Raw genomic sequence first — 115,343 nt, 5'->3', positions numbered from 1 at the left:
GAGCGATTACATGACCGCCCGTGCTAACCCCAATGACGCCACTGTCTAAATGAAATTCTGATACAGAAGAAAATGAACTGCTAATCGTATATGCACCTTGCATACGTTGAGAATCTTGATACATATCTGCAGCTGTATTATAAAAAGTGATCCGATTCCTCGTTAAACGAGCAGCCCATCTTTGTAAATGAGGCATCAATTCTCCTCTAGTAAAATCACGCTCATTCACACCATTATAAGAAGCTCCAGGATCATTGACTCCATGTCCCATCACAAATAGATGATTAATAGATGTCTGATAAGGATTCGTCGTTGGTCCAGGGGCTGCTGCACCTTTTTTGACAATTACGACTTGTATTGCTTCCATTGGCAAATTCAATCTAGATGTTCCAGCATATTGATCATTTTTTGCCCAATCTAACCAGCCAAGACGTGCTGAATGGACTCGGTAATAAATGTCATAGAAACGATTTAATTGTCCAGTCAAACGTATCCGAACTGCCTCTGTATGAAGAGCTCTTCCAGTTGTTCCCGAAATCTCGTTATTTCTACTATAATTTTGCCAACCTATATTTTGTACATGACTTGTATACTCCACTGCACCAGGAAGTGGCGTGTTTGCTATATTGATTCTTAAAGCTTCTATCCTAGCGCTTTGCCCTGTCAGCCCCGCATTGTTTCCATTACTTTGAACAGATTGCCAGCCAATATTTCGTAAATGTGCTTGGTAGTTTATGGTTGGATTTTGTAAAGTATTTTTATCGTAAAAAGCCGTTCCTGTACCCGGAGCTGCTTGTCCTTTTGGTACTAATTGGACTTCAACAGCTTCAACTTGATAAACAAATCCCGCAGTTCCTGCATTCTCCCCATTTCTTGCCCATCCTAACCAGCCAAAATTCGCCGAGTGGACACGATAATAGACATTATAATATTGACTCAGCTGACCTGTTAATCTTACTCTCATCGCTTCAATTTGAGCATATCGATCCGTGGTCCCTGCAATCTCATTATTTTTGACATAATTTTGCCAGCCAATATTTTTAACATGCGCACTGTATTCAATATCCCCAGTTAGTGTTGTATCTGAAATTTGCATTCTCATTGCTTCGATCCATAAATTCTGTCCAGTCGTTCCAGATGTTGCTCCATTTGTTTGATTTTCCTGCCAGCCTTGATCTTTAACAAAAGACTGGTAGGAAATCACTGGGTTATTTTTCCCTTTTTCAATAAAAGCATTGCCTGTAACTGGTCCAGTAGCCTCTTTTCTGACAAGTTGCACTTGGATTGCTTCCATTTGATATACATATCCTGCTGTACCAGCATTTTCACCATTTTTTGCCCATCCTAACCAACCAAAATTTGCTGAATGAACACGGTAATAAACATCATATGTCTGAGCTAGCTGTCCAGTTAACCGAATTTTTATTGCTTCCATTTGCAAGACTCTTCCAGTTGTTCCCGAAGTTTCTCCGTTCTTCACATAGTCTTGCCAACCTATATTTTTAATGTGACTACTATACTCGATATCTCCAGTAACACCTGTACCAGAAGTAGATAGTTTAATCGCTTCAATCCATAAATTTCTTCCCGTGGTTCCAGCAGTCGCTCCATTCGTTTGATTTTCCTGCCAGCCAATATTTTTGACATGTGTTTGATAGGTGATCGTAGGAGTCGCAGCTAACGCACTTCGTCTATAAATTGGTGAACGATCTGTGGTTTCGTCAGAAGTTTGTGCTGTTTCTTTTGTCTGAGATTCATTTTTTTCAGCTTCTACAATGACCGTGAATTCACCGAGGACTTTTTCAGCGTTCTTCAACTCTACCTTAGCTTCCCCAGCTTCTTTTGCTGTTACTTTACCGTTCTCATCTACTTCTATTACTGATGGGTCAGAAGATTCCCATAACGGATCCGATATGATACTTCCATCGGGGACACTCGTGTACGCAAGTTGTTTTGTTTCTCCTTTCTTCAATACTATAGATGATGAATCAGGTACGATAGAATCAGCCTCTTTTTGTTCTGGTTCCATATATTCGACCGTCACTTTTACTGTCAATGTTTTTTCTGCTGCTTCTTCTAATACTGCGTCGTCTGAAAAATCTACTTCATAAATATAGCTTAATGGAGTCTGTTCGCTTGAATAAAAGTGACTCCCATCATACTGCCATTTCTCTGTTTCTAAAGTCGTTTGTTCTTTCTCTGGTTTCAGCGTGTCATCATTTATTTCCCATTTATTATCCATTTTGTTTGCAATACTTGTAACCGTTTGATTTTCTCCCTTAAAATACGTTAATTCGCTATTTTGGGAAAGATCAATTTTTGAAAGTTGGTTAGATGAAACATCTAAATACGCTAATTTCTTTAATTCGTGTACATCTAATTCTTTCAGCTCATTGTTTTGTACTTCGATCTTCGTTAAATTTTTAAAGAAATTGACTCCCTCTAGTGTCTGTATCTGTAACCCTTCCAAGTTTAACTGTGTTACTTCCAATAATTCATTTGATAAGTAACCATCTTTATCTGTATCAATCATTTCCAACAACCAATTTCGAAAATGATCATCAGGAAAATTACTTTTATTGATTTCTATTTTTTCTGTTATTTCATTATTTTCTGAATATTCTCCTGAATCTTCTTCCTTAGCTGAGTCCTGTGGCAAGGAGTCGTCTGTACTTTCATGGGTCGTCGACTCACTCATTGGTTGTGTGGAAGTCTCTGTTGTATGTTCCGTTTTTAGCTCATCAGAAGTGCTGCTTTGAGTAACAGCATAAGCATTTGGCGCAATTGATCCTGTCAATAACAACAGGCTTAAGAATAGTCCTATCCACTTTTTCTTCATAATTTCCTCCCATGTTCTTTCGCTTTTCGGATAAAAATTTCTCCTATTACTATTAAACTATAAAAAAAGAAAAATGAACAGTTGGTGAACAGAAAAAGAGATTAAAAACAGGATGAATCCTTTATTTTATGTAAAAAAAGAGGGTAGATTAGCTAAATCTTTCCCTCAAAAAATCATTATTTCACCAAACCATGTTTGAATGCATAGATAGCGGCTTGTGTACGGTCTTCCACTTCTAGCTTAGCCAATATATTGGAAACATGTGTTTTTACTGTTTTCAGTGTAATGAACAATTCGTCCGCTATTTCCTGATTACTTTTCCCTTCAGAAATCAGCATTAAAATTTCATTTTCCCGATTCGTTAGTTCTTCATGTAATACAGGCTCATTTCGTCGACTCATTTTTTCCATCATTTTTGTTGTCACTTCTGGTTCTAATACTCGCTCGCCGCGTTGCGTTGCCCTTATAGCATCAGCAATTTCATGTGCGGTAGAAGTCTTCAACAAATACCCTGCTGCACCTGCTTCAATGGCAGGATAAACTTTTTCGTCATCAATAAAACTGGTTACGATAATGATTTTAGCTTCTGGCCAATCTTTTAAGATTGCTTTTGTTGATTCGATACCATCCATTTCTTCCATGACTAAGTCCATTAAAATGACGTCCGGTCGAAGTGTCATCGCCTTCTCATAGCCTTGTCGTCCATTTTCAGCTTCTCCAATTACTTCAATGTCTTCTTGAATAGATAAATAAGAAGAGACGCCTAAGCGCACCATTTCATGGTCATCTACTAATAAAACTTTTATCATCCTTATCTATGCCTCCTTCATCAAAGGGACCTTGATTTCTACACTTGTACCTTGCCCTTTAAAACTAATGATTTTTACTGTTCCACCAATACCAGCTACTCGTTCTTTGATATTGTTCAATCCATAACTTCCCGTTTTCGTTTCATTCATATTAAACCCTGTTCCGTCGTCAATAATACGCAATAAAAGATTATTGTCTATTTTATGCAAATATACCTCTAATTCATTGGCTTTGGCATGTCTTAATGTATTTGATAACAATTCTTGAACGATTCGGAACAAGTGATCCTCAATGGAACTAGATAGTTTTACATCTTCTACATCCCATTTCAGCGAAATCTGGATTTTATTTTGCAATTCCTTCAATAACTGCTCGATACCTTGCTTTAAACTTTTCTCTTCTAAATTGACTGGACGCAGATGAAGAAGCAGTGCACGCATCTCAGACTGGGAAGCGTTGATGATCTCTGCTACCATTTTCAACTGCTTGCGGAACATTTCTGGTGTCTCGCTTTTTTCTGCTTGCTCCGTCAATGCCGACATCATCATCATTGCTGCAAACAATTGTTGCGAAACTGAATCATGCAGCTCACGGGCTAATCGATGTCTTTCTAATTCTAAAATTTCTTCTTTGGTTTGTCCATCTACATATTGGGGACGGCTCGTTACAATTTGTAATTCACTAGATACTTCAATCATTTTTTCTTTTATTTTAGTGATTTCCTTATCAATATCTTTGATGTATAAATCGTCCGATGCACTTGGGATCGGAAGAAGCAACAATTTGGATTCATAATTGCCAGAAGAGAGTGCACGCAGCTTTTCTTCGATTTTCCCGTATTTTGTCTTTTGAATAAGTGATAATAATAGAAAGACGATTAATCCTACACCTAAGGAAATGGCTAACAAATGGAAGATAAGCGGAACATATAATAAACGTGCACGCAGTAATTCTCCCCACCAATGACTTTGATTACTGGCATAAAAATAAGTGAAAAGTGAAAATAGAATAATAAGGAAAGCCGCAATCCCCGAATAAACAGCTAGCATCGCTCTGGATATTTTTCCCATCATATTCGTATCACCTCGACATCTCCAATCAAGGTATTAGTAATAATCTTCAGTCTACGAGGGTTTTCATCATAATCACTGCTGTAGATTTTGATTTGTTCATTTTTCAAAGAAAATTGCTCTTCTTCAAACAAGACATTTCCTACTAATGTCGCATGCTCTAATCGGATGGCTACGCCCAAAGGTACTAAGATCCGTGTTCTGCCTATCCCTTTTCTTACAATCACAATATTATCATCTTTTGGCAAAAGCGTATTGCCCAAATCTATGATAGTATCACCAGAAATGACGGCGATGTTGATATCGTCCCATTCATAGACGTCGTTTCCAATACGTTGGTTACCGAATAATTGCTGTCTTTTCCGCTCATTATTATGTGTTTTTAATTGCTCTGTTTGGATCATCATGATCTGTTTCTTTCGCCAAAAAGCATTTTTAGTTAAATCTATCCCTGAAATCTCTACACCTTTTAGTCCAATAAATAAAACGGCAAATACAGCCATCATCCATAAAGCAGGACTGTTGACTAAGCTAAAAAAAATGACCAAACTTCCTAATATCAATTGAAAATTTTGAAATTTAGTACGAGGATGTTTGCGCATAGCTAGATATATATTAAAAATACCGAATATCACTAAAAGCAAAAGTCCAGTATTGTTTACAATTTGCCAAACAGCAAATAACAGCAGTAGTGCTTCAACTACCACAAAAAAACGCCAAGAACTATTCATCGCTCTTTCTCCCTCCTGACACATTCTCATTTCATCATACCTATTTTTTTAACTGTTGGCTATAGGACTTTAGATGTAAGATCGTTTGTTGAAATCTGAAATACACAAAGAGAAAAAGATCTAGAGTGTATCATCAGTAAGATGAACTCTCTAGATCTTTCAGTCAGACTACGCTTGTTCTACTTTGACGATTTTAACTAACATATCGCCACCTGGAGTAGCAATAGTTACTTCATCATTTTTACGTTTGCCAATCAATGCTTGCGCAATAGGAGAATCATTGGAAATTTTGCCAGAAAACGGATCTGCTTCAGCACTTCCGACAATCGTGTACTCTTCTTCTTCTCCATCTGGTAGTTCGATGAATGTAACTGTTTTACCAATTGATACCTCATCTGCATCTACACCGTCGTTATCGATGATTTGAGCAAAACGAATCATATTTTCAATTGTTGTGATTCTTCCTTCAACAAATGCTTGTTCATCTTTCGCTGATTCATATTCAGAGTTTTCGGAAAGATCTCCGAAACCGCGGGCAATTTTGATTCGTTCAATGATTTCTCCGCGTTTGACTGTTTTTAGTTCTTCTAATTCTTTTTCTAATTTTTCTTTACCTTCTAGAGTCATTGGATAAACTTTCTCTACCATGTGTAACGTCTCCTTTTTTCGATAAAATACCGCAAAAGGTAATCTTTTGAGGAATATAGTCCAAAAAAGATTACCACGCTTTTCTTCAAATGTAAATGTTTTTCTAAAAATGATCAATGTCTAGAGCCTGTTTTTCTAAGAATTATTTACATATTTTTCCACTAATTCCATATGTTCTTCATATGTTTTAGCGAAATAAACATTTCCAGTGCTCGTATCTGCTACGAAATAATAATAGTCATTTTCTGCTGGTTCTAATACTGCCTTGATTGCCTCTTCGCTTGGATTGTCAAAAGGTCCAGGCCCATAGCCGGTATTGGTATACAAATTATATGGTGAATCTACAGCTGTATCTTCATACGTCACTATTTCTTTGTGTTCACCTAATGCGTATAAAACAGAGATATCTGACTGAAGTGGCATATTTGCCTTGATTCGGTTAAAGAAGACTTGTGCAATGTTTTTACGATCGTTTTCTTTTACGCCTTCTTTTTCAACTAGAGAAGCTAGAGTTAAAACTTCTTGTACAGTCAAATTTTTCTGCTTGATAGCTGAATAATAGTTTTGCATGACCGTATTCGTCTTGTTCACCATTTCAATCACTAGATCCTTAAGCGAAGTACTCGTGTAATAATCATATGTGGCTGGGAATAAGTAACCTTCCAAACGGTATTTTGTGTTCTCAGCTTTAGATGCACTTTCCAACAGTTCTGGGAATTTTTGGTGCAACTCGTTAAAGAAAGTCTCATCATTCACTAAATCTAAAAATTCTTTCTTGTCTTTACCAGTTACCTTCGCTACCCGTTCAGCAATCTGATCGATATCGTACCCTTCTGGAATGGCAATTTTCCCATCTGCAACTTTTGTTGGCTCAGAAGTGCCGCCTTCTTGCAGCTGTTTGCCAATCTCGTCAAGAGTCATATTAGGCGCTAACTGATAATAGCCAGCTTGAAAGCCAGTTAAATTTTTAAATTTTGTATAATAATTGAAAACAATCCCGCTTTTAATAATATTGTCCTTCTCCAAAATCTCACCAATCTGCTTGTTAGAAGAGCCACTCGGGATCTCCACTTGGACTAATTGGTCATCTGATTTATCTAAAGGCTTCAACCCGCTATCTACATAACGATACACGGTAAATCCAAGAAATCCGCCAATAATTAATAATGTAAGAGCAATCACTAAAATGATCTTCCTCACAATCTTATCTTCTTTTTTACGCAGATTTCTCCGCTTGTCGATTATATCTGCTGTAGCTGCCTTACTGGCTTCTTTTTTATCTTTACTTGGGTGTTGTTTGTTTCCTGACAAAACAACTCCTCCTTACTATCATCTTCGTAACTCTGTTTATTATACATGAAATTTCTACTGCCGTGAATTATTTTACCAAATATTATGTCAAAATTGTAAGTGGCAAATACTCTTTTTGAGGATTACAATGAAAAATAGTTAAAAATGGATAGAAAGGAATTAACATGTCAAAAGGAAAACATCGAAAAAAACAAAAAATTTCTATTTCTTTTCTTGTAATTTTATTATTGTCTGTCTGCTTCTTTTCAACAGGTATCATTATAGGAGGTCAATTAACAAAAATACCTCAGTCCCAAACTTATAAAGCGGAGCCAACACAACTTACTTCCAATTTAACGCCCGATGAGCAGAGGCTTGCTAGCAAAATTGATCAATTACTACAAAAATCAGATTATATCGGTTCGATTTATGTACGCAAAAATAATCGCGTACTATTAGAAAAAGGATATGGATATGCAAATCTGCGCGTAAAAGAATCGAATTCACCTTCTATTTACTATCAAATCGGTTCGATTCAAAAAGCAATGACTGCTTTACTGATACTAAAACAAATCCAAGCTGGTAAGTTAACTTTTGACACAAAGTTAGCAGAATTTTATCCTCAGATTCCTGGAAGTCAGCAAATCACAATCAAAAATATGCTTTATATGCGCTCTGGTCTTCATCGAACTGCTTCTCCAGACAAACCTATGTCGGATAGTGAAATCATTCAGTTCGCCCTTCATCATTTGAAACTTACTGATTATGATACGTATCATTATGAACCATTGAATTATACATTGCTTACAGGGATATTGATCAAACTAACGAATCAGCCTTATGAAACTCTTCTAAAAAAAGAAATCATTCGTCCTCTCCATCTAGAACATACAGATTTTTATGACAATGTAAAAAATTCGCCTCAACATGCTGTATCTTACCAGATGTCTGCAACTGACGATTATTCAAAAGCATTGATCGAGCCTGAAACCGACATCCGAAATGAATTAGGTACAGGAAACATAAGTATGTCTGTTTATGACTTGAACAAATTCTTTACCAGTGTTCTTTCTGGCGGTATCATACCAAAAGAACTACTTTTCTCATTGTGGCAAAATAATGGTGATAAACATCCTTACAGCGGCGGTGTTTACAGTGGAAACGATTATATCCTTGCTCAGGGGAATATCAATCGATTCCATGCAGTAGTGGCGATGAAAAAAGACACTAAAGATGCCATCGTTATGGAAAGTAATATCCAATCAGATAAAAACATCAAATTGCCGGCCACTGATTTAAGAAATCAGATTTATGAACTGATGGAAGGTGTTAATTTAAAAAGCTAAGTCGAAACAAAAAAACCAGCATCTTGCTGGTTTTTGTTTTAGTTGATTTCTGACTTTAAATACCGTTCCATTCCGCTCAATATATCAAATTTAGGCTGATAGCCTAAAGAACGAATTTTTGAAATATCCGCTAAGGAATCACGAATATCCCCTGAACGCTCCGCTTCATATTTAAGCGCTAGCTCTGTTCCTAAGATTTGATCAATTGAATGGATCAATTCAAGTAGCGTAGTGCTTTTTCCTGTACCGACATTGAATTGCTGTCCTAAAGCTTTTTCTTCCTTGGCAACAAGTAAAAGTGCTTGTATAACATCTTCTATATAAACAAAGTCTCTAGACTGACTCCCATCGCCAAATAAAGTAAATTCCGCTTTTTCTCCTGCCAATTGTTTTTTGTAACGATCCACTAGAATCGAAATGACTCCGCTATATGGAGAGCTCGGATTTTGATTTGGGCCATAAACGTTAAAAAATCGGACAGCACTTGTTGGAACATCATATAAATGACAGTAATCCAAAACATATTGTTCTGCTGCAAATTTATCGATAGCATATGGTGTTAATGGACGGATGACTGATTCTTCTTTTTTTGGCAGTGTTGGTTCATCACCATAAACTGCAGCTGATGAACTAAATACTAATCGTTTTAAATTAGATTGATATTTCCGTGCTAACTCAAGCAATAAAAGCGCACTGTCAAAATTTACACGATGTGTTTCTACAGGCCGTTCTACAGAATCTGCCACACTAGCTACAGCAGCTAGATGAAAAATATAGGCAAACTGATATTCTTTCATGATTCTTTCCATCAATTGAGAATCTGATACATCCCCCTCAATGAAAGTCACTTGTTTCTCCATATCCAAGTTTTCTTTTTTTCCCATTGATAAATCGTCGACTACTACGATTTTGTTTTCTTTTCCCAAATAATTTGCTAGCGTTGAACCGATAAAACCAGCTCCGCCAGTAATCAATATAGTATCCACAAGTTTCACTCCAATTATGCATTCTCATACTTAATACAGTTAGTTTACCATTTTTAGCCAGGAAAAACTATATAAAGAATACACAGTCTAAATGGACTGATAGCCGAATTCTACAAATTAATCGCTTCAAAAATATAAAAACAGCAGAGTAAATTCTAGCCGAACCTACTCTGCATTATTTTATATTTCAATATAGCTTAACGTTCTTTTAATAACAAGCGAAATTCGCCAAAGCTCGCAAGGAAGCTGCGATGTACATATAGCAAATAAATCACATAAATCAAGCTATAGATACCTAGACTAATAAAGTCACCGCCAAACCAGATGTTACTAAAAATAAAAGCAATCGTTAGAATCGTTTCTACCAACTGTCTGTATCCAACAGGTAATTTCATTCCACGACAAAGAAAATATTCTGCTAAATTACAGCGAAACGCTAAACTCAACAATATCAAGCCTACTGCCAAATTCAAGTTACCTATCACAAATATAATGACTAATGAAGCCACTAACGAAAAGGATAGCGTCATCACGTTGACCATTAATATCGTTTTTTCTTTACGCAAAGTCTTTAAATACGTATTAATAAGTAAAGACATTCTTCCTTCATAAATAACGATCGGAAACAAGATTCCCATAAAATTCAGACTTTCCGTATATTCGGGTAGCCACATGGTCAAAACGATTTTTGCTGGAACGTAAAATAACAGCAAACCGTATGTTAATGGAACAAATAGATCACGTAAAACACGGAATAATTCAGGTAGCCTTTGCTGATTTGTCCTTCTTAGTAATGGAAACATAACAATTCCTACTGCATTAACAAATGTTAGGAACATATTTGAAATACTCAGCGTAAAGGACAGTTTACCGAAAGTTTCGATTGACCATCGTTGTTGAACAAAGAACCGAATAGTTCCAATAATGAGCATGCTAGCAATACTACTCAACATTAACTTACTACCGATGTTGATATTATCAAAAATTTCAGGGACAAGTTCTTTTAGACCCATCATATTGATTTGCAACATATCTTTGACTCGAGTCATTCCCCAAAGCGTCACAATCAATTTAGAAGCAATATCCATAATAATCAGCCAATAAAAATCTCTACCGCCTAAAGCAAAGTAAATAGCAATAAATAAGACATAAAGATATCGATCATTCCGAGAAAGCTGCGCATATTCTTTTATTCGATTCGTCGATTGGAAAATATACAGAATAAAAGTTTTGACAATCGTAATCACTGAAACGACAGCTGTCAATATTAAAATGAGTGATTGGGAACTGTTTGGCATAAAGAAATAAGCCCAAATAACTATAGCTATTGAAACAAAGAACTCAAAAATCGTTAGATACCAAAATTGCGAACCTAATGAACGTTTATCGATATCTTTATACTCTTCCCCGCCTATTTTTAAGTAAATACCGTCAATCCATCCAAAATGCAAAAAGCCTACGTACGAAGAATAAAATACATATAGTTGCCAATAACTATACTCAGTTACTCCTAATAATTTTGGCACGAATAAATTTAGTAGGATTGAGATACCTAATGTAGCAAAATTTGCGGCTACTGTATAATATAAATTTTTTACTACTGATTTTGCTTTTTCATTCATACTCATGACCTCTTACTTTTATTCAATTTTAAGACGTGGTATAAATCAGCAGCATAATTAAATTTATTTTTATAGCGAAATGCATTTGCGAAAACAGAACTCAATTTTTTCTTTGTTAAAATATTGATTCGCATTAGATTTTCTTTTTTCATCTTATCTATAATCATTTCTTTTTGTTCTATATTTTCAATAGATTCCTGCTTCTTCATAAACATTTTTGCTGAATCTAGACGAACATTGAATCTTTTTAATGTATTAATCCTACCATCATAGATTCCATTTTGTTTTCTTGCAGTAGATACTTCTTTTTGAAATGAACTATCCCCATGTCTTCTAAATTTAATTGTAGGTATGGGCAAATAGTATAATTGATCAAAAATCAAAGCTGCACCCCACATTGCTAAATCATGAGCTGATTTTTCGGCTATGGTATAGTATTCTTGTACTTTTGGAACAAATTCTTTTTTTACGGCAAATACACACCCTGGTCTTTTCAATAAAATATTTTCTGAGCGAAAGACTACTTTTGATGCACCATCTTCGTCGATAGTCTTAAGTTTTCTTAATTTAGCAGAACTACCTGTCTCTTCAATTATTTCAGTATAATCAGAAACCAAAACTGAGATATTTTTATTTTTCTCAAATGGTGCGCACATTTTTTCGATTTTATCGGGTAACCATATATCATCTTGATCACAAGTAAATATAATTTCCTTGGTAGCTGCAGAAAGAAGTTCCATGAAGTTATCTCGCCATCCGCGATTTTTCTCATTTACTTTGAATATCCAGTTGTCCAGCTTATTTTTTTCAATAAACTTCCGGATTAAATCTGCTGTTTTGTCTTGAGAGCCATCATCATAAATCAAAACTTCATCAATTAATTTCGTCTGGTCACGAAGTGATTTTAATTGCTCTATGATGTACTTTTCACCATTATAAGTAGCCATTACCACAGAAGTTGTTAATTTTTCATTCATTATATAAACCTCGTATTCATCTTCTTAATCCTTAAAATAAAAATCGTATGGATGATGTGTGACTCTTTCTTCTTCAGGCGGTAATTCCATATAGTTATCATATCTAAGAGTTAAGAATTTATCTCTTTCTTTAATAGCCATAAAAGTATGTCCTTCAAATTCTACATCTTCATATTCTTTGAACCAGTCAGTTGGAAAAACACCCCAATAGATGTTGATGAATTCCATATATCCACAGAATTCTGCTTCTTCAAACGGATATTTTGTTACTAGAGATTCATATTTATTTTTCCAGTAGTTATAATCCCCTTGGCGAAGTAATTTACGATATTTTGGATAGTATAAAATTCTTTTAGCTTTAGCTTTCAGCCAAGAACGTGAAATAGCATAAGAGTGATTCAAAGAAAAAACCATATTCGCTCGATATAATTCGCAAAGTTCACCAAATTTTTTACGTTCATTCAAATCTGTTGGGAACCCATCAATAGGGAAAATATCGACATAAACGCCAAGATTTTCATCCTCACTATTATAATATTGCTTGCTTACCGCTTTTGTATGCTTATCAACTAATTTGGCAAACGCATAACGATAATTCTCAGTATTTTCCGGACTTAAAAGAAGATAGTCTTCTTGTTTTTTGAGCAACTCAAGTAGTCGTTCATAGTTGGGCCTTGTTAAGACGATGTCTAAATCATCATCCCACGGAATATACCCCTTATGTCGTTCAACACCAATCAGACTCCCGTAAAAGATAGAATAATCAATATTGTGTTCTCTACATAATTTGTCAATATATACTAAGATATCTACGCTTATACGCTGGATATCTTCATTCGTTAGTTTTTTCATTTCATTATTCACTCACCTTTTACTTTAGTGTATTCAAATGCAGAAATTCCGCCTAAATACAACCAGAAAATAAAACTTCCTATTTTATTTACTAAAACGAGTTCTGTTAAAAACATAGCAGAAATCAAAATTGCAAGTACTGCCATGGTATTTAACACATACGAATCGTAGTCTTTTATAGTACGCATAAATAGTTGTCGCAATGTATTCCAAATCTTAATTCCAAGAAATACAAGTAGCGGTATAGTCCCTAACAGACCTGTTGTTGCTAATAAATAGAAGATAAAATTATGGGAAGTTTGTTTTTTTGTTGCAATGAACGTATTCGGTAATTCTTTTTGAGCATAATTAACCAAATTACGAGGTGAACTCCCGACAAGCGGACTACTTTGAAAAATCTCAAACGAACTTTTCCATAAAGCAAAACGATTATTAGACACATCGTCCTTATTTACAACATCATCCCGTTTTAAACTGATAGAATTCTGATCTTTATCTGGATTTTCAGACTTTCTAGGAACATATCTTGCTGTTATATTGATCAATTTAGGGGCAGCATATTTCCCTGCTTCAGCAATTCCTAAAACAGCTCCAGTTCCAATAACCCCACAGATTACTGCCAATAACAATTTAGAAGCAATCGTCTTCCCAAATCGGTTATAGACAATAAAGAAGATAGCAAAATAAGCACACAATACCAAAGCAATCTCTGCTGTTCTTGATCCAGATAAAATGATGTAAGCAAATTGAAGAAGGATCGTAACTATGCTATAAATTTTTGCCATTTTGTTTTTATTCGTCATTAATAGCTTTACAGCAAGAAAAACAACTGCTACAGAAGTTGCACCGGCAAAATTAGGGTCAGAAAAAACACCATACAAACGGTTCTCGACAAATCCTGCTCTAAACCCATTATAGAATTTATCTAACTCCTGTACGTAGGAATAATTTAATGCAAACATTCCTAAAGAGATAAGAGCTAAGAGATTCCAACAAGCAAGCAATATTTTTTCAAACATAGGAATGATTTGTTTGAAATGGTCCTCCCTACCTATACGAAAAACGACAAAGAGATAAATAAATTGCCAAATTACTAACTTGATATTATCGACGATTCCGGCAGGACCGTTTAAAAATGTGGATAATAGTATGGCTAGTATGAAAGCTAGAAGCAGGTAATCTGCTTTTTTCAAGCTGAAATTCTTAGTAAATATATCTACTGCAGTGATTAATGCTGCCCATACCGTAATCAGTGTAAACAGCAAGGTATCATATTTTGAGGGAATCAGACTGTAGTAATTGATGATACGAATAATCAGTGCTATCCCAAATATTAAAATAAACCCTTTTTTACTATATTCTGAGTATTTATGAAACTTAACAGAATCCATTTTTTACACACTCACCTAACTATTTTTACTTTTGTATTTCTCATCTTCCAAAATTGCAAGTTTCTTATACAATCTCACATTCAACTGCAATACAGTTGCAGCTATTTTTCTGTTTCTAGTGAAATATGGACTACGTAGTATAAAAGTATAGTTTTTCCTTAAAAAATCAACAATTTGTTTCGTAACAGTACTTTTTTTCTCAGCATGACTAATCATTATTTTATCTAAGACAATGAAATATGCCCAACAAACTCTAGTATGTGCAATATCTGAATATTCAGGATAATTCGTTGCAATATACTTCTCATTCATTTCCCAAGCTTCTATTGTACTCAGATCTTTTTCGGAATAAGGAGAAGTCGTAATACTATTCGTTCTATGGTAATAATAGTATTTAGGTGTCATATCTACGACAACTTTTTCTACATTTTCTAACAAATGGAACATTACTGCCCCATCTTCCGTAATTTTTCCAATTGGATATCTTATATGATTAAATAATTCTTTTTTATATAATTTATTTACCGGATGGACAGATATCACTTTTGCTTCCAATATCATTTTAACAGTTTCGTTTTTTGTTAATACGTAATGACCAGGTGTCTTTGCCTGAGGTTCTTTACCTTCATAAACATCGTAGATTCCGCAGATAGATAAATCCGCTTTTTCTTCAATCAAGTTATTATATAGAAATTCATACATATCAGATTCAATATAATCATCACTATCAACAAAACCGATAAATTTTCCTTGTGCATTTTCTAAACCTGTATTTCTGGCTGAGCTGACACCACTATTAGGTTGATGTATTACTTTTATGCGCTTGTCTCTTTGTTGATATTCATCGCATATTTCCCCCGAACGGTCAGAGGATCCGTCATCTACAAGAATTAACTCAAAGTCAGCAAATGTTTGTAACAAAACAGAATCAATTGCTTTAGCTAAATACTTTTCTACATTAAAAACCGTCATGATAATACTAATCTCACACATTTTGCTTCTCACCTTTAACTAATTCTACTGTGTGTATCAATGATTCTTTCAATTCAAATATTGGATACCAACCATTTTCTTTGATTTTCTTGTTATCAAGTATCGCTGTACTAGCTTTTGAAAAACCTTTTTGTTCAATCTCATCCGGCAATTCAAAAATTACTTGTTTGCCGCTGATATCAGCTAGCTGTTGTGCTAATTCTTTTAGTCGTAAATCAAAGTTTTCTGAAGAAACATTGTACGCCTCTCCTTTTTCTCCTTCAAGCAGTAAATGAAGAATAGCAGAAACAGCATCTCCAACATAAACATACGAAAAATATTGATTTCCTTCACTTTTTAAAACAATATCCTTTTGTTCGACTGCATTTAAAATAAATTGTGAGGATGCTTTCGTATCAGATAAAAGCATTGTCGGACCAAACGTACGGCAGAGCCTTGGAATCACGATGTCGAGGTCGTGTTTTGCGATGTAGGCTTGGCATAATGATTCACTGACTCTTTTTCCTTCAGGGTAGCCTGCTCTCAGTGTATTACAATCGATATACCCGCAGTAATCTTCTGTGAATTTTTCTATATCGCCTCGATTTTCGCCATAGATTTCTACTGTTGATAAAAATAATACTCTCTCAGGCTGGGTTGCTACTGCATGTTTCAATACTTGCTCTGTACCTGCAAGATTAGTCATGATCGTACCGATTGGATCAGTTGCGTAAGCCTTAGGATGTGTGTTACTTGCACCGTGTATCAAATAGTCAGCTTGAATTTCTTTTGGTAAGGGTTCTGTGACGTCACCTTCAACAATTTCGAAAGTATCTAAGGCAAGATAACTGGCAAACCTTTTTTCAAGCTTCTGACGGTTTCTGCCCATAGCATATACTTTGATTTTGATGTCTAGTTGTTCATTAGCAGCCATCAACGTATCAATCAAAAAAGAGCCGATCATTCCCGAAGCGCCAATCATCAGAACGGATTTGCCATGTAGCTGTTTTATTTTTGGTGTATGATTGATCACTTTTGCCAAATCTTTTTGGTACATTGGTTGTTTAATCAACGTCATCATCTTTCTCCTAGTCTTTCATTTTTAAATATGCTTTGAACAATTCTAGATCATCTGTTGTTGTCAATTTGATATTTTTATCAGAACCAGCAGCAAAATATAAAGTTTCTCCTAAATCTACCATCATGGTATTTGTATAGGAAGAATCAGTCATACCGATGTCTTCTTTCACTGCTCGGTCATATGCTGCCCGTAGTTTTCCGTATTGATAAGCTTGTGGAGTTGAGACACGCCGCAATGTGTTACGATCGACATACTGTTCCGTCGTTTCTTCTGTTTTCTTGATAAAAATTTGTTCATTGTAAGGTAGAGAGGTTACGCCATTACCAAATTCTTTACATTTAACGATTACATCTGACAATACTAGTTCGTCTACTAGTGGACGGATACCATCATGGATGATGATCGTATCATCGTCTTCAGAGTAATCTTTCAAAAACTGGACACCATTATTGATCGACTCTTGTCCTTTTGATCCCCCTGTAATGACCCATTGGACTTTGCTAATGTTGAATTCTTTGATATACGCCCACATCGTTTCTTCCCAGCCAGATTTACAAACGACTAAAATCCGATCGACCTGTGGATGTTTTTGAAATGATTCTAACGTATAGATAATAATAGGTTTACCTTCAATTGTAATGAACTGTTTTGGGATATCTTGTCCCATACGTTTACCGACACCGCCGGCAATAATAATAGCTGTAATCATTTTTTTTCTGCTCCTTTAGTTAAATAATATTTTCCTTTGTACATTTTGTATGAATGTTCTGGGTCAATATAAACTGCTTCATGGTGAGAAACCTGATCTTTTTCAGGGGGAAGCTGCATATAGTCGCCAAAAACTTGACTTAAATAATGATCATAGCCAATTGGTACTGGCATCTCTGTATCTTCGAATGGTACCCACACAGCAGATTCAAAGTCTTTTGCAGGATAAACATTTCCCATATATCGTGGACCGACACAAAGTTCTGTAACGAAATTCGTCGGGTTATCATTGTATTTGGTCATCTGCTTTTCAGCATATCTCCATATTTTATACTTCGTTTTTGCGGATACGCTATTTAACAATAACTTTCCAGCTAATTCCATTGCTTTCCCATGGTTTTGCGGTACTTGCTGACTTCGATAAAGCGCATAGATCATTGCCCATATCTTTTGCTTTTTCCGTTCTGCTTGCTTTTCAGGTGCAGTATCTAACGGAAAAATATCTAATTGGATACCATGAGGGATATCTAAATCTTCCTGATACGTTTTGATAAAGGTCGTTTGGACGTTACGGATAGTTGTAAAGGAGTTCCGATCGTGATTCGTCAGAGTTGGTCTTAATAAAACAAATTTATCTTTTTGTGGGCCGGTTTCCCATAATTCAGCTAAGCGATCATAATCCCTTCTAGGCATGAAAAAATCTAAATCATCATCCCATGGGATAAAACCTTTATGTCGAATTGCTCCGATTGCGCCGCCACCACAAAAATAACACAACAAATCGTGACTTTTACAAAAATCTACAAAGTATTGTGCCATTTCGAGATTTACTTTTTGAATTTTTTTTAATTCAGGATCTGTACTGTACATTATAGTTGCCTCAACCATTCTTTTATTAATCTTCCCTATTTTCTCATAAATAGAGGCGGTTTTCAATCTTATGCAAGTGGTTCTTTCTTTACTGACTGAAAACGGATAGATAAATAGCTATTTTTTGTTTTTAAAAGGGTTGTGACAAAAGACAGTCACAACCCCTTATTCCGACTTTTTTAATAAACTCTCTTCAACAATGCCATGATGCTTGGCATTTTCACTTCCACAAAGCTGCCGGCTTTCACCGCAGATAATAATAGAGGAGCCGGCAAATTATACAGCCATTTTGTTACTTTTTTCGCGCTGGAATCAGTCAATGCAACCTTTTTAGCTTCTTGGATGGCTGGATCATTCAAGATATGCATGGCTTCTTCTCTTTTTTCTTTAGCAGTCCGCTCAGAATTCTCATAAATAGAAAAAATGACAGAGGTTGTTCCTTTTAAAAGAAGAGAAGCCATACCTGGTTTGTCTTTATCACTTGTCACGACATTTGCTAATTCATAAAATTCTTTAAAGGTTTCAAATTTATTCGGTTTATATTGGTTGGTTATCCCTTTTCCACCTTCAAAATGATAGATATACTCGATTCTTGGATTCAATATTACTTGCTGACAATGTTCATAATAGTTCAAATTGAAGATACGGTCTTCACAACTGCTGTAATTTTTGAATAGAATCTGTTTTTCCATCAAGATTTCCCTCTTGTAACATTTGTTCCAAACCACATACATCAACTGCTGATTCATCAGTTGATACATATCATCCACGAACTGTTCATGATTTGTATATTGGTATTCTGGAACAAGATAGTCCTTTTCCGAAATGATTTCTTCCCCGCTTAGCGTGCGGAATATAAAAGAACTGATAAGCAGATCTGCTTCAGGATACTGTTCAAACAACTGCTGATAATCTGCCAAAATTTCTTTGACTGGCTCATCATCTGCATCGAAAAATAATACATATTTTCCTGTAGATTGCTTGATGCCTTCATTTCGAGCAAGTCCAGGTCCTTGATTTTCGGTTGTAAAAAGTTGAAAATGACTATCTCCTTGGATAGCTGACTGAATCAGCTGCTCTGTTTTGTCAGTTGACCCATCATTGACCAAAATCACTTCATATTCTTCAAATGCCAGATTTTTTAAAACTTCTATTGTATGAACGATCGTGTCTTCGGCATTATAAACTGGAACAATTATACTAAATATCGGATGGCTCATTTCATTTCTTTCCTCCAGCTTAGCGATAAATTTTCTCTTGTGAAAAGTCGATTTCTGCTAATGAACTGATATTTTCATCTTCATCTAGTCCTTGTGAGGACATCTTATCAAATAAGATTTTGATTGTTTGAAGTAAAATCTTCAAATCTAATAGTAAGGAATACTTTTTGATATACAACAAATCAAAACGTAGTTTACTATTATAATCTGATACATATTTTCCGTATACTTGTGCATATCCGGTAATCCCTGCACGTACATTGTGTCTTAAATAATAATAAGGATTTTCTTCATTGAACTGATCAACGAAAAATGGTCTTTCTGGACGTGGTCCGACAATCGACATATCGCCTTTCAATACATTAAAGATTTGAGGTAATTCGTCAAAACGTACGGCACGGATAAATTTGCCTACTGGTGTCACACGTGCATCATTGCTCTTTGCCAAGACTGGTCCTGATTTTGCTTCAGCTGTTGCACTCATGGAACGAAATTTATAGATTGAAAATTCCTTTTGATTTTTCGTAATACGTACTTGTTTATAAATAATTGGTCCAGGTGAAGTTGTTTTTACCAAAATCGCTGTGATTAGCATAAAAGGTGAAGCGAGGATCAATAAAATAAGCGAAACGATGATATCAAAGAGACGTTTGAATAATTCATATTCCGGCTGAATTTTGAAACCGGAAGCTTCAATGATACTTTCATCTTCGAAATTCATGATGTTCGGATTGATCATCGTTAAATTTTCAAAAGTTGTATTTAAAAACAGCTTCTTCTCTTTTTTAGTCACTAATTGATAAATATTGATTTTTTCATCTTCTGGGATTTTTGAAGCCAAGTAGACAATATCGATGTCATCAATCAATTTTTTTGTGTTTTCATAATAATTGTCGATCACTACTGCTTCAACCTTATGTTTGTTGTTTTTCTTAGATTGAAAGTTTTGGATCGCTGGTGCGACATCTTTCTCCAAACCTACGATAAGTACTTTCTTATCACGACTGACTCTTAAGTATAGTTTATAAACGACTATCCGATAAACGCTAAGTAATATCGTGCCAAGTATAAACGAGAGCACGATGACGCCACGCGGAAATGCAAACCAACGTCCAGCAAAAGTAACCACCATGATCCCCAATGCTATCAGCACCTGTCCAATAACAGTAATGAAGACGATATCACTGATCATTCGGTTATAGAATACATAAGCTCCTAACAAAATATTCAACGCAATAAAGATAATGGAAATAAAAACTGCTGAATGCTGAAAGGTCTCTAAGTTTCTTGCTGGGACTTCTCCTTGGAACTTCAGCAAAAAGCTAAGATAGATCGACACATTCAATACAAGTACATCCATGATGATAATGAATATCCTGCGTGCCGCATTCCACTCCCCATTTTTATTCATATATACACTCCTAACCATAAAATAATGCCTCTATCATCTTACCATAGCAAAGTTTAAAAACCTAGTGAATAACCAAATTGTAAAAGAAATTAAAAGAAACTAGAAAAGGCAACTATTGTATGCTTGTATGTGTATTTCTGAATTAAAAGAACTGTATTTTCATCAATAAAAATGAAAATACAGTTCTTTTGATCAATCAGGTCTCAACGAAAAATCGCCGATTCCTTCTTTAGTTAGATTATCGTTATAAAATGGGTCATGAGCAATATAAGAAGGCCACTTATCTTGCATTTTTTTGATTTCCCCAGCAAAACGTCTTTGTTTTTCTGGTGTATCTTCATAACCTCTTGATTTAGATTCGAAATGGTACAATTCCGCTTGATGTGCATAGACATTGTAACGACCCAGTTCATAAACTTTCAAGCACAAGTCAACATCGTTGAATGCTACTTCTAATGTTTCATCAAACCCGTTAACAGCATTGAAGTCAGCTGCCTTGACCATCATACAAGCTGCAGTGACTGCTAAGTAATTGACGTCAATGACCAATCGGCCGAAATAACCACAATGTGTTCGATCATAGTTATTCAATGCATGCCCTGCAACACCACCGATTCCTAATAATACTCCTGCATGCTGCGTCGTATCATCTGGATAAAACAATTTTGCTCCTACACAGCCGATTCGATCAAACTGTGCATAAGAAACCATCGCCGTCATCCAATCTGGCTCAATCACTTCTGTATCGTTATTCAAGAATAAAAAGTATTTGCCATTTGCTTTTTCTGCTGCTAGATTGTTGATTCGAGAATAATTGAATGGAATGTCAATCAATTCTACGATAAAGCGGTCTTTCAGTTGATGCTTGTATTCTGCAAATAATTCTTGCATTTTGGGATCTGTACTTCCATTATCCGCAATAATGATTTCATAATTTGAATAAGACGTTTTTTCGATGATCGAATCCACACAAGTTTTTAGATCTTCATAGCCATTCTTCGTTGGAATGATCACACTGACCAAATCCTCTTGCAAGACGTCATAAGTAATCTCATAAAATCCAGAAATTCTGCCAGGACGTACGCTTCCTTTGATGTTCCTTCTAAACAGGGCATCTGTCAATGCTTTCACTCCGGAATCATAGATATAACTTTTGGCTTCACCATTACTTGCAGTTGACCCTGGGATCGTCCGCCAATGATACAAGACTCGGTCAATGTGGTAAATATGATCTGCAGGGATTTGTTCTGTCACACGAAGGACCAAATCATAATCTTGAGAACCTTCATAGCCTTTACGGAAACCGCCAAGTTCTTTAACAATGCTTGTTCGATATACGCCTAAGTGAGAGATATAATTATTTCCCATCAATGTATCAGGAGACCAGTCTGCTTTGAAGTGCGGATCAAAGCGATTGCCGTCTGCATCGATTTTATCTTCGTCACTGTAGATCAAATCCAGTTCTGGATGTACATTTAGCACTTTTGCCACTTCATATAATGCAAATGGCGGTAATTCATCATCATTATCTAAGAGTGCTATAAACTCTCCTTCTGCCATTTCCAATGCAGAATTAGTTGCCAGACTGATGTGTCCATTTTCTTGTCGGAAAACGACTTTGATTCTATCATCTTTTGCTTGATAGGATTCCAGACACTTTCGGATAGCTGGATCAGTGGAAGCATCATCACTGATACATAGTTCCCAATGAGCATACGTTTGATCCAGTACCGAATCAATGCATTTTTCGAGCCATTTGATTTCAACGTTATAGACAGGCATAAGTATGGAAATCAATGGACGGTACGCAAATCCTTGTACTTCTTTCCTTTGCTCTTTCAGATCAGGTTTCTCATGACGACTGATCCACTCTGCATAGTCGATCGATCCTGGCTTCAATTCCAATTTGACCCGACGGATCGCTTTTTTTACGCCATGAGTCCTTGCATAATTTATCCCTTTTTTCAGTAATCTTTTTTTTCTTTCCCATGAAGATTCAATGCCGTCATCATAAGGGTATTTACCGTTTAATTTCACAGCTATGCCATTTTGATGTCTCGCTGTTTGGAAGTCTAAGATTGCTTTTCCTCTCATTTTCCCTGATAAACGTACCTTAAAACCGCTTTGGGTCTTAACATCAAGATTATATAAATGATTGATATCCAATCTTACGACATGTGTCGCTTCAGCAATCACATTTTCTTTTTCTACCTTTATCGTAGGGATTTCTTTGGTCACTTCATCAATTGCCCAGCCCACAATAAGCAAATCGCCAGTGGCCCGTTCACGAGTGATTTGATCGATAAATACGGCAATTTCTTTTTTTTGCACGATTCGTTTACTCCTTATCTTTATAAGTTAATCATTATTTACATTTCAATGATCCATGATTGGCCATTTTGAGCTACTGCTTCCACTAAGAATGAACGTTCTTGCTCGCAAAGGATTCGTAATTCAAATCCCGCTTCTGTTCCTTTTGCGAGCTGTTCTGCTTGATTGACTTCTTCTCGTGAAACAGGAATTGCTTCGAAAAATGGCGATTGGTCAGCTGATAACTTATAGGACAATGGCTGGCGATCCGAATTAGCGATTCCCCATCCGATGATTTTTAATATTTTTGTTTCTGCATCCCAGATTTTCTCGTCAATACATATAGAAAGCTCTTTTTCTTGGATTTTTTTCGATGTTTCTTTCTTACGTCGTCCTAGTCTATGTTTGATTGTCCATTCATCACTTTCCAACAATGTGCAATAGCGATTTGTGGTTGTTTTTAACATATGATTTAGACTTGTATTTTCCTCAAGAAGATGATGATTTTCTCTTTCTAATTCATCATTTTTCTCAGAAAGCTGCTTTGTGACTTCAGCCATGGGACGAATCGTTTCCAACAATTCTTTCATTGTTGGTGTCAATTCCCCGATAAAGCGATAGTGACAATGGATCGTCACTTCTTTCCCAGAAATATCCGTTAGAACGAACTCTGGTAATTCTTTCCCATCAAACAAATAACAATCATTTACTGTTTTGACTACAGCATTCGAATCGATAAATGTGAGTTTTTCTCCAGCAGCTTCTGCGCTGAATTCGATAAAGCTAGGTTGCTGTGCGAAGCGAAACACCATTCTTTCTGTTGCTTCTGACACGGGGAAACTTAGTGTCTCATTTTCCCCTGTGAAATTATTGAATGGTATTTGTTGGATTGTTTCATCTTGTTTCGTTTGCTGGGTTACTTCTAACACTTTTACATAATTAGAATTTTGTGGCTGTGCAATGGAACGTTGTGCTACTGGATGTTTCATCAATGAGAAAAAGTATTGGTAGACTTCACCAAATGGTCGCATTTTGAAATCATAGCGTACAGCTTCCGGCAACTCTTCATAAGTTGATTTTAATTCTGTATCCCCTACAGCTAAGTACAAGTAATCTTCAATATTAATGAATAATCCCGCTTTTTCAAAAACTTTTTGGAAGCCATCATGAGTATAAAAAGAATTATGGGTTTCATCTAGGAGACCATAAGAAGCCCACGGCAATTGGTTATTGAACAAATCGATCATGACAGAATTATGCGCCAAGTTAGGGAATGTAATCAGGATCTCTCCTTCTTCATTCAAAAATTCTCTGACTTTCTTCAATGTTTTTCCAGGATCTACCAAATGTTCTAAAACATCCGCAAACAAGACGTAATCAAATGTCTGTCCAGCATAATAGTTTGCCCACTCAAAACTTTCAATATCACCATAAAATCCATCTTGAGCAAATTCGCTGACAAAATCGAACAATTCCTTATCTAACTCAACAATGCTCACTTCACATTGTTTTGCACCGATTAAATGTTTCGTTAATCGGCCGTTTCCGGGACCAAACTCTAAAACTTTACTTCCTGGTTTGATCTGTGCGGCAATTTTTCCCACACTGCTTTGTTCATCTAGGTCCATTTCAAAATCATATTTCATTGCTATGAGTCCCTTCTTCCCATTTATGGTCTAAGACCACGATGCCTTCTCCGATATAAGAACCGCTGACAAACAAATTCATGTACTTTGTCTTATATACCAAAGGAACCGTTGCATTTTCTTCAAAGACCGCAACGTCAAAATAATATTCACCAGCTAACAAACCTAACTTTTCATACTCCAGATAAAAGATATTCTCTCCTTTTTTCCAAGGAATCTTGATACCATCTAGTAGAGTATTGAGTCCGCACACATAAAAATTGTCGACTGTTCGTAGCGCAATTCCTAAAACCGGATTTTTGATTGTATCATCTTTTACTTCATAAGTTACTTTAACGTATAGTTTTTCTCCTTGTTCCAGCATATCCACCGGATTTTTGTCTTTATCCAACAATTCCGCTTTCGTCACGTCGACGATATCTGGAGCGGCGAACCGTTCTACTTGGTTTTTATTCCGATCCACTGTTTTAACTGATTTTTTCTTTAAAAAGTTTTCATAATTCGTCGTTACTTCCATCGTATCGCCATATTCGACGACTTCTCCGTTTTTCAACCAATAGGAACGATCACAAAAACGGCGAATCGAACTGATATCATGAGAAACGAATAAAATCGTCTTTCCCGAGTTCTTGATTTCTGTAAATTTTTCCATACATTTTAGTTGAAATTCAAGGTCTCCTACTGCCAATGCTTCATCTACAATCAAAATATCAGGATTCACATTGATTGCTACAGCAAAAGCTAGACGAACGAACATCCCACTTGAATAAGTTTTTACAGGTTGATAAATATGGTCGCCGATGTCAGCAAATTCAATGATATCATCGACCATTTCATCGACTTCTTCTCTTGAAAAGCCTAGTACCATCCCATTTAAATAGATATTTTCATAGCCAGAATACTCAGGATTGAATCCTGAACCTAGTTCTAGCAAAGCAGAGATTTTCCCTTCGATTTCCATCGTACCGGATGTTGGTGTCAGTACCCCTGTAATGATTTTCAACATCGTAGATTTTCCGGATCCGTTTTCTCCAACGAAACCGATCATCTCACCTTTTTTTATTTCTACATTCACGTTTTTCAACGCATAAAACACATCATGATAGGATTTCTTAAAAGGATTAAGAGCTTCACGAAATCGATCCGACGGTTTTGCGTACATATTATAAGATTTTGTGATATCTTTTAGTCTAATTGCATATTCTGTCATAGCTATTCTCCTTACAGCACATCTGAAAAATGTGGTTTCAATCTACGGAACACTGCAGAGCCGATTACGAACATTACTAATGTGAACACCCAGAAATACAAAGTATATGTTCCATGCTCCCAGAACCAAGCTTCACTTAAAAACGACTCACGATAGCCTTGGACAACATAGTACAGCGGATTTAATTTCAATATGCTTACAAGACCTGAGTCAAACTGGTTCGGGCTCCATAATATCGGCAACGTCCACATGATCAACTGCAAGACGATCGTAATCAATTGCATGATGTCTGGTAAAAATGGTTGGATGGATGCTGTCAGCCAAGTCAATCCTGTCAAGAAAGCACACATGCAAAATAGATAGTAAATCAGCTGTAAAGACATGGCTGAAGGATATATACCATTTATAAGCGCAACAGCTATGCCAATCAGAATGAAAAATAAATGGGTGTACAAATTGGATAGGATTTTCGTCGTGGGCAAGATACGAATATTGAATACGACTTTCTTTACTAAATAAGTATATTCCCGAAAAACAACCGTAGTTGATGCAAAGGCATCAGAGAAGAAGAACCAAGGAATCATCCCTGTAACTAAATATACGATAAATGGGTATTTTGCATCGATCATTTGTGCTTTCAATCCAACGCCAAATACCAGCCAATAAATCAATACAGTAAATAACGGATTGATAAACGCCCATAAGATCCCTAAAAACGATCCTGCATATCTTGATTTGAAGTCATTGATCGAAAACTGTAGCAGTAATTTTCTGTTCTGATAAATGTCCTTCATAAATAAATACAAATCTTTAAACATTTGTGTTCCTCCAAGCGATTTCAGTGAATTACAGTCAAGTGCCATTTTACCATATTTTTGGTACCGAGCTGCGTTCTTATTTATTTCTTAATTTTCTATGATACAAGATTTTCTCTAACGTTTCTATTTTACAGAAGATGCTAGACAATTGCAATAAACCAAAAAAGGCTGCGACGGTTGTCACAGCCTCTCTCGTATTTGGCGCCTATCAATGATAGCGTTGGATCCTGGAAGAATGAGCGCTATCTGGTTGTTCCTCATAACTTGGATCTCCAGCATTCATGTCGTCATATGGCTCTTCTATGTCATAGTATTCTTCCATAACTTTCGTTTCGTCATAGCGATGAACGGACATAGCCAACAGGATATAAATAATCGGAACCCATGGGTATGAAGTCAATGTATCTTCCATAAATGACTGCATCATCACCGCAAAAAAGGCCCAGATAAAAGTCATCTGCCCGTTGGACAAATCTGCTTTCAACGTTAAGCGACCAATAAAAAGGATAAGCAGCAAAGCAGCAATTCCAAACCCTATTAACCCATAGATATTCAAAATAGAATTATAACTATTGTGGTTTCCTAAAAATTGGTTTCCTCGTTGGAAGATGAATGTTTTCATCCCTAGTAAAACTTGCTCAGATTTTTCTCCTAGCGTCTGATAGAATTTATGCCAAATATCTTCTCGACCGGTAAACAAATTGACTTTTTCGGAAACAGCGGCTAGATAAGAAATCGGTAAAGCCAAAAGAATCGTAGCCGTATAGGCAATAAACGGCGCACGAATGACACGCATCAATGATTTAGGTAAAAGATCCAATATCGCAAAAACAATCAATGCAACTAATGCGCCTCTTGATTGACAGACCCAAATGCCTAAAAAGGCTGCAACGACTGCTATCCCACCGATGATACGAACATACCACCGTTCAAAAGAACTGGCAAATCCGCTGATCAATAAAGCAAGAGTCATCAAAGAACTTCCGATTGTATTCGTATTGATCCAAATATCAGAAAGCGAATTTCCTGGAGCCCAGATGCTTTGTCCTTCTGGTACTTGGATCTCTGTAAATACACGATATAACGTGATTCCGAGGAAGACCGTAAAGACAAGCAGATAAATCCCGCGATCCCATTTTGTCCACTCAATCCATTTAATTACTAAACAAAATAAAATAATCAAAGGAAACAGTAAATCTCCAAATAAAGACTCATTTCTTAATTCCCGAAAGTAAGAAAAGAAAATGAAAAGTGCAAGCGCAACACCTAGATAAAGAAAATCGACGCCTTTTGCTTTATAAACATTTAAAATGAGCAAAATAGCCACACTAAAAGTGATAAGTAGCGAACTGTTGTTATATATAAACAAAGTGGCTGGGAAGCTTAATCCTGCTGTCCAAACAGAAAAGACCAGCGTCAGCAGCAAAAGCAAGAAACCAGCACTCATTTTGTTGACAAATTTTTGTACGATTGCTTGAATTATCTCCACTCTCCTTTCTAATAATACTTCAGGGTTGTTCTCAGCTAGCCCATTACTGTAAGACTAGCTGATTTTCCTGAGTTTGTGTTTGTGGTACATCTGGATAATCGGGATATTCTACTTTAAAAATCATATAACCATCTTTATCCGGTCCATATAGTTGTGTGAATTGAGCTTCATATAACTGATTGTAATCAGTTAACGGTCGCTTACTGATTACATAGTTGATCCCTAACTTTTCTGCGTCTTCAAAATTCAACGTGACCGAGAACATATCTGGACGATCTAAAATGAACTTTGTATCTTCCTTAGCGATAAAAGCTCTTGTGTGAGCATACCGATTATAATACTTCTCATATTCTTCTTTTGGATCGATTTTCTTCCATGCAGCCATATCTGGATAAAAGCGGACTGTATTGAAAGATTTCACACCCAAAGTTGGGGTGAAGTTATACAGTTCATCTTCAGTCAACCAGACTTTGCCAGGGTCTTGTTGATCGATTTTTCGGATTTCTTTTGCCAGTGTTTTTTCAAAAATCGCTCCAGTACCTTCTACGACTGGATTGACAAAGAAACCAGATGCGATGATCACGGCGGCAAAAGCAAGATAAAACAAGCGTCTCCATCCAAATAATGCAAAAGCTAAAATCACTGTTCCCAACACAACGACTGCGATGGTTTCGAAATCTGAAAAATAATTATCCATCTTCGAATGAGTAATTGCATAGAAATAAGACCATGCGTTTACTGCCAGTAAAATGAATTTATACCAAATAGGAATAACATCTTCTCTCCAAATATAAGCGATGAACCAAATTGATAATAGGCAAGCCGCAAAACTAAAAGTAAGGATGGCTCTTAAAGGAGGAACATAAGACAGCAGAGTAATTTCTGCTAGCCATTTTGGCAATCCAACGGTAATCCAAAAGATAGAAAACAGACAAAAAATCATCAAAATACGTCCCAATAACTTTTGTTCACTATCTTTTTTGCCAAATAACACAAATGGACTGGCTAGGAATACAGTTGGAAAGAAGTGGTAGAACAAAGCCACTTCAGAGTTATTCGAATAGTTGATGTCTTCAAAAGGAATTTTCCAGTTTGTCAGGAAAGAAAAAAATTCGCCAATCGTCCACTTTCCACCGGTACTGACTCGTTTTCCTGGATATAAGGTATTCAAAGAAGCTAACAATGCGTCTTTTGACGTCAGCCAGAAATGAACCATGACTCCGCCAATAAATAAAACTGCCCCTCCAATCAACACTACATCCAACAGATCCCAAGAAATTTTCTTGCTGTAGTAAATAAGCAGTCCAACAAAATAAAAAATCAGCAAGTACGCCAGCATCACTTGATGGGCTGGGTAAATCACTAAAATAAACCCAATACCGAAAATAACCACCAAAAGCATCATCAACGTTCGCAGCCATTTTTTATCATGATTGTAGAAATAATGATAAAAAGCAGTCATCAATCCCAAAGTAAAGAAAATCAAATCGCCCACATGCTGCATGAACCACCACTGGACTGCGGGAGAAAATGTCAGCGCAAATGCGCCAATCAGCGATAATGCTTTTTTTCTCTTCGTTAATATCATCAGTACTTCGAATCCAAGCAAGACCATGACGACTAATTTCATCGCCCAATAAAAGGAAAGGCCTCGATCTCTTCCGAGGAAAAAGAATCCCCAGTTGAATGGTTTTCCGATAACCGTAATATCCTTTACAGGAGAATTATACGCAATGATCATGTTTTGTCCGTTCAATGAATAATCTTCGTTCACCAACGGAAAGTCCTCTTCAGCTTGTGAGAGGTAAAAAGGTGTCTGCACCAGCCATTCATCTGACCGCACTTCCCGATTCTGTCCAAAAATCACATCAGTTTTTTTCCCATCGTCTCTTTGCGACACATATTTATCCCAAACACCAAGTGAACTTCCGTTTAAATTAAAAGTAACAATGACCACGATGACTAAAACACCAATAAGGTATCGGAGTTTTAGAAACAGGTCAAGCACCAAATTCGAATCTGCCTGATTCGCTTTTGGTTTTTCTTTTCGTCGTGCACTTCTTGTTTGTTTTTCCATATCATGCTCCAAATTCTATTTGATAAAAAGGAAATTACTTATTCATTTTTTTGGCAGCTTCCAGCATTTGCGCAAGTGCTTCTTGCCAAGTTGGTATGGCAAATCCTAACGCTTCTGTCTTTTTCAGGCTCATGACTGAATACTGCGGACGCGTTGCTTTTTGTGGAAATTCTTCCGATGTAACAGGCGCTACTTCCACATCTGTATCTTTCAATATTTCTTTGGCAAATTCATACCAAGAACAGCTATTTTCGTTCGACAAATGATAAATACCGAATGGTGCTTTTTCTTCGATAACATATACCATAAATTCTGCCAAAGTACGTGTCCAAGTTGGCCGCCCGAACTGGTCATTTACTACAGTCAGTTTGTCGCGGGTTTCCGCTAGGCGTTGCATCGTGAAGACGAAATTGTGTCCATAAATCCCGAAAACCCAAGAAGTTCGTATGATATAATAGTCTTCTAAAATCTCTTCTACTGCTTTTTCACCTAATAATTTCGTACGACCATATTCATTTAGTGGATTCGTTTGGTCATCTACTTCGTACTCTACATTTTTGTTTTTTCCATCGAAGACATAGTCTGTACTGATATAGACGAATTGAGCATTCACAGCTTTTGCTGCAAGCGCTACATTTCTTGTGCCATCGACATTGATTTTCTCATCTAATTCTTTTGCTTCTTCTTCTGCTTTATCTACTGCTGTGTAAGCTGCGCAATGGAAAATAACATCCGGTTTTAATTCTGTAATATAAGCCATTGTTTTCTCAGCATCTGTGATATCCAAGTCTTTTGCATCTGTTGAAACATATGGCAGATTTTTTTCATCTAATAAATGGCGCAATTCTGTACCTAATTGTCCATTTCCTCCAGTTAATAAAAACATATGGTTATCCGCTCCTTGATTTTTATTTTAAAAAAGAGACAGGCGAGCGCCTGCCTCACATGTGTTTTTCCATTAATACAGTGAAATTTTCTCTGTATTATTGTCCATTTTTGGCATATGCTGCTTCAACGGCCTCTTTTTCTTTTTTCCACCAGTCTTCATGTTCTTCGTACCATTTGATCGTGTCAGCCAACCCATCACGGAAGTTCGTAAACTCAGGCTGCCAACCTAGCTCTTCTCGCAATTTTGTCGAATCGATTGCATAACGCAAATCGTGCCCTGCACGGTCGTTTACATGGTCGTATGCGTCTTTTGGTTGACCCATCATTTCTAAGATCAATTCCATCACAGTCTTATTATCTTCTTCGCCGTCCGCACCGATCAGATAGGTTTCGCCAATTCTGCCTTTTGTCAAAATCAACCACACTGCTGAAGAATGATCATTTGTATGGATCCAGTCACGAACATTTTTCCCTTCACCATATAATTTTGGACGAATACCGCTTAAAATGTTCGTTACTTGGCGAGGTATAAATTTTTCAATATGCTGGTAAGGACCATAGTTGTTTGAACAATTTGAAATAGTTGCACGTAAGCCAAAAGAGCGTACCCACGCTTTTACTAACAGATCTGAACCAGCTTTTGTAGAAGAATATGGGCTTGAAGGATTATATGGTGTTTCGGCAGTGAATTTTTCTCCTTCGCCTTCTCCATGTCCCGGTAGGTCTTCACGTAATGGAAGATCTCCGTAAACCTCGTCAGTAGATACGTGATGATAGCGTACATCATACTTGCGGCAAGCTTCTAAAAGTGTATACGTACCAATGATATTCGTTTGTACAAATGGGAAAGGATCTTTTAATGAATTATCGTTATGGGATTCTGCCGCGTAATGAACAACTGCGTCCGCTTCTTTTACTAGACGGTCCACTAATTCTGCATCTGCAACATCTCCTACGACCAATTCTACGCGATCGCTAGGAAGTCCAGCCAAGTTCTCTTTGTTTCCTGCATAAGTCAGTTTATCCAAAACAGTGACATGCACTTCTGGATGATTGTTTACCACGTAATGAACGAAATTAGAGCCGATGAATCCGGCACCTCCGGTAACAATGATGTTTTTCATAAGAAAATTTCTCCTTAATTCTTAGATTTCTCCGTAAACAAATGGATTTTCTGCTTCAAATTCTTTTAATGTCGGATGACGGTGATCTTTTTCCGACATAATCGCTCTTGATGGATCAATTGGCCAATCAATCGCTAAATCTGGATCATCAAATGCGATGCCTCCATCTGCTTCTGCATTATAGTAATTATCACACTTGTAAAGGAAGTTCACGTTTGGTGTTAAAGTAACGAATCCATGTGCATATCCTTTAGGTACAAGCAACTGACGATGATTATGTTCAGATAAGATAAATCCGTCCCATTGACCATAAGTCGGGCTGCCTTTGCGGATGTCCACTACTACGTCTAAAACTGCTCCAGTAACCACACGAATCAATTTTGTCTGTGCAGCTTCTCCTTTTTGGAAATGAAGCCCGCGAAGAACACCAGCTTCAGCAGATAACGAATGATTGTCTTGAACAAAGTCATAATCTAATCCATGTTCTGCAAATTTTGCTTTTGAATAGCTTTCTGTAAAAAAACCGCGATGGTCGCCAAAGACATCCATTTCCACGATTTTTACATCTGTTAATTTTGTATCTGTTACTTTCATCTGTAGGAACTCCTTATTCAGCGGCCAAATTCAATAAATATTGACCGTATTGATTTTTTTTCAAAGGCTGTGCAAGGGCTAGCAGTTGTTCTTTATCAATGTAGCCCATACGGTAAGCAATTTCTTCCAAACAAGCCACTTTTAAATTCTGACGTTTTTCAATCGTTTCGATAAAGGTAGATGCTTCAAGCAATGATTCATGTGTTCCTGTATCAAGCCAAGCAAATCCGCGTCCCATAAGTTCTACAGATAATTTTCCTTTATCCAAATATGCTTTATTGACATCTGTGATTTCTAGTTCTCCACGTTCTGACGGTTTGATTCCTTTAGCAATAGAAATCACCTCATTGTCATAAAAATAAAGGCCAGTTACTGCGTAATTTGATTTTGGCTGAGCAGGCTTTTCTTCAATCGACAAAGCTTGCATGTTCTCATCAAATTCTACTACACCAAAGCGTTCTGGATCATTGACATGATAGCCAAATACTGTCGCGCCTGTATCTTTTGAAGCTGCTCGTTGCAACATTTTAGACAGACCGCCACCATAGTAAATATTGTCTCCTAATACCAAGCAGACACTATCATCTCCAATAAATTCTTCTCCAATGATAAACGCTTGTGCCAATCCATCTGGACTTTCTTGTACTGCATATTCGATCTGCAGTCCTAAATCATTTCCGTTTCCAAATAATTCCTTGAAACGTGGTGTATCTTGTGGCGTTGAAATAATCAGAATTTCTTTGATTCCCGCCAACATCAGAGTAGATATTGGATAATAAATCATTGGTTTGTCATAAATTGGCATCAATTGTTTCGATGTTGCCTTTGTTAAAGGGTACAGACGTGTTCCGCTGCCCCCAGCAAGAATGATTCCCTTCATGGATATATGCTCTCCTTTTTGATTTCAAATTTCACTTTGCTATTATCTCATCAATCGTTATATTTGTCATGGAAATATTAAGGATTTAAACATCTTTTATCAACGTTTAAACCATTTTCGTTTGATCAACGCCGTAATCAGATGAACACGCCAGGAAATTTTTTGGCGTAATTTAGAATGCGTTTCAATCTCACTCGCATTTAAATCATGTCTTCGATACAGTGTCAAAGGTTCTCTCAGAAACCCAGTCTTCCTTCCTCCCAACAAACCGATCCACATGTCATGCATAGGCACTTCTGAGGGAATCGGCAAAATATCGGATTTCAACGAAGAGCGAAAAGCCATACCTGCACCAATATAATGACTTCGTATCACATTATTGACCCATCCTTCTTTGGAATTTCGGAATGAAAAATAGGAAGCATGGATCTCTTGCAGCTTACTGTTCACAATGATCAAATCTGAAACGACTACTAATTGATCCGGATGCTGTTCAAAATAGTCAGTGATTTTTTTCACTTTTGTCTCTAACCAAACATCATCTTGATCTGCCAAAAAGATTAGCTCTCCTTTCGTCTGCTGGATCGCATAGCCAAAATTAGCGATCAACCCTTGACGAGGTCCTGAAAAAAGCTTTATCCGTCTATCTTTTTCTGCGTATTCAGTCAATATATCCCATGTATCATCTACTGACCCATCATCTGAAATAATCACTTCATCTTCTGCTGAAAGCTGAGATAAAATACTATCCAACTGCTCTCTTAAATATCTGCCCCCATTAAAGGTAGCTATACAAACCGAACGCACGAATTCACACCTTCCAATTCTTAACATATGAGCGCAAAGTCATCCGCCAGATATGCCGGTTTTTGACGGTCAAAAACTGTTTAACTGTTCTTAACAATAATTGTTGTCGGTGACTGGATAAATGTCTTTGATCATATTCATGATAAAATCGATTTTCTGCTTGTAAAATAGAACGGTATCTATTGCTTGAAACTTTTTCATAGTCTAATACCGAAAGATCATGTTCCAGTCGTACTGGTAGTATCTCCACCGTTTTTTCCAACTGATTCACTTTCCAAAACAGCCAATGGTCCAAAAAATCTAAAGAAAAAGCAGGATTAAACCCGCCAATCTTTTTTAGAAATTTGACAGACCATGCCACACCTGAATTGATTGCCATGATTCTTTCAGCTGTCGTACCGTCTACTTCTACTGCATGTGCTATACGATTGATATAATGATTCGAATAGACGGGAGAAACTTGCCGTCCCCCAGAAAAAATCATCGGAACTGCAGCAACACATTCATCTGTAAAAGCTACTTTACGCAAGATTTCAAAATAGTCGTCGACTAGCCTCGTATCCTGATCCAATGTAACGATACAACGTGTTCTTTCATTTGCTTGAGACAACGCATAATTATAAGCCGCCGCTAATCCAGGGTTTTGCGGATCATGATAGTAAATGGTGTTTTCTTTTTCAAACAGCTCATTTTGCTGTCTTTGAGGACTATTATCGTAAATAATAAGCTGAATATGCTTTTCGCTAAGTGCTTTGCTTAATGGTCCATAAGTTGGAGATTGGCTGAATAGTTGCTGATAGAGCACGACTACTACTACTATTTCTGGTTTCATCAGAAAAAACGCCACCCCCACTTATTGAAAAATTTCATCATAGAAGTCAAAAACACACGAAAAAGTTTTGCATTTCGATGTGCACCCTTTCCATAAAAATGGACGACTGCATAAAAGGGTGTGTACAATAATTTGTAACCTGCTTTTTCAAAACTCAAACACAAGTCATTATCTTCAAAGTACATGAAGAAACGCTCATCAAATCCCCTTATCTCTTTAAATTTATCAATATCAGCTACCATAAAACTGCCCGAGATCATTCGCACATAACTATCAACATCAGTGGGCAAGCCACGGCACTCAAAGACAGCTAGCCGTTTATCAAACCTTTTTTTGACCCATTTGAAAGGTACAAAGCGCAAAACATAATCAAAAACAGCCAGCCGCTCACGGATGAGGTGCTGAGTGGTCCCATCTTCATTAAGAATCTTAGGTGCTAACATCGCGCATTCGGGATGTTCTTTCAGTAACAACACCAATGCTGTAACTGTTTCTTCATCCACTAAAATATCTGGATTACAAATAATACCATAGTGGCAATTGCTGTTCAGCAGGTTGTGATTATGTCCATAACCGAATCCGGAATTTTCATCATGAAAATAGATTTCGATATACGGATATGTCACATATTCTTTTAGTCTGCTTGTATATTCCGGAAGGGAGTTGTTGTCAAAAATCCGTATTTTTATCGCTGTTTCATCTTTTACAGTTGAAATAAAATTATCTAGTGTCCGAAAAATCTTATCACTGTTCGCCGTTACAATACTAATAAGAATTGGCTGGTTTAATTTGTTATTCATCTATATGACGGTTCCATTTCTTCAAATATTTCTGTTTTACTTGCGTACGATACTCTTTATTCCCTAAAAATCGCAATGTTTTTAAAATAAACTGATGTTTCTCGTTAATCAGACCAATCAATTCAAATAATAAAATTGCAGCAAATAGCATAGCAATAATCAATACAATCGTTCCGATTCTTCCAGTATAATTCATGACCATAGCTGTGAAAGAAAACATCAAAGCCATCGCATAAATCGTCAGGACGGCACCTTTATGAGTAAATCCTAAACTGATTAGTCGGTGATGAAGATGTTTTTTATCTGCTGTAGAAAAAGAAACACGGTTTGCTTTTCTTCTAATGATAGCAAAAAACGTATCTGTTACCGGAACGCCCATGACGATCAGTAGAGAAATTGACGAAACAAAAGTTACGTTCTTCAGCCCTTGTAGTGAAAGGACGGCCATCATGAACCCTAAGAATAACGCTCCTGTATCGCCTAAATAAATCTTTGCCGGATAAAAATTGTACGGGAAAAATCCGATAATGCTTGCTACAAGACAGAAAATAACGACCGGGATGTACACTGTGGAAGCATGAAGGAAAAAATACCCAATGATGCCTATCGTGATTAAACCAATCAATGAAATCCCTGCCGCTAGCCCATCTAAACCGTCAATCAGATTGATTGCGTTCGTGATACCGAAGATCCAAAAAATCGTTACAGGGAAACTAAGCCATCCTAATTGGATATAGCCAATAAAAGGAAGCGTAAAGGAATCAATACGTATATCTGCTACAAAATAAATAATAAGAGAGGCAAGCAAGATCCCTACACTCTTTTGTTTAGGCGTCAGCTCAAATTTGTCATCGAGTACTCCTGTAACGATGATCACCAAAGAAGCGAGCAAGATGGGCACAATATACGATTGTGGAATGATTTTACGAAATAAGAATAAAGTCGATATAACAAATGAAATAAAAATGGGCAGTCCGCCTGCGGAAGGCATTGGAACTTTGTTTATCCTTCTTTCATTTGGTTTGTCGACCATACCCGTTTGTACTGAAATGATTTTAAATACAGGTGTTAATATCAGTGATAATAAAATTGTCAGAAAAAATCTTATAACCATACTAAAAGAAACAAGCATATGGGCACCTACTTTAATTAAGAGTCACAATTATTATAAATTACTGATATAAATTTACAATAAGAACTCATGTTTCTACTTTTTTTTATGAGAAAATTTAGCTTTCAATTTATTGAACCATTTTCGGCTTGGATCTCGACGTTTTTTGATTTGATGTCCCGTCACGTATTCTTGAACAACTGCATTGATGATTCCGCCCAAAATGATGATCGTAGCAGCAAAATTAAGCCAAAGCATGAGGACAATAAAACTTCCTATGATCTGATAACCGCTGATCCTCGTTGCAAAATATCTGGCATAGATACTAAACACTTGTGATAACAGCATCCAGCCGACAGTAGCGAAGATCGTACCTGGAATAATCGTCTTCAACTTCAATTGAGCATTAGGGACAATTAAATAAATCAAGAACATGATGACAAATAAAGCCACCAATGTGATTGGCCATTTCAACGTTTGGAACTGATCAATAAAGTTTACAGGTATTTGTACAATCGGTTGAATCGCATCTAAAATCAGCTGTCCTAAACCAAGAACGATAGTTACTCCACTAATGGCAATCATGAACAAGACGATTACGATCAGCGAGAAGAAGCGAACGATCAAAAAATTTTTTCTATTTTCTACGCCATACGCTTTATTCATCGCAATTTGTAAAGCGTTGATACTTTGACTGGCAGACCACAAGGCCGCCAAAGCAGAAACGGATAACAAACCGCCTGAACTTTGTGTCAAAAGGTCCTTGATTGCAGGACCAATAAACTGATAAACAGTCTCAGGAATCACTTCTCGTAAATAGGTCAGTACAGTCTCTTGATCGATGTGGAGAAACGGCAAAATATTACCAAAAGCAATAATCAATGGAAATAAAGACAAGAGTAAATAATAAGCAACGACAACCGAGGTCGTACTCATTTCTGAATCAGTGATGCGCTTTTGAGTCGTCTCGATAAAGCGCATCAGATTTTCATTTTGTTTTATTTTGTTCCAAACTTTCATGTACCTCTCCCGTACCTATTGATTGGCTGGATCAATAGGTACCTTCTTCTCCTTGTGATGTCAAGATTCTAGGGCCATCTTTAGTAATAGCCAATGTATGTTCATATTGGCAAGATAGTCCGCCGTCTCTTGTATAAGCAGTCCAGCCATTAGGATCCATTTTCATTTTCCAAGTTCCGGTATTGACCATAGGCTCGATCGTGATGACCATACCTTCTTTTAATCGCAAACCTTTTCCAGCTTCTCCGTAATGAGGAACGGCTGGTTCTTCATGGATCGTAGGACCAACGCCATGACCAATAAAATCACGGACGATTGCTAGATTTTCACCTTCTACATACGTTTGGATCGCATGACCGATGTCGCCGATTCGATTTCCTACTTGTGCTTGCTCAATACCGATGTACAATGCTTTCTTCGTTACTTCCATCAATCGGTCGATCTCAGGTGTAGATTCTCCCACTACATAAGCCCAACAAGAATCGGAAATGCCGCCTTTCAAATCGATACACATATCGACTTTTACCAAATCGCCGCTTTTCAAAGGTTTTTTCCGAGGAAATCCATGACAAATTTCGTCATTGATACTGATACAAGTCGCATATTCATACCCTTCGAAGCCAATTTGCGCAGCGATTCCTCCATGACTCTCGATATAGTTTCTGACAAATACCTCAATATCCCAACTTGTTATGCCTGGTTTGATAAAATCACGCAGATTTTTATGTACATCTGCCAATAAAGCGCCAGATTCTGCCATCATTTCAATTTCACGTGCTGATTTTAAAGTAATCATATTTTCGTCTCCTTTTTACAAATCTCTCTTATTTTAACATAGCGGCATACATTTAGCCAAATGACATTTCCCATGTGTCTCTAGGTTTTATTTTCTTTTCAACGATGTTTTGGTATAATTCATAATTGTTAAATAATTTTAAACAAGGAGGCACATCATGGCTTTAGCAAAAATCGTATATGCTAGCATGACAGGAAATACTGAAGAAATCGCCGATATTGTTGCAGAAGCATTTGAAAATATGGATATCGAAGTCGAAATCAACGAATGTACCCAAGTAGATGCAGATGAATTCGAGGAGGCAGATATTTGCGTCGTAGCTACTTATACATACGATGATGGCGATCTTCCTGATGAGATTGTAGATTTTTATGAAGACTTGCAAGAGTTGGATCTATCAGGAAAAATCTACGGCGTCTGCGGATCTGGTGATACTTTTTACGATGAATTCTGTAAATCAGTGGATGACTTCGATGCTGCTTTTGGAAAAACAGGCGCATCAAAAGGCGCAGAAAATGTAAAAGTAGACTTAAATGCTGAGGAAGAAGATATCGAGAATCTAGAAGCTTTCGCTAAAGAATTAGTCGCAAAACTTTAATATGCTTGAGATATAAAAGAGCCGTCCAGATTGAATCAATCTAGACGGCTCTTTTATTGTATTTATGGAAGAGTTCTTCGGGAGTTAAAAATGTATACGCTGTAAGAAAAACGAAATTTTCCTTATGTTGACACATCTCTTGTTATCTACTGATTTGTGAAACTCTTGAGTATATTCAATCGATTTCGATTGGTTCTTTGAGATTCAAGATTGCATCAATGCTGTCTTGGATCATTTTTTCAATCTGCTCATCAGTTGGATGGATAATGCTTGAAGACATCAAAGCTGCAATCCCGGTAGCTATGATCCATGTACCGTTATGCAAGGATTCGATCTGCTCTTCTGAAAGATCCGCATAGGTTGGGTCCCGTTTCACTGTATTCACAAAGTAAGTATAAGAGAAATTTTGCATCTCTTTTCCTCCACCATATTCTTCTAAGTACAGTGAACGATACAACTTCTTCTCTCTTCTTGCAAAATGGATATAATTAAAAGCAAGATCGATAATCGTATTCCCTGTATGCTCAACTGGAAACACTTCGTATTGCAAATAATCATAGATTTGTTCAAAAAGTGCTTGTCTCAAATCATCCATATTTTTGAACTCAAGATAGATCGGCTGCGTGGAACAATTCATTTTGTTCGCGATGTTTCTCGCAGTAAATCGTGTAAATCCCTCGGTGGCAGCTACTTCATAAGCAGCTGCCAAAATCTGTTCTTTAGTAATCGTCTTTTTTCTTGCCATATTTTTTTAATCTCCTCAATTTTTTTATAACGCTTCCACCATTGATTAATTTTATTGTAACATGTTTTTTTTGATATGCAAAATTAGTTTTCGATTTTCTTCACAAGCTAAAATAGCAAGTCGTGTCATAGAATGTGAAACGCAACCATAAAAAAATAACCTCCTTTTTTTATTTAAAGCTACATTGTTTGAATCATGATTAAATGGTATCATGCTAATAGTTACCAGAAAAAATGGTGAGGAGGAATTTTTATTATGTTATCCGATTTTAATGAACTTCTAAAAAAATATGCACGCTTAATTGCAGAAACTGGCGTGGCCACAGAAAAAGGTCACACAGTCGTTTTACAGATCAGTGTGGACCAAGCACCCCTTGCTCGCTTGATCACACAAGAAGCTTACAAATTAGGAGCTGCTGAAGTCATCGTTCAATGGACGGATGATCAGATTCAAAGAGAATTTCTTTTACATGCAGCAACAGATCGTATTGAGAATGTACCACAATCTAAAATCGATCAAGCGGATGAATGGCTTGAAAAAGGAGCAAGCAGGATCAGTGTCGTTTCTGCCGACCCTGATGCGTTTGCCGGTGTAGACAGCCAACGAGTAGCATCTTATCAAGCAGCTGCCGGTAAAGCACTAATGAATTTGCGCAAGGCAACTCAGGCAAATAAAGTCAGTTGGACTGTTGTAGCTGCTGCTGGTAAACAATGGGCAGCAAAAGTTTTTCCAGATCTGCCAGAAGAAGAACAAGTTGATGCATTATGGGATCAAATTTTCAAAACAACTCGTGTCTACGAAGAAGACCCTGTTTTAGCATGGAAAAAACACGATGAGAAATTAGCAAAAAAAGCAGAAGAATTGAATCAAGAACAATTTTCTGCCCTGCACTACACTGCTCCTGGTACGGATATCATCATTGGATTGCCTAAAAACCATCTTTGGGAAGGTGCTGGAAGCTACAATGCTCGAGGGGAAAAATTCATGGCAAATATGCCAACAGAAGAAGTGTTCACCGCACCTGACAGTCATCGAGTAGATGGGTATATTTCAAGCACAAAACCGCTAAGTTATGCTGGTACGATCATCTCTGGTATGAAATTTACTTTCAAAGATGGAAAAGTAGTTGACTTTTCTGCCGAACAAGGCGAAGATGTCTTAGCAAAATTGCTTGATACCGATGAAGGTGCGCGTCGTCTAGGAGAAGTGGCACTTGTTCCCGACCCTTCCCCTATTTCTCAATCTGGTATCATTTTCTTCAATACATTATTTGATGAAAACGCATCGAACCATTTAGCCTTAGGGTCTGCTTATGCCTTCAGTGTGAAAGGCGGTACAGAAATGTCCGACGAGGAATTAGCAGAAGCTGGTTTGAATAGAAGTCAAACCCACGTAGATTTCATGGTAGGATCTGACAAGATGGATATCGATGGAATCCGCGAAGACGGTTCTACAGTACCGATTTTCCGTAATGGAGATTGGGCTTGAGCAAAATCTTGTTAGCACAAATAAAATAAAAAAAACATATAAAAAAGAGAGTGGGACAATAGTCAGAAAAAAATCTGATTATTGCCCCACTCTCTAGATATAAGTCAAAAAGATTGAATGTATTAGTGTACTTCCATTTTATCTTTTAAACTTCTCCTTCAACTTGCACAATGAATCTTTGCTCACGATTCCAATCAAATGCAGTAGAAAACACCCCCAGATCAGTATGACCTCCTCTGCTCCAATTCAAATAGGTCCCGCTTGACATATTTTCTATAAAAAATATATTTCCCAACGAATTCTGTCCGGCTGAATGTAACTTCCACAGAGTCCCTACATTCTCTCTGTTACTCGAGAAGTCCACAAAGCCTCCTCCCCTGCTATCCCTCCAAATATAATTCGGACTAGAATTCATACCTCCCGGAATCTGCTCCCGGATATAATAACCACCGGCATTTGCATTGTACTCCATTACCCAACGTTGGGTTGAGTCAGATTGATTATAATTTTCCATTCCAATTTCAAAATATAGAATAGGATTATAAGGTATGCGTGACACAGTAAGCGTTGTGTCACTAGCAGCTCGAAGCGAAACAACTTTATTATTATATGCACTGGCATCCACCGTCCCACTCCCTAAAAACCCACTACTTAAAGATGTCAAGACGATTGTGCTAAGTATCAATTTTGCTTTTTTCATTTTCTACTTCCTCCTTTTTTATCAAAGATTGAGAAAACCTTTGATTTCTCTTTTAAATGTTTTTTATATTTTTTATTAAGTGCTAAATAAGAAGATTCTTTATGTACTTATTCAAACTAACTAGGTATTTCAAATCGAACAAAAAACTTCTGACTTTCCAATTATTCTAGCTGTGAAGTGCTGTTTGTATCAACTATACTTAGTACTATCCCACTTTCGTGATTCTCTATCGTGATTCTCTATGTAGTGCGCCTGTACATTATGTGTCCAGATTAGCATAAGAAGTCAAACATACTTATGCCCACTAGAAAGGCTCTAGCTTCATAGCATTGGAAAAGCTACGCGCCTACCAGTAAAACCACTTTGTTCTATTACCCTTACATCTGCGAAAGCCCTAAGTAAAATAATCAATGTAGCGCTAAGAATCCATTTTTTTAATTTTTCTCCCTCTTTCATTTTTATTTTTATTTTTTACTTTCCGTTTTAATGAAAATGTTTTTTTATCACCTTCCTTCAATAAAAATTATACCCTTATATCAATAAAAAATGAAGTTTTTTTAATTATAAAATATTTAATTTTCGTTGTTTTAAAATAAAAAAACCTGTATCACAAAGGATACAGGGGTTATTTGTACGTTCCTGACTGGAATTGAACCAGCGACCTATCGCTTAGGAGGCGATTGCTCTATCCTACTGAGCTACAGGAACAATTTCAATAAATCAATTGTAGCTTGTTTGTTTTTTACTTGCAAGCTTATCTGCTAAAAAAATCAGCTTGTAAGTTAGGCAAATCGTTTCCACTAGCTCTTAACAGATGATAAACTAGGAGTAGAATGAAATAATACAGGGAGGTTCTTTCCAATGAATGATAAGCCAAAAGAAAAAGTATATGCCGAACGCTTAGATTCATCTAAAAAAAATCGGGAAAAGATTACGAAAGAAGCAATCCAAGACCACAAAAAAGAAAACCCTAAAACAAAAGAAAACAAAAAATTCAAATTTACGAAAAAAGAGGATTTACTTTAACATTTTCCTTCAAATGCCAAACGAAAAAACAAAAGGGTGGTGACAAAAATATTGTCATCACCCTTTTTTTATCAAAAATAGTCATTAAGGATTGGCTGTTGCTGTGGCAAGATCGAGCTTAACGTTTCTTCATATTCTTTTGCCACCTGTATCCTCTCTTGGAATACCAGCTCTTCAACTTTACGATATCCTAATAATAGCTGTGTGATATGTTGGATACTTCCGCGAACGATCGGTAATGCTGTTTGTTCTACTTTTGAGAGATGGTTTTTTCCATTTTTGATCGTTACTTCCACGATTCCTTCATTCCATTTTGCATACTGATCTTCTTCTATCTGAAGGGCAAAGGCAGCTTGTTTCTTTCTAAATGGATATTTTTCCAAAAACAAAGAAATATCTACGATCCTCGCCATCATATAAGGTGTGATCGTTACAGAAGCAAATGGATTTGCTAATAGATAATTTTGATCATTGCCACCGTAGCCACATGAATATTCAAATGTTTCAAAAGCACCGTTATGGGAACTTACAAAGCGGACAAGACTGCAAAAGGCATCATGATTCAAAAATCCCCATTCCACAATAATAAAGGAAGACGCTGCAAGCTGGTAAACGACATAGCCCGTTGCTTCCCCAGTCTCATCAAAATACAAAGCAAACTGGTAATTACCTTTTTGCTTGAATTTATACGTATACCACCAGTCTTCGCGCTTCAGACCAGCTCGTTGGTTTTCAGGCATCTGTTCATAAATTCGTTTGATTGCAGCTTTTGCATCTTCGAAATTCATACGCTTCATCTTGCCAGATTTTTTTTTGGTAAACGGCACGTCACGACTATTTAGTTGATACCTGATTTTATCAAACGATTGTTCATAGCCATAGCGCCGATAGAAGGGATAGGAGAATGGCGCCAGATAAGATAAGCTTACTTTACGATCACGGCAATCTTCAAGGATCTTTTCCATGATCTGATTGATTCCGCCTTGTCCCCTTGCTTCAGGATAAGAAGCAACATAGCCAATACCGGCCATTAAATACTCTTGTCCGTAAAAATTCACTGGAAAAGGAGTCGCCATGACTTGACTTGTTAGCCGATCCTCCTCATCAAAAAAACCGTAATTCCAGGAATTCTCCGCAAGTGTACGAAAACGTTCTCTCCTTTCAGGTGTATCTGCCCCATTAAATGCATATGTGGCTAAAGCAAACATTTCCTCAATCGAAGATCCCCCTAGCTCTCTTACTTGTTTTGTCATTTTGCTGCCCCTTCCTACAAAAAAGCTAGTGAGGAATCTCAGGAAAGACCTCGCTTCCTCTGAAAAATCTCTTCTAGCTTACTTCATTTTTCAATAACTAAATAGTACCATTTTTTTACTGGTTTAATACGTTGCTTCGATCATCTCTAGCATTTTTTTGAAACGTCTCCGCTTAAAGTACATCAAGATCGTTCCTAAAAGCATATCATTCAACTTTTGAAGCATGCCATAAGACTCCATTTTTTCTGTGTAATGAACCTCACAGGTCGAATCGTCTACTGGTTTGATTTGATAATGAACAACGAATTCATTCTTCGTTGTCGATGTACGAAACTTATAAGACTGGTTTTCAATGACTTCTTCGATTTTTATACGAGCCCGGTTATTTTGCGAGAATTGTTTGACGTACTCCAAATTTTTCAGCTGTTTTCTGGTCACTGATTTGCCGGTCGCTTTACGTACATCGAAAAGAACAGAATCCATAACTTTATCGTAAAAAAACGACGCTGGAATATTTAATTTTTTTGTGATTTCCATTAGTTATTTTTCTCCTTTGCTTCTTCTCTTTTTTTCCCCTTCATGAAGAAGTAGATTCCTAATCCTGTTAGGAAAATACCCGTGACCATACTATACAAATCATACCTTTGCGAATGTGGATTCAAACTATACAACACGATCAAAGAACCAATACTACATAAAAATAAACCGTTTTTTATCATATCAACCATCCTATCTTTTTGAACCATTTTCTTAAACAGCTGTTGACTGAAAATAAAGGACTGTTCCCCAAGGCTGTGCTTTGATTAGTTCCTTTGCTTTTTTAGCCGCAGCTTCCGGATCTTCTGCACTTGTTTCAAAGAACATTTTGATTCCTTGTTTTTCTTTAAACGTAAATGTCATTCCTTCTTCATTGTATCCTTCTAACAATTCTTTGATTGCATCTTGTTGCATTGCACTGGCAATTGAAATCATTTCAGTTCCTCCTCGAAAATTCATTATGAGGAACGAAACTTAAAGCGTCTCGCTCCTCAGATTCATCTTATTGTTGTTCGCCTGCGGCAGGGTCCATTTTATTTGCAGAAATGACAAACGGTGCCCAAATCAAGAAAGTCACGACCATACATACCAACGTTACGATTGGTGCTCGCCAATCCGCTCCTGTTGCTAAGAATGACAATAAGAACGGCGGTACTACCCATGTAACTTGTTGCGAAACTGGTGCTACAAGTCCAAAGTAAGTTGCTAACCAACCGATAGCTGTCGCAACTACTGGAGCAATCAAGAATGGGATGAACATGATGGCATTCAATACGATCGGCAGACCAAACATCACTGGCTCGTTGATATTGAAAATACCAGGTCCAATGGATAATTTAGCTACTGTTAAATAATCCGCTCGTTTAGAGAAAATCAAGATAGCTATCAGTAAGACGATCGTTCCACCTGATCCGCCAAACCATGCAAAAGCATCGAACGATCCACGGACCCACATATAAGCTTTTCCATCTTCGATTGCGTCTAACACGGCTGGTGTACCAGTTTTTCCGTTATAACCTTTTTGGAAAATATCAATATTGATTAGTTGTGCTTGTCCCCAGATTCCCTCTAGCACTGGTGCCAATACATTTGGTCCATGAATACCAAAGAACCAGAATACTTGAACAAACACTGTGACGATCAATACTGCTCCCAACCCTTGGGATAATCCTAGGAATGGTTCTGCAATATATTTTTGCACCAAATCGATGATTAGTTGCCCATCAGCTACACGACCTACGATATAATTGATAATAGCAATGACGTATAAAGCGATCGTCGCTGGTAAAATGGCTGCAAATGCTTTAGATACTGCTGGCGGTACTGAATCAGGCATTTTGATCGTAATGTTAGCAAGCATCAATTTACAAAAAATAATGACTGAAATTGCTCCCATGATCATAACTGTAAAATAAGCGTTTCCATTCAAATGATCTAGTTTTAGCCAACCCCATAATCCAACTGACAGTGTGCCATCTGCAATCGTTGCACCAATCTCAGAACTATTGATTGCATCTGCGACATTTGAAGGGACATTCACATCTAATGCTGCTGATAATGCTGGACCAAAGGAAATACCTTGAATCAAGGTAGCTAGACCAACGATCCCCCCAGCTAGATCATTTACTCCATAAGCTCGGGCAAGATTATACCCCCAAGAAAAGGCAAAGATCAATCCGGCGATTGCTAGTGTACCGTTCCAGACAAAACCATTGATTCCGATGATGACATTCAATACGGCAAAGATTCCTTTGTCTGCTGCTAAACTGTCAGCGTAGGTACTGTTAAACTGTTGCGGTAAATCTCGAATAATTGCATTGATCATTACAGCGACTGATCCCGCCATTGTTGCGGGCAGTGTGCCGATAAAAGCATCGCGCAAAGCAACTAAATGTTTTTGCGCTCCGATTTTTGCGGCAACTGGCAGGATGTATTTCTCCATCCAACTTGTTAGTCCGTTCATTTTTTACTTCCTCCTATAAGTTTTTTATATAAAGAGAGTTCTCTTTATAACAAAATAAAAAATCCGTTCAAAAATTTTTCTTCTTCCGTTCAAAAAAGAAGTTGTATTTATTCGCTGTATACGCGACGATAAAGTTCGATGATTTCTTTTGCTAAATCAGTAAACGCAATAGACGTCATTAAATGATCTTGACTATGAACAGTCAATAACGTCACTTGCATATGATTTCCTTGTGCTTCTTGTGTCAACATATCTGTTTGTGCATGATGTGCTTGTATAAGTGATTCTTCTGCGTCAGCGATTTTTCTATCCGCTAACTCGAAATCACCGATTTTAGCAGCCGCAATCGCTTCCATTGCGTCGCTCTTTGCATTACCGCCAAACATGATGAGTCCCATGATGGCTTCTAGATTTTGTTGATCTTCCACGTTGTTATCCCCCAACTGCATACTTGATTTATTTCATTAGATTTTCTGCTTGTGCAAGTACTTTTTCTCCATTCATCATGCCATAGTCCTGCATATTGATGACATCTAACGGAATACCTTTAGGCGCAAGTTTTTGTTCGAATTGAGCTTTCATGAAACGTACTTGAGGACCTAATAATAAAACATCGACATTCTTAGATTCTAAATTATTATCTGCATCTGAGGCAGAAACAGCAAAAATATCGGCTTCCATTCCTTTTTCTTCCGCTGCTTTTTGCATTTTTGTGACCAATAAACTCGTACTCATCCCTGCTGAACAAACTAACATAATTGTTTTTTTTGCCATTTTTAACACTCCTTTTATTTTTTTTACACTTTTATATAATGCAAGAAGCATGCCAAGAAAAAAAGAGCTAAAATAGCGTTTTCATGCTTTTTAGCTCTTTTATATAGTGCGCACACTGATATCCAGTGTGTAAACAGTATGATTAGTGTGTTTATTTTTTTATTTTGTTTTCAAGAAACATTTGTGTAAGAAACGCGATGTCATCTTCTGAAATTTTTACCTGATATTTCCGTTCCAGTGCCATCAAGTTTGCTCGAATGATATCCATTTCCAAACGGTAAATTTTTGAGAAAATAGATAGTTTCTCAAATTGCCGATGCGTTTCTTTTTTGATCAATCCGTCTAGCATGAAGGCTAAATGGATGACAATTCCAGTATCTACTCCTGGTTCTACGATAATCGACAAATCTGTCTGGATCTGCTGAACTGTTTTTTGCAATGAGCGGATCAATTCATCAATAGAAAAGACATCACTTAATGATCCTGAAAGCGAATCAACAATTTTAGCTGTTGGAATCTCATCATCAGCTATACGCTTTAAAACATTCAATTTTTCATCATCAAAAACGTCATAGGCGGAAAAAAATGGGATATTTTGATAATCAACGTCAACCGTTCCTGCAATTGCTTTGATCTCGTATTCTTCCAATAAGGCATCAATGTGTTTTTTGAATGATTCGCGTTCTAAAAACTGCATCTGGATCAGTTCTACTTTGTCTTGATTAATCACCGGCATAATCCGTTGATACAATTTGGCAGCTACTCCCTCACCAGTAAAGCATGTCACAATCACAGCTTTTTTACGCTGTAAAGTCTCAGATTTTTCCGCTTTGAACTGATCACGTACGATTGATTCAAAGGAGAGCTGAATATTTTGATAGATGTCTTCTAAGCTTCTTCCAACACTTGCCATCCGTATCGCTTCTATCACAATCATTGTACTTGTCATTGTGATAGCTTTCGTCCGAATGCCAGTCTCTTCATAAATCAAATCACTGAAGGTGTTTAATGATCCCATATCTGTTAACAAAAGCAAGCCATTCGTCAAATGCCCCTGATAATTTTTGACATATTGTAGGACCTCTTCATACATTGTTTGAACTTCCATAACCAGTGGCATATTAAAAGCTTTCCCTACTTTTGTTCCTAATAGTTCTTGCGCCATCTCCAACATACTTGAAGCGGTCTGTCTGCCGTGCATCAGTACAAGAACATCTACTTTGTTTTCTTTAACGGGCTCACTTTCTCCTAAATTGATAGAAAGAAACATACTGATAAAGCCAATTTCATCAAAAGGAATCTCGACTTGTTCTTCTTCTTCAATGATTGTCGAAAGATCGATTGCTACCTGGAATTCCCTCTTAAAATTTTTTCGTACATTATTCAAATCTGGATGGACAATCATATGTCCTTCTCTCACACGATCCAATGTACTTTGCAAATGCAAAGCAAAAGCAAAACGAGCTTTTTCATTATAAATACGGTCTAACCGTTTTTCAGCCACATCATACAATTGATTGGTTAACCGCCAGATTTCATCTGGCAAAAGATCTTTTGGGATTGAACTTTTAGTCAATTCTTTGACATATGTCTGAAAATAAGCATCCACATCTTTTGAAATGAGCGTCTCCAAATCGATGTTCTCCACACCGGTTTCAGAAAGAGAAGTAACTTTTTCCTCAATATCGTTGTAGACTTGCATGTTTCTTTCTGGATCTTGTGACCAGACAACATCAGCAAATCCTGGTTCAAATGTCAAATACTGGCTCTTGCTGTCCATGAATCGGTCGAGGCGTTCTGGTATTTCTTTGATTTTCAGTAGTCCTTTTTGTACTTGAAGGGAAAGTTCTTCTTTTCGAATGATCAGCTTTTTCTCATGATGCGTTCGGTAATGTAAAAAAGATTTTGCACAGACTAATTTCAGGTCTCGTTTCACTTGACCGATATTCCCTTCCGCATCATAAAGCATGAAGGCAAGAATCGCTTCTTTTTCGATATCGATACGTTGATTCAAACGGTTCGCTTCTTGTTTGATAAAAAGAGAGATGATCTCATAACGCTCATCCAATGAACGCGAAGCAAGGTTTGGCAAGGTGATAGCCATAGGGATCCGTCGGTTGAAGGTAGTCAAGAAGCTTTCTGAAGATTCAGTCGTTGCCCCAATGATCTGAACTGATGCTTCATGTACTTGTGCACTTTCTCCAAGTGGACGATAGATACCTTTATCGATGAAAGTAAACAGCATTTCCTGCCCTTCCGGTGGTAAACGGTGGATCTCATCTAAAAACAATATACCGCCGTCTGCTTTGGCGATTAGACCAGGACTGTCTTGCGCTGCTCCTGTGTAAGCCCCTTTTTTGATCCCAAAGATGTGTCCAAAGAGCAGTTGGGGATTTTGAGCATAATCCGCACAATTGAAAGAAACAAATGGCGCATCGGCTGAAAGCATTTCAGATTCGATTGCAAAATGATACATACATTCCGCAAACATCGACTTCCCTGTACCAGTTTCTCCAAAAATAATGGTATGTAGCCCCCGCGGCGGATAAAGAATCGCTGCTTTTGCCTGCTGTATGCTGACTTTTAAAGAATCATTTTCTCCAACGAGCGTTTCAAAAGTCACTTGCGTAGAAGAGTCGACATGTACTTCATCAGATTTTGATTTTTCCGTTGGCAAGGAGTAAACGACTGGTCGGCCAGCGGTTTTTACAATATGATGAGCCTTATACAGTTCGCTTAAATATCGGCTTGCATTGCTTCGATCAATATTCAAGCGCTCAGCTACATCACTTGCTGTCAATCCTTGTTGGTTTTCTGTCAATAGATGCAAGATCTCTTCTTGACGTTCTTTCACATAATCCCTCCTCTGGCAACCAATTTTGTTCCCGTTTTCATAATCATAGCATAAAAAGGCGCTTATTTGCGCCTTGCTCCTTTATTTCTCTCTTTTTTTGATTTATTTTTAACTTTTTTTCTTGATTTGTTTTTGTTATGCTCTGGATTTTGTTCTTTCCCAGGAAAAGATTTCTTATACTTGTTATTCGCTGCGGTAGCTACATCTTCTTTGATTGGTTGATCCGTTTGTAACTTTCCTCCGTGCAGAAAAATCTCTTCAAGTGTTATGTTTGTCGGACGTAAAAGTCGTTTCAAATCTCTTAAATTGTTATCTTGTACGAGTGTGATCACTGTTCCTTCATTGCCCATTCGTCCAGTTCTTCCAGAACGATGCAAGTAAGCTTCTTCACTTAACGGCACTTCTGCATTCACGACATAAGGAAGTCCTGTAATATCTAAACCTCTAGCCGCCACATCTGTGGTCAAAAGTGCGCTGATCTTTTTCTTTTTGAATTGTTCCAGCGCCGCTTTTCGGAGCAGCTTGTTTTGATCAGAGGCCAGGCTTCCTACAGGCACCCCTCTATACAGCAATTTTTCTTCCATCACACCTAATTCAGTCAGTTGATTAAAGAAAATCAGACCTTGAAAATCTTCTATGTGAGTGAGACGTCTTAGATATTCATCTTTCTTTCGTATTGGCACTCGTAAAAAGTAATGTCTCAAGCCTTTTCGAGAATCATCTTCTGCTGTCACGTCGATCGTCTCAAACGTTTTCCCAGTGATTTTTTCAATGCTTTCAAGGGAACGATCTGCTGTTGCTGAAAAAAAGGCTAGCTGATATTCTGTCGGAGCTTGATGAAGAATCTGATCAATGATTTGGCTGTTCCCCGCATCAAATAGCTGGTCTGCTTCATCAAATACCATTGTTTTCACTTGATGTGCTTTTATTTTTTTAGCTTTCATCAATTCCAATATTCTTCCTGGTGTACCAATCAAGATTTCTGGTTTTTTCTTCAAACCTTCAATTTGTCGTTTAACGTTTGCTCCGCCCACCAAAGATTGGACTTTCAATTCTTTGTCTTTTCCCCATTCACGTGCAACATCTGCTACTTGAATAGCTAGTTCTTGAGAAGATGCAAAGATAACCAACGCACTTGCTTCACCTGGTTCTACGTTTAGTAGTAACGGCCAAAGATAAGCCAGTGTTTTACCTGAACCTGTTGGAGAGATGGCTACTATGCTTTGTTTATTGCTTAATGGCTGAAAAACTGCCTGTTGAATAAGAGAAGGTGTAATAAATCCTTTATTCTCATAATTTTTCTGCCAATTTTCGGGAAATACTTGTACAAATTCGTTCATTAAAAATCTTCCTCATTATCTGCATCGAATTTGATGCCACCATTTTTTCTTAAATCATAAATCACTTGGTTCACATTTCTAGCTAGCTCGATCCACTCTTCATACAATAATCCCCAAGCTGGATCTTTCGGATGAGTCATGACATTGGCAAAATCCTCTGCTTCATCTGCCATTGGATTTTCTGCAGCTGTTACTGCTAAGTCAATGATTTCTTCGTGTACCCGATCATGAAACTCTGCTTGTTCGATTGCATTGACGCCATTCATCACTAGCGTTCCTGAGTCAAAATAGATCTCTGATGGCAGATAAGAATCACCGATTTTACCTGGTTGGATCGATACATCGAAAGTATCATAACGCAAGATTCCCCATCCAAGACCATCCACACCAGTAGAAATCTTTCTTGGGAAATAATGGACTTCTTTTGGCATTCCAAACCAAGCGACAGTTGCATACACAAGGTAAACACCTAAATCCATCAATGCACCACCTGAGAAATGAGTCGAGAAGATATTTGGTTCTTCTCCATCTAATACTTGGTCATAACGCGAAGAATATTTCATATAGCTGAAATTTGCACCGATTATCTCGTCTTTTAATGGTAAGTAATCGGCAATCTTTTTAAAACCTGATTCATGGATATTTCTTGCTGCTTCAAAAAAATACACATTGTGTTCATTTGCCAAATGGATGATTTCATCCATTTCTTTTGGCGTCGAAAAAGCTGGCTTTTCCACTATTACATTTTTACCTGCCAAAATTGCTTGCTTAGTCTGACTAAAATGAAGACTATTTGGAGAAGCTATATAAACAGTGTCCATATGAGCAATATTGAAAAAAGTCTTCAAATCTGTTGCAAATTCGATATCCCCTTCATAATGAGAACCAAATTCCTGTGCTTTTTCCAAATGTCTAGAATATACCGCTGTCAATTCATATTTTTTTGTGCTCAAAGCTGCTTGGACAAATTGATGAGTGATCCAATTTGTTCCAATAATACCTAAGTTGATCATTTTTTTACCTTCTTTCTATTGTATAGGATCTTCAAACGGGATAGCTACATCAAATGGGATAGCCTGCTTGACAGTTACCTCATCTGCCGTTACTTGACAATTATAGGCGAGGATTTGCACTCCACTTTGCTGCGCATGTCGAACCATATCAGCTAGTGCTGGTTGCATTTCTTCATGGATCGTTGCGAAATGAAGATGTTCGAATTGAGCAATAAACAAGACATAAGCGGCATAACCATCTTGTGCGGCATACGCTAATTCTCCAACATGTTTCAATCCTCTGAGTGTAGGCGCATCAGGAAAAGCACCAATTGCTTTATTTTCAAGCGTCATACCTTTGACTTCAACAAATGCTTTTTGTCCGGCCGCCGTCTCCAAATAAATATCAAATTTGGAGTGAAGATAAGTTACTTCCCGCTTGCATGCTGTAAATGGACCAGTTAATCCTGGTAAAAGGATCGTGCCGTCTAAAATACCGTCAGTTGCCAACTGATTAGGCAATTGACTATCGATATTGAACCAATCACCCTTCTTTTTTACAGCAATCAAATCATAGTCGGTTTTCCTTTTAGGTCCAGGAGCAAATACAATAGCCACTTCAGCGCCCGTTATCAGGACCTCTTTTCCTCTGCCTGTATTTTTGACATGCGCGATAATCATTTCTCCGTCTTTTTTCATGCAATGTGCAATAAACCGATTCGGGCGGTCAATAAAAAAAGCTGTTTCAACTTGCTGATACTTCAAATTATGTCACCTGTCTTCCTACTATGTATCCTATCATAATTTGTGGAAAAACAGTAAAAAAACCAGTCGAAAGTCTTAGAGAAATTTTAGTTTTTATTCGGTACAATGAAATAAAGAAGGAAGAATGTTTCTATACGATGATTTTCTCATAAAGGAGTGATTTGGTGATAAAAAAAATGATCTATTTTCTTGGTTCACTCGTTGCCGTTCTCTCAAGTTGGATTTACTTGAAAAAGAAAAAACAAGCAGAAAAATCTGAAAGACTCTCGAGGTATCAAGGTACATGGTTCTTCAGTGATAGCCAGCAAAAACAACAATTACAGATTACATCTGATTACACGTTTTTGATCAACGGTCAGTCACTTGGCACATTTGTGGTAGAAATAGATGAACAGCGTTTAGTCGTACGTGATCAATACGGTTTTTATCTTGTCTTTTCTTATCCCGAACAAACTCTTTATGATGAATCTGCAGATGTCTCGTATAAGTTGACATCTGAAAAATAGACACCTCCCAATATATATCTATAAACGAAAGTATGAGTCTTCTTTCTCGTCTTTCGTTTTTTGTTGTAAAAACGTCCAAAAATCCTTTGTTTTTTATTTAGAAAAATAGTCAATTAACGTTTTTTTTGTTACACTTACTAATGATGGTTTTTACCATGAAAGGATGATCGAATATGACACCAAATCGAGAAGATTATTTGAAAATCATTTTAGAACTAGGCGGAGATACAACGAAAGTCAACAATAAACAAATCGTATCTAGCCTGGATGTCTCGGCTGCATCTGTCAGTGAAATGATTTCTAAACTTGTGAAAGAAGAGCTTGTAGAACATTCCCCTTATCAAGGTGTACAATTGACTGCAAGCGGACTGCAAAAAGCTAGCAGTTTGATTCGCAAACATCGTTTATGGGAAGTTTTTTTAGTTGAACATTTAGACTATAGCTGGAATGAAGTCCACGATGATGCTGAAGTATTGGAACATGTGACTTCGGAACATCTTGCAGATCATTTAGAAAACTATTTGAATCATCCTGAACATTGTCCTCATGGAGGATCGATTCCTAAAAAAGAGGAAGTCGTCCATGAAGAACGCCGGCAAACACTAGAATCCTATCCTGTCGGTACAAAAGTGCGTATCGCACGAGTGCTTGATGAAAAAGAATTGTTGGATTACTTAGTCACAATTGACCTGAATATCAACGAAGAGTATGAGATCGTTGATATCGCAGCTTATGAAGGACCAATCACTATCCAAAATGATAGAAAGAAAATACCCGTCAGCTTCAAGGCGGCCAGCACGATTTTTGTCGATAAAATATAAAGGAGTGTATCTACATGTCTAATGAAAAAAATGTATTGTTTACGATATTCGGCGGCACAGGTGACCTAGCCCAACGTAAATTGTACCCGTCTTTGTTCCGCCTTTACAGAAAAGGAAATTTAGGCGAGCATTTTGCCGTGATCGGAACCGCTCGCCGTCCTTGGAGCGATGAACACTACCGTGAAGTTGTCAAAGAAACGATCCGTGCATTGAATCCTTCTGATGAAGAAGCAACTACTTTTGCTAGTCATTTTTACTACCAATCCCATGATGTAAATGATTCAACACATTATCAAACATTAAAAGAATTGTCTGACCGATTAGATGGACACTATCAGTTAAACGGCAATCGCGTCTATTATTTGGCCATGGCACCTCAATTTTTCGGAACGATCGTTTCTCATTTAAAATCACAAAACATTATGACAAAAAATGGCTTCAATCGTTTGATTATAGAAAAACCGTTTGGATCGGATTACCAATCTGCTTTCGAATTGAATCAGCAAATCAGAGAAGTATTCCCAGAACAAGATATTTTCAGGATCGATCATTATTTAGGGAAAGAAATGATCCAAAACATCTCAGCTATCCGTTTTGCCAATAATATTTTTGAGGCTCAATGGAATAATCGTTACATCGATAATATCCAAATCACTTTTGGTGAAAACCTTGGTGTAGAAGATCGCGGGGGCTACTACGATCATAGTGGCGCACTGAAAGACATGGTGCAAAATCATATTTTGCAAGTTGTAGCATTACTTGCAATGGAACCACCAGTAGCATTTTCCGAAAAAGAAATCCGTACAGAAAAGATCAAAGCATTGAAAGCAATCCGCATCTACAACGAAGAAGAAGTGTTAGAAAACTTCGTTCGTGGACAATATGCTCAAGGTGAATTAGATGGCGTACAATTCAAAGGTTATCGAGAAGAAGACAAAGTGGATGCTCAATCAGAGACCGAAACCTTCGTCGCAGGAAAATTCACTATCGACAACTTCCGTTGGTCTGGTGTTCCCTTCTATGTGCGTACAGGAAAACGTTTGACTGAAAAAGGTACTCGGATCAATATCGTGTTCAAACAGGTTCCTGTTAATGTATTCAAAACATCTGTCGATGAACCATGTGACGATACGACACTCCCACCGAATGTTCTAACGATCTATATCCAGCCAACTGAAGGATTTTCTTTATCCCTGAATGGAAAAGAAGTAGGTCAAGGGTTTGAAACGGAACCAATCAAATTAGAATTTCGAAATAGTGCAGAAATGGTTGAAAATAGCCCAGAAGCTTACGAAAAATTACTGCTAGATGCGTTGAATGGTGATGGAACGAATTTCTCTCATTGGGAAGAAGTCGCTCAATCTTGGCATATCGTGGATGTCATTCGCAAAGCTTGGGACCAAACACAACCGGACTTTCCAAACTACAAGGCCGGATCAATGGGGCCTAAAGCAGCTTTCGAATTACTTGAAAAAGACGGATTCGAATGGATCTGGCAACCAGATAACTGGTATCGCGAACGTGGAAAATTAATCGATTGATAACAAAAGGGGTTGTGACAAAAAACATGTCACAACCCCTTTTCCATTTTACTTTTCTTCGAATCCTTCAGCTACAGCTTCAGGATAGAATGCTTCAACGATTTTTGCACAACGACCGCATAGATGAGGAAGTTTTTCATCTACTCCTACATCTTTACGAACTTGACGACAGCGATCGCACGTTTCTCCGTCTGCTTTTTCCACTGTAATAGCAACATCATCAAATACCACAGCATTATCTGGCACTTGTACATCTGCTTCCATTACTTCAAAGTAGTCTGGGGAAACGATCAGCAATTGTGCAATATCTGCATCCAAAGCTTTTAACATTTCACGAACTTGTTGTTTTGGATAAACAGTTAGTTTTGCTTCCAATGATTTACCAATCAATTTGCTATTTCTTGCTTCTTCCAATGATTTTAAGACCTTGTCACGGAAATCCATGAAAGCAGCCCAAGTGTCCATCAATTCCTCTTGGTTCGCAAACTCTTCATAGCCAGGAAACTCGCTTAACTGAACGTATGCTTCTTCTTCTTTCAGGAATGACCAGATTTCTTCCGCCGTATGTGGAATGATAGGCGTCAATAGTTTCGTCAAAGCTACAGCTGTTTGATAGAAAACAGTTTGCATACAACGACGTTGATAATCATCTTCTGCTTCGATATAAACCACATCTTTAGCAAAATCCAGGTAGAAGGACGATAGATCAACCGTCAAGAAGTTCATAACTGTACGGTAAATATGCATGAAATTATATTTGTCATATCCTTCTTCTCTGATTTCTTTGATTACTTGGTTCAATCGTACGGTCATGTATTTGTCTACAGAGCGTAAATCATTGTACGAAACAGTATCTTTTTTAGGATCGAAATCTTCTGTATTCGCTAATAAGAAACGCATCGTATTTCTGATCTTACGATATACCTCTGCCACTTGACTTAAGATATCCATAGATACACGAACATCTGCTTCATAATCGACACTAGATACCCACAAGCGAAGGATATCTGCACCAAATTGTTTGATCACTTTTTCTGGTGCAATGATATTTCCTAAAGATTTACTCATCTTACGGCCTTCGCCATCTAAAGCAAATCCTTGAGAAATAACTGATTTATATGGTGCTACGCCATTGATAGCCACACTTGTCGTGATACTTGAGTTGAACCAGCCACGATATTGGTCTGATCCTTCTAAGTACATATCTGCTGGGAATGATAATTCTGGTCGTTGACGTAAAACAGCTTCATGAGAAGAACCAGAATCAAACCAGACATCCATGATATCTTTTTCTTTTGTAAATTCGCCATTAGGAGAACCTGGGTGAGTAAATCCTTCAGGAAGAAGTTCTTTTGCTTCTTTTTCAAACCAGATGATTGATCCATGTTCAGCGAATAATTTTGCTACATGTTCGATTGTTTCTGGCGTGATGATTGCTTCACCATTTTCAGCATAGAAAATCGGAAGCGGCACTCCCCATGCACGTTGACGAGAAATGACCCAGTCGCCGCGATCACGGATCATATTATATAAACGTGTTTTTCCCCATGGAATAACCCAATCTACTTTTTCTACTTCATCCAAAATATTCTGACGGAATTTATCGATAGATGCAAACCATTGTGGAGTTGCACGATAAATCACAGGTTTTTTCGTCCGCCAATCGTGAGGATAACTATGGGTAAAGAAATCTAGTTTCAGCAAAGCTCCTTTTTCCTTTAATAAATCAGTAATCATAGGATTTGCTTTATCATAAAAGATTCCTTCAAATCCAGGAGCTTCTTCTGTAAACAACCCTTTTGAGTCTACAGGTGACACTACAGATAGTTTATATTTGCTACCGGCGATATAGTCATCTTCCCCGTGTCCTGGAGCAGTATGGACTAATCCAGTACCAGCGTCTAAAGTAACATGGTCACCTAAAATTACGAGCGATTCACGGTCATAGAATGGATGACTTGCAGTCATATATTCCATTTCTTGGCCAGCAAATTCTTTTAGAACCGTTACATTTTCCCAACCGATTTCTGTTTGAACTGTTTCTAGCAAATCTTTTGCTACAACAAACTTACGGCCATCAGCTTCGACCAGTACATACGTAAATTTGGGATTTACAGCAATACCTTGGTTTGCTGGCAATGTCCATGGTGTTGTCGTCCAAATGACGAAAGCTGTATCTTCATCAAGGATGCCTTTACCGTCTTTGACATTGAAAGCTACAAAAATAGATGGAGATTTTACATCTTTATATTCAATTTCAGCTTCCGCTAAAGAAGACTCACTTGACGGAGACCAGTAAATGGGTTTCAATCCTTTGTAAATATAGCCTTTTTCAGCCATTTTACCAAATACGCGTACTTGTGCAGCTTCATACGAAGGGTCTAATGTAACATAGGGATGTTCCCAATCTCCTGCAACTCCTAGGCGTTTGAAATCTTCTCGTTGTTTATCTACTTGGGAAAGTGCATATTCACGACATTTTTCCAAATATTCTGCCATGGACATTTCTTTACGTTTCACGCCTTTATTAGCCAACACTTGTTCGATTGGCAATCCATGTGTATCCCATCCTGGAACATATGGTGCGCGGTAGCCAGACATTGATTTTGAACGAATGATAATGTCTTTACTGATTTTATTCAATGAGTGCCCTAAATGGATATTTCCATTGGCATAAGGAGGTCCATCATGAAGAACAAAGCTAGGTTTTCCTTCGTTCAATTCTTGTCTTTTTTGGTAGATTTGATTTTCTTCCCATTCTTTTTGCCATTCGCCTTCTCGGTTTGGCAAATTACCACGCATAGGGAATTTTGTTTTTCCTAATTGCAAGGTTTCTTTCATTTTCATTCAACCATTCACTCCTTCGTTTATTTTCCGGACACAAAAAGGCATGTTCAGCCGCAAGGGACGAACATGCCGTGGTACCACCCAAATTTAGTTGCATCTATCTAATGCAAACTCTCTGTGACCAATAACGAGGTCAGCCGCTGCTTCTTACTCTAGTTTCAGAAAAGCAGTCTCAAGTAGAGGATCTTTCACGATGCAGTGTCTTACCGATCTTCCACTCTCATCGGCTCGCTTTAAGAATAACAAAGTGCTTTTCTGTTCTACTCGTTTTCATGTTCACCAGGTACGATTGAGATATCGATAGCCTGTGTATCAAATGCCGTCATAGGTGCTTCTATGACTCCTGTGTCTGAGTTTACATCAGTATCATTTTCGTTGTCAAGCTGTTTTGCTAAAACTTCTTTGATCACTTCATGGCTGTCAGTCACATAGCTAGAGAATGGTTGTAAAATTTCGTCCCATTCTGGACTTTTCACTTGTTCCAATTGAGATTCAAGCATCAAGCTGATACGTTGATGGAATACTCGTGTCTTTTTCTTAAGATCTTCTGTTTCTGTCGCAAGCTGTCTTGCTTTTTCTGTTGCATCTGTCAAGATTTTTCTTGCTTTTTCTTCTGCATCAGTTGTTAATTGGTGTGCACGTTTTTCAGCATTCGCAACTAACTCATCTGCTTTGTTTTGTGCAGAAGTAACGATCACTTCAGATTCTTTACTTGCACTTGTTTTTACTTTATCCGCTGTGTCTTGAGCTACGATGATCGATTGGTTCAATGCATCTTTCAATTCATTGAAATACTCAAGTTTTTCTTCTGAATGTTTGACTGCTTTTTCTAATTCACGATTTCTTTGAGTCAATTCTTCATAGTCACGAACAACTAAATCTAAGAAATCATCTACTTCGTCTTGATTATATCCCCGCATTTTTGTTGGGAATGTCTTATTTTGGATATCTAATGGAGTTAAAGCCATGAGTAAACCACCTTTTTATTTTATTTACGTAATACACCGAACAACACCCTGTACTTTTCTTTTTTCGTCTTCCCCTCAAGTTCTTGGATCTGGACTCTGCCGTAACCCCTGATTGAAATAATATCTAATAGTTCAAGTACAAAATCAGGTCTTGTATTTTCTGTCCAATTCACTTTTACTTTACCAGCTTCGATCAGCTGCTTGGACCGCTGTCTGGAAATATTATAAATCTCAGAGATCACACTGTCCAGTCGCATAGAACTAACAGTCCCTCTTTCTTGTGTCCAGCTGTCTTTCGGCAAAATCATTTCTGTGTATTTGATTGGTTCCAAGCGTACAGCAACTTTTCCAATCTTTGTTACTTGTGCAGCAACAAAATGATCCACCTCATTTGCAATAAATACTTGCCAGCGATCGCCATCTGAGATGATATCGCCAAAGTAAGAGCGTTTGATACCTGTTCCCACTAAAGTCCCAAGGATTTTCCCATGACTTAGACTGGCAAATTTGCTAGGATAATGGATTTCATACAATGCTGTTTCAAAATCTTCCTCTACAGGTTCGTAATAATCGGGGAAAATCAAACATCTTTTTCTTTCTGCCTGTTCATATCCACCATAAAACATGAAACGCAAATCACTGCTTTGCCGAATCAGTGTTTCTAAAATATAGGATTGTCTGGGGTCAAGAAATTCAGTCAGATATGGCGCATATTGTCCTTGAACTTGTTCAATCCAATCACCTACTGAGTCGATAAATGCACGTTCATCTGCCCGAAAGTGCTGGTATACATTTGCATCCAAAATTTTCCCCTCCTATCTATTCTGAGAATAAAGATTTTGTTGCTTGAATCAATAAACTAAATGGATAGTTATCCATATAACGATCTGTGCTAATCCTTGTACGGCTAAGTTCAAGATTAGAATGGCCCCTAAAATCGTGAAATCCAAAGGACCGATCCTTAAAGGCAGACGGTCGAATAAACTGATATACGGTTCACAGATCTTAGCTAAAAACCGTCCTAATCCTGATTGATAACCGCCTGGAAACCAAGAGAGCAAAGCATATACCATCAAGATAATGCTATAGAAATAGGCTGCCCGTTGAATTAAATGAAGTAATAGCGCAATAATATAAATCGTAGTTCCTCCTCTTACAGATCAAACAAATTCGCATCTGCAAAAGATTGAGCGGTTGAACTGTCAATCTCCATCCCTGTCGGTGTACAAAGAAAAATCTCATCTCCAACGCGTTTGATATCTCCATCTAATGCATAAACTGTTCCTGTTAGAAAATCAACGATTCTTCTCGCTTGCTTTTCTTCCACTAAATGAAAATTCACTAAGGTTGCTTCTCCAGCGATGATTCGTTTAGCAATCGCCATCGCTTCAGAATAAGCTCTTGGTTCCATCACAGTGATTTTTCCCGCAAGATTTGCTTTAGGTTGTGTAGACGTTCTTGAAGCTGTTCTTTCTTTCGCTACAGTTTTTGTAGGTGATTGATGTAGTTCAATTACTTTTTTCTTTTCAGCCGGCTGAATACTTTCATGCGTTACAGGACGTGAAGTCGCCGTTTTTTGTTTCTCATGAGTATTCGCAGCAGATACAGAATGAGTTGGTTGATTCTGTTTTGTATTTTTTTTAGTTGGCTGTACAGCCTTTTTTGTTGTTTCAGGATAATCTTGGTATTCGTACTCTTCCTCATCAGCTAATCCGAAAAAATTAGCAATTGCTCCTCTGTTTAAAAGCGGCATTTTTGTTCCTCCTTTATTCGTCTTTGAATAGCGCTGTTCCTACACGGATAAATGTTGCACCTTCTTCAATCGCAATTTGAAAATCCTGACTCATCCCCATGCTTAATTCATTACATGGTGCATGGGCATAACCTTTTGCTTGAACAAGATCACGCAATTCTTTCAGCGTACCAAACACTTTATGGATTTGCTCATCAGAAGCTTCTTTAGGCGCCATAGTCATTAACCCAACAACCTTGATTTTTGTGCAGGCAGCTAAAGATTCCACAAACGGTAAAAGCTCATCTGGTGAAATTCCATGTTTTGATTCCTCACCAGAAACATTTACTTCAATAAAACAGGATAATTCTTTTTCTAACCGCTTCTGGATTTCTTCTGCTAATCTTAAACTGTCCAACGCATGAAAGTAATCAATTTCATTTACAATCAATTTTACCTTTCTGCGCTGTAAATTACCAATTAAATGCCACTTTATTTCGGGAAAATCAAATAAATCTTGTTTCTTTTGTAATAGTTTATCTACTCGGTTTTCTGCACAATTCATAACGCCAGCTCTGACCAATTTTTCAGCTTGAGCTGATTCAACAGATTTTGTTACAGCTACTAATGTAACTTCTTTCGGATCACGATGAACAAGAGCACACGAATCCTGAATTTCTTGCTTGATTTTCTGCAAGTTGTCAGCAATCATGTGCTCTTCCTCTCCTTTATTTTTTACGACGGAAAAACGGTGGCGTATTTAATTCATCATCGCCATGAGATTTTGTTTCTTCGCGGTTGAATGTATCAAATTCTTTTTTTTCGATATTGTCAAAATTGGAATCATCAACTCTAGGACGAACATTTTGTTCACGTCTGATATCCCAATCGCCAAAACTGTTTTCTTCTTCTGCAGAAGTTGGTTTAGCTTGATCCATATCTAATACAGTCTTTTGAGCAGGTGATTGCATTTGTGCTTGTCTAGCTGGACGGCTAGACTTGCGCTCCTTTTTTGATTCATCGATACCTGTTGCGATGACCGTCACGCGGATTTCATCGCCCATTTCTTCATTGATAGATGTACCTAGAATAATATTTACATCGCCAGTTGCTGCATTTGCTACGATATCTGAAGCATCTTGTGCTTCAAACAATGTCATATCCAAACCGCCTGTGATGTTAAGAAGTACTTGTTCCGCTCCATCAATAGATGTTTCAAGCAATGGAGAGGAGATTGCTTTTTTCGTTGCTTCTACTACGCGATCTTCTCCACTAGCTACACCGATTCCCATCAATGCTGTACCTTGGTTTTCCATCACTGTTTTCACGTCAGCAAAGTCAAGGTTAACGTAACCTGGTGCCGTAATCAAGTCAGAGATACCTTGTACACCTTGACGTAAAACGTTATCTGCTTCACGGAAAGCTTCAAGCATTGGTGTCTTTTTATCTACAACTTCTAGTAAACGGTTATTTGAGATAATCAATAATGTATCGACATTTTCTTTCAAACGAGCGATACCTTCTGCAGCAAAACGGCCACGTTTAGGTCCTTCAAAAGTGAACGGACGTGTAACGACACCAACGGTCAATGCGCCCAGTTCTCTAGCGATCCCTGCAACGATTGGCGCAGCACCTGTACCAGTTCCTCCACCCATTCCTGCAGTGATGAAAATCATATCTGCACCGTCTAAAGCTTCTCGTAAGGATTGTTCACTTTCTTCTGCCGCTTTTTGTCCAACTTCTGGTTGAGAACCAGCCCCTAAACCACGAGTATATTTTGGTCCTAATTGGATAACTGTTTCAGCTTTTGAATTTTTTAATGCTTGCACGTCTGTGTTGGCCGTAATGAATTCAACACCTTTGACGTTTTCTTCAATCATTCGGTTCACAGCATTTCCACCGCCACCGCCGACTCCGATGACTTTGATTACTGCGCCGTCATTGATATTATTATCAATTGAGAATTCCATATCTTATTCCTCCCAGGATGAATTAATCAAAAATATTTGTAAAGAAACCCTTGATTTTATTTTTTACATTTTCTCCGGATTCTTTTGGTTCCGGCTCATCGTAGACTGTTTCTTCAGGTGCTTCATAGCTTTCATATGTGTTTGTTGTTTCTTGTTCAACTACCATTTGACGAGCTGCTGAGGTCTCACCTGTAACAGCAATTTTTGCCAATTGATACACTTCGCTCAAGTTTGCTGAATAATCAACGATACTTATTACATTTGTAAATACCGGGTTTCTCAGTCCCATGTGATTTGGAACATACAGTTTCACATTTACGCCGAAGATTTCTTGCGCCAAGTCCACAACACCTGGAAGACTAGCAGCTCCGCCTGTCAATACGACGCCACCTGGCAACTCTAATGCTTCGATTTGGTCCAATGCATCTTTTGCTTTATTGAAAATCTGTTCCATACGAGCTGAAATAATTTCTGACAAATAGCGTTCATCGACTTTCACTGGTTCTGACTGGCCAATTACATCTACTGGAAACTCTTCATCTGGTGATGTCCGTTCTGGATATGCATCCCCGTAATTTATTTTCAACGCTTCTGCATTGTTAAAAGACGTATTTAATACAATAGAGATATCTTTAGTGACAAATTCGCCACCTTCTTGGTCGAGACTGGTAAACTTCAATTGCTTATCATGCATAACAGCTGTTGTCGTTTGGCCACCACCCATATCAATAACGATCGTACCAAAATCTTTTTCTCCGTCAGAAAGAATTGATTCTGTCAGCGCTAAAGGAGTAATCACCATTTCATTGACGATTAATCCGGCATTTTCCACGCATTTACGTATGTTATGGATGATCGTTTTGGGTCCGGTAAACAACAGACCGTACATTTCTAATCTTACGCCGATCATTCCACGAGGGTCTTTGATTCCCTCGAATCCATCGACAGTAAAATCTTGTGGCAAAATTGACACGATTTGACGTTCAGGAGGTATTGAACGAACAAGGGCAGCAGAAGCCACATTTCTGACATCTTCATCGGTGATTTCCTTTGAATCTCCGTTAACTGCAATCATTCCCTGGCAATTTTCTACTTCAAGCATGTTTGCTGGCAAACCGACACTTACGCCTTTGATCTGGATACCTGCTTTTTCTTCTGCTTGTCGTACTGCTCGTTGTATCGCTTGGACCGTTTTATCGATATCAACGATAATGCCTCGGTTAATCCCTTCTGATTTTGCGTTTCCTACTCCAATAATATTCATTTGGCTGTCGATATATTCAGCCACGACAACTTTAACAGATGTCGTTCCAATATCAAGGCCTACATACATTCCTGTTTTTGCCATGAATGGGATTCCCTCCTACTTACTATTCCATATACAAGCGAACAACTAGCGTCCGTTTTAAAATATACTTATTAATAGATATATTCACTGCTTTCAATTCTACCATAAATTACTGGTTTTTAGAAAGTACATTCTTACTTTTTAAAGTTGTTTTATCAATTTTCATTTAAACTTGACGGAGTTGTACTTGGATTGTCTTCTATTTGACTTGTTTCACTTGAATTATTTGAATCAGATGAGCCGTTTGTATCAGACGATTCAGGTGTATCTGCTGCTTGCGTTTCTGCCTCTTCACTTGACCCATTTGTTTGATCCGCGTTTTCTTCACTTCCAGTTGTTTCTTCCGTTTGGTCCGATTCTGCCGTTTCTTGAGTACTGCTGTAAGGATATGAGTAGATGCCAACTTCCATGTCGATCACACCTTTTTCATCCATGTCTTTGGCTACTTGCGAATAATATTTCATTTGGTTCGCAAGATTATTGATATTTACAATGACTTGATTGCCATCATTCATGTTCAATTGGATCAGGTTTTTATTACTTGCTCTTGGTGTATACTTGATTTCAGAGATTGCTTTTTGCAATTCTGATGATAACTGATTGTATTGCTTTGTTAATTCTTTGATTTTTGCTGAATCTTTGAACTCTTCTAAGATAGGGAGATTTTTTGTAGGATTTGCTACTTTTTCATCTAATACTGTTCCATTTTCAATTACTGGATAGTATTGATTATCTTTTGCAATCAAAGCGATTTCTTTGTATTCTGTCACATCCAAATCGAACTCATTTATCCCTTTGAAGTGTATAGCTGCTTTTTCGATTCTCGGCTGTGCTTTTTTTAGCCGTTCGATATAAGTGGATCGATCGAAATACTGCCCCCAGACATTTTCTCCCAATGACAATTTGGTATCAGAGATGATTTCCTGACTGTTGACTACCTTATTACCTGACACTGCAACAGCTTGTAGCTTGCTATAAGGAGAAACATAATAGATCAAAAAAATCAGCGGTATGCCCAATACAGTAATAATCAATGCTAACCGACGAAACAGTACTTTATGCCTTTGACTTTTTAAATTGGGGAGACGATTCAAAAAAGAACCGTTATACGGGCCACCGTTTTTCTTTTGCTTGATCTCTTCAAAAAATTCGATTTTTTTCTCGGACTGGCTTTCTGACTGGCTTGTTTCTTGCTGTTCCTCTTGAACCGTTTTTTCTTCTTCAGAATCTGAAAGGGGTGTGTCTAATGGTGTGTCTTCTTTTTTTGGCTCTTGGTTTTTCATCCCTTGTTCTGCCAGATATTTTCGGTTAGCCTTTTGCCAAGGAGTCAAATTGTTTTCATCAGAAGACGGATGAGACAATTTTTTAGGTTCTTTTTTCTTACTCACTAAGACCACCGCCTTTATTTTTTGATTATTTGATTCACTACGTCATAAAGACGTTTTGAAGCATCAGGGATGCCTTGTTCTTTAGAAGCTCGGCACATTTGCTTTTGCAATTCTTCATCATCCATGATTTCGTTAATTGTCTGACTTAGTGATTCACCCGTTAGCTCATTATCCGCAATCATTTTTGCTGCTCCTGCATGAACAAGACTCATTGCATTTTTAGTCTGATGATCATTCGTAACATATGGACTGGGAACCAGCACTGCCGGAAGCCCCAAAGCTGTAAATTCTGCGATCGAAGTTGCACCAGCACGTCCCACTAGCAGATTGCTCGAAGCCATGACTTCTGCCATGTTTTTGATGTAAGGCTGGACACTAATGTTTTGTATTTCAGGATTTATTTTATTTAGGATTTCTTCATAATATCTTTCTCCTGAAGCATACAAGACTTGATAAGAGGAAGGAATATATTCACTTAAAAAAACCGATACCGCTTGATTGATTTTAAGTGCTCCTTGACTGCCGCCAAAAATCAAGACTGTTTTCTTTTCTGGATCCAACCCAAATGTTTTCAAAATATCTGATTTTTTAGTATCTGCTACTTCTTGTGCTCGAGGATTACCTACAAGGACTGATTTGTTTTCAGGAAAAAAAGGAGCCGCATCTTTGAATGAAAGAGCGATCCGATCCACATATCGGCTTAAAAATTTATTGGTAACACCTGGTACACTGTTTTGTTCATGGATAATAGTTGGAATTCCCATTTTTGATGCAGCATACACTACCGCTCCGGATACATATCCTCCAGTACCGATAACGATATCTGGTTGAAAATCACTGAGGATTTTTTTTGCTTGACGGATACTCTTAAGAAACAATCGGATTGTCTTGATATTATGCATGGAAATTTTTCGTTTAAAGCCTTGAATCTCCAAAGTATGGAAAGGCATTCCTGTATCTGGGACAATTTTATTTTCCAGACCACGTTTTGCTCCCACATACATGAATTCAGCATTCGGTTCTTGAGTCTTCACATAATTGACAAAGGCAAGAGCCGGATAAATATGTCCTCCCGTTCCTCCGCCTGTAACCAAAATTTTCATTTTTTATCGCTCGCTTCTACTTTTTCTATTTTAATTGATTCACAGCTTCCATGAATCGGTTTCCTCTAGTTTCAAAATTAGGGTATTGATCCCAGCTGGCATTCGCTGGTGATAGTAAAATCACATCACCATCTGTACTGTTTTCTAATGCTAAAGGAACTGCTTGTTCTACAGAATCGGCTGTTACTATCGTTTCGATGCCTGCTTTTTTTCCAGCATCGATCAATTTTTCTTTTGTTTGACCAAATACGATCATTGCTTTGATTCCTTTTAGTGAAGGAACCAATTCATCAAATGTATTTCCTCTATCTAATCCGCCTGCCAATAACACGACCTTAGCCGTTTCAAATCCGCTTAGAGCCATTTTAGTCGCTAAAATATTGGTTGCTTTTGAATCATTATAAAATTTTCTGCCTTGAATCTCTCCTACATATTGCGTACGATGCGGCACGCCATGGAATAAATGCAACGTTTGTCGTATAGCTTCATTTGATACACCATACAATTTTGCTACAGTAATAGCAGCTAGCGCATTTTCTACATTATGCATACCTGGTACGCCAAGTTCAGAAATTTCCATTATTTTTTCTTTTCTATAATAAATTGCGTGATCGTCAGCATACACACCGTCTTCCAACACTTCTTTTGTCGAAAAAGGCAGGACGCGTGCTTTTGTTCTTTGCGCTAATTCTTGTAGTTCTGACTGATTCCAGTTAAGAACCAGATAATCTTCAGCTGTCATATTTTTTTGAAGGTTCCATTTAGCATTGACGTATTCTTTTCTTGTGCCATGATAATCAATATGTGCTTCATAAATATTGGTGATCACCGCTATATGAGGATGGAAATCTGTGATTCCCATGAGTTGAAAACTAGATAACTCCATCACGATTTTATCTTCTGGTTTCGCTTCTTGCGCGACACCACTTGCTGGATACCCAATATTTCCTGCTAAACGGGCAACTCCTTTGTCTACGCCTGCATTCAGTAGTAGTCCAGTCATTGTTGTTGTCGTGGTTTTTCCATTCGTTCCTGTAATCCCAATAATTGGGCATTCCGCTACTTCGTAAGCTAGCTCCACTTCCGTAATTACCGGAATACCCATTTCTTGGGCTTTTGCTACTAAAGGATGGCTGTAGGGAATCCCAGGATTTTTGACCATCAACGAAAATTCTTCATCTAGTAATTCGATTGGATGACTGCCTGTTATTACTTTTATCCCTAAAGAAAGCAATTCTTGTGCTTCCGGATTTTCATCAAAAGGTTTTCCGTCATTAACGGTGACAAGTGCGCCCAATTCATGTAATAATTTGGCCGCACTTACTCCGCTTTTTGCGAGTCCTAAGACAAGCACTTTTTTATTTTCATATGTTGATATTTTTTTCATTTCCTGTCATCTCCTACCAAACGATCCATAATGTGATCAATGAAGTCACAATGCTGATCAACCAAAAAACTGTATCAATCTTCCACTCCGACCATCCGCACATTTCAAAATGATGGTGGATTGGAGACATTTTAAAAATTCGTTTTCCCGTAAGTTTAAAGGATGTAACTTGAAGCATCACACTTGCAGTTTCCATAACATAAATCAAGCCAATCAAAAGCAATGTCCACTCTTGGTTCAGCATCATAGAAATAGCCGCTAAAAGTCCGCCCAAAGCTAATGAACCAACATCTCCCATAAAAATCTTGGCAGGTTTCCGGTTATAGACGAAGAATCCAAGTAAACCACCTAAGACACTGAGACAAATGATTAATACATCATACTGATGCTGATGCCAAGCAATCAGACCGTAAGCTGCAAAAGAGATGCTGCCTAAGCCAGCAACTAATCCATCGATACCATCCGTCAGATTGACCGCATTTGAAAATCCAACAAGCCAGAAGATAGCGAAAACCCCATAAATGATTCCTAAAGGCAGATCCAGCCCAAAGAAATTCAATACACCTGGATAGCCTTCAGAACGGTAAACAAGATAAAAGATGATTCCCCCTAGAACCTGTCCAATCAGTTTCTGTTTCGAGTTCAGCCCCATGTTTCTTTTCTTGAAGATCTTTATAAAATCATCAAGAAAACCAATTACTCCATATAATGCTAATACAAAAAGCAAGATGAAAAGAGTAGGAGTCAGCTGTTTTTGCCAAGCTCCAACCCAAATCCCTGTCAAAATAGAGCCGATCAGAAACACTAAGCCGCCCATTGTAGGAGTTCCGGCTTTGATATTGTGCCACTTTGGTCCCTCCTCGCGAATCGCCTGACCTTGCTTTTTCATTTGAAAGTAACCAATAAATAGCGGCATTGCGGCAATCGTCATTGCACAACTGCTGACAATGGGAATCAATGCTTGTGTCCATTCCATGCTCATTTCTCTCCTATTTCTCTTCTTATTCTTCTAAAGTAAAATTAAGTTTTTCTTTTGTGATTTTTTCATATGGAGCAAGTTCTTGTTTGACACAATAACCATCCCCATCAAAACTAACTTCGATACCAAGGATTTTCCCTAGCTTCATGATATCTGCTTTTGACCATCCAGTTACATCAGGCATCAGCTTGTCGCCGCCAGTATATAGAATCAGTTTTTCTCCAGAGATCAACTGATCACCGTTGGCAGTAGATTGTTTTTGTACTTTTTTCCCGTTACCGATAACGACAGGTTGCAGTCCGCTTTTTTGAGCATCCGCTGCTGCAACATCTGCTTCTAGATTACGATAATCGGCTACGGATACTTTTTCTGTTTTGGTTTCTGTATCCGTATCTTCTTCAGTTTCTTTAAAATCCATTGCCCGTTTCATCAATGGATTTGCGATTTTAGCCAAAGCCATTCGATCATATGTCTTAGGGTGTTTCATTGTTAGATACAAGACATAGTCTGGATCTTCAGAAGGAACCATCTCCACAATCGAATACAGGTAGGCTGTATCTCCTGTTTGGTATCCCCCTGTATCAGAAGCGATTTGGGCTGTTCCGGTTTTTGCCGATACATTGTATCCAGGTACACTATATACGCCATAAGCACTACCGTAGTTTTCGCTTTCGACAACATCTCTCATATATTCACGGACTTTTTCTGTTGTTTCTTTTGAAAAAGGTTGTCCTAGAACTTCTGTTTGAGTTGTTCGCTCTTCTCCAGTTTGAGGATCCACTACTTTGCTGATATATCGAGGTTGAATCATTGTACCGTTATTCGCAATAGAAGTGAAAGCTTTCATCATTTGGAAATTCGTCACACCTACCGCTTGTCCATAAGCACTCATTGCTCGGTCGACAATATTTGATGTAGGCAAAGCACCATTTACTTCGTCATCTAATCCAGAATGGGTACTTTGTCCAAATCCTAGTTTTTGTAAATAATTGTACCATCGTCCGCCTAATCGCTGTTCCAGTATGACCATCCCGACGTTACTTGACCATGAAAGAGCTTGACGCATGGTCAGCACACCTTTTTCACCAAAGTCATGGTCATTGATCGTCGCATCTTCTACTTGGATTTTTCCAGATTGGAAGGTTTCATTCTCGTTGAATTCTCCTTCTTCGATAGCGGCTGCAGTAGTGAAAACTTTCATGGTTGATCCTGGCTCATAACTATCTTGTACCAAGAAATTACGCCAGATAGCATCTTCTCCAGTCAAACCTTCCATTGTTTCGGGATTAAAAGTAGGACGCTGCCCCATCGCCAAAATCTCTCCAGTTTTTGCTTTCATCAAGACTGCTGTCAATTCTTCCGGTTGATATTCTTCATTTACTTGATCCATCAGTGTTTCCAAATAACTTTGTAGTCTACTGTCCAAAGTCGTGTAGATATCTTGTCCATCAACAGCTTTTTCTTCTTCTGCTACTGTACCTGGCAGAGGATTTTGAAAATTATCTTTTTGATAAATAATCTTACCATCTTTACCGCTCAAAATATCATTGTAAGCAGACTCCAAACCTAGTTTACCAACTAAGCCATTCTCATCTTTGTCTGGAACTGCATATCCGATAAAATGAGAAGAAAAGACGCCATTTGGATACATCCGAGCCTGATGGTCGACAAAGTAAAGACCAGCGACACCTTCTTTTTTCATATCTGCTTCGATGTTTTGCTTGGTTTCTTGGGAGATATTTTTCCCATAGCTACCAAATTCAACTTGATACAGCTCTTTTTTTGCGCCGTCTTCTAAAATATTCAGTGCATCTTTTTTGTCTATAGAAAGATTCTTATGCAGGATTTCTGCTATTTTATCAAAATTCTTTTCTTCGACATACAGCTTTTTATCCCCAGAAGTATATGTTTTTGAGAGTATCGCTTTAATTGAATAAGAGGAGGCATCTTCTGCGAGCGCCACACCGTTACGATCATAAATCGTTCCTCTTTTTGCTTTTACTACTTCACTTCCTTGGTACAACTGTTTTGTTTTTTCAGCTAATGAGGTACCAGCAACATGACCTCCAATAACGATATACGAGAAACGGACGGCAAATAAAAAGAACAATCCAATACTCGTAGCAAATAAAATGATACCTACTTTTTTGCGATTGTTCATCGGATTTAGATTTTTCTTTTCCATAAACCGCCGAATTTTATTTTTAAGACTCATTTACTTCACTTTCCTTAAATTGTCGTCATTAATAGACAATCCTTTTTCTTCTGCGATTTGTTTAATCCGTTCAGTACGAGAAAGTTCATTTTTTTCTTGTTCTAAACTCGTTTTTTCTTGCTTTTTATCATTGATTTCTGTTTGTATTGATGTGATTTCTTTTTCAGCTCCGCTGATATTTGTACGCAACATGACTGTTAAAACACACAAAGCAACAATAGCAATCGCCACGCTTGCCACAGCAATTTTTTCCAAAGCAGAAATCTGCTTCAATCGTTTTGCTGGTGATTGTGGAAGAATGATTTCTTGATTCGAAGAAGAATCTGGCATTTGTTGTTCTGGCTGATCCACCAATTCAGGTAAATCATATTCGTACTCTTGCATTTTCTTTAATTCTGCCATCATTCTACTCCTCTTTCATTCTTATTTTTTCTGCAATACGTAACTTTGCACTGCGTGATCGATTGTTTTCTGCTAACTCTTCCTCTGAAGGAAGGATTGGTTTACGAGTAATGACTTTTAGTTCCGGTTGAAATTCGTCAGGTATGACAGGAAGTCCCGGTGGTAAATCTTGAACCGTACTATATTCTTTAAACATACTTTTGACAATTCTGTCTTCTAATGAGTGGAATGTGATCACACTGATTCTTCCATTGACTTTCAATAACCGGATTGCCTGTTCTAAAGAGGTCTCTTCGGCACCAAGTTCGTCATTTACTGCAATCCGCACAGCTTGAAAAATTCTTTTTGCAGGATGCCCGCCTTTTCTTCTTGCGGGAGCTGGGATGACTTGTTTAATGATTTCGACAAGCTCACCAGTTGTTTGGATTGGTTTTGTTTTTCGTACTCGTTCGATTTCACGAGCAATTTGTTTGGAAAATTTCTCCTCGCCATAGCGGAAGAAAATCTTTACTAATTCATGGTAGGAATATTCATTAATTACGTGATAAGCGGTTAAAGGAGCTGACTGATCCATACGCATATCCAAGGGTGCATCTTGATGATAACTAAATCCACGTTCTGCTTCATCTAGTTGAGGAGAGGAAACCCCTAAGTCATACAAAATACCATCTACCTTATCTACATACTCACTCAAGCGTTCTTCTAATTCTCTGAAATTCGCTTTGATAAATGTGACCATCCCTTGTTCGACATAAGAAGCTAAACGCAGCTTGGCGTGATCGATTGCTTTTTGATCTTGGTCAAACGCATACAGGTGCCCTTTAGAACTTAGTTGGCTCAATAAATATTCACTATGTCCGGCACCGCCGAGTGTACAGTCTACATAAACGCCATCCGGTTTGATGTTCAATCCATCTACCGTTTCTTTCAACATGACTGTATAGTGTTGAAATGTTTCAGTCATTAGTCAGCCTCTTCCTATTCTTATAGTCCGAAATCAATCATATTTTCAGCAATTTCGTCAAAATTCTCTTCTGCTTCTGCAGAAAAATCTTCCCATCGTGTCTCATCCCAAATTTCAATTCGGTTAGATACGCCGATGATTACGCACTCTTTTGTCAAAGCTGCATAATTTCTTAACGTGCTTGGTATATTGATCCGTCCTTGTTTATCAAGTTCGCATTCAGTGGCAGCCGAATAGAAGAATCGCACAAATGTACGTGCGTCTTTTTTAGCCAACGGCATTTCGTTCAGCTTAGCTTCCAGATTTTCCCATTCGCTCATCGGATAGCCGAAAAGACAACCATCCAATCCGCGTGTCAGAACAAACTTTTCGCCAAGTTCTTCACGAAGTTTTGAGGGAACGATTAAACGTCCTTTTGCATCAATATTATGTTGGAATTCACCCATCAACATTGAAAGCCCCCCATTCCTCCACTAACTAAAATTAGTCTACCACAATCCCCCACTTTCTACCACCTTTTCTAGGAAATCCGGGAACAACTTTTTTTATTCATAAACATTTTTTTAAGAATCAAGCTGCAAAAAGCCTTTTAAAAGACTTTTTACAGCTTTTCTGCTTTTTTCATAGGTAAGAAAGTATATTCACAATGATCAAGACCGCGTACAAGACGATCGTCAGCAGAAATACCAAACGCCAAGTCATCTTGAAATAACGCGGATAAATGATTTCTTCATAATAATATGCTTGAAAAACAGCAATACAGATGCCCATTAGTAAAACAGAAATAAAGAAAAACGGCAGGATAGAAATTGTCGCTGTGTTTCTAGACAACGCATGCATACCGCCCCACAAAAAAGGAATCGCCAAATCAGGGGCTTTTATTTTAAAACGACGATTTAACGAAAATAATTTTACAAGAAATTGGCAACCAAACAAAACGATTACCGGGTAAATATACCAAAACAAGATAAGTGGTGTGAATGTGCCCATGAACGTAAACTCCTTTTTTATCGTTGCTTCAAGTATACTGTATATACTTTACACAACTGTTTCATTTTATTTAAATTTATGCAGTTATATTCTATATCTTACAAACACATTCCATGTATTCCAATCCCCTATCCGTTATAATAAAAAAAACAGGCAACAGGAGGAAAATCATGATCAAATATTTTACATTAGATAATGAGAAACTGCGTAATACCGGAAAGGAAACTGACCAAACGATCTGGTATTGTGTAGAACGTCCCAATCAAGAAGAGATTCATCAGCTGACACATCAATTTGAAATTCCGTCAGATTACATCACTTCCATATTGGACGATGCAGAAAATTCCCGTACAGAAGAATTCAATCAATCAAAGTTGACAAAACCAGCGTTATTATTGTTACAATATCCGTTTGCTAAAACAAGTCCTAGCGGTTATTTTCAAGTGGATACATACCCGCTCTCTATCATTTTGACGCCCAAAAAGAAGCTTATCACAATTACGAATCATGAACCACTATTTTTAAAGAAAGTCTTTAGTCAAACCTTTCCAAAAAGCGATGTTTCACCCAATCTCAATATCTTCTTTCAATTCATCTGGCAGGTTACACTGTCTTATAACAGTTATTTAGCTACGCTTCAATCTCAATGCGATACTTTGGAAGCCAAACTTCAAGTATCAACTGAAAACAAACAACTTTATCAAATCATGGATATCCAAAAAAGCCTTGTTTATTTCAGAGAAGCGACTTCTGCTAATTTAGATGCATTGAAAGAATTAGCGCAAAATAAACTTTTCCAAGAAAATCATGCGTTGAAAAACCATCTGCGTGATGTATTGGTAGAAACAGAGCAAGCAATGACTACTTCTCGCATTCAATTAAAACTAGTAGAACAAATGAATCAGACTTTTTCAGCAATTGTATCGAATAATTTGAATAATATTATGAAAATTTTAACTTCTTTAACGATTATATTAACTATACCAACAATCATCGGAAGTATCTATGGGATGAACATCAAGCTACCCATTGCTGAAAGAGATGATGCGTTTATCTGGCTAGTCCTATTAACATTATTTATTTGTATCGTAACTACCTATTATTTAAAAAAAGGGAAGTTTTTATAAAAAAGACCTCTTGTAGAAAAGACAAAAAGATTGTACACTTGGATTAACTAATTAATTACGAGGTTGAAAACAATGCGTGAAAAAAAACAAACAAGTACTTTTGCTAAAGTAACAAAATTTGTCATTTGGACGATGCTGATTTTAACGATTGGGTCTGTTGTATTGACTGCTGTCATGAGTGTCATGTAAAAAATAAAATATAGCTATCAGCTGCTAAAAAGGACCTGAACCACTACGAGGTGGATCAGGTCCTTCTTGCGAGTTGCAATAGTTCTTTTGCATGTTCGAGTGTCAGTTTTGTAATCTCACTTCCAGCTAGCATGCGTGCAATTTCTTCTTCTCTTTCTTTTGTTTTCAATTCTGAAACAGAAGTTTGCGTACGACCATCAATCACTGCTTTCACGATATAATATTGATAGTCGGCGACTGCGGCGACTTGCGGTAGATGAGTGATGCACAAAACTTGAGAGTATTTCGATATTTGAGAAATTTTATCCGCGATGGCTTGTGCAACTCTTCCACTTACACCTGTATCCACTTCATCAAAGATAATACTTGTCACACCTTGCTCAGAAGAAAAAATCGTTTTCAAAGCCAGTAACATCCGAGATAATTCGCCACCAGAAGCGACTTTCACTAAAGGCTTCAGCGGCTCTCCTGGATTGGTCGTAATGTAGAATTCGATTTGGTCAAACCCATCATGATTCAATTGTCTGTTTTCTTCTTTTAAGAAACGTACTTCAAACTCAGTGTTTTCCATATACAGACTTTTTAATTCATGCAGAATGGATTTTTCCAATTCTTTTGCGATTTTTTTACGCGCTTCATGAAGATCTGCGGCTTGTTGCTGAAGTAGAAGCTCTTTTTGCTCTAGTTCCTCTTTCATTTTGTCCAATTGACCTTCTGAAAAATCAGAAGAAGCTAGCTCTTCGGTGATTTCGTCATAGTAAGCCAATATCGACTCAATGGATTCGCCATATTTGCGTTTCAACTGTCGGATTAATTCTAGACGTTGAGTCACTTCTTCTAAACGGTTCTCATCTAACTCCAACAAATCGATTTGACGACTCATGTCTCCGATTGCATCTTGTAACAAATAGTAAGCACTTTGGATATTTTCATAAATTGCTTCATACTCCACATCTAGATGTGCGATCCCTTGCAATTCTGCAACGGCCAAGCCAACGCCATCTACACTGTTTTGTTCATTATTCGTCAGTGCTCCGTAGCCTGCAGCTAATCCATCAGCAATTTTTTGATAATTGCTAAGTTTTTCTCTTTCTTCTTTTAATTTCTCTTCTTCTCCGACTTGCAAATCAGCAGCAGCTATTTCTTCTTGCTGGAAATGGAGCATATCTATTCTCTGAACATAGGATTTTTCATTTTGCTGCACTTTTCGTACCCTTTTTTCCAGCTCACGATAAGAGGTATATTCTTGCTGATAACTCTTTTTCTTCTGTTGGAAAGCTGCATCTCCAAAACGATCCAATAAAGCAAGATGTGATTCAGGCTGGAGCAGTTCCTGATGTTCGTTTTGCCCTTGGATATCCACTAAATAACTGCCGATTTTCCTTAGATTAGCTAGCGTGATGATGTGACCATTCACTCGGCAAACATTTTTTCCAGTCAACGACATATCTCGTCGAACGATCAGAATGTCTTCATCCGTTTCGATACCTAATTCAACCATCAATTCAGAGAATCCTTCTTGTTTCGGAAGTTCAAACAATCCTTCAAGAATGCATTTTTCTGCGCCTTGACGTATATAATCGCTTGAACCTCTTCCTCCTGCTAACAAACCTAAAGCATCGATAATGATGGATTTACCCGCACCAGTCTCTCCGGTCAGCGCGGTCATTCCTTCGTGAAAAGAAAGCCGCAATTCCGGAATAATCGCAAAGTTAGTAATACTGATTTCTTGTAGCATCACATTCGCTCCTCAACTTAAAGGTAATGCAGGAAGTCTTTCTTTAGTAAAACTGCCTGGTCTTCAGTTCGTGTAATCATCAAAACATTATCGTCATCATTGATAATCGAAAATAATTCTTTCTTGTAGCGCTTATCGATCAAATTCGCTGCTGCCGAAGCATTCCCCGGCAAAGTTTTCAAAGTAACAAATTTTTCCATTTGGTCAACTGCTACGAAAGCGTCTTTTAACAGTTTTTCCAATTTAGTATTTACATCTTCATTTGTTTCAGCTGGTATACTATAACGGTAGCCGCCATCTGAGGCCGGTACCTTAATCAGTTTTAGTTCCTTTATATCTCTGGAAATCGTAGCTTGAGTAACAGATATTCCTTTGCTTTTCAGGATTTCAACAAATTCTTCCTGCTTTCGGATATCTTGCTCACTCAACAATCGAGTAATCAAACGATGCCGATCTTTTTTTCTCATTACGTCTTCGCTCCTTAGCTTATTCTTCTTAACCAATGATAGCTTATTTCCTTGGTATAATAAAGAAGAATCCGCATACTTCTCACTTGATTTTCACAGTTACAATTTATTTATGGTCAAACTGTTCGTGTGCGTTTGAAACCACTTCTGCCATATTAATAGCTGGATTGATCGTGCCGCTTTCAGGTACCTTCCTCAAGTGAGCCAAGAACTCGATATTTCCTTCTCCCCCCGTGATTGGAGAATAACTTACTTCCAGCACATCATATCCACCTTGTGCCGCAAATGACAAAATGTCTTCTAAAACTTTTTGATGGGTCTGTGCGTCACGAACAATTCCGTTTTTCCCTACAGCTTCTCTGCCTGCTTCGAATTGGGGTTTGATTAAGGCAATCACTTCTCCCTCTTCTTTTAAAATAGCATGTAATGGAGGCAGCATCAGTTTTAGTGAAATAAAAGAAACATCGATGACAGCAACTTCTGGAATCCCTAAGGTAAAGTCTTCGGGTTTTGCATAACGAAAATTCACTCTTTCCATTACGACGACTCTAGGATCTTGTCTGATTTTCCAAGCTAGCTGATTGTAACCGACATCTAAAGCATAACTCATTTTAGCGCCATTTTGCAAAGCTGCATCAGTAAATCCGCCAGTGGAAGCACCGATATCTAACAATGTTTTTCCTTCAACAGATAGATCAAATGCTTTGAGCGCTTTTTCTAATTTTAATCCACCCCGAGAAACATAAGGAAGTTTTTTACCTTTGACTCTTAATTCACTACTTACTGGAATTTTTTCTCCCGGTTTATCAAACCGCTCGTTTTTTTCGTTGTAAATCAAACCAGCCATAACTGAACGTTTGGCTTGTTCTCTTGTTTCAAATAATCCTTGTTTGACCGCTAATACATCTACGCGTTCTTTTTCCATTCTTTCCCTCATTTCTCCACATCAAATTGCTTGATCATCTGGCGCATTAGCCTGCCATCAAAAGAAAAAACGTCCTCTTCTAATTTGTCTATGATCTTATTAGCGGATAACAACTCAATCTCCAACGCCTCATGTGTCTTTTCTAGTCCTAATAAACGCGGGTAAGTGTTTTTTTCCATACGTTCATCTTTGCCAGCTGTTTTCCCTAACGTTTTCGTTGTACCAATCACATCAAGTAGATCATCTCTTATCTGGAAAGCCAAACCTAAATGTTCGGCTAATCGTTGAAGTAGCAATAAGATTTCTTCAGGTTGCTTCGCTAATATACCTCCAGCTAGCAAGGCATAACGAATCAAACGTCCTGTCTTTCTTTCATGAATAAATGCTAATTCCTCTAATGAAAGCTTTTTTGATTCTCCTTCGATATCTGCAGCTTGTCCAGCCACCATACCTTGTGATCCCGCACAAACAGCTAATTGCTGAAGCAACAGAAGCTTAGGAGAATGACCCAAGTGTGCCATACTGATCAGCTGGAATGCGCCTGTCAGTAAACCATCTCCAGCCAATATAGCTAACGCTTCGCCGAATACTTTGTGATTGGTAGGTTTTCCCCTTCGAAGATCATCATTGTCCATCGCAGGCAAATCATCGTGGATCAAGGAATACGTATGCACCATTTCTAAAGCAGCTGCTACTTGATAGACGGGAACATCGATAGGCTCATCAAAGGAAGCAACGGCCGCTAAAAGTAATAAGGGACGGATTCTTTTTCCACCTGCTTTTACTGAATAAGTCATCGCATCACAGAGTGCTCTATCCGTCGTATGTTCATCTAAAAAAGACAAGATTTCTTTTTCTACAGCAGGTAGATGAATAGCTGAAAAGTCAGTTAATCTCATCTCAGCTTTCCTCGTTTCCGTCAAAATCAACTTCTTCATTTGATTCTGTCATCATTTTCGTCAAAGTTTCTTCTGCTTTAGCTAAGGTATCTTGGCAATGTTTGCTTAATTCCATTCCTCGTTTAAACGAATCTAGAGCTGATTCTAATGGAACGTCTCCTTGTTCTAGCTGCATGACGATTTTTTCTAATTCTTGCAGTGACTCTTCAAAAGTTGGATTTTCCATATTCTTATTCTCCTTTATCTATCTCTTGTACTTGTCCTTTAACGATTCCATCTTGATAATGGATTGTCAGCAAATCCCCTTGATGAATCTCGGAGACACTTTTTACTACTTGATCATTTAACGTCGTATAGCTGTAGCCTCTTCCCATGATTTTCAATGGACTCAACAAATCAAGAGATTGAACAGCTTGAGCAAAACGCTGCTGCTGTTGTTTCATATATTGTTGGATTTTCTCTTCTAAACGTTTTTCTAGATAAGCAGTTTCTTGGCGGGCTGCTTTGACTCGATAAAGCGGAGCCACTTGTTCCAATTGGTGGCTTAACGCGATCGTTTGCTTTTCTTTTGCATGATAAATCTGCTGTGTAGCTTGATATAATCGCTGTTTCAATTGATCTAATTTGATGGTCTGTCCTTCATACAATCTTTCAGGCTGCCGAAAGACATAGGAACGTCGAGCACGCTCGAACCGTTCTTGTTTGCGCTGGATCTGGCGTACAAACGCCTGCTGCAATCTAGCTTGCCGTTCTTGAATGCGCATCAACTCTTCTGACAAAACAGGAACAGCTAATTCTGCAGCTGCTGTTGGAGTAGCAGCCCGAACATCTGCTACTAAATCAGCGATCGTGGTATCTGTTTCATGTCCCACAGATGAGATCACCGGCGTATTGGCTTGATAAATCGCTCGGGCAACCCGTTCTTCATTAAACGGCCACAAATCCTCAATCGATCCGCCCCCACGACCAATGATCATTGTATCAAAATCGCCCATCTCTTCTACTCGTCGAATATTTTTGACAACATTGTCCGCTGCTTGATTCCCTTGTACAACGGTTGGGAACAAAACCAATTGGACAATTGGATACCTTCTTTTCACCGTCGTGATGATATCGCGTATAACCGCTCCGCTTGGACTGGTAAGAATCGCGATTCGCTTTGGGAAACGCGGCAACATTTTTTTAGGACCTTGAAAAAGGCCTTCCTTCATCAGCTTTTCTTTTCGTTCTTCCAATTCTTGATATAAAGCACCTATTCCATCAGGCTCCATGTGCTCTACATAGATTTGATACGAACCTCCCGCTTCATAGAGTGAAATACGCCCAACAACAAGGACTTTCATTCCTTCTTTTGGCTGGAATCGTAATTTTTGGAATGCACCTTTGAACATAATAGCAGATATTTTTGCATGATCATCTTTTAAGCTGAAATATTGATGGGCATTGGCGCGTAAACGGAAATTCGATATTTCACCGGTTAAATATACCCGTTCTAAATAAGGATCGGCATCAAATTTACGTTTCAAATACCTCGTTAATGTAGTGACAGTTAAATATTCTTGTGCCATTTATTCACCTGCTCCAAAAGCTTCGGCAGATTTTACGGTTTGATACATCAGCATTGTGATAGTCATTGGCCCTACACCCTTTGGCACAGGAGTGATCCAGCCTGCAATAGGCTCCACTTCATCAAATTTCACATCACCGATCAGCTTACCGTTAGCATCACGGTTCATCCCTACATCGATCACTACAGCACCTGGTTTTACGAATTCTTTTGTGACAAAATGTCCACGTCCTATCGCTACGACTAAGATATCTGCTTCTTGTGCCAGTTCAGCCAGATTTTCGGTTTTAGAATGAGCAACAGTAACAGTTGCATCTGCCATCAAGAGCAGCTGAGCCATCGGTTTGCCGACGATATTGCTTCGTCCGATAACTACTGCTCGTTTACCCGCCGGATTGATAGAATAAGCTTCAAACATTTTCATGATGCCATATGGCGTACAAGGAATCTTGTCCGGTTTACCCGCAAGGAGTCTGCCTAAATTCATTGGATGAAAACCGTCTACGTCTTTTTCAGGACGGATAGCTAACAGGATCTTTTCTTCATCTATATGCTTTGGCAATGGTAATTGAACCAATATACCATGAAATCTAGGATCTTGATTGTATTTTTCGATTTCTGCAAGTAGTTCGTTTTCAGAAATCGTCTCAGGATAACGCTCTACTGATGAATGGATTCCGATTTCTTTTGCTACGCGTTCTTTATTTCTTACATAGATTTGACTGGCTGGATTTTCCCCTACCAATAAAACAACTAATCCGGGATGGATACCATTATCTTTCAATTTTTGGATTTTTTCAGCAATGTCTGCCTGCATTTTTTCAGCTAATTCTTTTCCGTTAATCAATTCTGCCATCTAACCACTCCCAGATATTTTTTGTGTTTTCATTCTACCATAGAATTTTCCCGATTTATAACAGGTTTATGATGATTCACAGAAAAAAGCTAGGACTTACGCCCCAGCTTCTAATTCTTTTAATACATTGGATAAAACACCGTTGACGAATTTACGCGAACGGTCATCACTAAATGTTTTTGCCAACTCAATTGCTTCATTTAAAGCAACAGCCGCTGGTACATCTGTCACATAAGTCATTTCAAAAATCGCGATACGCAAGATCACCAAATCCATTTTTGAGATCCGATTGATATGCCAATTGTTTTTCAAATGTTTTTCGATCACTTTATCCAATTCATCTTTTTTTGCACAGACACCGCCAACTAGCGTATCAAGATAAACAGGAACAAACTCTGATTCATCTTCATTGATCATGTCGCGGTGGTCTAATTCGATTGCGTTGAAAATCGCATCTTCTTTTGTTAGGTCTGCATTGAAGTCTAACGGAAATAAAGCCTGCAATGCCATCTCCCGAATCTCGTGTCTTGATAATTCTTTATTCATTCTCTTCCTCTTCGTCTTCAAAAAGTTCTTCGATTGTTGGTTGTTCTAATTTTTCAGGAACAACAGCTACTACATGGATATTGACTTCAGCTAGATCGATATCTGTCATGAAAAGGACTTGCTGGCTAACCCGTTCTTGCATTTCCATTGCAACTTTAGGAACTGAAACACCATATTCCAGGTAGCAGTAAAGATCTACTTTCAAGCCATCTTCCTCATTTGCCAAGTAAACACCTTTTCCGTGAGCTGCTCGTCCTAATAATTCAGTGACATTGCTGGCAAAAGTTCCGCGCATTCCGTATACGCCTTCTACTTTAGAAGCAGCAATCCCGATGATTACTTCGATGACTTCAGGAGCAATCACAATCTCTCCCAAATCTTGGTTTGCGTTTAAAATCAAATTTTTTTCATCTGCCATTTATTTATTCCTCCCTTTGCCTAAGCACGAGATACATCCGAATTCTCTATGATGCGGCTATAATGATCATTTGGTAAAAAAACTGCCGCCGATCAGCTGCAAATTGCTATGAATTGGAGAAAATATCCAACTTTATTATCTCTTACAGCTTAAAAGTTCTTCTATAGTGTATCATTAAATCAAGCGATTTTCTATAACAAAGTCTGTGAACACTGATTTTTACGCTTACTTCTTTTATGGACGAGACTATAAGATGATCAATTCTTTTGGTGAACGAGTCAATACACGATTGCCATCTTCTGTGATCAGCAAATCGTCCTCAATACGTACCCCACCGATTCCTGGTAAGTAGATCCCTGGCTCGTCAGTAATTACATTTCCTGGTACAAATTGCTTTTCCGCACGAGAAGAAACATTCGGTCCTTCGTGGATCTCCAGACCGATCCCATGTCCTGTAGAATGTCCAAATGCTTCACCGTAACCATGTTTTGAAATATAATCTCTAGCAACTGCGTCTAATTGTACACCAGTCATTCCTGGTTTCGCAGCATCAATAACCGCTAATTGCGCATCTAGAACTACTTGATATATTTCTTTTAATTTTTCTCCAGGATCACCAATAGCGAATGTACGTGTCATATCAGAAACATACCCTTCGTAATAGCAGCCAAAATCCAACGTGATCAAGTCACCTTGTTCGATGAGTTTCTTGCTTGCTACACCATGCGGCATAGCCGAACGCAATCCGCTAGCAACGATCGTATCAAAAGAAACACCTGAAGCGCCAAGAGAACGCATATAAAAGTCTAGTTGATTTGCGACTTCAATCTCAGTCATGCCCGGTTGGATCATTTTCAGGATGTGATCATAAGCCATATCCGCAATATTACATGCTTTTTCGATAATGGCGATTTCTTCTTCATCTTTCACTTCTCTAAGTTCTTCAATCATCTGTGAAACAGGTACTAATTCCGCATCGATGATTTCTTCTAAAACCGAATATTCTAAAAATGAGACTGTTGTTTCCTCAAAAGCTAATGAGTGCAGTTCTTCTTTGCGTACTAAGTTTGCTACCTCATCAAAAATAGGTCCGACATTTTTAATAATTTCAAACCCTTGAGCCTGCGCTGCCGCCTGCTCGGTATAACGAAAATCAGTAATAAAAAATGCTTTTTCCAAAGTAATAACAGCTAATCCTGTCGTACCTGTAAAGTTCGTTAAGTAACGAAGATTGTACGGACTGGTAACCAAAAATGAATCCAAATTTTCTTCTTGCATTTTTTTGCGCAATTTTTCTACACGTAGCATCATAATGAAACTCCCTCTTTCTTTGCACGCTTTTTTCTATTATAGCAAACTTTTCTTCGTACACGACAGTTAAATAAAAATTTCCGGAAAACTTCTTTTTCTTTTAAAGAAAGAAAGCCAAAAAGGAGTCACAGTCTCGCTGCAACTCCTTTTAGTTTACTATTTTGTAAAAAACTTATGACCGTTTTCCAAAGAAAAACGAGACAACTGCTACCAAAATCACTGCGCCTAAAATAGATGGAATAAGTGCCATACCTGCAGCTTTTGGTCCCCATTCGCCGAAAATCGCTTGTCCAATACTTGAACCAACTAATCCAGCAATGATATTCGTGATACAGCCCATCGAATTTCCTTTGCTGGTGATTGCACCTGCAATCGCTCCGATCACAGCTCCAACAATCAATGTCCATAACCAACTCATAATATAACCTCCTTCTTTGCTAATCAATTTTAGCATAAGGGATTTAAAGGGGACAAATAATTGGTTCTGCTATTTCATATTTTCTTCTGCAAAGTAAAAAAATAAAGAAAACCTCCCCTTAGAAGTTTTCTTTATTTTTTATTTGCGTTTAAACATGCTACGGATACCACGTTTCACTACATCGAAGAAACTCAATGACTGTACCATTCTATCTTCATCTACATATTCTCTGATCGCACGAAGTACTTTTTTAGGTTCTTTGGAAGAAAATGTGTATGTACCATTTTTTTTCGTTTGAATGGCATATCGAGGAATCCATTTTCCTTTTAGCATAACCGATGCTAGTACATAATCCACTTCTTCCCATGGAATTTGGATATATTTGCGTCTATCTCGCGCATGGTAAAATTCAAAGCCATTATCGCCTATCATGATTTGTCCGTAATCTGTCAGCCCCGTAAATGAAGTAGCGTCAATTACTAAGTCTACTTTTGTATTGATTGATTGAACCATTTTCTCCCTCCAAATATCTGTTTATTCACAGTATACTATATAAAAAAAGCTCGGGACAACGCCCGAGCTATATTTTTATGGATTATAAAAGTCCGATGACGTGTCCTACAACACCGACTACGAATAAGCCAAGGATAATAACGATTGGAGAAACTTTTTTCTTAAGCAACCACATACAGAACAATGTTAATCCTAATGCAGCTAAACCAGGAATCAATTGGTCTAAGTTGTCTTGTAACGTTGTTACCTTTTCAGGAGAAAGGGCTAAGCCATTATTAACTTGTTCAAATGCACTCTTGATTCCTTCACCACCTGAAGGTAATTTATCCCATTCGATGTAAGCACCTTTATCTAATTTTACAGTTGATACAACTGGTAAGAATTTGATTGATACCCATCTTTGTACCAAGGCAGCTAATACGAACATCCCTAAAATAGAAGCACCTTTTGTTACGTCTTGTAATAATCCGCCAGAAAGGTCATCCGTAATTTTAGAACCAGCTCTGTAGCCGAATTCTTGTGTATACCACATGAATGCCCAACGAATAATGTTCCAACCTAAGAAGAAGATGATTGGTCCAAGGATATTTCCTCCCATAGCTAATGAAGCACCTAGTGCACCTAGCATTGGACGTACTGTAAACCAGAACACTGGGTCACCAACACCAGCTAAAGGACCCATCATACCTACTTTAACCCCTTGAATCGCTACATCATCAACAGGTGCGCCATTCGCACGTTCTTCTTCCAGTGCCAATGTAACCCCTAAAATTGGAGAAGCAATGTATGGGTGTGTATTAAAGAATTCCAAGTGACGTTTCAATGCTGCAGAACGTTCTTCTTTTGTTTTGTATAATTTTTTGATTGCTGGAATCATAGAAAATGCCCAGCCACCGTTTTGCATACGTTCGTAGTTCCATGAACCTTGAATGAAGGTAGAGCGCCATGCAACAGCTAAACGATCTTTTTTTGATAATTTGATTTTTTCTTCTGCCATTTTATTTTCCTCCTTCAAGATTAATAGTCATTCAAAATGTCGCCTAAAGGGTCACCAGAGTTGCTTCCGCCTCCATTATTTGATGAACCACCCATTTTAGAAAGGTTCAAGTAAATAAGAGCTAATGCAACACCTAAAGCACCTAGAGCAATCAATGTTAATTGAGAAATTGCAGCTACAACGAAACCGATAATGAAGAATGGCCATACTTCTTTTGTAGCCATCATGTTGATTACCAAAGCGTAACCTACAGCTACGACCATTCCCCCACCGATAGCCATACCATCTGTTAACCATGCTGGCATTGATTCAAGGAATGATTGCACAGTTTGTGCTGGGATAAATAGCAATGCTGCTGCTGGGACCGCGATACGAACCCCTTGTAAACATACAGCAATGATGTGCCACATTTCAACCGTACGGATGTTTCCTTCTTCAGCAGCTGCATCCATCAAATGAACGATTGGAACAGCGATTGTACGTACGATCATTGTTAAGAACAACCCTGCAACAGCCAAAGGAACGGCAATCGCGATCGCAGAAGGAACACCTTTAACACCTTGTCCACCTAAAACTAAAATAATTGCTGATGCTACTGATGCTAATGCAGCATCTGGTGCTACAGCGGCACCGATATTTGCCCAACCTAAAGCGATCATTTGAAGCGTACCGCCAAGTACGATACCAGCTTCGAGGTTTCCGGTAACTAAACCGATCAATGTACATGCCACTAGTGGTTGATGAAATTGAAATTCATCAAGAATACCTTCCATACCAGCTAGAAAGGCAACTAATACGACTAAAATTATTGAAATAATAGACATGATAAGCCTCCTATAAATTTTAATATTATTTATTACGCTTTTGCTAATTCAGCTTTTGCTTTTTTCAAAATGTCATCCATGTTATCGCGTGAATCATTAGGTACTTTACGTACATCGAATTTCACACCTTTTTGTTCAAGCTTCTCAAACGCTTCAACATCTTCTTGTCCCATAGACAATACTTTACTTACAACGACTTTACCAACCGAATGCGCCATTGACCCAACATTTAATTCTTTGATGTCCACGCCACCTTCAACAGCTGTCAATACGTCTTCAGGATTTTCAAATAAAAGCAATGCTTTGGTATTTCCAAAACGAGGGTCTTTTGCGACTTCGATCATTTTGCTAATAGGAATAACATTTGCTTTTACACCTGGAGGAGCAGCTTGTTCGATTAGTCTCTTACGCAGATCATCCTTTGATACTGCATCTGAAACAACGATAATACGGTTTGGTTGCACTGCTTTTGTCCAAGCTGTCGCAACTTGTCCATGTAACAGACGTGAGTCAACACGAGCTAATACATATTTGATTTTCCCGTCTCCGACCACAGTTCCTTCTGGAAGCGCTCCTTTAGGTTGTGCGTCTTCAACTGCTGCTTTCGGTGCTTCTGCCGGTTCTAATTCTTCCGGTTTCACTTTTACACCATCTTTTGCTGTTTCAATGATATGCGCTGCAATTTCATGAGCAGATTCCATTGAAAAGCGTGATGCATAGGCTTCAATCAACATTGGCAAATTCAAACCGCTGACGATTGCCCATTTATCTTTGTGCTCTTCGAATAATGTGTTTGATTGATTGAACGGTGTTCCGCCCCATAAATCAACTAAGAATAACACTTCGTCTTGATTATCAAAAGAAGCAACCGCTTCTTCCAATTTGGCTCTCAAGTCATCTGGACCTTCACTTGGTTTCAAAATCACGGCTTTGACGTTTTCTTGTTCGCCAAAGATCATTGAACCGGATTGTAAGATTCCTTCAGCAAATTGTCCATGACTTGCTAGGATAATCCCTACCATATTTATACCTCCTATTTACTTTTGTTGTAACAAATTCAAAAATATTAATAATTGCTAACCATTACAACAGAATTATTTGACCTTTTCCAACAACCATTTTTGTTACACCTTTTTGATTTTCGCTAGTAGTTCCATCAAAAGGATTTTCCTGTCAGCAGGTACTTTTCGAATCTCTAACTCCACTTCTTGACTGTTCAAGTAACGAAAGGAATCAATATCTTGTTGATTTACTGAAACAAAATTGGTAATCATTGATTTGCCTTCAGTAAAACTCATACCGCCGATATTCAACGACTTCAACTGTACACCGCAGCGGACAACCGCTTCAACATCTTGGGGATTGGTGAATAAAAGCATCACTTTCGCTCGTGATAATAGTCCACTATGATAGATTTGAATCATTTTCTGCACGGTTATTACATTTGCTGTGATTCCCGGCGGTGCAGCTTCTTTTAATAGAAACTTTCTCAATTTATCTTGAGCAACTACATCGCTGATCACAATGATACGTTCAACACCTGTTTGCTTCGACCAAACTGTTGCGACTTGCCCGTGGATTAAACGATCATCTATACGTGCCAATCGAATATCCATCTGCAAAACTCCTTCTTCCTCACTACTTCACAGAAACCCCTATCATTTCTGTGTGAACAACCACCTCCTAGCACACACTACTATAAGCAAAAAGCGTGCCAACTTTTTTATGATACACTAATTGAATTTAAAGGATTCTTAACCAATACACAAAAACGATACACTATGAAAGTGTATCGTTTTTGTGTATTTAAGGCATAGTGTATTCTTTTTTATCTAGCTGATTATGCACTAGACGTAGCAGATAATACATTTCTTCTATTGGCACTTTTACTTTTATCTTATCTTCTAGCAGGACAACCGAGGCTGTTAATTGATTATAAAGAGGATCACTCATTGTATTCGTCAATTCGTTTTCTTCCACCGTCAACGTTTCATTTCGAATAATCCGTTCGATCATTCCTGCTGCGTGCATCACTAAGTTGATCTTAAAACCATATTCTTCATTGCCAATTCCCATCGTCTGAGAGACTTGTGTAGAAAATTGCCACATTGGATCGATTAGTTTACTACCATTGATAAAGATGAAGTTCTCAGAGATAAACTCAACACATGTTTTTTTAGCTGTCTCTTCATCTAGCGAGACGAATTCAGTTTCTTCCATTTCTGATTCCATAAGCAACTGATCCAAAATGACTTCGATATTTTGATCAATGAAGCGCTCTAAAGGAATAAATGGTGCTTGGATATTCAAATCAGTAATTCCAGTAGTTGCTATGATCTGATATTCTTTTTGGATAACTGGCAATTCTTCTTTCACTTCCACAATCGACAAAGCTAGAACTTCTAATTCTGTTTCTTGACGCTTATTTACCGCTCGTTCGATCAATTCTTTGATTCTTTGCGCTGTACCTTCGCCAGATGCACAAATGGCCAAAACAGCTTTTTTCTTATGGATAGGTTTTGTTTCCTGGACAGGTTCTACAGAAGATATTTCTGCGTAACCTCGAAAATTCTTCAATGATTCATGCAACATATCTAAATCTGTCCCTAATACAGAGACCTTTCGCACAGTTTCCAAAACTAGAGAAGTTGTTACCATGTCAACGGTACGTACAGGTATCCCGGTGTCTCGCTGAATTTGCGAATTAAATGAGGCGAGGGACCCCATATCCACTAATAGTATGACCCCGCTTCCTTCATCTACTTCTTGTACATTGCGTTCAATTCGGTCTAAAGCTGTTTTCGGATCCATATCCAACGGCATGTCTACTGCTCGTACATTCTCTGCATCTAACAACTGTTGGACAACCTGAACCATACTGCTTGCTGTACTGTTTCCGTGAGCCGCAACGACTACACCGATTCTGCCGCTTGCTTGGTTCGCCCGTAACGAGACGAGTAGAACAGTCAAGTAGTAGTCTTCACTTTCTGGAATATCCACTTGAAAATACTTTTCTATATAACTACGCACTTCTTTCGCAACAGCATATTCATCTGGAAAATCAAATGCCATCTCACGGATATTATCATTCGTATGCCGTTCTTCTCCTAAATTGATCTTTTTCAAAAACGAACTGATATGCAAGCTCATAGCATAAATAAAGTTTTGCTGAAAGTCATATGGTAAAGATCTTTTGACCATTACATAAATCTGATTGGTCACTTCTATGATTTTTGGATCTACAAATTCTGCTAATTTGCTATCTGCATTAAAAGAAAACCCATGGTCTTTATAAAAAGACTTCAGATGGATGTTGATATCTGTAGAAATAAAGTGATTGATTGCTTCTTGGTCCAACCCATCCGACTTCAGCAAAGCTGCTTTATCTCCGATAATATCATATAGATTATAAGGTAATTCATAGGAGTCTGATTGGATTTTCATGATCGTATCGTTTGGTGCTACAGTTATCTTTGGCTCCAATATTTTAGAAAGCTCTGCCATTGCACTGCGGTTGCTTGCTAATTGAATCAATCCGCTACGAATCCCTTCTGTCAAATCATCAATCGTAATCGATATTTCGGGAGATTGCATATGATTTAGAAATCCTCGTGCGCATACTAACTGGATATTCGACTTCAATTGACCTATATTCCCATAAGTCACACTGCCAATCAGTGCTTTTGCTACATCTTCTGTCAAAGAGATCTTTCGTTGTGTGCGGTTTGCTTCGTGAGCAATCATAATTTTTACTAAATCGACTTTCTCATTTGCAGGACGTTTTTCAAAAGCCGGAAGTTTGATATTAATTGGGATACGCCGAACAAAAGTTTCCAATAGCGAAGAGCCTGGATCTTCTGTGGTCGCACCTACGATTCGTACATTTGCTTCATGGGATTTCGTTGTTTCTCCAAGTCGGCTGTAAGTCCCGTGATCCATAAAGTAAAAGATCATTTCTTGACCTTCTGGAGGCAATCGGTGAATTTCATCCAGAAATAGCATACCACCATCCGCTTGATCGATAATTCCCATTTTTTCTTCATCTGCACCTGTAAAGGCTCCTTTTGCATACCCAAATAAATGGCTCATCAAAAGCTCAGGGTTATTCGCGTAATCTGCACAATTGAAAACAATCAGTTCCGTTTCCTCATCTATTACATGATGTGCTTTGGCAAAGTGATACATCGCGTGCGCAAAATAAGTCTTTCCTGATCCGGTAGGTCCTGTAATCAAGCAATTTAATCCTCTTGGCGGATACAAGATCGCAGCTTTTGCCTGTTCCACCGAGTTTTTCATGCTACCATTAGCTCCAATGATTTTTGCAAAGATATCCTTAGTATCTATCTGGAGCGTGTTTTTTTCTTCAGAGACCGGCGTTTCTTTGTAACTGACCACATGTTTTGCAGCTGGCTTTACGCGCGTAGCGAGTGTTTGATATATGTAACGTACTGGTCGTCCATCTGTCTTTATCAGTTTTCCTTCGCGCACTAGCTGATTCAGATCCTTACTGCTATTCGTTCGTTGGATTCCTAACACTTCAGCAATTTCTTGTGTCGTTACTCCCTGGTCATATTCTGCCTTTGTTAAATGAGCGGTTTTTTCTTTGACATACATATAAATTCGGTCCATGCGTTTTGCCAATGGTATCGCTCCTTTTCTATAGACTGTTGTTCTTAGGCTTCAAAACATAATACTATGTATTTATTTCCGTTTCGTCAACTATTTACCTGATTTTGTTTTGTTGACAACAAGCGATGGGACAAGCGTAATGAAGATAAAAGAACACAAAATATCAATTCCATTTTTATATCGGAAACAAGAAAAAGAACACTATTTATCCTACAATGATGCTGCTGATAGCAAACAATATCGCTTTCATTAATAAAAACAATCGTTATCAAAACATTCTGATTACAAGATGGCAAAAAAATATTAAGCGTAAAAAGACATGGTAACCTTCGCATCCTTCATTACAACTTTTATTTTTATAAACAAAGAAGAGGCTGTGACAAAAGTCTTGTCACAACCTCTTTCATCGCAAGATTCAATTAAGCTTCTTGAGCTACTGGATAAACAGACACTTGTTTTTTGTTACGGCCTTTACGTTCGAAACGTACTACGCCATCAACTTTTGCAAATAAAGTGTCGTCTCCACCGATACCCACGTTTACACCTGGATAGATTTTTGTACCGCGTTGACGGTAAAGAATTGATCCACCTGTAACTGTTTGTCCATCAGCGCGTTTAGCACCTAGACGTTTTGATTCTGAGTCACGGCCGTTAGATGTAGAACCGCCACCTTTTTTGTGGGCAAATAATTGTAGATTCATAGATAACAACATGGTCTGCACCTCCTATTTATCATTGATTGTTTTAATTTGGATATATTCTGAGTTTTCAGCTTCTATTGATTGTAAACCTAATAAAAGATTTTCTAATAGAATCTCAGCAATATTGTTTTGTTCTTGTGTCATTCCTGAAGTGACTTCGGTATAAAGATAACCGCCTTCTTCTTCATTCATTTCAACAATCGGTTCAAAACCGGCTAATGAGGCAATCCCGTTGACAGTGCTGATCGCTAACGCAGAAACACCTGCACAAACGATATCACTTCCATAAGGACCAGCATCAGCATGCCCGGTCAAAGTGAATGAAACGATCTGACCTGCGTCATTTCGCTTAAATGTTCCTTTGATCATATATAGGCCTTCTTTCTCAAACGCTGATTAAGCGTTGATCGCGTCGATAACCACTTTTGTATATGGTTGACGATGACCTTGTTTGCGGTGTGAATGTTTTTTAGGTTTGTATTTGAAAGTAACGACTTTCTTTTGTTTGCCGTGTTTTTCAACAGTACCTTCAACAGTTGCACCTGCAACAGTTGGAGCGCCTACTTTTGTAGATTCGCCACCTACTAAGATAACTTCGTCAAAAACAACTTTTTCTCCTGCTTCAACGTCAAGTTTTTCAACATAGATTGCTTGTCCAACTTCAACTTTTACTTGTTTACCACCAGTTTTAATAATTGCGTACATGCTATAAAGCACCTCCTTCTGATATACTTAGACTCGCCATCCGAAGTGACAGCATCTGCTGTGCTTATTACTTGTTCTGAGCGGTTGTAGCTGTGGAGTCCACAATTACAACAGTACTAGCTTACCAGAACAGCCGCTGTTCGTCAACTAAATTTAAAGTCAAAAAATGAAATAAAGATTTAAACAATCGTTCTCCTGCTTTTCTTTCCCCTTCGTTTCTGCCAAATAAAATAGTCGCATTGCGTTTCTTTTCTTCTTATAATAAAAGAAAAAGGAGGAGCACAAATGGAATACCCAACAGAATTGATACAAGAGGCTTCTTTAAGGATGAACGGCCGTCCTGTAGAAGGGTTTGTCGCTGGGCAAGGACCTCTTCATCCTAAATTAATGCTTGTAGGAGAAGCCCCAGGGAAAACAGAGATTGATACACACATCCCTTTTAGCGGACAAGCTGGAAAAGAATTGATGCAGGCACTTTCTTCCACTGGTTTAACACGAGAAGAGGTTTATATCACCAGTGCTGTACGGAGTCGCCCGTATCGCGTGACTCATCGGATCAATAAACGGACACAACAGACAGAAACTGTTTATCCAAATCGTACACCTACTCGATCCGAAGTATTTGCACACGCACCGATACTGGATTACGAACTGATGGAAGTCCAGCCAAAATTAATTGCAACACTTGGAAATATTGGCCTGCAACGATTACTTGGTAAAGAATATACAGTTACCAAAAACCATGGTCAACTCTATACAGGTCCCGTCTTACAGCTAACAGAACAAAAAGATGCCTACGAATGGTCAGAAAAAAACTACCGTATCCTTCCACTTTTTCATCCAGCAGCTATTTTTTATAATCGTTCCCTTGTACCTGTTATCCATCAAGATTGGCAAGTACTAGCTTCACTTTTACAACAAGATTAAAAAGAACAGACAAGACGGTGAAATTGTTAGTTTACAGTCTTGTCTGTTCTTTTTCATTGTTTTAATGGCTCATTGCAGTATATTTCGCATGCAATGCTGTCAACGCATGAGCAACTGTTTGATGTTGATGTGTGGATGTATATTCCCATAGGTGAGAAAGCTGTTTTTCTACTTCTGGCTGCAAGGAAGTATAAATAATCGTTTGTCCTCTCTGTTCTGCTTTTTCTTGAAATTCATCAAAAACTGCACGTGCCGTCAAATCAATACTTGGTACCCCACGCATGGAGAAGATAACACCGTCGTGATGGTTTAGTTCTTCCAATTTATTTTTTAGTTTCTCTGAAGACATGAAAAATAGCGGACCGCTAATGTACACTACTGTCCAATTATTCAGCTTTTCCGTTTCTGGCAGCCCCATTCTTTGCCAATCGATTGTTTCTAATGAAATCGTGATAGCCGCACTTTTTACAACAAAAAATACACAACCGCCGATAATCCCAATTACAATAGCAATACTTAAATCAAAGATGACTGTACAAATCATTGTAAGAACAAACAATAGAATAGCTGACCAATATTTATGAACAAATAGCTCCTTAATCGTTCTCCATTCATTCATACGCCAAGCTGTCACGATCAAAACGCCTGCAAGTGCCGGCATCGGAATCTGTGACATCACTGGCGCAAAAACAAGCATGGAGAGCAACAAGACAACTGCATGGATCATGCCAGCTAATCTGGTTTGTGCGCCAGATTTGATGGCCACACTTGTACGAGCAATGGCTGCAGTAGCAGGAATCCCGCCAAAAAAAGGAAGCAATAGATTTCCAACCCCTTGTGCCACTAATTCTTGGTTACTGTCTAATGATTTATTCGCCATTCGACCAGCAGAAGCACCACATAATAAGCTCTCAATCATCCCTAACAGAGCAATACTAATGGCCGGAACGGCTACTTGTTGCAAGGCAGAAAAGCTAAAATCTCCCAAGCCCAAGCGATTACTGCTGATCAGTGTTTGTGGGATGTTACCAACAGTGGCTACTGGTAAATGACACAGTAGCGTAACTGCTGTTGCTAAAATGATGGCCAACAGCGAACTAGGCATTCGTTTCGCCCATTTTTTCGGATAGATGAACATCCCTAAAATGACTAGTCCTCCCATAATCAAAGATGCTATGTTTATTGGAAAACCTAGTGTTTGATAACTACTTAGCTTTTCAATAACATTTGTACCTTCCGAATGAACACCAAACAAATTATCGATCTGACCTAATGCAATAATAATAGCAATACCTGAAGTAAATCCTGTGATTACTGGTGCTGGGATAAAAGAAGTTAGTGTTCCTAATCGGAAAAGTCCTGCTGCAAGTAAAAATAGACCTGCCAAAAAAGTAGCAAGCAACACACCTTGCATTCCCTTTGTTGCCGCAATGGACATTAGAATAGCTGCCATTGCGCCTGTCGGACCTGATATTTGATAAAAACCGCCTGATAAACCGCCAATAACGAGGCCGGCAATGATAGCCGTAATCAAACCTGCGGACGCATCGGCTCCGCTTGATACCCCAAAAGCCAAGGCTAAAGGCAATGCTACAGCAGCTACTGTGATTCCAGCCAAAAGATCTTTCTGAAATCTTGAAAGATCATAACCTAAAAATTCTTTTTTTAGTGATAAAACATAATTTTTGAACACCTATCTAACTCCTTTTCATGAAATTTTCTAAAATACCATTCATTAGAATAGCATATTTCATGAGAAAAAGTAATATTTTTCACAAAGTTTCCTGTCCAATAGATCCTTGTTTTTCTACATTTAGAAGAAAATAGAAAGCAAGGCCAACAGAGCTAACCCACCTTGTTTTAGTAAAATCCAGCGATCGCTAGTCAGACTTCCATACAATGCAACAATAAAAATTGATAGCAACAGCATACTTGTAATTTCTTTAGGTGCGGAAGAAAGGTAAGCTCCGTAAAGTAGTCCCACCCCTAATAGTCCATTGTATACTCCTTGATTCTTAAATAATGTTTGAACAGATTTTCTGCTTAATTCTTCTTTATTCATTTTAAAAACTCTGCTTGTCGTATCGGAATCAGTTCTTACTGTTTCGATGTACATGATATAAAAAAATTCGATGGCCACTAGAGTGACTAAAATTTTTGATAATATTGACATATTTGCTTCCTCTTTCTGATGTATTTTATTTTTACTTCCTATAATTGTACTAGATAAAGATGTTTTTTTTATTTTATTTGCCTTTGAAAACAAACAATATTGGCACAAAAAACAAAGAAAAACCGTTAGAAACCTCAGTTTCTAACGGTTTTTTAGCGTCACAGGAGGGATTCGAACCCCCGACCGTCCGCTTAGAAGGCGGATGCTCTATCCAGCTGAGCTACTATGACAGGAATCAGCGGAACATCAATAATTATAGATAATTATATTGCTTCTGTCAATACGAAATAGTTATTTAATTAGCAAATAGCCAATTATTTTAATTCAACTACCAAATCAATCCTTTGAAAAGAAACATTCGCTTCCATCTATTCTAAGGTTATCAGTCGAAAACAGGAGTTGCATTGTCTTCATGCTTACTCCTGTTTATTTCAATCTATTCACTATTTCCTTCAGTTGTTTTACAAATACAGTCTCTTTCACATCAAATTTAGATGGATTCTTTGATATAATCAATCACTTACTGATTGTCATAATCATGTATCACCAATCGATTTCTTCTGCTTCTTTTGTCATTAAGATTACACCATCGCCTAATGGTAAGATGGTCGATGTCAAATCAGGATGGTTCATCACGACACGAAGGAATTCATTTAATTTACGATGGATAGCTCGTTTGCCACGAGGAATCTCTTCATCAGGGAGCAAGATCGTCCCTCCTTGGAAAATATCATCTACCATCAAAACGCCACCTTTTCGTAACAAACGCAAACATTCAGGTAAAAATTCAATATATTTTGATTTTGCACTATCCATAAAAATAAAGTCATATGGACCAGACAATTCAGGCAAAATATCTGCGGCTTGCCCTTCAAGCAAGGTTACTTTATCTGTCAATCCTAGACGTTCATAGTTTTTTTTCGCTTTCTCGATCATGACATCGAAACGATCAATGGTCGTAACATGAGCATTTTCTCCGATTGTTGTCGCCATGACACTTGATGAAAAACCGATAGCTGCACCGATCTCTAAGATTCGTTCAGGCTGAATCTGTCCAAGTAAAAATTTCAAAAATACAACTGTTTCGTGGGGAATAACCGGTACTTCTGCTACATGAGCTTCTTCTTCCAATTTGCCTAGCTCACCCGGTAATTTTTTTTGCTGGGTACGCATAAAGTCCAATAGTTCTTCTTTGACTACAGGACGATGCATCATTTCATTGCGCATACTACTCCTCCTCTTTACACATTATACGAACAACTAGCTAAATCTACAAGCTGTATGAGTATTTTCCGTATCACTCGTTCAGAAGAGTAATGGTATCTCTTGAATATATTTGTCTTTTTCAACATTCTCACAAAAATTTCTGTGTTCGTCTCCGCTTCTTCTTCAACTCTACAAAAGTATTCCAAGCTGTGATTCCTGTTAAGCAAAAAGCAATCGTAAAGAATAACCCCTGGATCCATGCAAATGCTGTTTTGGAAAGGACCAGACCAATATATGGAATCTGGAAGATTGGACTACCGATAATATTTCTCTTTTTTACTACTCCAGGCTCGATATAAGTCCGTGTGTCAGCTTTTGTATAAAAGTCGTTGTAGTTGTTTTCAATGGCTATTACGCGACGTGTCGAGATTTTTTTACCTGAATTTTCATAATATGTAATAATATCTCCGACTAAAATCTCATCTGTATTTTTTGGTCGTACATATATCAGATTTCCTTGTGCATAATATGGGTTCATTTCTCTATCCTCAATAATATAAGGAGTCAATCCAAAAATTCGGGGAACCAAGACGACGAGAAGAATAAGTATTAAAAATATAATCAGCGTTACAGAACTAACAAAAGTTATTTTTTTGTAATCAGGTATCGTTTTCAACTCCTTTCTTTCTTCAATCCTTCTTAATCATATAATAACGATAAATTTTTTTCAAATTATAACTGTAAAAACACATTTTTATGACAACGACGTTTTTTGATTCTATTTCCTCATCTTTATCTCATTTTTCATTATAAATAATTGACGTTAGTAAAAAAAACGTTTACCCTAAAATTACAAGTTTTAGAAAGGAATACCTTTATGGCTTTTTTTAATAACATATATAATAAAAAAGAATCTTTCTATATGCGCATAAAATGGAGCATAATAATTATATTATCAGTGTTATTTTTAGCAGGGATTGCTTATTTCTTCTATTTTATCTTCTCTCCTGCTAATAGTAATCAAATGAAAGAAATAAAAGATTCATGGGTTTTCTATTCAAAAGATGATCCTGATTTTAAGTTTGACAGCAAGTACACTCGTACGATTCCTACCGTAGACAAAGATGAAACATTTATTATGGAAACGACACTTGAGAAACCGTTGAACGAAGCAAATTTACTAATCAAAGGAAATCATCAATGGATTACTGTGTATCTAAACGGAAACATTTTATACCAACGGGAAGATTACGACGCAGAAAGCAACCCTGGATTATCACTGGCTGTGATAGATTTACCATCAGATTACATCGGAAAAAAATTGATGATCTCTGTCTCATCTCCTTATCAAAACTACGCTGGGTTGCCACCGAAAGTCTATATAGGTACAACTGGTCCGTTAATCGGTTTTATCTATTCTCAATCAGTACCGCAAGTATTAACGATGATCATTGCAGTTTTCATTGCTATTGGGACGTTTATCTATACCATCTACTTGATGTACAAACAAAAACGGCTTGAATACTCGCTGATTATCTTAAGCTGCTTTGCTTTGGCATTAGGATTTGAAGCTGTTTCAGAAGATATTTTAAGTGGCATCCTTTTTGAACCATTCGTTCACTCTTTTTTATCTCATTTATTTATTATCCTAACCTCGGCTTTCATTATCTGCTATTATTGGAGCCGGATGATTTATTATAAAAAATGGTATGGGATTTTTTGTATAATCCAGCTTTCGATCTTTTCTGGTGTTCTGCTTTATGCAGCTTTTACTTCTGCAGAACTTCCTGAATTGATGCCAATTGCTAATATAGCTAGTGTTATCAGTACTCTAGTCACTTCGCTTACCTGCATTGGTGAAGCATATAAGAACAATCGTTTTTATGTAGTTTGTACACCTTGGATCGTCTTGGTTGCCATTATCCACTGCTTGATTTATATCCAAACAGCACTAGGTATTTATCAAACGACGATCAATTGGTCTACGATTTTATTCATTATTATTTTGATTGTTATTATCAGTTACAATCTGATTGACCACATTCTGAACACAGATAAAGACCGAAGACAAGTAGATTTCTTAAAAATCAAAAACGATTTGCTGGAGCAGCATTATGAGCAACTTCGACAGCATATCCAAGAAGTAAATACGCTTCGTTTAGAATTTGTTCAGGAAATGGAAAATCTGCAAGACTTAATGCATACGGATCAAGTAAAAGCAAAAAAATATGTGGAAACAATCTTGGAAGAAGCAAAAAATTTTGAAATGCTGTGTTCTTTTTGCAATCATCAGATGACAAATCTGATTTTCGCGCGCTATCAACAGTTAGCTGCTAAACGGAATATCCAGATCACCTTCCAAGCAGAACTTCCTGAGGAGCTTCCTATCAAAGATGATGATCTAGCCCAGCTTTTGATTCATGCCCTAGAGCATTCATTTAGAGAAACTCATGCCATCGAAAATCCGCTGTATCGAAAAATTCATTTGTCGATACATGAGCAAGAGGATCATTTCGTCATTTGTTGCGAACATAGTGCACATTATGATACGAATATATTCAGTCGAGGTATCACAGAAGAATTAGATGATCAGGAACGCTTTGATTTGATGATGATGAAAGATGTGGCAGATCGTTACACTGGAACACTAACGCAGGAAAAAGATACATTGATTGATCGAATCACTGTTCAGCTTTCCCGAAATTACTCGAATTCTATATAAAAAAGCAGTGGGATCCAATACATAAGGATTCCGCTGCTTTTTGTTTTTAATAAAGTAAGGTAAGCAATTCTTCTGATTCTATCGCACCAAAATATTTTTTCACATCAATTTGGTCAACTATTTTTGATAGAGATTCTTTATCATATTTCTGTCCCACCAATTTTTTTTCGACATCAGAGATATCTCCTAGTCCGAAGAAATCACCAAAGATTTTTGCTTCTTTAATCATTCCTTCTGATACATTCAAGTGGACTTCGATCGAACCGATAGAGAAACGTTTTTGACGAGAGAAATTGAAATCTGGGGACTTTCCGTAATTCCAATCCCAATTTCGGTAATATTCTTCAGAGATTCGATTGATTTTTTTCCAATCTTCGTCGGTCAATTCGTACGTTTTTACTTCCTCTACTGATTCTACACCAAAAATTTTCAACAAGATTTCTTGACGAAATTCTTCCGTTGTCATTTTTTGTTTTTCTTCGGGAAGAAACGGTTTGATATTCGTCACACGAGAACGGATCGATTTGATTCCTTTTGATTCGATTTTGTCTTTTTTTACTTTTAATGCATTGACTACTTCATTGATATCAGAGTCGAACATAATCGTTCCATGAGCAAACATTCGGCCATTGGTAGCATACATCGCATTACCGGAAAATTTCATACCATCAATGACTAAATCATTTCGGCCTTTCAACTCAGCCCCGGCAACACCCAATTCATGAAGTGCTTGGATGATTGGTTGTGTTACTTTCGCAAAATCACGGAAGGAATCACCATCATCAGGCATAATAAAACTAAAGTTCAAGTTCCCAAAATCATGGTAGACAGCTCCGCCTCCACTTAGACGGCGGACCACATGAATACCATGTTCTTCCACATAATCTCGATTGATTTCTTCAATCGTGTTCTGATTCCTACCGATGATGATTGAAGGTTCATTGATATAAAAGAGCAAAATGGGTTCATCTAATGGCATTTCTTGCAACAAGTATTGTTCAATTGCTAAATTGATTCTTGGGTCGTGGTTTTCATTTGGTACAAAAATCATGTTCTTCCTCCTAAATGTCAAACACTTTGTCAACTGCAGCAAGTTCTACATCTATCCCTTTACCTGCTGCTTTTTGCGCTTCATTTTTCAATTGTTCTAAGTCGCCAAACTGAGGTAGATGGGTAAGTACAAGTTTCTTTACGTTAGCTGATTTCGCCAGTTCTCCAGCTTCTTTTGAAGTGAAATGTGCATGATGATGTTCATTTCCTTCAAATAGATAGGTATCTGCTAGAAACAAATCAGCCTCTTTCGCAAAATCAGCGAAACTTTCCAAATAACCTGAATCTCCTGTAAATACGAATACTTTCCCCGTTGCTTCTTCTACGATTCGCATGGCGTAACATACTACTGGATGGATTGTTTCCATAAAAGTAATCAGAAAAGGACCAATTTTTAATTCTTCGGCTTCAAAATAAGGATGTCCTTTTGAGACATTCGCCATCGTCAATTCTTCAAAGTGGACAGAATCTTTTGTGTGCCCGTAAATTGAAAGCAATGTCTCCGGATCTCTCTTGGGATGAAGTTGCCAGTAATACTGTAATACACCAAGGTCAGCAATATGATCATGATGATAATGGCTAAGGATCACAGCATCCAAATCAAGTGGATCAAGATGTTCTTGTAATTTGATCAGCGTAGCACTACCTGCATCAATCAACAAGTTGAAACCGTCAGATTGAAGTAAATAACCTGTTGTCCCTTGATTATTATAAGGATACGCCCCTAAGCAGCCTAAAACAGTTAATTTCATCATACATTCCCCCTCAAAGATTTATCCTACCACAAAAGTTATTTTTCTAATGAATGAACTGCTTACAGATTAAGCAAAATAGGCTTCTGGACCACCTTTTTCAATCCGTGCTTGTTCATAAAATTCTGCAACTGATACATTCACATAAACGATGACCCACAAAAGACCGATGAATAAAGCGATTGCCCCTAACAAATACCAGCCGATAAAAGATAGTTGCAACAAAATATACGTACCGATTCTATCTTTCAATAAGAACCAGCCATATTTTAAGCATTGTACGACCGACAAATCAGGATAGTCGAACTTCGTCCATGCAGCAAATTGGAACAATCCGCCAACGATGCTCATGATAAGTGCTGAAACAAAAATCATCCCTACCATTGATAAAACAAAGCTGATATCAAGAAAATCTCCTGGCATGACATCCGTAGGTACCGTACTTGAATTGAAAAGCAACTGCGTATAAGCACTCACTCCGCTGATTAAAAACATGGGCAGAAAGATCAAACTATTGAGCAACCAGTTGATGATTGAATTAATCAAATTGATGACAAGTATCGAACCAAAATATTTTTTTTGGAAAACTGAAAATAGAAAATTGCTTTTTGGTCTGCCACCTCGTACAACTACTAACGCAATATAAAACAATGCATAGTTGAATGCGAATAAAAGCAAATTATTGACTAGAAAACTCAATAGGTTTTGCTGCATGCTTTCTTCCGTAAAAGGACTGAAACCGTCAAAAAAATTCTGTATGACGCTTGTGAACAATATGGATAAGAAAACAAGCCAAGCATTGATTCCCCATTGATTCTCTAAAGAAGCTCGCGCTTTTTTTCGATATTCAGAAATAGGCATTTTATTATTCATTATTCATAACTCCGGATTTGTTCAACTGTTTCACTATCAAGCCGTTTCACTAACTCAGTAACTAGCTTCACTGTATTCAAATAATCATCTTCATGGATCACTGATGTGTGGGAATGCAAATAACGAACAGGCACAGTAATGGCTACAGAAGGAACACCGTCTCTTGTCAAATGCATTTGTCCTGCATCCGTTCCACCGCCAGAGATCACTGTATATTGGAATGGGATAGCCATTTCCTCTGCTACATCGATAACGAAATTCAATAATTTTTTGTGCGGAATCATCGATGCATCAAAAATCAAAATCTGTGGACCTTTTCCTAAAATCGAATCTGCTTCTTTTGGTGTCATTCCTGGAGTATCACCTGCTGTACCAGTATCTAAAGCAAAAGCAATATCCGGATTTACAAGGTGCGTGCTTGTTCGAGCGCCTCGCAAGCCCACTTCTTCTTGCACATCGCTTCCTGCAAATAAAACATTTGGATGTGCTTCTTTAGATAGATTCTCCAATACTCGCAAAGAAACAGCTGTCCCTATCCGATTATCCCATGCTTTTGCCAGTAAATATTTACTGCCGTTCATTCGTTTGTATTCAATATATGGGGTGACCATATCTCCCGGACGTATGCCCCACTCTTTGGCTTCTTCTTGGTTTGATGCGCCGATATCAATAAACATATCTTTGATTTCATATGGTTTATTTCGTACCTGAGGTGTTAAAACATGCGGTGGTTTTGAACCAATTACCCCGTGAATGATTTTTCCTTCTCGTGTTTTGATTTCTACTTGTTGAGCAAGCATCACTTGTCCCCACCAGCCTCCAAGTGTTTGGAACTCCAAGAAGCCTTTTTCGGTTATTTTTGTTACCATAAAACCAACTTCGTCCATATGACCAGAAATAAAGACTTTTGGTCCTCCGCCAGCGCCATGCTTAGCAATCACACTGCCTAATCCGTCATAAAAAATATCATCAGCGAATGGTTTAGCATATTCTCTGAATACTTCTCTTACCTCTTCTTCATTCCCAGGTACTCCTTTTGCAGAAGTCAAATCAATTAGTAGCTGTTCTTCTTTTGTATCCAAATGTTTTCCCCCATTTCTATATTCATATTGTGATTATACCATTGCTTTTGTTTTTTGTTCAGGCAAACTTGGTATTTTTACTGTTTATTTCAGAATATTCTAAAATAAATAAAACAGGCAGATATCCTCCACCTGTTTTATTTATTTTAATCGTAGTTTATCTGGTACTTGTTGTTGCCAAGCTTTGCTGAAAAAAGCATCATCGAGATGGTACCTACTAGGAAGCTGGTTTTCTTCTAAAAACGGTCTAATCTGTTGATCTGCGGCCAGCCAGCCTTTCCACCCTAAATGGATCGTATCTTCCATAAAATAATTGGTACCAGCTTGATTGACAAAATCAGCTATTCGATTGAATCCTTGGCTATTTAATTGAAATTTGATTTTTTTGGCAAATCCTTGTAGCATTTCTTGAGATAGTCCGGTATAATCGCTCCATTTCTCGTTGACCGGTGGAATGATAAACAACACTTCATTATGGTTTTTTGCTAATTGATCCAAGATCAGCTGAAAATCAGAAAATTCTGGTGAAAAACGATAATCCCAATTTTTTTGTGACTGTTTGAGTTCTGGCTCGTGGGATCGGATACGATGTGTATAAAAATCGTTTTTCAAACCAAATGGATTATTTGTCGTTTCTTGTTTTCCAATCTTATCTGCCAAAATGGATAATTCTGTTTCTTGATAGTGGTCTGGTAATCGTTTTGATTCATGATCGATTTTTTGCTGACGATCTTTCAAACCGATATCACTGAATATCTCATCCTCACGCTTCAACATGTTCCATTGGCTGTGCAACTGATCCAAAGAATCAGGTAAAGGTAACTTTCCTTCTTTAATCGTTTGTAGAATTCCTGTCAGCGTATCGTTCTCTTTTACTTTTGAAAAAGTTAATAGTCTTCTAGCTAAATAGCGATCAGCTGATGTAACTTTTTTCAATGAGAACAACCAATCATAGGTCTGAAGTTCAGAATAGTAAGTGTTGAAATAATCTGTTTTTACACCATCTTTTACAAACCATTGAGGCGAGATGATAAACACCACTTTTTTGTTTTTCAAATCATCCCCTGCAGATCGCATCATCATATATTGACTTAATGATTGTGTTCCCGGCGCTCCTAGCAAGAAAGGACGATAACCTCTATCATATTTTTCAGCCAAAACAGACGGATGGAATGGACTGATCCTGCTTAATTCACTCGACCCAAAAAAGGGGATATATTGTTTTTCAGACAAAGCTTTGTTTTTTATTGCATCGCCCTTTAGTACATTTGCTGACATAGATGAAGACGCTCGCTTGATTACTTCCGGGTTATCAATATTTACTCGATAGGAAGAAGTGAAGAATAGGGCAAGCAGACCAAAAGCGAGAACAACAGGTCCAAAAATAGCAAAGAGTTTCTTTTTCATACTCAACCCTTCAATGCAGTTGCTTGTTGAATGATTTTATTCGGTGTGCGCCAATCCTCCCGCTCGAATTCAGAGACCGGGACTTGGATATCCAACTCTCCGTCTAGCTCGACTAATAATTGCACAGATGCTAAAGAATCAAGCAAACCTTCATCAAATAGATCAATATCACGATTTTTTCTTACTTCATCTGTTCCTGTTATTTCTTCTAAGATTGATAAAATTTGTTCTTCCATTTTCCTTTTCTCCTTTGTTATATAAATTAATATGTCACTATTCGTTAGCTAAAAAAAAGTTTATCTAAAAATCCTGAAAAAATCAGGAAGCTGAAACATACCGCTTGAAATGTCAAAAATACGGCTACGCCATGCGTAAATTTGTTAGAAGGCAACTGTTCTTTATGCTTCTTCTTAAATCGGATCCATGCATCTGTCAGACAGATCAGACAAGCATGATACAGACCGTATACGATGTAGTACCACGTCAATCCATGCCAGACACCCATTAGAAGAAATAAAGCGAAATACCCGATATTTGACATCACGATCTTGCTTTTAAAGATTTTTTTCTTCATCATGAAGAACATCAACCGCATATACACGTAATCGCGGAACCAAAAAGACAAGGTCATATGCCATCGGTTCCAGAATTCTTTGATATTCCATGATAAAAATGGTTTATTGAAATTGATTGGCGTCTGGTACCCCATCATGTAGCTTGTACCGACTGCAAACAAACTGTAACCTGCAAAATCAAAAAATAAATACATGCTATACACGTACATGTAACCCACTAACGCCCATGAAATCCCACCATGCTGTAATGCGATGTGCCCTACTACAGGGAGCAGTACTTGACCAAAATAATAACCGATAATGAACTTATATAAAAAACCGACAAAAATATTTTGGACGCCTTTTCCCAAGAGATCAACATATTTATCACGAACAGGTGGATGGAGCTGATCCTTTTCAAATCTCCTATAACGATCGATGGGTCCAGAAGATATTGTCGGGAAAAACAGCAGAAACTGGATATAACGAAATGGATTATATACTTTGATCATGCCATCTCTTATTTCCATGATCATTTGCACAGACTTAAAGGTTAAATAAGAGATTCCTAAAAAACCAAGTAGCGATGCTTTTCCATGTTCAAAAAAAGGAGTCACTTTCGTTAAAAACAGTGGAATTATTGCTAAAATAACGGCGGCGTAAAACCATCCTGTTTGATTTTTCCTTTGCCGGTGAACAAAATAGCCCCATACAAGGATTGTCTGCCAAAAAACATACCCAATCAGCGCCGCTCCCTGTTCCCAATAAGTACCTCCAAAGCTGACAAATAAAAAGAAAAGTGTCACCACTGATTGATAAATTGGTAATCTTTTTTTCCATATCAGTAAAGATAGAACGATTGGTATAAGCGCAATGGCTAAAAGAAAAAAATAAAACGGCTCTGCGTAAGGGATCATATGAGGAAACATCATTCAGGATTCACCTCAGCTGTTAATTTTTTTCGATCAATTTTTCCATTTACTGTCTGAGGCAGCAGATCGACATAATGGAACTTCTGAGGAATCATATACTCCATCACAACTTGCAGTAATTGTTCTTTGATCGATTTGGTCAGTTGAAAATCCGGTTGTTTCGTTGTGTTTTCTAATACGATGAAAGCAACAAGCTGCTGCACTTTTGTTCCTTGATATTTTGGTACGACAACGGCTTGTTTGATCCGGGAGTCTTGCAACAGATAATGTTCGATATCCCCTAACTCGATCCGGTAACCATGTAATTTGACTTGCTGATCCATACGGCCTTCATAAAATAAAAGCCCATCTTCATCCAACCTTCCTGCATCCCCTGTATGGTAACTTGCTAAGTCATTTTGACAAAAGAACGCAGCTGCTGTTTTTTCTGGATTGTTCAGGTAACCTTTTGATACGCTTGGTCCTGCAATAATGATCTCACCTGTTTCTCCTTTTGGAACAAGTTTGTCTTCTTGGACAATAGAAACTTTGGTGTCTTTTTTTACATAGCCGATCGGTAGTCGGTCATATTTATCTAGTACGTGCTGATCAATCTGGATACTTGAAATAGCCACAGTTGCTTCTGTTGGGCCGTAAGTATTATATATCCGTGCATTTGGGAATCGATCAAGTAGTGTTTCTGCAGTTTTTTTTGTCAATTCTTCTCCGCAAAATAAAAACATGTCCAATTCTGGTACATTTTCTCCATTGAAGGTAGGCTCCATCAAGCAAATATCCATAAAAGATGGAGTAGAAACCCAAATATTCAACTTCAAGTTAGGCAATGTCGCGAATAATTGACGAAAATCTTGAATAACTGCTTTATTTAACGGCTTCAGCATTCCACCAGAAACTAATGCAGGATAAATAGAAAATACCGATAAATCAAAAGAAAATGGCGCTTGGGCTAAGAAATGCATCCCAGGCTTGATCCCAAAGTCTTCCATCGTCCATTGAACAAAGCTGACTAGATTATCATGACTGATTTGTACGCCTTTTGGTTCTCCAGTAGTACCAGAAGTAAAAATAATATAAAAATTTTCTGTACCTTTTACGCTGTTTCTGGGATAAAATTCTACTGGTATCTTCTCGATCTCTTGAAATTCTTCTTTTGTTACGACAGGAACAGAAGGAATGTCTTCTATCCAATTCCCAATACTGATGACCATAGATGGTTTAGCCACCCGAAAGATCGACAGGATACGTTCTTTGGGTGTGTGTTCTTCAATTGGCAAATAGGCATGACCAGATTTGACAATTCCTAGAAATGCGACAATCATCTCAAATTCTAAATTACCAAAAACGACGATTGGTCCATCCCCTTCTACCTTTTCTTCTAAATAATAAGCAAGTGCGTCTGATGCTTGTTTCAATTCTCCAAAAGTATGCATCTCATCCGCCTGATAAGCAATTCGATCAGGTTCGCTTATTCCCCAATCATCGACTGCTTCAATAATCGTTTTGATTTCCATACTCTTCCTCCTAAAATTCGTTATAGATAAATGTTCCTCCTTGAATATTTTTATAGTGATACAGGTAGATCAGGAACAGCAGTACCGCACTATAAAAAATTGTTCGAATGATGAATTTTCCCCAATAATTCAATTTTGGATTAGACCACCATTTGTTCATTGGATTCCCTCCTCATATAACCTCACACAAAGTGTAACGAATTTTGACAAAAAGAAACATGTGTCTAGCTTACAGAAACCGTTTTTTTACTAACAGTTTTGTCACATAGCTTTTATAAAAATAGCACATCAAAACACTGCTTTTTTCTTTATAATTTCTAGTAATTTTAAAAAATATAAAAAATAAAGAGGTTGTGACAAAAAGCGTGTCACAACCTCTTCTTCCAAATAAACGGTGTGTAAAAGCTTGCATCTGCGGTAATAAGTCCAGCCAAATCAAAAACATGGGAAACTATTTTTGCTTGGCTGTTTTTTATTACTTGATGCAGGACAGCTTTTTCACAATCTCTTCTTTAAACGGTGTTTAAAATTTAGTACTTTTTATTATCTTGTCTTATTCCGCCTGTCATTCCTCGATAATCCGACAATATAACTGACTCGTAATGACATAAAGCAAAAGATAGATAAGGATCAATAAGCCACTGACAAGATAAGCCAACCAATAATCGGCAGTTTTGATATACTGAGTGAAAACATTGATTGCAAATACTGCATGAGTGATTCCTAATATCATGGGTGGAAAAAAGGTAAGTGCGTTTTGCTCGAAAATCATCCTTCTAATTCTTCTTTGTGGTATCCCCAGTTTAGTCAATAGGTGATAATTTTCTTTTTCTTCCTCTGCTTCTGCTAATTGTCGAACGGTCAGAATACTGCCAGTAGCAATAATGACGATCATTCCGACAAACAGTGTGACAAAAATATTGATACCAATCCGCCGGTTGACTGCACGCAATTTTGAATAGCTGGAGGAGAAGTTCAACCGAGAACCTTCTTGACTAAATTGCGCTTCCTTCATTTTGTCATCTGGCAGTTTCTTTGTACTAATTTCTCCTTGCAGACGCCCATTTACGATATCATAAGAATAATAAATAGCATTGAGCCACTTTATCGACATTTCACTGCTCAGTCGTTCATCTATCTTTTCATTATTCCCACCTGACACATCCACATTGACTACTTGATAATCTACACCTTTTGCTTTTTCAAAAACGTTATCATCCACGACTAGTACAGGACTTAGATATACCATCGTTTCGTCACCTAATACACTTGGAAGCATTTGTTGAATCTTCAACTCTTGATTATCTGGCAATCCAATACTAGAACCATATAATGAAATATTCCGGAAAAGAGTTTGCATTTGATCAAGCAAAACAGTATAGTTAGGAGATTTCAAAGAAACGTTTGGCAAATCCGGATTAACTTTTCTGAAGGCTTGATATTCTGTTTCTGTGATCAGATTAGCAGTTTGAAACATAGGTTCTTCGAGATCTGGTCTGTAGATACTACCTATGACTTTATAATGCAAGGTGATTTCTTTAGTTATCTTCTGTCCTTCCTCTGCCAGAATAGGCTTGATTTTTTTTTCTGTCTCGACATCAAACTGATAGTCCATCGGGGAGGATACTTTCTCCTGATACGATAAAATAGTAGAAATACTAGCCGTACCGCCAATCGTCATTAAAGAAATTCCAAGAATGACTGTAATTAGAGAATTCGTCCGCCAGCTTTTGAGCAGGTGCACTTGTGTATTACCTATTATTAAAAAATTGATCCCATAGTAATAGAGCTTCCATTTACTCAATATGATCAAAAAGAGCCGAAATGTATAGCAGAAAAACAAATAAGTACCAATCACACAAATGAAAAAGATCAGAAAAGGCAAAAAGAGAATGAATGTCTCAAGGTAATGATGACTGATCATCCATGAAGTGATTTCTCTAAAATGACTAGCCCCAAAATATCCGCTCGTTAAAAGCAATAACCCAATGACAGCGAGTAATCGATGCCTTGTTCTGAAACGCATCGTTGAACTATCTGCTTGTTCTTTTTCTCCAAAACTTCGAATCATCGGGTAGCGCCAGATTTTCCATATCGAATACACAGATACTGCTAAAAGGATGATGAAAAAAGCAAATAAAGTATCTGCGACTGATGGAATGGAGATAAAAAACGGACTATTAAGATCCATATCCATCATTCGAACCAAAATCATGGAAAAGAGTTTGGAGAAAATAATGCCGAGCAATATCCCAAAAATACAGGCAAATAAACCAATTATCATGATTTCCAACACATATATACCTGAAATTTGTAGTTTGTTCATACCAAAAAGTTGATAGATACCTATTTCTTTTTGTCTTCTATTCAAAAAAAATCGGTTGGCACTGAATACGAAAAAAAGTAAAACGACAGTAATGATCAGTCCGCCAAAACTCAATCCGCCATCTATCGAAGTATCTGGACTTGCTCTTCTAACTAAAGATTGATCATAGGTCATTGCGCTGAATGAATAATAAATCATCACGGATAAAGTCAAACTGAAAAAATAAACAAGATACCCTCGGGACTGCCGAAAAAAGCTTTTGACGGCTAGTTTATACAGCATTCATTTTTCCTCCTCCACCAATCGTCGCCTGCATGTCGATTACTTTTTCAAAGAATTCTCTTCTTGTCCCTCTTCTCACAACTTCTGAAAAAATCACGCCGTCTTTAATAAATAAAATTCTGTCACAGTAGCTCGCTGTATATGGGTCATGGGTGACTAACAAGATTGTCGCTTTTTCTTTTTGATTCATAGTCTGTAAATAATTCAACAATTCTGTGGCCGACTTCGAATCTAGAGATCCAGTTGGTTCATCTGCAAAGATTACTTGTGGCTGAACAACAAGGGCTCTAGCGGCTGCAATTCGTTGTCGCTGACCGACAGAAAGCTCATCTGGATATCGTTTTAGCAGTTCTTCTATATTCAGCAATTGAGCTACGTGTCTTACTCTCTTTTCCATCTCTTCCTTAGTCATCCGTTCAACTGCTAGGGGCAATAGGATATTGTCTTTTGCATTTAAAGTATCGATCAAATTGAATTCTTGAAAAATGAATCCTAGTTTTTTTCGGCGAAAGTCACTGAGCTCACTATTTTTCATTTTTGTGATTTCTTTTCCTTGAATCAAGACACTACCCATCGTAGGCAAATTGATCGTGGATAAAATATTCATCAACGTCGTCTTGCCTGCACCGCTTGGACCCATGATCCCAACAAATTCGCCTTCTTCTACTGTGAATGAGATATTATCTAAAGCTTTGACGGGAGAAAGTTTGCTACCGTAGCTTTTACTGAGATGTTTCACTTCGATCATCTTTTCCAATTCTTCTTCTCCTCTTTCATTTCTGTTTATTTGCATAGTAGCATATCTACGAACAATTTGCTCTTATGTTTTTGTCACTTTTTCTTAGCCTAAATAAAAAAATTTTATTCAATTATTTTATTCAGCTAAATTAAATATGCAAAAAATAAATCCATCAACTACAAGTTTTCACTTTTTTTCACAATAAAATATACACTACATATAGTATAGAAATCCAATTATACAGCGGATTGAATACTATATATAGCCGATAATTAGTTGCTCCTTCCTAAATTTTGTTTTATGATAGACAAGAACAATTTAGCAGGAGTTGAAGATAATGAAAGTAAATTATGAAGAGAAAACAGTCGTTACTCAGCAACCAGAGGCACACCAGATGAAAGTTATCAAACGAGATGGCCGCCATGTTGATTTCGATGAACAAAAGATCAACGAAGCACTAATCAAAGCTGAAAAGAAAATTCACGGCTCATTATCCCCACTTACTTATGAAAAAATCCAAATGATTGCAGACTTGGTTGTCCAAGAAATCAAAAGCCGGTTTGCTGAAAATGTCAAGATCTATGAGATTCAAAACATCGTGGAACATATCTTATTAGAAAAAAACGAATATGAATTAGCAGAAGAGTATATCAATTACCGTACAAAACGGGATTTTGCTCGCAGTAAAGCGACAGATATCAACTTTTCGATTGAAAAACTAATCAACAAAGACCAGACTGTCGTGAATGAAAATGCAAATAAAGACAGTAATGTTTTCAATACACAGCGTGATCTAACAGCCGGCATTGTCGGAAAATCGATCGGACTGAAAATGTTGCCGCCACATATAGCAAATGCCCATCAAAAAGGTGATATCCATTACCATGATTTGGATTATCATCCTTACACACCGATGACAAATTGCTGCTTGATTGATTTCAAAGGTATGCTGAACAACGGTTTCAAAATTGGAAATGCGGAAGTGGAATCACCTAAATCTATCCAGACAGCGACAGCACAAATCTCACAGATCATTGCTAATGTTGCGTCAAGTCAATATGGTGGCTGTTCTGCCGACCGAACAGATGAATTGCTGGCTCCTTTTGCAGAATTGAACTATAAAAAACATCTAAAAGACGCGGAAGAATGGATCGATTCGCCAGAACGCCAAAAAGAATATGCAAAAGCAAAAACCAAAAAAGATATCTTCGATGCTATGCAAAGTTTGGAATATGAAATCAATACCTTATTTACTTCAAATGGGCAAACCCCTTTCACTTCATTAGGGTTTGGTTTGGGGGAAAATTGGTTTGAAAGAGAAATCCAAAAAGCGATTTTACAGATCCGAATCAATGGATTAGGGAGTGAAAAGCGAACAGCTATCTTCCCTAAACTGATCTTCACTTTAAAAAAAGGTGTAAACTTAAACCCTGAAGATCCTAATTACGACATCAAACAACTAGCATTGGAATGTGCAACGAAACGAATGTATCCTGATATTCTGAATTACGACAAAATCGTCGAATTAACTGGAAGTTTCAAAGTACCTATGGGCTGTCGTTCATTCTTGCAAGGATGGAAAGACGAAAATGGTCAAGAAGTAAATGTCGGACGAATGAATTTAGGTGTGGTTACATTGAATTTACCAAGAATCGCGATCGAATCAAAAGGAGATCAGAACAAATTCTGGCAGCTATTGTCTGACCGTTTAGAAATCATGAAAGATGCGCTTCTCTATCGTGTAGAACGTTGTAAAGAAGCCATTCCAGCAAATGCGCCAATCTTATACATGTATGGTGCTTTCGGAAAACGTCTTTCACGTACCGATTCTGTCAATGAATTATTCAAAAACCGTCGAGCTACTGTATCATTAGGCTACATTGGATTATATGAAGTTGCTTCAGCTTTCTTCGGTGGCGAATGGGAAACAAACCCAGAGGCAAAAGCTTTCACACTTGACATCGTCAAAGAATTAAAAGCCAATGCGGATGCATGGGGTGATGAATACGGTTATCATTTCAGCGTCTATTCAACACCAAGTGAAAGTCTGACTGATCGTTTCTGTCGTTTAGATACAGAAAAATTTGGTATCATCGAAAATATCACAGATAAAGAATATTATACAAACAGTTTCCACTATGATGTGCGTAAAAACCCAACGCCATTTGAAAAATTGGAATTTGAGAAGGATTATCCAAAATATTGTTCAGGTGGATTCATCCACTACTGTGAATACCCTATGCTCCAACAAAACCCGAAAGCCTTAGAAGCTGTATGGGATTTTGCATATGATAAAATCGGGTATCTTGGTACGAATACGCCAATTGACCATTGCTATCAATGTGGTTTTGAAGGTGATTTCAAACCAACAGAACGAGGCTTCGAATGTCCAGAATGTGGAAATCATGACCCAAAAACATGTGATGTAGTCAAACGTACTTGTGGTTATTTAGGAAATCCACAAGCTCGTCCGATGGTACATGGTCGCCACAAAGAAATTTCCTCACGTGTGAAACACATGAAATGAGGTTGTGAAAAAGCTGTCCTGCATCAAG

General features: G+C 37.7%; 110 protein-coding genes, 2 tRNA genes and 1 other annotated feature (1 of these 113 running past the window's edge). Of the genes, 12 read left to right on the top strand and 100 right to left on the bottom strand.

Annotated elements, in window-relative coordinates:
* The 6 genes from HMPREF2988_RS12625 to mltG all read right to left on the bottom strand — a co-directional run.
* Nucleotides 1–2,839 carry the 5' portion of an N-acetylmuramoyl-L-alanine amidase gene (locus HMPREF2988_RS12625; RefSeq protein ID WP_070770753.1) on the bottom strand. 272 nt of this gene lie to the left of the window's left edge, so only the first 2,839 of its 3,111 coding nucleotides appear in the window; it begins with the start codon at nt 2,837–2,839; the stop codon falls past the left edge of the window.
* A 176-nt stretch (nt 2,840–3,015) separates the two neighbouring features.
* Nucleotides 3,016–3,648, bottom strand: a complete 633-nt coding sequence (locus HMPREF2988_RS12620) for a response regulator transcription factor (RefSeq protein WP_002289153.1) — start codon at nt 3,646–3,648, stop codon at nt 3,016–3,018.
* A 6-nt stretch (nt 3,649–3,654) separates the two neighbouring features.
* The gene (liaS, locus tag HMPREF2988_RS12615; protein WP_002289154.1) at nt 3,655–4,722 is read right to left on the bottom strand and encodes a two-component system sensor histidine kinase LiaS; all 1,068 of its coding nucleotides are present in this window, start codon (nt 4,720–4,722) and stop codon (nt 3,655–3,657) included.
* Nucleotides 4,719–5,450, bottom strand: coding sequence for a cell wall-active antibiotics response protein LiaF (liaF, locus tag HMPREF2988_RS12610; protein ID WP_002292871.1), 732 nt, complete (start codon nt 5,448–5,450; stop codon nt 4,719–4,721). The genes liaS and liaF overlap by 4 nt, the downstream gene beginning before the upstream one ends.
* Nucleotides 5,451–5,618: 168 nt before the next feature.
* Nucleotides 5,619–6,098, bottom strand: a complete 480-nt coding sequence (gene greA, locus HMPREF2988_RS12605; RefSeq protein ID WP_002289156.1) for a transcription elongation factor GreA — start codon at nt 6,096–6,098, stop codon at nt 5,619–5,621.
* 135 nt (nt 6,099–6,233) lie between these two features.
* Nucleotides 6,234–7,409, bottom strand: a complete 1,176-nt coding sequence (gene mltG, locus HMPREF2988_RS12600; protein WP_070770752.1) for an endolytic transglycosylase MltG — start codon at nt 7,407–7,409, stop codon at nt 6,234–6,236.
* Nucleotides 7,410–7,573: 164 nt separating this feature from the next.
* Here mltG and HMPREF2988_RS12595 point away from each other — a divergent pair, with 164 nt between their 5' ends.
* Entirely contained in the window at nt 7,574–8,734 is a 1,161-nt protein-coding gene (locus HMPREF2988_RS12595; protein ID WP_070770751.1) for a serine hydrolase domain-containing protein, read from the top strand.
* 38 nt (nt 8,735–8,772) lie between these two features.
* Here HMPREF2988_RS12595 and HMPREF2988_RS12590 read toward each other — a convergent pair whose 3' ends face one another.
* The 27 genes from HMPREF2988_RS12590 to map form a co-directional block, all read right to left on the bottom strand.
* Nucleotides 8,773–9,720, bottom strand: coding sequence for an NAD-dependent epimerase/dehydratase family protein (locus tag HMPREF2988_RS12590; RefSeq protein ID WP_070770750.1), 948 nt, complete (start codon nt 9,718–9,720; stop codon nt 8,773–8,775).
* Nucleotides 9,721–9,917: 197 nt separating this feature from the next.
* Nucleotides 9,918–11,342 (bottom strand): lipopolysaccharide biosynthesis protein, encoded by a 1,425-nt coding sequence (locus tag HMPREF2988_RS12585; protein WP_070770749.1) that lies wholly within the window; start codon nt 11,340–11,342, stop codon nt 9,918–9,920.
* Between the two features lie 2 nt (nt 11,343–11,344).
* Nucleotides 11,345–12,319: a glycosyltransferase gene (locus HMPREF2988_RS12580; RefSeq protein WP_002339639.1), complete on the bottom strand. Its 975-nt coding sequence runs from the start codon at nt 12,317–12,319 to the stop codon at nt 11,345–11,347.
* Between the two features lie 24 nt (nt 12,320–12,343).
* Nucleotides 12,344–13,171 carry a LicD family protein gene (locus tag HMPREF2988_RS12575; RefSeq protein WP_002339638.1) on the bottom strand — a complete coding sequence of 276 codons (828 nt, stop codon included), beginning with the start codon at nt 13,169–13,171 and terminating at the stop codon, nt 12,344–12,346.
* An 8-nt stretch (nt 13,172–13,179) separates the two neighbouring features.
* Entirely contained in the window at nt 13,180–14,562 is a 1,383-nt protein-coding gene (locus HMPREF2988_RS12570; RefSeq protein ID WP_070770748.1) for an O-antigen ligase family protein, read from the bottom strand.
* Between the two features lie 15 nt (nt 14,563–14,577).
* A complete protein-coding gene (locus tag HMPREF2988_RS12565) occupies nt 14,578–15,555 on the bottom strand; it encodes a glycosyltransferase family 2 protein (protein WP_002339636.1) in 978 nt (325 codons plus the stop codon).
* Entirely contained in the window at nt 15,548–16,615 is a 1,068-nt protein-coding gene (locus tag HMPREF2988_RS12560) for an NAD-dependent epimerase/dehydratase family protein (protein ID WP_002316952.1), read from the bottom strand. Before HMPREF2988_RS12560 ends, HMPREF2988_RS12565 begins: the two co-directional genes overlap by 8 nt.
* Before the next feature lie 7 nt (nt 16,616–16,622).
* Nucleotides 16,623–17,324 carry an IspD/TarI family cytidylyltransferase gene (locus tag HMPREF2988_RS12555; RefSeq protein WP_002310302.1) on the bottom strand — a complete coding sequence of 234 codons (702 nt, stop codon included), beginning with the start codon at nt 17,322–17,324 and terminating at the stop codon, nt 16,623–16,625.
* A complete protein-coding gene (locus HMPREF2988_RS12550; protein ID WP_002314203.1) occupies nt 17,321–18,193 on the bottom strand; it encodes a LicD family protein in 873 nt (290 codons plus the stop codon). Before HMPREF2988_RS12550 ends, HMPREF2988_RS12555 begins: the two co-directional genes overlap by 4 nt.
* Nucleotides 18,194–18,372: 179 nt before the next feature.
* Complete coding sequence (locus HMPREF2988_RS12545; protein ID WP_070770747.1) at nt 18,373–19,413, bottom strand: glycosyltransferase family 2 protein; 1,041 nt, start codon at nt 19,411–19,413, stop codon at nt 18,373–18,375.
* 19 nt (nt 19,414–19,432) lie between these two features.
* Nucleotides 19,433–20,824, bottom strand: coding sequence for a sugar transferase (locus HMPREF2988_RS12540; protein WP_002322621.1), 1,392 nt, complete (start codon nt 20,822–20,824; stop codon nt 19,433–19,435).
* A 192-nt stretch (nt 20,825–21,016) separates the two neighbouring features.
* Nucleotides 21,017–23,155 carry a glycosyltransferase family 2 protein gene (locus tag HMPREF2988_RS12535; RefSeq protein WP_070770746.1) on the bottom strand — a complete coding sequence of 713 codons (2,139 nt, stop codon included), beginning with the start codon at nt 23,153–23,155 and terminating at the stop codon, nt 21,017–21,019.
* A gap of 38 nt (nt 23,156–23,193) precedes the next feature.
* Nucleotides 23,194–24,780 carry a class I SAM-dependent methyltransferase gene (locus HMPREF2988_RS12530; protein ID WP_070770745.1) on the bottom strand — a complete coding sequence of 529 codons (1,587 nt, stop codon included), beginning with the start codon at nt 24,778–24,780 and terminating at the stop codon, nt 23,194–23,196.
* The gene (locus HMPREF2988_RS12525) at nt 24,770–25,990 is read right to left on the bottom strand and encodes an ABC transporter ATP-binding protein (RefSeq protein ID WP_002289079.1); all 1,221 of its coding nucleotides are present in this window, start codon (nt 25,988–25,990) and stop codon (nt 24,770–24,772) included. Before HMPREF2988_RS12525 ends, HMPREF2988_RS12530 begins: the two co-directional genes overlap by 11 nt.
* Nucleotides 25,991–26,001: 11 nt before the next feature.
* Nucleotides 26,002–26,808, bottom strand: coding sequence for an ABC transporter permease (locus HMPREF2988_RS12520; protein ID WP_002289081.1), 807 nt, complete (start codon nt 26,806–26,808; stop codon nt 26,002–26,004).
* A gap of 208 nt (nt 26,809–27,016) precedes the next feature.
* Nucleotides 27,017–28,297, bottom strand: a complete 1,281-nt coding sequence (locus HMPREF2988_RS12515; RefSeq protein ID WP_025478854.1) for an EpaQ family protein — start codon at nt 28,295–28,297, stop codon at nt 27,017–27,019.
* Nucleotides 28,298–28,340: 43 nt separating this feature from the next.
* Nucleotides 28,341–30,374, bottom strand: coding sequence for a DUF7657 domain-containing protein (locus HMPREF2988_RS12510; protein WP_024634787.1), 2,034 nt, complete (start codon nt 30,372–30,374; stop codon nt 28,341–28,343).
* A gap of 34 nt (nt 30,375–30,408) precedes the next feature.
* Nucleotides 30,409–31,260 carry a dTDP-4-dehydrorhamnose reductase gene (rfbD, locus tag HMPREF2988_RS12505; protein ID WP_002315336.1) on the bottom strand — a complete coding sequence of 284 codons (852 nt, stop codon included), beginning with the start codon at nt 31,258–31,260 and terminating at the stop codon, nt 30,409–30,411.
* A gap of 97 nt (nt 31,261–31,357) precedes the next feature.
* Nucleotides 31,358–32,386, bottom strand: a complete 1,029-nt coding sequence (gene rfbB / locus HMPREF2988_RS12500) for a dTDP-glucose 4,6-dehydratase (protein WP_002292882.1) — start codon at nt 32,384–32,386, stop codon at nt 31,358–31,360.
* Between the two features lie 21 nt (nt 32,387–32,407).
* Nucleotides 32,408–32,980 carry a dTDP-4-dehydrorhamnose 3,5-epimerase gene (gene rfbC, locus HMPREF2988_RS12495; protein ID WP_002292883.1) on the bottom strand — a complete coding sequence of 191 codons (573 nt, stop codon included), beginning with the start codon at nt 32,978–32,980 and terminating at the stop codon, nt 32,408–32,410.
* 13 nt (nt 32,981–32,993) lie between these two features.
* The gene (gene rfbA, locus HMPREF2988_RS12490) at nt 32,994–33,860 is read right to left on the bottom strand and encodes a glucose-1-phosphate thymidylyltransferase RfbA (RefSeq protein ID WP_070770744.1); all 867 of its coding nucleotides are present in this window, start codon (nt 33,858–33,860) and stop codon (nt 32,994–32,996) included.
* Nucleotides 33,861–33,959: 99 nt separating this feature from the next.
* Complete coding sequence (locus tag HMPREF2988_RS12485; RefSeq protein WP_002292885.1) at nt 33,960–34,667, bottom strand: glycosyltransferase family 2 protein; 708 nt, start codon at nt 34,665–34,667, stop codon at nt 33,960–33,962.
* Between the two features lie 4 nt (nt 34,668–34,671).
* Nucleotides 34,672–35,499, bottom strand: a complete 828-nt coding sequence (locus tag HMPREF2988_RS12480; protein ID WP_070770743.1) for a glycosyltransferase — start codon at nt 35,497–35,499, stop codon at nt 34,672–34,674.
* Nucleotides 35,499–36,299, bottom strand: coding sequence for a glycosyltransferase (locus tag HMPREF2988_RS12475; RefSeq protein ID WP_070770742.1), 801 nt, complete (start codon nt 36,297–36,299; stop codon nt 35,499–35,501). The genes HMPREF2988_RS12480 and HMPREF2988_RS12475 overlap by 1 nt, the downstream gene beginning before the upstream one ends.
* A complete protein-coding gene (locus tag HMPREF2988_RS12470; RefSeq protein ID WP_002329034.1) occupies nt 36,292–37,431 on the bottom strand; it encodes an MraY family glycosyltransferase in 1,140 nt (379 codons plus the stop codon). The genes HMPREF2988_RS12475 and HMPREF2988_RS12470 overlap by 8 nt, the downstream gene beginning before the upstream one ends.
* 75 nt (nt 37,432–37,506) lie before the next feature.
* Nucleotides 37,507–38,430, bottom strand: a complete 924-nt coding sequence (locus tag HMPREF2988_RS12465; protein ID WP_002292890.1) for a YihY/virulence factor BrkB family protein — start codon at nt 38,428–38,430, stop codon at nt 37,507–37,509.
* A gap of 31 nt (nt 38,431–38,461) precedes the next feature.
* Nucleotides 38,462–39,226, bottom strand: coding sequence for a type I methionyl aminopeptidase (map, locus tag HMPREF2988_RS12460; protein ID WP_002292891.1), 765 nt, complete (start codon nt 39,224–39,226; stop codon nt 38,462–38,464).
* Between the two features lie 157 nt (nt 39,227–39,383).
* Between map and HMPREF2988_RS12455 the strand changes: the two genes are divergently transcribed.
* On the top strand, nt 39,384–39,824 hold the full coding sequence (locus tag HMPREF2988_RS12455; protein ID WP_002292892.1) for a flavodoxin: 441 nt from the start codon (nt 39,384–39,386) through the stop codon (nt 39,822–39,824).
* Nucleotides 39,825–39,999: 175 nt separating this feature from the next.
* On the opposite strand, the gene HMPREF2988_RS12450 is transcribed toward HMPREF2988_RS12455, so the two are convergent.
* On the bottom strand, nt 40,000–40,569 hold the full coding sequence (locus tag HMPREF2988_RS12450; protein WP_002315341.1) for a TetR/AcrR family transcriptional regulator: 570 nt from the start codon (nt 40,567–40,569) through the stop codon (nt 40,000–40,002).
* Nucleotides 40,570–40,824: 255 nt separating this feature from the next.
* On the opposite strand from HMPREF2988_RS12450, the gene HMPREF2988_RS12445 reads away from it, so the two are divergent.
* Nucleotides 40,825–42,057: an aminopeptidase gene (locus HMPREF2988_RS12445; RefSeq protein WP_002315342.1), complete on the top strand. Its 1,233-nt coding sequence runs from the start codon at nt 40,825–40,827 to the stop codon at nt 42,055–42,057.
* Between the two features lie 145 nt (nt 42,058–42,202).
* On the opposite strand, the gene HMPREF2988_RS12440 is transcribed toward HMPREF2988_RS12445, so the two are convergent.
* Nucleotides 42,203–42,757: a hypothetical protein gene (locus HMPREF2988_RS12440; RefSeq protein ID WP_002329031.1), complete on the bottom strand. Its 555-nt coding sequence runs from the start codon at nt 42,755–42,757 to the stop codon at nt 42,203–42,205.
* 634 nt (nt 42,758–43,391) lie between these two features.
* A tRNA-Arg gene (locus tag HMPREF2988_RS12435) sits at nt 43,392–43,465 on the bottom strand.
* Between the two features lie 153 nt (nt 43,466–43,618).
* On the opposite strand from HMPREF2988_RS12435, the gene HMPREF2988_RS13810 reads away from it, so the two are divergent.
* Complete coding sequence (locus HMPREF2988_RS13810; protein ID WP_002286676.1) at nt 43,619–43,783, top strand: hypothetical protein; 165 nt, start codon at nt 43,619–43,621, stop codon at nt 43,781–43,783.
* Nucleotides 43,784–43,854: 71 nt separating this feature from the next.
* Here the strand turns inward: HMPREF2988_RS13810 and eis are convergent, their stop codons facing one another.
* The 11 genes from eis to sfsA all read right to left on the bottom strand — a co-directional run bounded on the left by eis (nt 43,855) and on the right by sfsA (nt 54,261).
* Nucleotides 43,855–45,036 carry a GNAT family N-acetyltransferase gene (gene eis / locus HMPREF2988_RS12425; RefSeq protein WP_024634781.1) on the bottom strand — a complete coding sequence of 394 codons (1,182 nt, stop codon included), beginning with the start codon at nt 45,034–45,036 and terminating at the stop codon, nt 43,855–43,857.
* A 123-nt stretch (nt 45,037–45,159) separates the two neighbouring features.
* Nucleotides 45,160–45,573, bottom strand: a complete 414-nt coding sequence (locus HMPREF2988_RS12420; protein ID WP_002315398.1) for a DUF3284 domain-containing protein — start codon at nt 45,571–45,573, stop codon at nt 45,160–45,162.
* Entirely contained in the window at nt 45,573–45,755 is a 183-nt protein-coding gene (locus HMPREF2988_RS12415) for a DUF3188 domain-containing protein (RefSeq protein ID WP_070770741.1), read from the bottom strand. The genes HMPREF2988_RS12420 and HMPREF2988_RS12415 overlap by 1 nt, the downstream gene beginning before the upstream one ends.
* 31 nt (nt 45,756–45,786) lie before the next feature.
* Entirely contained in the window at nt 45,787–46,008 is a 222-nt protein-coding gene (locus tag HMPREF2988_RS12410; protein ID WP_002292901.1) for a hypothetical protein, read from the bottom strand.
* A 67-nt stretch (nt 46,009–46,075) separates the two neighbouring features.
* Nucleotides 46,076–47,536: a PTS sugar transporter subunit IIC gene (locus HMPREF2988_RS12405; protein WP_002292902.1), complete on the bottom strand. Its 1,461-nt coding sequence runs from the start codon at nt 47,534–47,536 to the stop codon at nt 46,076–46,078.
* Between the two features lie 107 nt (nt 47,537–47,643).
* Entirely contained in the window at nt 47,644–47,964 is a 321-nt protein-coding gene (locus HMPREF2988_RS12400; protein WP_002286604.1) for a PTS lactose/cellobiose transporter subunit IIA, read from the bottom strand.
* Nucleotides 47,965–47,992: 28 nt separating this feature from the next.
* Nucleotides 47,993–48,310, bottom strand: a complete 318-nt coding sequence (locus HMPREF2988_RS12395; protein ID WP_002286606.1) for a PTS sugar transporter subunit IIB — start codon at nt 48,308–48,310, stop codon at nt 47,993–47,995.
* Between the two features lie 151 nt (nt 48,311–48,461).
* The gene (locus HMPREF2988_RS12390; protein WP_002341240.1) at nt 48,462–51,164 is read right to left on the bottom strand and encodes a sigma-54-dependent transcriptional regulator; all 2,703 of its coding nucleotides are present in this window, start codon (nt 51,162–51,164) and stop codon (nt 48,462–48,464) included.
* Between the two features lie 62 nt (nt 51,165–51,226).
* Nucleotides 51,227–52,504, bottom strand: a complete 1,278-nt coding sequence (locus HMPREF2988_RS12385; RefSeq protein ID WP_002291838.1) for a DEAD/DEAH box helicase — start codon at nt 52,502–52,504, stop codon at nt 51,227–51,229.
* The gene (locus HMPREF2988_RS12380) at nt 52,504–53,517 is read right to left on the bottom strand and encodes a Gfo/Idh/MocA family protein (RefSeq protein ID WP_002315401.1); all 1,014 of its coding nucleotides are present in this window, start codon (nt 53,515–53,517) and stop codon (nt 52,504–52,506) included. The genes HMPREF2988_RS12385 and HMPREF2988_RS12380 overlap by 1 nt, the downstream gene beginning before the upstream one ends.
* Before the next feature lie 15 nt (nt 53,518–53,532).
* Entirely contained in the window at nt 53,533–54,261 is a 729-nt protein-coding gene (gene sfsA / locus HMPREF2988_RS12375) for a DNA/RNA nuclease SfsA (RefSeq protein WP_002315402.1), read from the bottom strand.
* A 176-nt stretch (nt 54,262–54,437) separates the two neighbouring features.
* Here sfsA and HMPREF2988_RS12370 point away from each other — a divergent pair, with 176 nt between their 5' ends.
* The 3 genes from HMPREF2988_RS12370 to zwf all read left to right on the top strand — a co-directional run bounded on the left by HMPREF2988_RS12370 (nt 54,438) and on the right by zwf (nt 57,129).
* Entirely contained in the window at nt 54,438–54,767 is a 330-nt protein-coding gene (locus HMPREF2988_RS12370) for a DUF4828 domain-containing protein (protein WP_083314647.1), read from the top strand.
* A 173-nt stretch (nt 54,768–54,940) separates the two neighbouring features.
* Nucleotides 54,941–55,588, top strand: a complete 648-nt coding sequence (locus HMPREF2988_RS12365) for a transcriptional regulator EfaR (protein WP_002286616.1) — start codon at nt 54,941–54,943, stop codon at nt 55,586–55,588.
* A 14-nt stretch (nt 55,589–55,602) separates the two neighbouring features.
* Complete coding sequence (zwf, locus tag HMPREF2988_RS12360) at nt 55,603–57,129, top strand: glucose-6-phosphate dehydrogenase (protein ID WP_002291842.1); 1,527 nt, start codon at nt 55,603–55,605, stop codon at nt 57,127–57,129.
* Nucleotides 57,130–57,177: 48 nt separating this feature from the next.
* Here zwf and ileS read toward each other — a convergent pair whose 3' ends face one another.
* The 17 genes from ileS to HMPREF2988_RS12275 form a co-directional block, all read right to left on the bottom strand.
* The gene (gene ileS, locus HMPREF2988_RS12355) at nt 57,178–59,976 is read right to left on the bottom strand and encodes an isoleucine--tRNA ligase (protein ID WP_024634776.1); all 2,799 of its coding nucleotides are present in this window, start codon (nt 59,974–59,976) and stop codon (nt 57,178–57,180) included.
* A 260-nt stretch (nt 59,977–60,236) separates the two neighbouring features.
* Nucleotides 60,237–60,944: a DivIVA domain-containing protein gene (locus HMPREF2988_RS12350; RefSeq protein WP_002291846.1), complete on the bottom strand. Its 708-nt coding sequence runs from the start codon at nt 60,942–60,944 to the stop codon at nt 60,237–60,239.
* A 20-nt stretch (nt 60,945–60,964) separates the two neighbouring features.
* Nucleotides 60,965–61,747, bottom strand: coding sequence for a YlmH family RNA-binding protein (locus HMPREF2988_RS12345; RefSeq protein ID WP_070770739.1), 783 nt, complete (start codon nt 61,745–61,747; stop codon nt 60,965–60,967).
* A 48-nt stretch (nt 61,748–61,795) separates the two neighbouring features.
* On the bottom strand, nt 61,796–62,074 hold the full coding sequence (locus tag HMPREF2988_RS12340) for a YggT family protein (RefSeq protein WP_033583228.1): 279 nt from the start codon (nt 62,072–62,074) through the stop codon (nt 61,796–61,798).
* Nucleotides 62,075–62,097: 23 nt separating this feature from the next.
* Nucleotides 62,098–62,697, bottom strand: a complete 600-nt coding sequence (locus HMPREF2988_RS12335) for a cell division protein SepF (RefSeq protein ID WP_002315407.1) — start codon at nt 62,695–62,697, stop codon at nt 62,098–62,100.
* Nucleotides 62,698–62,710: 13 nt separating this feature from the next.
* Nucleotides 62,711–63,388 (bottom strand): YggS family pyridoxal phosphate-dependent enzyme, encoded by a 678-nt coding sequence (locus HMPREF2988_RS12330; RefSeq protein ID WP_070770738.1) that lies wholly within the window; start codon nt 63,386–63,388, stop codon nt 62,711–62,713.
* A gap of 16 nt (nt 63,389–63,404) precedes the next feature.
* A complete protein-coding gene (ftsZ, locus tag HMPREF2988_RS12325) occupies nt 63,405–64,646 on the bottom strand; it encodes a cell division protein FtsZ (protein ID WP_002291854.1) in 1,242 nt (413 codons plus the stop codon).
* 22 nt (nt 64,647–64,668) lie between these two features.
* A complete protein-coding gene (gene ftsA, locus HMPREF2988_RS12320; protein ID WP_002291855.1) occupies nt 64,669–65,994 on the bottom strand; it encodes a cell division protein FtsA in 1,326 nt (441 codons plus the stop codon).
* Between the two features lie 155 nt (nt 65,995–66,149).
* Nucleotides 66,150–67,382: a cell division protein FtsQ/DivIB gene (locus HMPREF2988_RS12315; RefSeq protein ID WP_070770737.1), complete on the bottom strand. Its 1,233-nt coding sequence runs from the start codon at nt 67,380–67,382 to the stop codon at nt 66,150–66,152.
* A 14-nt stretch (nt 67,383–67,396) separates the two neighbouring features.
* Nucleotides 67,397–68,485: an undecaprenyldiphospho-muramoylpentapeptide beta-N-acetylglucosaminyltransferase gene (gene murG, locus HMPREF2988_RS12310; protein WP_002291857.1), complete on the bottom strand. Its 1,089-nt coding sequence runs from the start codon at nt 68,483–68,485 to the stop codon at nt 67,397–67,399.
* Between the two features lie 25 nt (nt 68,486–68,510).
* Nucleotides 68,511–69,872, bottom strand: a complete 1,362-nt coding sequence (murD, locus tag HMPREF2988_RS12305; RefSeq protein ID WP_070770736.1) for a UDP-N-acetylmuramoyl-L-alanine--D-glutamate ligase — start codon at nt 69,870–69,872, stop codon at nt 68,511–68,513.
* A 13-nt stretch (nt 69,873–69,885) separates the two neighbouring features.
* Nucleotides 69,886–70,848: a phospho-N-acetylmuramoyl-pentapeptide-transferase gene (gene mraY, locus HMPREF2988_RS12300; protein WP_002291862.1), complete on the bottom strand. Its 963-nt coding sequence runs from the start codon at nt 70,846–70,848 to the stop codon at nt 69,886–69,888.
* Between the two features lie 25 nt (nt 70,849–70,873).
* Nucleotides 70,874–73,066, bottom strand: coding sequence for a penicillin-binding transpeptidase domain-containing protein (locus tag HMPREF2988_RS12295; RefSeq protein ID WP_002310275.1), 2,193 nt, complete (start codon nt 73,064–73,066; stop codon nt 70,874–70,876).
* A complete protein-coding gene (ftsL, locus tag HMPREF2988_RS12290) occupies nt 73,067–73,468 on the bottom strand; it encodes a cell division protein FtsL (RefSeq protein ID WP_002297992.1) in 402 nt (133 codons plus the stop codon).
* 4 nt (nt 73,469–73,472) lie between these two features.
* Nucleotides 73,473–74,432 (bottom strand): 16S rRNA (cytosine(1402)-N(4))-methyltransferase RsmH, encoded by a 960-nt coding sequence (gene rsmH, locus HMPREF2988_RS12285; protein ID WP_002345577.1) that lies wholly within the window; start codon nt 74,430–74,432, stop codon nt 73,473–73,475.
* A 20-nt stretch (nt 74,433–74,452) separates the two neighbouring features.
* Nucleotides 74,453–74,884: a division/cell wall cluster transcriptional repressor MraZ gene (gene mraZ / locus HMPREF2988_RS12280; RefSeq protein WP_070770735.1), complete on the bottom strand. Its 432-nt coding sequence runs from the start codon at nt 74,882–74,884 to the stop codon at nt 74,453–74,455.
* A 169-nt stretch (nt 74,885–75,053) separates the two neighbouring features.
* A complete protein-coding gene (locus tag HMPREF2988_RS12275; RefSeq protein ID WP_002291871.1) occupies nt 75,054–75,422 on the bottom strand; it encodes a DUF3397 domain-containing protein in 369 nt (122 codons plus the stop codon).
* A 170-nt stretch (nt 75,423–75,592) separates the two neighbouring features.
* Here HMPREF2988_RS12275 and HMPREF2988_RS12270 point away from each other — a divergent pair, with 170 nt between their 5' ends.
* Nucleotides 75,593–76,549, top strand: coding sequence for a magnesium transporter CorA family protein (locus HMPREF2988_RS12270; RefSeq protein ID WP_002291874.1), 957 nt, complete (start codon nt 75,593–75,595; stop codon nt 76,547–76,549).
* A 72-nt stretch (nt 76,550–76,621) separates the two neighbouring features.
* Complete coding sequence (locus HMPREF2988_RS12265) at nt 76,622–76,738, top strand: DUF4044 domain-containing protein (protein WP_002291876.1); 117 nt, start codon at nt 76,622–76,624, stop codon at nt 76,736–76,738.
* A gap of 55 nt (nt 76,739–76,793) precedes the next feature.
* Here the strand turns inward: HMPREF2988_RS12265 and recN are convergent, their stop codons facing one another.
* The 20 genes from recN to rplU form a co-directional block, all read right to left on the bottom strand.
* Nucleotides 76,794–78,476, bottom strand: a complete 1,683-nt coding sequence (gene recN, locus HMPREF2988_RS12260) for a DNA repair protein RecN (RefSeq protein WP_070770734.1) — start codon at nt 78,474–78,476, stop codon at nt 76,794–76,796.
* A 17-nt stretch (nt 78,477–78,493) separates the two neighbouring features.
* Nucleotides 78,494–78,943 (bottom strand): arginine repressor, encoded by a 450-nt coding sequence (locus HMPREF2988_RS12255; RefSeq protein WP_002291879.1) that lies wholly within the window; start codon nt 78,941–78,943, stop codon nt 78,494–78,496.
* Between the two features lie 106 nt (nt 78,944–79,049).
* Entirely contained in the window at nt 79,050–79,868 is an 819-nt protein-coding gene (locus HMPREF2988_RS12250; RefSeq protein WP_024634769.1) for a TlyA family RNA methyltransferase, read from the bottom strand.
* An 8-nt stretch (nt 79,869–79,876) separates the two neighbouring features.
* On the bottom strand, nt 79,877–80,767 hold the full coding sequence (locus tag HMPREF2988_RS12245; RefSeq protein WP_070770733.1) for a polyprenyl synthetase family protein: 891 nt from the start codon (nt 80,765–80,767) through the stop codon (nt 79,877–79,879).
* 1 nt (nt 80,768) lies between these two features.
* Nucleotides 80,769–80,993: an exodeoxyribonuclease VII small subunit gene (locus HMPREF2988_RS12240; protein WP_002286657.1), complete on the bottom strand. Its 225-nt coding sequence runs from the start codon at nt 80,991–80,993 to the stop codon at nt 80,769–80,771.
* A 4-nt stretch (nt 80,994–80,997) separates the two neighbouring features.
* On the bottom strand, nt 80,998–82,335 hold the full coding sequence (gene xseA / locus HMPREF2988_RS12235; protein WP_002315413.1) for an exodeoxyribonuclease VII large subunit: 1,338 nt from the start codon (nt 82,333–82,335) through the stop codon (nt 80,998–81,000).
* Nucleotides 82,336–83,190 (bottom strand): bifunctional methylenetetrahydrofolate dehydrogenase/methenyltetrahydrofolate cyclohydrolase, encoded by an 855-nt coding sequence (locus HMPREF2988_RS12230; protein ID WP_070770732.1) that lies wholly within the window; start codon nt 83,188–83,190, stop codon nt 82,336–82,338.
* 96 nt (nt 83,191–83,286) lie between these two features.
* The gene (nusB, locus tag HMPREF2988_RS12225; RefSeq protein ID WP_002286662.1) at nt 83,287–83,736 is read right to left on the bottom strand and encodes a transcription antitermination factor NusB; all 450 of its coding nucleotides are present in this window, start codon (nt 83,734–83,736) and stop codon (nt 83,287–83,289) included.
* Entirely contained in the window at nt 83,729–84,154 is a 426-nt protein-coding gene (locus HMPREF2988_RS12220) for an Asp23/Gls24 family envelope stress response protein (protein WP_002291889.1), read from the bottom strand. The genes nusB and HMPREF2988_RS12220 overlap by 8 nt, the downstream gene beginning before the upstream one ends.
* Nucleotides 84,155–84,400: 246 nt before the next feature.
* A complete protein-coding gene (locus HMPREF2988_RS12215) occupies nt 84,401–85,465 on the bottom strand; it encodes a M24 family metallopeptidase (RefSeq protein ID WP_002315415.1) in 1,065 nt (354 codons plus the stop codon).
* Between the two features lie 172 nt (nt 85,466–85,637).
* On the bottom strand, nt 85,638–85,883 hold the full coding sequence (locus tag HMPREF2988_RS12210; RefSeq protein WP_002291892.1) for a GlsB/YeaQ/YmgE family stress response membrane protein: 246 nt from the start codon (nt 85,881–85,883) through the stop codon (nt 85,638–85,640).
* Nucleotides 85,884–86,021: 138 nt separating this feature from the next.
* Complete coding sequence (locus HMPREF2988_RS12205; RefSeq protein WP_002286668.1) at nt 86,022–86,396, bottom strand: DUF956 family protein; 375 nt, start codon at nt 86,394–86,396, stop codon at nt 86,022–86,024.
* An 82-nt stretch (nt 86,397–86,478) separates the two neighbouring features.
* Entirely contained in the window at nt 86,479–87,393 is a 915-nt protein-coding gene (locus HMPREF2988_RS12200; RefSeq protein ID WP_002310262.1) for a PTS system mannose/fructose/sorbose family transporter subunit IID, read from the bottom strand.
* Between the two features lie 20 nt (nt 87,394–87,413).
* A complete protein-coding gene (locus HMPREF2988_RS12195; protein WP_002310261.1) occupies nt 87,414–88,217 on the bottom strand; it encodes a PTS mannose/fructose/sorbose transporter subunit IIC in 804 nt (267 codons plus the stop codon).
* A 32-nt stretch (nt 88,218–88,249) separates the two neighbouring features.
* The gene (locus HMPREF2988_RS12190) at nt 88,250–89,239 is read right to left on the bottom strand and encodes a mannose/fructose/sorbose PTS transporter subunit IIB (protein ID WP_002289456.1); all 990 of its coding nucleotides are present in this window, start codon (nt 89,237–89,239) and stop codon (nt 88,250–88,252) included.
* A gap of 102 nt (nt 89,240–89,341) precedes the next feature.
* Nucleotides 89,342–89,833, bottom strand: coding sequence for a mannose/fructose/sorbose PTS transporter subunit IIB (locus tag HMPREF2988_RS12185; protein ID WP_002289455.1), 492 nt, complete (start codon nt 89,831–89,833; stop codon nt 89,342–89,344).
* A 190-nt stretch (nt 89,834–90,023) separates the two neighbouring features.
* On the bottom strand, nt 90,024–92,831 hold the full coding sequence (locus tag HMPREF2988_RS12180; protein WP_180363537.1) for a sigma-54-dependent transcriptional regulator: 2,808 nt from the start codon (nt 92,829–92,831) through the stop codon (nt 90,024–90,026).
* A 434-nt stretch (nt 92,832–93,265) separates the two neighbouring features.
* Entirely contained in the window at nt 93,266–93,559 is a 294-nt protein-coding gene (gene rpmA / locus HMPREF2988_RS12175; protein WP_002289452.1) for a 50S ribosomal protein L27, read from the bottom strand.
* 12 nt (nt 93,560–93,571) lie between these two features.
* A complete protein-coding gene (locus HMPREF2988_RS12170; protein WP_002289451.1) occupies nt 93,572–93,916 on the bottom strand; it encodes a ribosomal-processing cysteine protease Prp in 345 nt (114 codons plus the stop codon).
* Nucleotides 93,917–93,943: 27 nt separating this feature from the next.
* Complete coding sequence (rplU, locus tag HMPREF2988_RS12165; RefSeq protein ID WP_002289450.1) at nt 93,944–94,252, bottom strand: 50S ribosomal protein L21; 309 nt, start codon at nt 94,250–94,252, stop codon at nt 93,944–93,946.
* Nucleotides 94,253–94,271: 19 nt separating this feature from the next.
* Nucleotides 94,272–94,348 (bottom strand) — a sequence feature (ribosomal protein L21 leader region).
* A 189-nt stretch (nt 94,349–94,537) separates the two neighbouring features.
* On the opposite strand from rplU, the gene HMPREF2988_RS12160 reads away from it, so the two are divergent.
* Complete coding sequence (locus HMPREF2988_RS12160; protein ID WP_002315417.1) at nt 94,538–95,179, top strand: uracil-DNA glycosylase; 642 nt, start codon at nt 94,538–94,540, stop codon at nt 95,177–95,179.
* 61 nt (nt 95,180–95,240) lie between these two features.
* On the opposite strand, the gene HMPREF2988_RS12155 is transcribed toward HMPREF2988_RS12160, so the two are convergent.
* From HMPREF2988_RS12155 to HMPREF2988_RS12135, 5 genes are all read right to left on the bottom strand, one after another.
* Nucleotides 95,241–96,872, bottom strand: a complete 1,632-nt coding sequence (locus tag HMPREF2988_RS12155) for a SulP family inorganic anion transporter (RefSeq protein WP_002315418.1) — start codon at nt 96,870–96,872, stop codon at nt 95,241–95,243.
* 120 nt (nt 96,873–96,992) lie between these two features.
* Nucleotides 96,993–97,352 carry a DUF1304 domain-containing protein gene (locus tag HMPREF2988_RS12150; RefSeq protein ID WP_002329013.1) on the bottom strand — a complete coding sequence of 120 codons (360 nt, stop codon included), beginning with the start codon at nt 97,350–97,352 and terminating at the stop codon, nt 96,993–96,995.
* Nucleotides 97,353–97,508: 156 nt separating this feature from the next.
* Nucleotides 97,509–97,582, bottom strand: a tRNA-Arg gene (locus tag HMPREF2988_RS12145).
* 313 nt (nt 97,583–97,895) lie between these two features.
* Nucleotides 97,896–98,579 carry an O-methyltransferase gene (locus HMPREF2988_RS12140; RefSeq protein WP_002292364.1) on the bottom strand — a complete coding sequence of 228 codons (684 nt, stop codon included), beginning with the start codon at nt 98,577–98,579 and terminating at the stop codon, nt 97,896–97,898.
* 127 nt (nt 98,580–98,706) lie between these two features.
* Nucleotides 98,707–99,234, bottom strand: coding sequence for a signal peptidase I (locus HMPREF2988_RS12135; protein WP_180363536.1), 528 nt, complete (start codon nt 99,232–99,234; stop codon nt 98,707–98,709).
* Between the two features lie 201 nt (nt 99,235–99,435).
* Between HMPREF2988_RS12135 and HMPREF2988_RS12130 the strand changes: the two genes are divergently transcribed.
* Nucleotides 99,436–101,280, top strand: coding sequence for an ATP-binding protein (locus HMPREF2988_RS12130; protein WP_024635656.1), 1,845 nt, complete (start codon nt 99,436–99,438; stop codon nt 101,278–101,280).
* A 46-nt stretch (nt 101,281–101,326) separates the two neighbouring features.
* Here the strand turns inward: HMPREF2988_RS12130 and HMPREF2988_RS12125 are convergent, their stop codons facing one another.
* The 11 genes from HMPREF2988_RS12125 to HMPREF2988_RS12075 all read right to left on the bottom strand — a co-directional run bounded on the left by HMPREF2988_RS12125 (nt 101,327) and on the right by HMPREF2988_RS12075 (nt 112,806).
* Nucleotides 101,327–102,331: a lipoate--protein ligase gene (locus tag HMPREF2988_RS12125; RefSeq protein WP_002310251.1), complete on the bottom strand. Its 1,005-nt coding sequence runs from the start codon at nt 102,329–102,331 to the stop codon at nt 101,327–101,329.
* Nucleotides 102,332–102,341: 10 nt separating this feature from the next.
* Nucleotides 102,342–103,082: an MBL fold metallo-hydrolase gene (locus HMPREF2988_RS12120; protein ID WP_016853388.1), complete on the bottom strand. Its 741-nt coding sequence runs from the start codon at nt 103,080–103,082 to the stop codon at nt 102,342–102,344.
* Nucleotides 103,083–103,151: 69 nt separating this feature from the next.
* The gene (locus HMPREF2988_RS12115; RefSeq protein ID WP_070770730.1) at nt 103,152–103,955 is read right to left on the bottom strand and encodes a DUF975 family protein; all 804 of its coding nucleotides are present in this window, start codon (nt 103,953–103,955) and stop codon (nt 103,152–103,154) included.
* Complete coding sequence (locus tag HMPREF2988_RS12110) at nt 103,955–105,037, bottom strand: M42 family metallopeptidase (protein ID WP_002292358.1); 1,083 nt, start codon at nt 105,035–105,037, stop codon at nt 103,955–103,957. Before HMPREF2988_RS12110 ends, HMPREF2988_RS12115 begins: the two co-directional genes overlap by 1 nt.
* A 141-nt stretch (nt 105,038–105,178) precedes the next feature.
* The gene (gene dltD, locus HMPREF2988_RS12105) at nt 105,179–106,444 is read right to left on the bottom strand and encodes a D-alanyl-lipoteichoic acid biosynthesis protein DltD (RefSeq protein WP_070770729.1); all 1,266 of its coding nucleotides are present in this window, start codon (nt 106,442–106,444) and stop codon (nt 105,179–105,181) included.
* Between the two features lie 2 nt (nt 106,445–106,446).
* Complete coding sequence (gene dltC / locus HMPREF2988_RS12100; protein WP_002292356.1) at nt 106,447–106,680, bottom strand: D-alanine--poly(phosphoribitol) ligase subunit DltC; 234 nt, start codon at nt 106,678–106,680, stop codon at nt 106,447–106,449.
* A gap of 44 nt (nt 106,681–106,724) precedes the next feature.
* Nucleotides 106,725–107,930 carry a D-alanyl-lipoteichoic acid biosynthesis protein DltB gene (gene dltB, locus HMPREF2988_RS12095; RefSeq protein ID WP_070770728.1) on the bottom strand — a complete coding sequence of 402 codons (1,206 nt, stop codon included), beginning with the start codon at nt 107,928–107,930 and terminating at the stop codon, nt 106,725–106,727.
* Nucleotides 107,927–109,441: a D-alanine--poly(phosphoribitol) ligase subunit DltA gene (gene dltA / locus HMPREF2988_RS12090; RefSeq protein WP_070770727.1), complete on the bottom strand. Its 1,515-nt coding sequence runs from the start codon at nt 109,439–109,441 to the stop codon at nt 107,927–107,929. Before dltA ends, dltB begins: the two co-directional genes overlap by 4 nt.
* A gap of 10 nt (nt 109,442–109,451) precedes the next feature.
* Nucleotides 109,452–109,601 carry a teichoic acid D-Ala incorporation-associated protein DltX gene (locus HMPREF2988_RS12085; protein ID WP_002292353.1) on the bottom strand — a complete coding sequence of 50 codons (150 nt, stop codon included), beginning with the start codon at nt 109,599–109,601 and terminating at the stop codon, nt 109,452–109,454.
* Nucleotides 109,602–110,006: 405 nt separating this feature from the next.
* A complete protein-coding gene (locus HMPREF2988_RS12080) occupies nt 110,007–112,049 on the bottom strand; it encodes an ABC transporter permease (protein ID WP_002315427.1) in 2,043 nt (680 codons plus the stop codon).
* The gene (locus HMPREF2988_RS12075) at nt 112,039–112,806 is read right to left on the bottom strand and encodes an ABC transporter ATP-binding protein (RefSeq protein WP_002310242.1); all 768 of its coding nucleotides are present in this window, start codon (nt 112,804–112,806) and stop codon (nt 112,039–112,041) included. The genes HMPREF2988_RS12080 and HMPREF2988_RS12075 overlap by 11 nt, the downstream gene beginning before the upstream one ends.
* A gap of 319 nt (nt 112,807–113,125) precedes the next feature.
* On the opposite strand from HMPREF2988_RS12075, the gene nrdD reads away from it, so the two are divergent.
* Nucleotides 113,126–115,315, top strand: a complete 2,190-nt coding sequence (gene nrdD, locus HMPREF2988_RS12070; protein ID WP_002292349.1) for an anaerobic ribonucleoside-triphosphate reductase — start codon at nt 113,126–113,128, stop codon at nt 115,313–115,315.
* The last annotated feature ends 28 nt before the right edge of the window (nt 115,316–115,343 follow it).

This window comes from Enterococcus sp. HMSC061C05, from assembly GCF_001814765.1.
Taxonomy (GTDB): Bacteria; Bacillota; Bacilli; order Lactobacillales; family Enterococcaceae; genus Enterococcus_B; species Enterococcus_B lactis.
The sequence above is the reverse complement of the archived record's forward strand: the minus strand, read 5'-3'. Positions and strand labels throughout refer to the sequence as shown.

Bases quoted from the DNA above. Each gene is read 5' to 3' on its own strand.
- HMPREF2988_RS12140 (WP_002292364.1), bottom strand. From the start codon at position 98,579: ATGCGCAATGAAATGATGCATCGTCCTGTAGTCAAAGAAGAACTATTG.
- HMPREF2988_RS12245 (WP_070770733.1), bottom strand. From the start codon at position 80,767: ATGAGATTAACTGACTTTTCAGCTATTCATCTACCTGCTGTAGAAAAA.
- HMPREF2988_RS12130 (WP_024635656.1), top strand. From the start codon at position 99,436: ATGGCTTTTTTTAATAACATATATAATAAAAAAGAATCTTTCTATATG.
- HMPREF2988_RS12480 (WP_070770743.1), bottom strand. From the start codon at position 35,499: ATGAAACCAGAAATAGTAGTAGTAGTCGTGCTCTATCAGCAACTATTC.
- HMPREF2988_RS12220 (WP_002291889.1), bottom strand. From the start codon at position 84,154: ATGGCAGATGAAAAAAATTTGATTTTAAACGCAAACCAAGATTTGGGA.
- HMPREF2988_RS12365 (WP_002286616.1), top strand. From the start codon at position 54,941: ATGACACCAAATCGAGAAGATTATTTGAAAATCATTTTAGAACTAGGC.
- HMPREF2988_RS12265 (WP_002291876.1), top strand. From the start codon at position 76,622: ATGCGTGAAAAAAAACAAACAAGTACTTTTGCTAAAGTAACAAAATTT.
- HMPREF2988_RS12545 (WP_070770747.1), bottom strand. From the start codon at position 19,413: ATGAGCCATCCGATATTTAGTATAATTGTTCCAGTTTATAATGCCGAA.
- HMPREF2988_RS12475 (WP_070770742.1), bottom strand. From the start codon at position 36,299: ATGAATAACAAATTAAACCAGCCAATTCTTATTAGTATTGTAACGGCG.
- HMPREF2988_RS12270 (WP_002291874.1), top strand. From the start codon at position 75,593: ATGATCAAATATTTTACATTAGATAATGAGAAACTGCGTAATACCGGA.
- HMPREF2988_RS12540 (WP_002322621.1), bottom strand. From the start codon at position 20,824: ATGAATAAAAATGGGGAGTGGAATGCGGCACGCAGGATATTCATTATC.
- rfbD (WP_002315336.1), bottom strand. From the start codon at position 31,260: ATGTTTTTATTAACTGGAGGAAATGGACAATTAGGTACAGAATTGCGC.
- HMPREF2988_RS12450 (WP_002315341.1), bottom strand. From the start codon at position 40,569: ATGGCAAGAAAAAAGACGATTACTAAAGAACAGATTTTGGCAGCTGCT.
- dltA (WP_070770727.1), bottom strand. From the start codon at position 109,441: ATGGAAATCAAAACGATTATTGAAGCAGTCGATGATTGGGGAATAAGC.
- HMPREF2988_RS12520 (WP_002289081.1), bottom strand. From the start codon at position 26,808: ATGTTTAAAGATTTGTATTTATTTATGAAGGACATTTATCAGAACAGA.
- ftsZ (WP_002291854.1), bottom strand. From the start codon at position 64,646: ATGGAATTCTCAATTGATAATAATATCAATGACGGCGCAGTAATCAAA.
- HMPREF2988_RS12525 (WP_002289079.1), bottom strand. From the start codon at position 25,990: ATGACAGAATATGCAATTAGACTAAAAGATATCACAAAATCTTATAAT.
- mraZ (WP_070770735.1), bottom strand. From the start codon at position 74,884: ATGTTGATGGGTGAATTCCAACATAATATTGATGCAAAAGGACGTTTA.
- HMPREF2988_RS12210 (WP_002291892.1), bottom strand. From the start codon at position 85,883: ATGAGTTGGTTATGGACATTGATTGTTGGAGCTGTGATCGGAGCGATT.
- HMPREF2988_RS12190 (WP_002289456.1), bottom strand. From the start codon at position 89,239: ATGGTAGGGATTATCCTAGCAAGTCATGGACAATTTGCTGAAGGAATC.
- HMPREF2988_RS12335 (WP_002315407.1), bottom strand. From the start codon at position 62,697: ATGCCGCTTTTAAACAGAGGAGCAATTGCTAATTTTTTCGGATTAGCT.
- HMPREF2988_RS13810 (WP_002286676.1), top strand. From the start codon at position 43,619: ATGAATGATAAGCCAAAAGAAAAAGTATATGCCGAACGCTTAGATTCA.
- HMPREF2988_RS12195 (WP_002310261.1), bottom strand. From the start codon at position 88,217: ATGTCTATTATTTCAATAATTTTAGTCGTATTAGTTGCCTTTCTAGCT.
- HMPREF2988_RS12250 (WP_024634769.1), bottom strand. From the start codon at position 79,868: ATGGAAAAAGAACGCGTAGATGTATTAGCGGTCAAACAAGGATTATTT.
- rfbB (WP_002292882.1), bottom strand. From the start codon at position 32,386: ATGAAAAACATCATTGTTACCGGAGGTGCCGGATTCATCGGCTCTAAT.
- HMPREF2988_RS12470 (WP_002329034.1), bottom strand. From the start codon at position 37,431: ATGCTTGTTTCTTTTAGTATGGTTATAAGATTTTTTCTGACAATTTTA.
- HMPREF2988_RS12330 (WP_070770738.1), bottom strand. From the start codon at position 63,388: ATGATTGCTGACAACTTGCAGAAAATCAAGCAAGAAATTCAGGATTCG.
- HMPREF2988_RS12550 (WP_002314203.1), bottom strand. From the start codon at position 18,193: ATGTACAGTACAGATCCTGAATTAAAAAAAATTCAAAAAGTAAATCTC.
- HMPREF2988_RS12415 (WP_070770741.1), bottom strand. From the start codon at position 45,755: ATGATAAAAAACGGTTTATTTTTATGTAGTATTGGTTCTTTGATCGTG.
- HMPREF2988_RS12205 (WP_002286668.1), bottom strand. From the start codon at position 86,396: ATGGTTCAATCAATCAATACAAAAGTAGACTTAGTAATTGACGCTACT.
- HMPREF2988_RS12580 (WP_002339639.1), bottom strand. From the start codon at position 12,319: ATGAATGAAAAATTAACAACTTCTGTGGTAATGGCTACTTATAATGGT.
- HMPREF2988_RS12255 (WP_002291879.1), bottom strand. From the start codon at position 78,943: ATGAGAAAAAAAGATCGGCATCGTTTGATTACTCGATTGTTGAGTGAG.
- HMPREF2988_RS12295 (WP_002310275.1), bottom strand. From the start codon at position 73,066: ATGAGTCTTAAAAATAAAATTCGGCGGTTTATGGAAAAGAAAAATCTA.
- HMPREF2988_RS12240 (WP_002286657.1), bottom strand. From the start codon at position 80,993: ATGGAAAATCCAACTTTTGAAGAGTCACTGCAAGAATTAGAAAAAATC.
- HMPREF2988_RS12395 (WP_002286606.1), bottom strand. From the start codon at position 48,310: ATGGCAAAAAAAACAATTATGTTAGTTTGTTCAGCAGGGATGAGTACG.
- murD (WP_070770736.1), bottom strand. From the start codon at position 69,872: ATGAAAAAAATATCAACATATGAAAATAAAAAAGTGCTTGTCTTAGGA.
- HMPREF2988_RS12565 (WP_002339636.1), bottom strand. From the start codon at position 15,555: ATGTGTGAGATTAGTATTATCATGACGGTTTTTAATGTAGAAAAGTAT.
- HMPREF2988_RS12575 (WP_002339638.1), bottom strand. From the start codon at position 13,171: ATGAAAAAACTAACGAATGAAGATATCCAGCGTATAAGCGTAGATATC.
- ileS (WP_024634776.1), bottom strand. From the start codon at position 59,976: ATGAAAATGAAAGAAACCTTGCAATTAGGAAAAACAAAATTCCCTATG.
- rsmH (WP_002345577.1), bottom strand. From the start codon at position 74,432: ATGACTGAAACATTTCAACACTATACAGTCATGTTGAAAGAAACGGTA.
- eis (WP_024634781.1), bottom strand. From the start codon at position 45,036: ATGACAAAACAAGTAAGAGAGCTAGGGGGATCTTCGATTGAGGAAATG.
- xseA (WP_002315413.1), bottom strand. From the start codon at position 82,335: ATGGCACAAGAATATTTAACTGTCACTACATTAACGAGGTATTTGAAA.
- HMPREF2988_RS12185 (WP_002289455.1), bottom strand. From the start codon at position 89,833: ATGGATATTCGATTGGCACGTATAGATGATCGTTTAATCCACGGGCAA.
- rfbC (WP_002292883.1), bottom strand. From the start codon at position 32,980: ATGAAAGTAACAGATACAAAATTAACAGATGTAAAAATCGTGGAAATG.
- nrdD (WP_002292349.1), top strand. From the start codon at position 113,126: ATGAAAGTAAATTATGAAGAGAAAACAGTCGTTACTCAGCAACCAGAG.
- rpmA (WP_002289452.1), bottom strand. From the start codon at position 93,559: ATGTTGTTATCTATGAATCTACAATTATTTGCCCACAAAAAAGGTGGC.
- HMPREF2988_RS12560 (WP_002316952.1), bottom strand. From the start codon at position 16,615: ATGATGACGTTGATTAAACAACCAATGTACCAAAAAGATTTGGCAAAA.
- HMPREF2988_RS12350 (WP_002291846.1), bottom strand. From the start codon at position 60,944: ATGGCTTTAACTCCATTAGATATCCAAAATAAGACATTCCCAACAAAA.
- HMPREF2988_RS12170 (WP_002289451.1), bottom strand. From the start codon at position 93,916: ATGATCAAAGGAACATTTAAGCGAAATGACGCAGGTCAGATCGTTTCA.
- HMPREF2988_RS12370 (WP_083314647.1), top strand. From the start codon at position 54,438: ATGATCTATTTTCTTGGTTCACTCGTTGCCGTTCTCTCAAGTTGGATT.
- HMPREF2988_RS12160 (WP_002315417.1), top strand. From the start codon at position 94,538: ATGGAATACCCAACAGAATTGATACAAGAGGCTTCTTTAAGGATGAAC.
- liaS (WP_002289154.1), bottom strand. From the start codon at position 4,722: ATGATGGGAAAAATATCCAGAGCGATGCTAGCTGTTTATTCGGGGATT.
- dltC (WP_002292356.1), bottom strand. From the start codon at position 106,680: ATGGAAGAACAAATTTTATCAATCTTAGAAGAAATAACAGGAACAGAT.
- HMPREF2988_RS12125 (WP_002310251.1), bottom strand. From the start codon at position 102,331: ATGATTTTTGTACCAAATGAAAACCACGACCCAAGAATCAATTTAGCA.
- dltD (WP_070770729.1), bottom strand. From the start codon at position 106,444: ATGAAAAAGAAACTCTTTGCTATTTTTGGACCTGTTGTTCTCGCTTTT.
- HMPREF2988_RS12465 (WP_002292890.1), bottom strand. From the start codon at position 38,430: ATGAAAGTTTGGAACAAAATAAAACAAAATGAAAATCTGATGCGCTTT.
- dltB (WP_070770728.1), bottom strand. From the start codon at position 107,930: ATGATGTTTCCTCATATGATCCCTTACGCAGAGCCGTTTTATTTTTTT.
- HMPREF2988_RS12455 (WP_002292892.1), top strand. From the start codon at position 39,384: ATGGCTTTAGCAAAAATCGTATATGCTAGCATGACAGGAAATACTGAA.
- HMPREF2988_RS12215 (WP_002315415.1), bottom strand. From the start codon at position 85,465: ATGATGCTACGTGTAGAAAAATTGCGCAAAAAAATGCAAGAAGAAAAT.
- nusB (WP_002286662.1), bottom strand. From the start codon at position 83,736: ATGAATAAAGAATTATCAAGACACGAGATTCGGGAGATGGCATTGCAG.
- murG (WP_002291857.1), bottom strand. From the start codon at position 68,485: ATGAAAATTTTGGTTACAGGCGGAGGAACGGGAGGACATATTTATCCG.
- greA (WP_002289156.1), bottom strand. From the start codon at position 6,098: ATGGTAGAGAAAGTTTATCCAATGACTCTAGAAGGTAAAGAAAAATTA.
- HMPREF2988_RS12555 (WP_002310302.1), bottom strand. From the start codon at position 17,324: ATGATTACAGCTATTATTATTGCCGGCGGTGTCGGTAAACGTATGGGA.
- HMPREF2988_RS12080 (WP_002315427.1), bottom strand. From the start codon at position 112,049: ATGCTGTATAAACTAGCCGTCAAAAGCTTTTTTCGGCAGTCCCGAGGG.
- HMPREF2988_RS12120 (WP_016853388.1), bottom strand. From the start codon at position 103,082: ATGAAATTAACTGTTTTAGGCTGCTTAGGGGCGTATCCTTATAATAAT.
- HMPREF2988_RS12440 (WP_002329031.1), bottom strand. From the start codon at position 42,757: ATGAAAAAAGCAAAATTGATACTTAGCACAATCGTCTTGACATCTTTA.
- rplU (WP_002289450.1), bottom strand. From the start codon at position 94,252: ATGTACGCAATTATTAAAACTGGTGGTAAACAAGTAAAAGTTGAAGTT.
- HMPREF2988_RS12405 (WP_002292902.1), bottom strand. From the start codon at position 47,536: ATGAACGGACTAACAAGTTGGATGGAGAAATACATCCTGCCAGTTGCC.
- HMPREF2988_RS12510 (WP_024634787.1), bottom strand. From the start codon at position 30,374: ATGGAAAAACAAACAAGAAGTGCACGACGAAAAGAAAAACCAAAAGCG.
- HMPREF2988_RS12385 (WP_002291838.1), bottom strand. From the start codon at position 52,504: ATGAACGAATTTGTACAAGTATTTCCCGAAAATTGGCAGAAAAATTAT.
- mraY (WP_002291862.1), bottom strand. From the start codon at position 70,848: ATGGAATGGACACAAGCATTGATTCCCATTGTCAGCAGTTGTGCAATG.
- HMPREF2988_RS12150 (WP_002329013.1), bottom strand. From the start codon at position 97,352: ATGTCAATATTATCAAAAATTTTAGTCACTCTAGTGGCCATCGAATTT.
- HMPREF2988_RS12275 (WP_002291871.1), bottom strand. From the start codon at position 75,422: ATGGGCACATTCACACCACTTATCTTGTTTTGGTATATTTACCCGGTA.
- HMPREF2988_RS12445 (WP_002315342.1), top strand. From the start codon at position 40,825: ATGTTATCCGATTTTAATGAACTTCTAAAAAAATATGCACGCTTAATT.
- recN (WP_070770734.1), bottom strand. From the start codon at position 78,476: ATGCTACAAGAAATCAGTATTACTAACTTTGCGATTATTCCGGAATTG.
- map (WP_002292891.1), bottom strand. From the start codon at position 39,226: ATGATTACTTTAAAATCAGCACGTGAAATTGAAATGATGGCAGAATCT.
- HMPREF2988_RS12595 (WP_070770751.1), top strand. From the start codon at position 7,574: ATGTCAAAAGGAAAACATCGAAAAAAACAAAAAATTTCTATTTCTTTT.
- HMPREF2988_RS12180 (WP_180363537.1), bottom strand. From the start codon at position 92,831: ATGTATGTCAAAGAAAAAACCGCTCATTTAACAAAGGCAGAATATGAC.
- HMPREF2988_RS12410 (WP_002292901.1), bottom strand. From the start codon at position 46,008: ATGATTTCAATTGCCAGTGCAATGCAACAAGATGCAATCAAAGAATTG.
- HMPREF2988_RS12530 (WP_070770745.1), bottom strand. From the start codon at position 24,780: ATGAAATATGATTTTGAAATGGACCTAGATGAACAAAGCAGTGTGGGA.
- HMPREF2988_RS12230 (WP_070770732.1), bottom strand. From the start codon at position 83,190: ATGGCAGAATTGATTAACGGAAAAGAATTAGCTGAAAAAATGCAGGCA.
- HMPREF2988_RS12200 (WP_002310262.1), bottom strand. From the start codon at position 87,393: ATGGCAGAAGAAAAAATCAAATTATCAAAAAAAGATCGTTTAGCTGTT.
- ftsL (WP_002297992.1), bottom strand. From the start codon at position 73,468: ATGGCAGAATTAAAGAAAATGCAAGAGTACGAATATGATTTACCTGAA.
- HMPREF2988_RS12420 (WP_002315398.1), bottom strand. From the start codon at position 45,573: ATGGAAATCACAAAAAAATTAAATATTCCAGCGTCGTTTTTTTACGAT.
- HMPREF2988_RS12380 (WP_002315401.1), bottom strand. From the start codon at position 53,517: ATGATCAACTTAGGTATTATTGGAACAAATTGGATCACTCATCAATTT.
- HMPREF2988_RS12115 (WP_070770730.1), bottom strand. From the start codon at position 103,955: ATGAATAATAAAATGCCTATTTCTGAATATCGAAAAAAAGCGCGAGCT.
- HMPREF2988_RS12585 (WP_070770749.1), bottom strand. From the start codon at position 11,342: ATGAATGAAAAAGCAAAATCAGTAGTAAAAAATTTATATTATACAGTA.
- ftsA (WP_002291855.1), bottom strand. From the start codon at position 65,994: ATGGCAAAAACAGGAATGTATGTAGGCCTTGATATTGGAACGACATCT.
- HMPREF2988_RS12620 (WP_002289153.1), bottom strand. From the start codon at position 3,648: ATGATAAAAGTTTTATTAGTAGATGACCATGAAATGGTGCGCTTAGGC.
- HMPREF2988_RS12570 (WP_070770748.1), bottom strand. From the start codon at position 14,562: ATGGATTCTGTTAAGTTTCATAAATACTCAGAATATAGTAAAAAAGGG.
- HMPREF2988_RS12085 (WP_002292353.1), bottom strand. From the start codon at position 109,601: ATGAACAAATGGTGGTCTAATCCAAAATTGAATTATTGGGGAAAATTC.
- zwf (WP_002291842.1), top strand. From the start codon at position 55,603: ATGTCTAATGAAAAAAATGTATTGTTTACGATATTCGGCGGCACAGGT.
- rfbA (WP_070770744.1), bottom strand. From the start codon at position 33,860: ATGAAGGGAATCATTCTTGCTGGGGGCAGCGGAACACGTCTGTACCCT.
- liaF (WP_002292871.1), bottom strand. From the start codon at position 5,450: ATGAATAGTTCTTGGCGTTTTTTTGTGGTAGTTGAAGCACTACTGCTG.